Origin of the sequence: Salinirubellus litoreus, from assembly GCF_037335815.1 — an archaeon.
Taxonomy (GTDB): Archaea; Halobacteriota; Halobacteria; order Halobacteriales; family Haloarculaceae; genus Salinirubellus; species Salinirubellus litoreus.
Map to the genome: position 1 here is coordinate 3802923 of NZ_CP147841.1, position 113024 is coordinate 3915946.

The 113024-nt window shown below is 69.5% G+C and carries 112 protein-coding genes and 1 pseudogene (1 of these 113 only partly in view); 65 read left to right on the plus strand and 48 right to left on the minus strand.

What is annotated here, in order from left to right; all coding sequences use genetic code 11:
- The 15 genes from WDJ58_RS18985 to WDJ58_RS19055 form a co-directional block, all read left to right on the plus strand.
- A protein-coding gene (locus WDJ58_RS18985) for an RNA-guided endonuclease InsQ/TnpB family protein (protein WP_338914869.1) crosses the window boundary here: on the plus strand, positions 1 to 570 show its end. 681 nt of this gene lie to the left of the window's left edge; the window shows 570 of its 1251 coding nt (coding positions 682–1251); its start codon lies off the left edge, out of view; it ends in the stop codon at positions 568 to 570.
- Between the two features lie 467 nt (positions 571 to 1037).
- On the plus strand, positions 1038 to 1784 hold the full coding sequence (locus tag WDJ58_RS18990) for a sugar phosphate isomerase/epimerase family protein (RefSeq protein WP_338914870.1): 747 nt from the start codon (positions 1038 to 1040) through the stop codon (positions 1782 to 1784).
- A gap of 405 nt (positions 1785 to 2189) precedes the next feature.
- The gene (locus WDJ58_RS18995; protein ID WP_338914872.1) at positions 2190 to 2798 is read left to right on the plus strand and encodes a hypothetical protein; all 609 of its coding nucleotides are present in this window, start codon (positions 2190 to 2192) and stop codon (positions 2796 to 2798) included.
- Positions 2795 to 3484, plus strand: coding sequence for a ubiquinol-cytochrome c reductase iron-sulfur subunit (locus tag WDJ58_RS19000; protein WP_338914873.1), 690 nt, complete (start codon positions 2795 to 2797; stop codon positions 3482 to 3484). The genes WDJ58_RS18995 and WDJ58_RS19000 overlap by 4 nt, the downstream gene beginning before the upstream one ends.
- Complete coding sequence (locus WDJ58_RS19005; RefSeq protein ID WP_338914874.1) at positions 3484 to 4872, plus strand: cytochrome b; 1389 nt, start codon at positions 3484 to 3486, stop codon at positions 4870 to 4872. Before WDJ58_RS19000 ends, WDJ58_RS19005 begins: the two co-directional genes overlap by 1 nt.
- Positions 4869 to 5060 (plus strand): hypothetical protein, encoded by a 192-nt coding sequence (locus WDJ58_RS19010; RefSeq protein ID WP_338914875.1) that lies wholly within the window; start codon positions 4869 to 4871, stop codon positions 5058 to 5060. Before WDJ58_RS19005 ends, WDJ58_RS19010 begins: the two co-directional genes overlap by 4 nt.
- Positions 5057 to 8035, plus strand: a complete 2979-nt coding sequence (locus WDJ58_RS19015; protein ID WP_338914876.1) for a molybdopterin-dependent oxidoreductase — start codon at positions 5057 to 5059, stop codon at positions 8033 to 8035. Before WDJ58_RS19010 ends, WDJ58_RS19015 begins: the two co-directional genes overlap by 4 nt.
- Complete coding sequence (locus WDJ58_RS19020; protein WP_338914877.1) at positions 8032 to 9087, plus strand: 4Fe-4S dicluster domain-containing protein; 1056 nt, start codon at positions 8032 to 8034, stop codon at positions 9085 to 9087. Before WDJ58_RS19015 ends, WDJ58_RS19020 begins: the two co-directional genes overlap by 4 nt.
- Positions 9084 to 9908, plus strand: a complete 825-nt coding sequence (locus WDJ58_RS19025; protein WP_338914878.1) for an ethylbenzene dehydrogenase-related protein — start codon at positions 9084 to 9086, stop codon at positions 9906 to 9908. The genes WDJ58_RS19020 and WDJ58_RS19025 overlap by 4 nt, the downstream gene beginning before the upstream one ends.
- A 1-nt stretch (position 9909) precedes the next feature.
- Positions 9910 to 10611 carry a molecular chaperone TorD family protein gene (locus WDJ58_RS19030; RefSeq protein WP_338914879.1) on the plus strand — a complete coding sequence of 234 codons (702 nt, stop codon included), beginning with the start codon at positions 9910 to 9912 and terminating at the stop codon, positions 10609 to 10611.
- A complete protein-coding gene (locus tag WDJ58_RS19035) occupies positions 10608 to 11543 on the plus strand; it encodes a hypothetical protein (RefSeq protein WP_338914880.1) in 936 nt (311 codons plus the stop codon). Before WDJ58_RS19030 ends, WDJ58_RS19035 begins: the two co-directional genes overlap by 4 nt.
- Positions 11540 to 12373, plus strand: a complete 834-nt coding sequence (locus WDJ58_RS19040; protein ID WP_338914881.1) for a HEAT repeat domain-containing protein — start codon at positions 11540 to 11542, stop codon at positions 12371 to 12373. Before WDJ58_RS19035 ends, WDJ58_RS19040 begins: the two co-directional genes overlap by 4 nt.
- Position 12374: 1 nt before the next feature.
- Positions 12375 to 13658, plus strand: coding sequence for a P-loop NTPase (locus WDJ58_RS19045; RefSeq protein WP_338914882.1), 1284 nt, complete (start codon positions 12375 to 12377; stop codon positions 13656 to 13658).
- Positions 13659 to 13788: 130 nt separating this feature from the next.
- Entirely contained in the window at positions 13789 to 14427 is a 639-nt protein-coding gene (locus WDJ58_RS19050) for a helix-turn-helix domain-containing protein (protein WP_338914883.1), read from the plus strand.
- Between the two features lie 148 nt (positions 14428 to 14575).
- Positions 14576 to 14749, plus strand: a complete 174-nt coding sequence (locus WDJ58_RS19055; RefSeq protein ID WP_338914884.1) for a DUF7560 family zinc ribbon protein — start codon at positions 14576 to 14578, stop codon at positions 14747 to 14749.
- A gap of 76 nt (positions 14750 to 14825) precedes the next feature.
- On the opposite strand, the gene WDJ58_RS19060 is transcribed toward WDJ58_RS19055, so the two are convergent.
- Positions 14826 to 15245, minus strand: a complete 420-nt coding sequence (locus WDJ58_RS19060) for an acyl-CoA thioesterase (protein WP_338914885.1) — start codon at positions 15243 to 15245, stop codon at positions 14826 to 14828.
- A 172-nt stretch (positions 15246 to 15417) separates the two neighbouring features.
- On the opposite strand from WDJ58_RS19060, the gene WDJ58_RS19065 reads away from it, so the two are divergent.
- A complete protein-coding gene (locus WDJ58_RS19065) occupies positions 15418 to 16512 on the plus strand; it encodes a mandelate racemase/muconate lactonizing enzyme family protein (protein WP_338914886.1) in 1095 nt (364 codons plus the stop codon).
- Positions 16513 to 16728: 216 nt separating this feature from the next.
- Here the strand turns inward: WDJ58_RS19065 and WDJ58_RS19070 are convergent, their stop codons facing one another.
- From WDJ58_RS19070 to WDJ58_RS19095, 6 genes are all read right to left on the minus strand, one after another.
- Complete coding sequence (locus WDJ58_RS19070; protein WP_338914887.1) at positions 16729 to 18456, minus strand: glycoside hydrolase family 13 protein; 1728 nt, start codon at positions 18454 to 18456, stop codon at positions 16729 to 16731.
- A 151-nt stretch (positions 18457 to 18607) separates the two neighbouring features.
- Complete coding sequence (locus WDJ58_RS19075; protein WP_380661259.1) at positions 18608 to 20005, minus strand: FAD-binding oxidoreductase; 1398 nt, start codon at positions 20003 to 20005, stop codon at positions 18608 to 18610.
- Positions 20006 to 20233: 228 nt separating this feature from the next.
- The gene (locus tag WDJ58_RS19080) at positions 20234 to 21010 is read right to left on the minus strand and encodes a CPBP family intramembrane glutamic endopeptidase (protein WP_338914889.1); all 777 of its coding nucleotides are present in this window, start codon (positions 21008 to 21010) and stop codon (positions 20234 to 20236) included.
- A gap of 153 nt (positions 21011 to 21163) precedes the next feature.
- Positions 21164 to 21967, minus strand: a complete 804-nt coding sequence (locus WDJ58_RS19085) for a hypothetical protein (RefSeq protein ID WP_338914890.1) — start codon at positions 21965 to 21967, stop codon at positions 21164 to 21166.
- Between the two features lie 282 nt (positions 21968 to 22249).
- Positions 22250 to 22531: an ester cyclase gene (locus tag WDJ58_RS19090; RefSeq protein ID WP_338917879.1), complete on the minus strand. Its 282-nt coding sequence runs from the start codon at positions 22529 to 22531 to the stop codon at positions 22250 to 22252.
- 493 nt (positions 22532 to 23024) lie between these two features.
- Positions 23025 to 24278: an amidohydrolase family protein gene (locus tag WDJ58_RS19095; protein ID WP_338914891.1), complete on the minus strand. Its 1254-nt coding sequence runs from the start codon at positions 24276 to 24278 to the stop codon at positions 23025 to 23027.
- A gap of 148 nt (positions 24279 to 24426) precedes the next feature.
- Here WDJ58_RS19095 and WDJ58_RS19100 point away from each other — a divergent pair, with 148 nt between their 5' ends.
- Positions 24427 to 25581 (plus strand): NAD(P)/FAD-dependent oxidoreductase, encoded by a 1155-nt coding sequence (locus WDJ58_RS19100; protein ID WP_338914892.1) that lies wholly within the window; start codon positions 24427 to 24429, stop codon positions 25579 to 25581.
- A 135-nt stretch (positions 25582 to 25716) separates the two neighbouring features.
- On the opposite strand, the gene WDJ58_RS19105 is transcribed toward WDJ58_RS19100, so the two are convergent.
- Positions 25717 to 26367: a type 1 glutamine amidotransferase gene (locus WDJ58_RS19105; protein ID WP_338914893.1), complete on the minus strand. Its 651-nt coding sequence runs from the start codon at positions 26365 to 26367 to the stop codon at positions 25717 to 25719.
- A gap of 245 nt (positions 26368 to 26612) precedes the next feature.
- The gene (locus tag WDJ58_RS19110) at positions 26613 to 28007 is read right to left on the minus strand and encodes an aspartate aminotransferase family protein (protein ID WP_338914894.1); all 1395 of its coding nucleotides are present in this window, start codon (positions 28005 to 28007) and stop codon (positions 26613 to 26615) included.
- A 258-nt stretch (positions 28008 to 28265) separates the two neighbouring features.
- On the opposite strand from WDJ58_RS19110, the gene WDJ58_RS19115 reads away from it, so the two are divergent.
- Together WDJ58_RS19115 and WDJ58_RS19120 are read left to right on the plus strand one after the other, a co-directional pair.
- Positions 28266 to 29384, plus strand: coding sequence for a class II histone deacetylase (locus tag WDJ58_RS19115; protein ID WP_338914895.1), 1119 nt, complete (start codon positions 28266 to 28268; stop codon positions 29382 to 29384).
- 235 nt (positions 29385 to 29619) lie between these two features.
- Positions 29620 to 30747, plus strand: coding sequence for an NAD(P)/FAD-dependent oxidoreductase (locus tag WDJ58_RS19120; RefSeq protein ID WP_338914896.1), 1128 nt, complete (start codon positions 29620 to 29622; stop codon positions 30745 to 30747).
- A 184-nt stretch (positions 30748 to 30931) separates the two neighbouring features.
- Here the strand turns inward: WDJ58_RS19120 and WDJ58_RS19125 are convergent, their stop codons facing one another.
- Genes WDJ58_RS19125 through WDJ58_RS19135 form a run of 3 tightly spaced genes read right to left on the minus strand, consistent with a single transcriptional unit; the run spans position 30932 to position 35883 of the window.
- Positions 30932 to 32047, minus strand: a complete 1116-nt coding sequence (locus WDJ58_RS19125) for a sensor histidine kinase (RefSeq protein ID WP_338914897.1) — start codon at positions 32045 to 32047, stop codon at positions 30932 to 30934.
- Positions 32048 to 32062: 15 nt separating this feature from the next.
- Positions 32063 to 32524, minus strand: coding sequence for a response regulator (locus WDJ58_RS19130; RefSeq protein WP_338914898.1), 462 nt, complete (start codon positions 32522 to 32524; stop codon positions 32063 to 32065).
- On the minus strand, positions 32521 to 35883 hold the full coding sequence (locus WDJ58_RS19135) for a PAS domain S-box protein (protein WP_338914899.1): 3363 nt from the start codon (positions 35881 to 35883) through the stop codon (positions 32521 to 32523). The genes WDJ58_RS19130 and WDJ58_RS19135 overlap by 4 nt, the downstream gene beginning before the upstream one ends.
- A gap of 371 nt (positions 35884 to 36254) precedes the next feature.
- Between WDJ58_RS19135 and WDJ58_RS19140 the strand changes: the two genes are divergently transcribed.
- From WDJ58_RS19140 to WDJ58_RS19160, 5 genes are all read left to right on the plus strand, one after another.
- Positions 36255 to 36473 (plus strand): hypothetical protein, encoded by a 219-nt coding sequence (locus tag WDJ58_RS19140; protein WP_338914900.1) that lies wholly within the window; start codon positions 36255 to 36257, stop codon positions 36471 to 36473.
- 130 nt (positions 36474 to 36603) lie between these two features.
- Entirely contained in the window at positions 36604 to 37881 is a 1278-nt protein-coding gene (locus WDJ58_RS19145) for a ribulose-bisphosphate carboxylase large subunit family protein (RefSeq protein WP_338914901.1), read from the plus strand.
- A complete protein-coding gene (locus WDJ58_RS19150) occupies positions 37881 to 39275 on the plus strand; it encodes a four-carbon acid sugar kinase family protein (protein WP_338914902.1) in 1395 nt (464 codons plus the stop codon). Before WDJ58_RS19145 ends, WDJ58_RS19150 begins: the two co-directional genes overlap by 1 nt.
- 133 nt (positions 39276 to 39408) lie before the next feature.
- Complete coding sequence (locus WDJ58_RS19155) at positions 39409 to 39909, plus strand: MOSC domain-containing protein (protein ID WP_338914903.1); 501 nt, start codon at positions 39409 to 39411, stop codon at positions 39907 to 39909.
- Positions 39910 to 40124: 215 nt separating this feature from the next.
- Entirely contained in the window at positions 40125 to 40973 is an 849-nt protein-coding gene (locus WDJ58_RS19160) for a phosphogluconate dehydrogenase C-terminal domain-containing protein (RefSeq protein WP_338914904.1), read from the plus strand.
- A gap of 113 nt (positions 40974 to 41086) precedes the next feature.
- On the opposite strand, the gene WDJ58_RS19165 is transcribed toward WDJ58_RS19160, so the two are convergent.
- A complete protein-coding gene (locus tag WDJ58_RS19165; RefSeq protein WP_338914905.1) occupies positions 41087 to 42424 on the minus strand; it encodes a DUF362 domain-containing protein in 1338 nt (445 codons plus the stop codon).
- A gap of 215 nt (positions 42425 to 42639) precedes the next feature.
- Here WDJ58_RS19165 and WDJ58_RS19170 point away from each other — a divergent pair, with 215 nt between their 5' ends.
- The 4 genes from WDJ58_RS19170 to WDJ58_RS19185 all read left to right on the plus strand — a co-directional run bounded on the left by WDJ58_RS19170 (position 42640) and on the right by WDJ58_RS19185 (position 47362).
- On the plus strand, positions 42640 to 43647 hold the full coding sequence (locus WDJ58_RS19170; protein WP_338914906.1) for a phosphatase PAP2 family protein: 1008 nt from the start codon (positions 42640 to 42642) through the stop codon (positions 43645 to 43647).
- Positions 43648 to 43711: 64 nt separating this feature from the next.
- Entirely contained in the window at positions 43712 to 44863 is a 1152-nt protein-coding gene (locus tag WDJ58_RS19175) for an NAD(P)/FAD-dependent oxidoreductase (RefSeq protein ID WP_338914908.1), read from the plus strand.
- Positions 44864 to 45059: 196 nt separating this feature from the next.
- Positions 45060 to 45857 (plus strand): 2-amino-3,7-dideoxy-D-threo-hept-6-ulosonate synthase, encoded by a 798-nt coding sequence (locus tag WDJ58_RS19180; protein WP_338914909.1) that lies wholly within the window; start codon positions 45060 to 45062, stop codon positions 45855 to 45857.
- A 287-nt stretch (positions 45858 to 46144) separates the two neighbouring features.
- Positions 46145 to 47362, plus strand: coding sequence for an MFS transporter (locus tag WDJ58_RS19185; protein WP_338914910.1), 1218 nt, complete (start codon positions 46145 to 46147; stop codon positions 47360 to 47362).
- 310 nt (positions 47363 to 47672) lie between these two features.
- Here WDJ58_RS19185 and WDJ58_RS19190 read toward each other — a convergent pair whose 3' ends face one another.
- Positions 47673 to 47984, minus strand: a complete 312-nt coding sequence (locus WDJ58_RS19190; protein ID WP_338914911.1) for a hypothetical protein — start codon at positions 47982 to 47984, stop codon at positions 47673 to 47675.
- 518 nt (positions 47985 to 48502) lie between these two features.
- Between WDJ58_RS19190 and WDJ58_RS19195 the strand changes: the two genes are divergently transcribed.
- The 8 genes from WDJ58_RS19195 to WDJ58_RS19230 all read left to right on the plus strand — a co-directional run bounded on the left by WDJ58_RS19195 (position 48503) and on the right by WDJ58_RS19230 (position 54969).
- Positions 48503 to 48718, plus strand: coding sequence for a hypothetical protein (locus WDJ58_RS19195; RefSeq protein WP_338914912.1), 216 nt, complete (start codon positions 48503 to 48505; stop codon positions 48716 to 48718).
- A gap of 204 nt (positions 48719 to 48922) precedes the next feature.
- Entirely contained in the window at positions 48923 to 50260 is a 1338-nt protein-coding gene (locus WDJ58_RS19200; RefSeq protein ID WP_338914913.1) for an AI-2E family transporter, read from the plus strand.
- 87 nt (positions 50261 to 50347) lie between these two features.
- Positions 50348 to 50647 carry a hypothetical protein gene (locus WDJ58_RS19205; RefSeq protein WP_338914914.1) on the plus strand — a complete coding sequence of 100 codons (300 nt, stop codon included), beginning with the start codon at positions 50348 to 50350 and terminating at the stop codon, positions 50645 to 50647.
- Positions 50644 to 51339, plus strand: a complete 696-nt coding sequence (locus WDJ58_RS19210; protein WP_338914915.1) for a YhjD/YihY/BrkB family envelope integrity protein — start codon at positions 50644 to 50646, stop codon at positions 51337 to 51339. Before WDJ58_RS19205 ends, WDJ58_RS19210 begins: the two co-directional genes overlap by 4 nt.
- A 123-nt stretch (positions 51340 to 51462) precedes the next feature.
- Complete coding sequence (locus WDJ58_RS19215; protein ID WP_338914916.1) at positions 51463 to 52050, plus strand: hypothetical protein; 588 nt, start codon at positions 51463 to 51465, stop codon at positions 52048 to 52050.
- Positions 52047 to 52685, plus strand: a complete 639-nt coding sequence (locus WDJ58_RS19220; RefSeq protein WP_338914917.1) for a hypothetical protein — start codon at positions 52047 to 52049, stop codon at positions 52683 to 52685. The genes WDJ58_RS19215 and WDJ58_RS19220 overlap by 4 nt, the downstream gene beginning before the upstream one ends.
- Before the next feature lie 268 nt (positions 52686 to 52953).
- Positions 52954 to 53640, plus strand: coding sequence for a phosphoesterase (locus WDJ58_RS19225; protein WP_338914918.1), 687 nt, complete (start codon positions 52954 to 52956; stop codon positions 53638 to 53640).
- A 294-nt stretch (positions 53641 to 53934) separates the two neighbouring features.
- Positions 53935 to 54969 (plus strand): hypothetical protein, encoded by a 1035-nt coding sequence (locus WDJ58_RS19230; protein ID WP_338914919.1) that lies wholly within the window; start codon positions 53935 to 53937, stop codon positions 54967 to 54969.
- Positions 54970 to 55132: 163 nt separating this feature from the next.
- Here WDJ58_RS19230 and WDJ58_RS19235 read toward each other — a convergent pair whose 3' ends face one another.
- Together WDJ58_RS19235 and WDJ58_RS19240 are read right to left on the minus strand one after the other, a co-directional pair.
- Positions 55133 to 56149, minus strand: coding sequence for a hypothetical protein (locus WDJ58_RS19235; RefSeq protein ID WP_338914920.1), 1017 nt, complete (start codon positions 56147 to 56149; stop codon positions 55133 to 55135).
- A 301-nt stretch (positions 56150 to 56450) separates the two neighbouring features.
- Positions 56451 to 56909: a hypothetical protein gene (locus WDJ58_RS19240; RefSeq protein ID WP_338914921.1), complete on the minus strand. Its 459-nt coding sequence runs from the start codon at positions 56907 to 56909 to the stop codon at positions 56451 to 56453.
- A 305-nt stretch (positions 56910 to 57214) separates the two neighbouring features.
- Here WDJ58_RS19240 and WDJ58_RS19245 point away from each other — a divergent pair, with 305 nt between their 5' ends.
- Entirely contained in the window at positions 57215 to 57541 is a 327-nt protein-coding gene (locus WDJ58_RS19245) for a DUF5789 family protein (protein ID WP_380661270.1), read from the plus strand.
- Positions 57542 to 57584: 43 nt separating this feature from the next.
- On the opposite strand, the gene WDJ58_RS19250 is transcribed toward WDJ58_RS19245, so the two are convergent.
- Complete coding sequence (locus WDJ58_RS19250) at positions 57585 to 57731, minus strand: hypothetical protein (protein ID WP_338914923.1); 147 nt, start codon at positions 57729 to 57731, stop codon at positions 57585 to 57587.
- A 165-nt stretch (positions 57732 to 57896) separates the two neighbouring features.
- Between WDJ58_RS19250 and WDJ58_RS19255 the strand changes: the two genes are divergently transcribed.
- Entirely contained in the window at positions 57897 to 59252 is a 1356-nt protein-coding gene (locus WDJ58_RS19255) for a hypothetical protein (RefSeq protein WP_338914924.1), read from the plus strand.
- 1 nt (position 59253) lies between these two features.
- On the opposite strand, the gene WDJ58_RS19260 is transcribed toward WDJ58_RS19255, so the two are convergent.
- The 4 genes from WDJ58_RS19260 to WDJ58_RS19275 form a co-directional block, all read right to left on the minus strand.
- On the minus strand, positions 59254 to 60522 hold the full coding sequence (locus WDJ58_RS19260) for a tRNA pseudouridine(54/55) synthase Pus10 (RefSeq protein ID WP_338914925.1): 1269 nt from the start codon (positions 60520 to 60522) through the stop codon (positions 59254 to 59256).
- Between the two features lie 105 nt (positions 60523 to 60627).
- Positions 60628 to 60801, minus strand: a complete 174-nt coding sequence (locus WDJ58_RS19265; protein WP_338914926.1) for a hypothetical protein — start codon at positions 60799 to 60801, stop codon at positions 60628 to 60630.
- Between the two features lie 147 nt (positions 60802 to 60948).
- On the minus strand, positions 60949 to 61542 hold the full coding sequence (locus tag WDJ58_RS19270; RefSeq protein ID WP_338914927.1) for a flavin reductase family protein: 594 nt from the start codon (positions 61540 to 61542) through the stop codon (positions 60949 to 60951).
- A 51-nt stretch (positions 61543 to 61593) separates the two neighbouring features.
- The gene (locus WDJ58_RS19275; protein WP_338914928.1) at positions 61594 to 61830 is read right to left on the minus strand and encodes a hypothetical protein; all 237 of its coding nucleotides are present in this window, start codon (positions 61828 to 61830) and stop codon (positions 61594 to 61596) included.
- An 85-nt stretch (positions 61831 to 61915) separates the two neighbouring features.
- Between WDJ58_RS19275 and WDJ58_RS19280 the strand changes: the two genes are divergently transcribed.
- Complete coding sequence (locus WDJ58_RS19280) at positions 61916 to 63118, plus strand: 3-hydroxyacyl-CoA dehydrogenase (protein ID WP_338914929.1); 1203 nt, start codon at positions 61916 to 61918, stop codon at positions 63116 to 63118.
- A complete protein-coding gene (locus WDJ58_RS19285) occupies positions 63115 to 63750 on the plus strand; it encodes a flavin reductase family protein (RefSeq protein ID WP_338914930.1) in 636 nt (211 codons plus the stop codon). The genes WDJ58_RS19280 and WDJ58_RS19285 overlap by 4 nt, the downstream gene beginning before the upstream one ends.
- An 18-nt stretch (positions 63751 to 63768) precedes the next feature.
- On the opposite strand, the gene WDJ58_RS19290 is transcribed toward WDJ58_RS19285, so the two are convergent.
- Both WDJ58_RS19290 and WDJ58_RS19295 read right to left on the minus strand, forming a co-directional pair.
- Positions 63769 to 65001, minus strand: a complete 1233-nt coding sequence (locus WDJ58_RS19290) for an MFS transporter (RefSeq protein ID WP_338914931.1) — start codon at positions 64999 to 65001, stop codon at positions 63769 to 63771.
- Positions 65002 to 65180: 179 nt separating this feature from the next.
- The gene (locus tag WDJ58_RS19295) at positions 65181 to 65429 is read right to left on the minus strand and encodes a PRC-barrel domain containing protein (protein ID WP_338914932.1); all 249 of its coding nucleotides are present in this window, start codon (positions 65427 to 65429) and stop codon (positions 65181 to 65183) included.
- A gap of 212 nt (positions 65430 to 65641) precedes the next feature.
- On the opposite strand from WDJ58_RS19295, the gene WDJ58_RS19300 reads away from it, so the two are divergent.
- From WDJ58_RS19300 to arsB, 5 genes are all read left to right on the plus strand, one after another.
- Positions 65642 to 66325, plus strand: a complete 684-nt coding sequence (locus tag WDJ58_RS19300) for a helix-turn-helix domain-containing protein (protein ID WP_338914933.1) — start codon at positions 65642 to 65644, stop codon at positions 66323 to 66325.
- A 150-nt stretch (positions 66326 to 66475) separates the two neighbouring features.
- Entirely contained in the window at positions 66476 to 66874 is a 399-nt protein-coding gene (locus WDJ58_RS19305) for an ArsR/SmtB family transcription factor (protein WP_338914934.1), read from the plus strand.
- Positions 66871 to 67317 (plus strand): low molecular weight phosphatase family protein, encoded by a 447-nt coding sequence (locus WDJ58_RS19310; protein ID WP_338914935.1) that lies wholly within the window; start codon positions 66871 to 66873, stop codon positions 67315 to 67317. The genes WDJ58_RS19305 and WDJ58_RS19310 overlap by 4 nt, the downstream gene beginning before the upstream one ends.
- Positions 67310 to 68200: an arsenite methyltransferase gene (arsM, locus tag WDJ58_RS19315; protein ID WP_338914936.1), complete on the plus strand. Its 891-nt coding sequence runs from the start codon at positions 67310 to 67312 to the stop codon at positions 68198 to 68200. Before WDJ58_RS19310 ends, arsM begins: the two co-directional genes overlap by 8 nt.
- The gene (gene arsB / locus WDJ58_RS19320; RefSeq protein ID WP_380661276.1) at positions 68197 to 69366 is read left to right on the plus strand and encodes an ACR3 family arsenite efflux transporter; all 1170 of its coding nucleotides are present in this window, start codon (positions 68197 to 68199) and stop codon (positions 69364 to 69366) included. Before arsM ends, arsB begins: the two co-directional genes overlap by 4 nt.
- Positions 69367 to 69466: 100 nt before the next feature.
- On the opposite strand, the gene WDJ58_RS19325 is transcribed toward arsB, so the two are convergent.
- From WDJ58_RS19325 to WDJ58_RS19365, 9 genes and pseudogenes are all read right to left on the minus strand, one after another.
- Positions 69467 to 69892 carry a Zn-ribbon domain-containing OB-fold protein gene (locus WDJ58_RS19325; protein ID WP_338914937.1) on the minus strand — a complete coding sequence of 142 codons (426 nt, stop codon included), beginning with the start codon at positions 69890 to 69892 and terminating at the stop codon, positions 69467 to 69469.
- On the minus strand, positions 69889 to 71058 hold the full coding sequence (locus WDJ58_RS19330) for a thiolase domain-containing protein (protein WP_338914938.1): 1170 nt from the start codon (positions 71056 to 71058) through the stop codon (positions 69889 to 69891). Before WDJ58_RS19330 ends, WDJ58_RS19325 begins: the two co-directional genes overlap by 4 nt.
- An 80-nt stretch (positions 71059 to 71138) precedes the next feature.
- Positions 71139 to 71465 carry a hypothetical protein gene (locus tag WDJ58_RS19335; RefSeq protein ID WP_338914939.1) on the minus strand — a complete coding sequence of 109 codons (327 nt, stop codon included), beginning with the start codon at positions 71463 to 71465 and terminating at the stop codon, positions 71139 to 71141.
- A 238-nt stretch (positions 71466 to 71703) separates the two neighbouring features.
- A complete protein-coding gene (locus WDJ58_RS19340; protein ID WP_338914940.1) occupies positions 71704 to 72900 on the minus strand; it encodes a CaiB/BaiF CoA transferase family protein in 1197 nt (398 codons plus the stop codon).
- A 243-nt stretch (positions 72901 to 73143) separates the two neighbouring features.
- Positions 73144 to 73485 (minus strand): annotated as a pseudogene (locus WDJ58_RS19345) (permease); the annotation flags it as partial.
- A gap of 14 nt (positions 73486 to 73499) precedes the next feature.
- Positions 73500 to 74540: an ion channel gene (locus WDJ58_RS19350; RefSeq protein ID WP_338914942.1), complete on the minus strand. Its 1041-nt coding sequence runs from the start codon at positions 74538 to 74540 to the stop codon at positions 73500 to 73502.
- A gap of 307 nt (positions 74541 to 74847) precedes the next feature.
- A complete protein-coding gene (locus WDJ58_RS19355) occupies positions 74848 to 75519 on the minus strand; it encodes a hypothetical protein (protein WP_338914943.1) in 672 nt (223 codons plus the stop codon).
- Between the two features lie 175 nt (positions 75520 to 75694).
- A complete protein-coding gene (locus tag WDJ58_RS19360; RefSeq protein ID WP_338914944.1) occupies positions 75695 to 76771 on the minus strand; it encodes a dipeptide epimerase in 1077 nt (358 codons plus the stop codon).
- A gap of 2 nt (positions 76772 to 76773) precedes the next feature.
- The gene (locus WDJ58_RS19365; RefSeq protein ID WP_338914945.1) at positions 76774 to 77814 is read right to left on the minus strand and encodes a DUF1611 domain-containing protein; all 1041 of its coding nucleotides are present in this window, start codon (positions 77812 to 77814) and stop codon (positions 76774 to 76776) included.
- A gap of 132 nt (positions 77815 to 77946) precedes the next feature.
- Between WDJ58_RS19365 and WDJ58_RS19370 the strand changes: the two genes are divergently transcribed.
- From WDJ58_RS19370 to otsB, 3 genes are all read left to right on the plus strand, one after another.
- Positions 77947 to 79143, plus strand: coding sequence for a hypothetical protein (locus WDJ58_RS19370; protein WP_338914946.1), 1197 nt, complete (start codon positions 77947 to 77949; stop codon positions 79141 to 79143).
- A 303-nt stretch (positions 79144 to 79446) separates the two neighbouring features.
- Positions 79447 to 80991, plus strand: coding sequence for an alpha,alpha-trehalose-phosphate synthase (UDP-forming) (locus tag WDJ58_RS19375; protein WP_338914947.1), 1545 nt, complete (start codon positions 79447 to 79449; stop codon positions 80989 to 80991).
- On the plus strand, positions 80984 to 81874 hold the full coding sequence (gene otsB, locus WDJ58_RS19380; RefSeq protein ID WP_338914948.1) for a trehalose-phosphatase: 891 nt from the start codon (positions 80984 to 80986) through the stop codon (positions 81872 to 81874). The genes WDJ58_RS19375 and otsB overlap by 8 nt, the downstream gene beginning before the upstream one ends.
- A gap of 169 nt (positions 81875 to 82043) precedes the next feature.
- On the opposite strand, the gene WDJ58_RS19385 is transcribed toward otsB, so the two are convergent.
- Positions 82044 to 82493 carry a hypothetical protein gene (locus WDJ58_RS19385; protein ID WP_338914949.1) on the minus strand — a complete coding sequence of 150 codons (450 nt, stop codon included), beginning with the start codon at positions 82491 to 82493 and terminating at the stop codon, positions 82044 to 82046.
- 312 nt (positions 82494 to 82805) lie between these two features.
- On the opposite strand from WDJ58_RS19385, the gene WDJ58_RS19390 reads away from it, so the two are divergent.
- From WDJ58_RS19390 to rnhB, 6 genes are all read left to right on the plus strand, one after another.
- On the plus strand, positions 82806 to 83777 hold the full coding sequence (locus WDJ58_RS19390; protein ID WP_338914950.1) for a DUF2391 family protein: 972 nt from the start codon (positions 82806 to 82808) through the stop codon (positions 83775 to 83777).
- On the plus strand, positions 83774 to 84208 hold the full coding sequence (locus WDJ58_RS19395) for a hypothetical protein (protein WP_338914951.1): 435 nt from the start codon (positions 83774 to 83776) through the stop codon (positions 84206 to 84208). Before WDJ58_RS19390 ends, WDJ58_RS19395 begins: the two co-directional genes overlap by 4 nt.
- A gap of 125 nt (positions 84209 to 84333) precedes the next feature.
- Positions 84334 to 85548: an AI-2E family transporter gene (locus WDJ58_RS19400; protein ID WP_338914952.1), complete on the plus strand. Its 1215-nt coding sequence runs from the start codon at positions 84334 to 84336 to the stop codon at positions 85546 to 85548.
- A gap of 189 nt (positions 85549 to 85737) precedes the next feature.
- Positions 85738 to 86577 (plus strand): YqcI/YcgG family protein, encoded by an 840-nt coding sequence (locus tag WDJ58_RS19405; RefSeq protein WP_338914953.1) that lies wholly within the window; start codon positions 85738 to 85740, stop codon positions 86575 to 86577.
- On the plus strand, positions 86574 to 87146 hold the full coding sequence (locus tag WDJ58_RS19410) for a cysteine hydrolase family protein (RefSeq protein ID WP_338914954.1): 573 nt from the start codon (positions 86574 to 86576) through the stop codon (positions 87144 to 87146). The genes WDJ58_RS19405 and WDJ58_RS19410 overlap by 4 nt, the downstream gene beginning before the upstream one ends.
- 102 nt (positions 87147 to 87248) lie before the next feature.
- A complete protein-coding gene (gene rnhB, locus WDJ58_RS19415; protein ID WP_338914955.1) occupies positions 87249 to 87884 on the plus strand; it encodes a ribonuclease HII in 636 nt (211 codons plus the stop codon).
- A gap of 39 nt (positions 87885 to 87923) precedes the next feature.
- Here the strand turns inward: rnhB and WDJ58_RS19420 are convergent, their stop codons facing one another.
- From WDJ58_RS19420 to aceB, 3 genes are all read right to left on the minus strand, one after another.
- Positions 87924 to 89501: a preprotein translocase subunit SecD gene (locus WDJ58_RS19420; RefSeq protein ID WP_338914956.1), complete on the minus strand. Its 1578-nt coding sequence runs from the start codon at positions 89499 to 89501 to the stop codon at positions 87924 to 87926.
- Complete coding sequence (gene secF, locus WDJ58_RS19425) at positions 89498 to 90376, minus strand: protein translocase subunit SecF (RefSeq protein WP_338914957.1); 879 nt, start codon at positions 90374 to 90376, stop codon at positions 89498 to 89500. The genes WDJ58_RS19420 and secF overlap by 4 nt, the downstream gene beginning before the upstream one ends.
- Positions 90377 to 90666: 290 nt before the next feature.
- Complete coding sequence (aceB, locus tag WDJ58_RS19430) at positions 90667 to 91971, minus strand: malate synthase AceB (protein ID WP_338914958.1); 1305 nt, start codon at positions 91969 to 91971, stop codon at positions 90667 to 90669.
- Positions 91972 to 92120: 149 nt separating this feature from the next.
- Between aceB and WDJ58_RS19435 the strand changes: the two genes are divergently transcribed.
- The 5 genes from WDJ58_RS19435 (at position 92121) to WDJ58_RS19455 (ending at position 95949) form a co-directional block, all read left to right on the plus strand.
- The gene (locus WDJ58_RS19435) at positions 92121 to 92456 is read left to right on the plus strand and encodes a hypothetical protein (protein WP_338914959.1); all 336 of its coding nucleotides are present in this window, start codon (positions 92121 to 92123) and stop codon (positions 92454 to 92456) included.
- 75 nt (positions 92457 to 92531) lie between these two features.
- The gene (locus WDJ58_RS19440; protein ID WP_338914960.1) at positions 92532 to 93734 is read left to right on the plus strand and encodes an iron-containing alcohol dehydrogenase family protein; all 1203 of its coding nucleotides are present in this window, start codon (positions 92532 to 92534) and stop codon (positions 93732 to 93734) included.
- A gap of 60 nt (positions 93735 to 93794) precedes the next feature.
- Positions 93795 to 94673, plus strand: coding sequence for an aldo/keto reductase (locus WDJ58_RS19445; protein ID WP_338914961.1), 879 nt, complete (start codon positions 93795 to 93797; stop codon positions 94671 to 94673).
- A gap of 63 nt (positions 94674 to 94736) precedes the next feature.
- The gene (locus WDJ58_RS19450) at positions 94737 to 95549 is read left to right on the plus strand and encodes a GNAT family N-acetyltransferase (RefSeq protein WP_338914962.1); all 813 of its coding nucleotides are present in this window, start codon (positions 94737 to 94739) and stop codon (positions 95547 to 95549) included.
- 205 nt (positions 95550 to 95754) lie between these two features.
- Positions 95755 to 95949, plus strand: a complete 195-nt coding sequence (locus WDJ58_RS19455) for a cold-shock protein (RefSeq protein WP_338914963.1) — start codon at positions 95755 to 95757, stop codon at positions 95947 to 95949.
- 241 nt (positions 95950 to 96190) lie between these two features.
- On the opposite strand, the gene WDJ58_RS19460 is transcribed toward WDJ58_RS19455, so the two are convergent.
- A complete protein-coding gene (locus tag WDJ58_RS19460) occupies positions 96191 to 97090 on the minus strand; it encodes a DUF502 domain-containing protein (RefSeq protein ID WP_338914964.1) in 900 nt (299 codons plus the stop codon).
- Between the two features lie 266 nt (positions 97091 to 97356).
- Here WDJ58_RS19460 and WDJ58_RS19465 point away from each other — a divergent pair, with 266 nt between their 5' ends.
- Together WDJ58_RS19465 and WDJ58_RS19470 are read left to right on the plus strand one after the other, a co-directional pair.
- Positions 97357 to 98223, plus strand: a complete 867-nt coding sequence (locus tag WDJ58_RS19465; RefSeq protein WP_338914965.1) for a universal stress protein — start codon at positions 97357 to 97359, stop codon at positions 98221 to 98223.
- Positions 98224 to 98391: 168 nt separating this feature from the next.
- Positions 98392 to 98586, plus strand: coding sequence for a cold-shock protein (locus tag WDJ58_RS19470; protein ID WP_338914966.1), 195 nt, complete (start codon positions 98392 to 98394; stop codon positions 98584 to 98586).
- A 103-nt stretch (positions 98587 to 98689) separates the two neighbouring features.
- On the opposite strand, the gene WDJ58_RS19475 is transcribed toward WDJ58_RS19470, so the two are convergent.
- The 6 genes from WDJ58_RS19475 to WDJ58_RS19500 all read right to left on the minus strand — a co-directional run bounded on the left by WDJ58_RS19475 (position 98690) and on the right by WDJ58_RS19500 (position 104479).
- Positions 98690 to 98953, minus strand: coding sequence for a winged-helix domain-containing protein (locus WDJ58_RS19475; protein ID WP_338914967.1), 264 nt, complete (start codon positions 98951 to 98953; stop codon positions 98690 to 98692).
- A gap of 134 nt (positions 98954 to 99087) precedes the next feature.
- A complete protein-coding gene (locus WDJ58_RS19480; RefSeq protein WP_338914968.1) occupies positions 99088 to 99927 on the minus strand; it encodes an aldo/keto reductase in 840 nt (279 codons plus the stop codon).
- A gap of 129 nt (positions 99928 to 100056) precedes the next feature.
- Positions 100057 to 101184, minus strand: coding sequence for a S1C family serine protease (locus WDJ58_RS19485; protein WP_338914969.1), 1128 nt, complete (start codon positions 101182 to 101184; stop codon positions 100057 to 100059).
- 53 nt (positions 101185 to 101237) lie between these two features.
- Positions 101238 to 102026, minus strand: coding sequence for a CAP domain-containing protein (locus WDJ58_RS19490; protein WP_338914970.1), 789 nt, complete (start codon positions 102024 to 102026; stop codon positions 101238 to 101240).
- Between the two features lie 90 nt (positions 102027 to 102116).
- Positions 102117 to 103409 (minus strand): DUF7405 family protein, encoded by a 1293-nt coding sequence (locus WDJ58_RS19495; protein WP_338914971.1) that lies wholly within the window; start codon positions 103407 to 103409, stop codon positions 102117 to 102119.
- Complete coding sequence (locus WDJ58_RS19500; protein ID WP_338914972.1) at positions 103409 to 104479, minus strand: iron transporter; 1071 nt, start codon at positions 104477 to 104479, stop codon at positions 103409 to 103411. The genes WDJ58_RS19495 and WDJ58_RS19500 overlap by 1 nt, the downstream gene beginning before the upstream one ends.
- A 171-nt stretch (positions 104480 to 104650) precedes the next feature.
- On the opposite strand from WDJ58_RS19500, the gene WDJ58_RS19505 reads away from it, so the two are divergent.
- Both WDJ58_RS19505 and WDJ58_RS19510 read left to right on the plus strand, forming a co-directional pair.
- Positions 104651 to 105592, plus strand: a complete 942-nt coding sequence (locus WDJ58_RS19505; protein WP_338914973.1) for a prohibitin family protein — start codon at positions 104651 to 104653, stop codon at positions 105590 to 105592.
- Between the two features lie 24 nt (positions 105593 to 105616).
- Positions 105617 to 106045, plus strand: coding sequence for a hypothetical protein (locus WDJ58_RS19510; protein ID WP_338914974.1), 429 nt, complete (start codon positions 105617 to 105619; stop codon positions 106043 to 106045).
- 139 nt (positions 106046 to 106184) lie between these two features.
- On the opposite strand, the gene WDJ58_RS19515 is transcribed toward WDJ58_RS19510, so the two are convergent.
- From WDJ58_RS19515 to WDJ58_RS19535, 5 genes are all read right to left on the minus strand, one after another.
- Positions 106185 to 106706 (minus strand): winged helix-turn-helix transcriptional regulator, encoded by a 522-nt coding sequence (locus WDJ58_RS19515; RefSeq protein ID WP_338914975.1) that lies wholly within the window; start codon positions 106704 to 106706, stop codon positions 106185 to 106187.
- Complete coding sequence (locus tag WDJ58_RS19520; RefSeq protein ID WP_338914976.1) at positions 106699 to 107049, minus strand: DUF7471 family protein; 351 nt, start codon at positions 107047 to 107049, stop codon at positions 106699 to 106701. Before WDJ58_RS19520 ends, WDJ58_RS19515 begins: the two co-directional genes overlap by 8 nt.
- Positions 107050 to 107119: 70 nt before the next feature.
- Complete coding sequence (locus tag WDJ58_RS19525) at positions 107120 to 108172, minus strand: DUF7282 domain-containing protein (RefSeq protein ID WP_338914977.1); 1053 nt, start codon at positions 108170 to 108172, stop codon at positions 107120 to 107122.
- Between the two features lie 91 nt (positions 108173 to 108263).
- Positions 108264 to 109379 carry a DUF7350 domain-containing protein gene (locus WDJ58_RS19530; RefSeq protein WP_338914978.1) on the minus strand — a complete coding sequence of 372 codons (1116 nt, stop codon included), beginning with the start codon at positions 109377 to 109379 and terminating at the stop codon, positions 108264 to 108266.
- 47 nt (positions 109380 to 109426) lie between these two features.
- Positions 109427 to 110803 (minus strand): hypothetical protein, encoded by a 1377-nt coding sequence (locus WDJ58_RS19535; protein WP_338914979.1) that lies wholly within the window; start codon positions 110801 to 110803, stop codon positions 109427 to 109429.
- A gap of 204 nt (positions 110804 to 111007) precedes the next feature.
- Between WDJ58_RS19535 and WDJ58_RS19540 the strand changes: the two genes are divergently transcribed.
- Complete coding sequence (locus WDJ58_RS19540) at positions 111008 to 112387, plus strand: S8 family serine peptidase (protein ID WP_338914980.1); 1380 nt, start codon at positions 111008 to 111010, stop codon at positions 112385 to 112387.
- A 31-nt stretch (positions 112388 to 112418) separates the two neighbouring features.
- A complete protein-coding gene (locus WDJ58_RS19545; protein WP_338914981.1) occupies positions 112419 to 113024 on the plus strand; it encodes an ArsR/SmtB family transcription factor in 606 nt (201 codons plus the stop codon).

The window sequence follows — 113024 nt, forward strand, 5'->3', positions numbered from 1 at the left end:
GACAAGCACTACTTCAAACGTGCTGAGTACGACACGGAAGGTGAGAACGGCCCGTCAGAGAAGTCGATGTGGGCGCGTCGAAAACTCACAGAGCGTGAGACACAGTTCTACCACACGCTGACTGATGCCATCATCACGGAGTGTGTCGAGCGCGGTGTGGGCACGCTCGCGGTGAGTTGGCCCGAAGACGTTCGAGCGTCAGATTGGGGAAAGACGGGTAACAAGAAGTTGCACTCGTGGGCGTTCGACCGCATCTACCAGTACCTCGAATACAAAGGCGAAGAGCGCGGTGTCGAGGTGTTGAAAGAGAATGAGTGGGACACCTCGAAGACGTGTTCACGGTGTGGTGACGACACGAAGTCGAACCGTGTCGAACGTGGCCTGTACGTTTGTTCGTCGTGTGGGTTGGTCGGAAACGCGGATTGTAACGGGGCGGAGAATATGCGACAGAAGATAACTCCGAGTCCTCACGGCGAGGATAGGAGTAACGGCTGTGTGGCACAGCCATCGACATACTTGTTCGACCGCGAGAGCGGGACGTTTCACACGAGAGAACAGGTCGTGTCGTAGACCAGCAAATATCCCAACTGCGGTACGGGAAGCCCCGCCGTTCACGGCGGGGAGGGTGTCACTGTGAAACGGCGGTTTGAGCCAGGCGAAGGTTACTAACCGTTCGTTCAGTAGCGATAACCGCTTCGGCCCTCCACGCGCCGGCGCGCCTGCTGTCACCGGCTTCCGTTCCTGTTCCGGGGGTGCGAGAGGAAGGAGCATCGGGCATCGCGCAGAACGGGGGCGCGTATCCCTCACGCCACGGTCGTCCCCTGCCGGATACACCCGTAAGTCCACCATCGGGATCGGGACGACCCGGTCCGTGACTCTCGGGGGACCCGGTCGGCCGGGTTACCCATCCGATCGGTACCCAACGCCTCCTGTGGACTCCCGTTCTCCTGTGCCGGACACCCCGTCATGCGAGCGCGGTCGTCGTGGGGATGAGGTACGGCAGTCGATATAAGGGGGCCGGGCGCTGGAGTCGGGGTATGGACGTCGGCGTCACGGTCGGTGACTCGGTGGAGCGGCTGGAAGCGACGGTTGACGGCTTCGCGTTCGCCGAACTCTCGATCGGCGAGTCCTCGTACGTTCCCGCCGACACGGACGATAGCCGCCTCCGGGCGGCGCTCGAATCCGTCGGTGCGGAGCTGTGCGTCCACCTGCCGTTCGATCAGGTCGTCGCGACGTCGGTTCCGCGGCTCAACGTCGCGATCGCCGACTACCTCGCGGAGCTACTCGACTGGGCGGGGACGCTCGGCGCGCGGAAGGCCGTTCTCCACGCGACGATGCGGAACCCGCACGACACCGACCAGCGGCCGGTCTTCGCCGACCAGCTGTCGGCCATCGCGCGGGCGGGCGACGACGCGGGGGTCGAACTCGTCGTCGAGAACGTCGGCCACCAGGCCCGCGGGCTCCCGCTCTCCGTCCTCGGCGACATCGCCCGGGAGACCGGGACGGCGGTCTGTTTCGACGTCGGCCACGCGTACATGGAGGACGGGGACGACGGGATCGAGCGCTTCCTCGACGAGTACGCCGATCTCGTCTCGCACCTCCACGTCCACGACGTGCGCGGGCGCGGGGACACCCACCTCCCGATCGGTGCCGGCGAGGTCGACTACGGGCTCGTGGCCGAGCTCCTGCCGGACTTCGAGGGGACCGTCGCCGTCGAGGTGTTCACCGACGACGTTCCCCTGTTGCGGGACTCGGCCGCCCGGGCGAGGAGTCACCTGGAGTGAGCGCGTGCGGCTCCCCGGCGGGGGACTGGAGACGCGGCATCGATCGGCCGCCCTCCATCGCGCTGAACACACTCCTCGTGCGTAGCACGTCCTCACCTGCCGCAAACACTCGCTATCGCGAGCGTGACGGTCCGGGCTTCCGGCGACGGAGCCCACCGGACCCCTCGCGCCGGCGAGATCCGGCGAGCGTCGGAGACCGAGGGCGGCCGAGGGGATCTGCCATCCGGCAGGCCCGTCTACCGGCTCGCCTCGGATCGGGGCCTCGGTATAAGCCCCCAAAGAATGGTGGGTCGCCGTATAACCTGTTAGCAGTCCACTCACGTCCTGTCAGAGCATGCTACCCGTGTCACGCGATTCGAACCGTCGCCGAGCTGACCGTGGCGTGGCGAGCGGACGTGATCGGCGATGAGACGGGGGACGGTCCTCGTGATCCTCGTCGTCGCGGCCGTGCTGCTTCCGATGTGGTTCGTCGCCAGCCAGGGTGAACCGCCGAGCGAGGAGATCGAGATCGACCAGAGCGTCAACGAGATCCGGCCGCTCGACGGGTTCGTCGACACGCCGAACAAGCTCTCTCCGAGCCAGGTCGGGGTGATCGTCTGGGTGGCGCTTCTCGTCCTCCTGGGCGTGCTGGCCGGCTTCCACCGGTTCATGAACAGGGCCGCGAGGCCGGCAGGCGGGGGTGGAGCGGTCACGACCCGGAACGGCCGGGAGGCCGAGGCCGCGCCGGACGGCGGGACGGTCAGCCAGTCGTGGCTCGTGACCGAGGATCGCTGGATCGTCGAGTACGTCCCCTCCAGCGACGCGATCGAGGGGCTGCTCGCGATGGGGCTGCTCTCCGTACTGACCGTCGTCTTCGCGGCGCTGTTCACCGGGGAGTACTTCACGCTCGCTCGAACGCAGTACTTCGGCATCTACGCGTTCGGGATGTTCATGTCCCTGACCGGGCTGACGGTCTCGTACTACGCCTGGTTCATGCCCCACGTCGAGGTCGCAGAACGGAGGGAGCACCGATGACACCGGCGGACGACACCGACGACGGTGGCTCCGACCCCGTTCCGGCCGCTTCGGACGACTGCTTCGGTGACTGCGGTGACTGTGGGGACGCCGGCCGGCCGAGCATCTACCGACCGTTCTGGCGGGAGACCCGGGCCCGGACGACCCGCCGAGGGTACGCCAGGGTGCTGGCGACCGTGGGCGGGCTGGCCGCGCTCGGGAGCCTCACTGCGCCGGTGCTCGGACTGACACGGGTCTTCGAGCGCTCCTACACCGGCCCGGTCTACTCCGACGGCGTCGCCCTCGTCGACGGCGAGGGCACCCGGATCACGGAGAACCGCCTGTCGGAGGGTGAACAGTTGACGGTCTTCCCCGAGCCCCGTCCCGGGATCGACCGCGCGCCGACGCTGCTGGTCCGGTTCCCGGAGGGGGAGTACGGCGGGGAGACGCGCGCGGAGTTCACCGTCTCGGGCTACGCGGCCTACTCGAAGGTCTGCACGCACGCGGGCTGTATGGTCGCCGACCGCGACGAGACGACGCTCGTCTGTCCCTGTCACTCCGGACGGTTCGACCCGCTGTCGGGTGCGGTGGTCACCGGCGGGCCGCCGCCGCGGGCGCTCCCGCAGCTGCCGATCACGCTGTCGAGCGACGGGGAGCTGATCGCGACCGGCGACTTCGAGGGGTCGGTCGGCCCCGGGGGTGGGTGATGGATCGACTCGATCACCTCTACCGGTGGGTCGACGATCGGCTGGACCTGGCGGGCGCGCAGTCGTTCCTCGGGAAGGCGTTCCCCGCCGAGGACTCGTTCCTGCTCGGCGAGGTGGCGCTGTTCTGTTTCCTGCTGCTGGTGCTGTCGGGGGTCTTCCTCGGCTTCTTCTTCGAGCCGAGCACCAGCGAGGTCGAGTACGAGGGCAGCGTCGCGCAGTACCAGGGCGAGGAGCTACCCGAGTCGTTCGTGAGCGTACTGAACATCACCTACGACGTCCCGTTCGGGATGCTCATCCGCCGGATGCACCACTGGGCGGCCCACCTCATGATCGCGGCGACGGGCCTGCATATGTTGCGGGTGTTCTTCACCGGCGCGTACCGCAACCCCCGCGAGCCCAACTGGCTGATCGGTACCGGTCTGGCGGGCGTGACCATGTTCGCGGCCTACACCGGGTACGCCCTCCCGTTCGACGAGTTCGCGAGTACCGCCGTCGGTATCGGGTACAACGTCTCCCTCTCGATCCCGATCGTCGGCGAGACGATCGCCAACCTGGCGTTCGGCGGATCGTTCCCCTCCAGCGCGACGATCCCCCGGTTCTACTTCCTGCACGTCCTGGTGCTGCCGGCGACCATCGCGGGGCTCATCGGCCTGCACATGCTCGTCCTCGTCAGGCAGAAACACACCGAGGCCCGGCGTGACGCGGACGTGCCGGCCCCCGGCGGGGACGACGCGACCGCCGCCGACGGCGGGGCAGTCGCCAGTGACGACGACAGCGTGGTCGTCGGCCTGCCGGCCTTCCCGAACCAGGCGGCCGTCAGCGCAGTCGTCTTCTTCCTGACGCTGGCGACGCTGTCGCTACTCGCCGGGTTCCTCCCGGTGCACAACATCGCCGAGTACGGGCCCAACGACCCGGCGTCGACGCCGTCGCTCATCATGCCGGACTGGTTCCTGATGTGGGGCTACGGCTTCCTGAAGCTGACCCCGTCGTGGCTCAGCTTCGACGTCCTCGGCGTGCACGTCAGCGCCGAGTTCGTCGGCGGACTGGCGCTACCGGGCCTCGTCTTCGGCCTCGTGGCGCTGTGGCCGTTCATCGATTACGAGCCCGAACCGACCCACTTCACCGCGGATCCCCTCGAACGCCCGTTCCAGACCGGGGTCGGCGTCGCCGGCGTCGTGTTCATCATGATCGCCTCGATCGCGGGGATGGACGTGATCCTCGGCCACGTCGTCGGGATGACCACGGCGCAGCTCAAGCCGTACCTGATCGCCGCCCTCGCCCTCGGCCCGCCGCTCGCCGGGCTGATCGTCTACGCGGGGCTCGGCGGGTTCGCCGACGGGGAGCCGCCGGACGACGAACCGACGGCGGACACGGGGAGAGACGAATGAGTCCGGAGTACGGCGGCACGGAGCTCTCCGGGCGGCGGTACCGCTGGCTGGATCGGGCGACGAAGCTCGCCGGCGTCGCGCTGATCGCCGCCGGCCTCGAGGTCGGCGGCGGGACGCTTGCGGGCATCGCCCTCGCGACGATCGGCGTGGCGTGCGGACTCACCACCGTTATCATCGACAATCCATGAGCCAAGGCGACGACTACCGTGATTCGACGTCAGGGGACGTCCCGACCGCGCGGCGGGACTTCCTGAAAGGTATCGGCGTAGCATCGCTGCTCGGCGCGACCGGCACCGGTCTCGGCGCGACCGACACGGACCCGGACGGGCTGTTCCGGATGGACGGCCTCGAGGTCGTCGACGATCCGATCGGCGACTACCCCTATCGTGACTGGGAGGACCTCTACCGCGAGCAGTGGGACTGGGACTCGACGGCGCGGTCGACGCACAGCGTCAACTGCACCGGTTCCTGCTCGTGGGAGGTGTACGTCCGCAACGGCCAGGTCTGGCGCGAGGACCAGGCCGCGGACTACCCGGTGTTCGACGAGGACGCGCCGAACCCCAACCCGCGGGGCTGTCAGAAGGGGGCCTGTTACTCCGACTACGTCAACGCCGACCACCGGGTGCTCCACCCGCTCCGGCGGACCGGCGACCGGGGGGAGGGCAAGTGGGAGCGGATCTCCTGGGACGAGGCGCTGACCGAGATCGCCGAGCAGGTCATCGAGACCGTCGCCGAGGAGGAGAACTACGACGGCATCAGCGGGTTCACGCCCATCCCGGCGATGAGCCCGGTCTCGTTCGCGGGCGGGTCGAGACTCGTCAACCTGCTCGGGGGCGTCTCGCACAGCTTCTACGACTGGTACTCCGACCTGCCGCCGGGGCAGCCGATCACCTGGGGGACGCAGACGGACAACGCCGAGAGCGCCGACTGGTACAACGCCGACTACCTCATCGCGTGGGGGTCGAACGTCAACGTCACGCGCATCCCGGACGCGAAGTACTTCCTCGACGCCGGGTACAACGGGACGAAGCGCGTCGGCGTCTTCACCGACTACTCGCAGACGGCCATCCACTGTGACGACTGGCTCAGCCCCGAACCGGGCACCGACACCGCGCTCGCGCTGGGGATGGCCCGGACGATCGTCGAGGAAGGGCTGTACGACGAGGACCACCTGAAGGAGCAGACCGACATGCCCCTCCTCGTGCGGGCGGACACCGGGAAGTTCCTCCGGGCAAACGAGGTGTCGGGACTGACCGTCGACGCCGACCGCCCGGACCACGTGTTCGTGATGCAGGACGCCACCGGCGGGCTGCGCGCCGCACCGGGGTCACTCGGGGCACGCGACGGCCAGCACGACGCCAGCGCCAGCATCGAACTGAGCTTCGACCCGCGACTCGACGTCGACGGGACGGTGTCGACGACCGACGGCTCGGTCGCGGTTCGCTCGGTGTGGAACGAACTCCGCGACGAACTGTCGAACTACACGCCCGAGCGCGTCCACGAGGAGACCGGCGTCGGCCGCCAGACCTACCAGGAGGTCGCCCGCGAGTTCGCCGAGGTCGACCGCGCGAAGATCATCCACGGGAAGGGCGTCAACGACTGGTATCACAACGACCTCGGGAACCGCGCCATCCAGCTGCTGGTGACGCTGACCGGCAACCTGGGCCGGCAGGGGACGGGGCTCGACCACTACGTCGGCCAGGAGAAGATCTGGACGTTCCACGGGTGGCAGACCCTCTCGTTCCCGACCGGCGACGTGAGAGGCGTGCCGACCACGCTGTGGACGTACTACCACTGTGACGTGCTGGACAACGCCGGCCCGGAGACGACCAGTCGCGTCCGCGAGGCCATCGACAACGACTGGATGCCGGTCTACCCCGAGGAACGATCGGACGGATCGCGGCCGGACCCGTCGGTGATGTTCATCTGGCGGGGGAACTACTTCAACCAGGCGAAGGGGAACGTCGCGATCGAGGAACAGCTCTGGCCGAAGCTCGACCTCGTGGTCGACATCAACTTCCGGATGGACTCCTCGGCGCTGTACTCGGACATCGTGCTCCCGACCGCGAGCCACTACGAGAAACACGATCTCTCGATGACGGATATGCACACGTACGTGCATCCGTTCACACCGGCGGTCGAGCCGCTGGGCGAGTCCAAGACGGACTGGCAGATCTTCCGCGAACTCGCCGCCAAGATCCAGGAGATCGCCGAAGAGCGCGGTATCGAGCCGATCCCCGATCGCACGTTCGACCGCGACATCGACCTCCAGTCGGTCCACGACGACTACGTCCGCGACTGGGAGACCGGTGAGCCGGGTGCCCTCGCCGACGACAGGGCGGCCGCGGAGTACATCCTCGAACACTCCGAGGAGACGAACCCGCACGACACCGACGAACGGATCACGTTCGACGACATCGACAACCAGCCCCGTCGGTTCCTCGCGGCCGGCGACCACTGGACCTCCGACATCGAGGAGGGGAAGGCGTACACGCCCTGGAAGGACTACGTCCAGGACAAGGAGCCGTGGCCGACGTTCACGGGTCGACAGCAGTACTACGTCGATCACGACTGGTTCCTGGAACTCGGCGAACAGCTTCCGACCCACAAGCAGGCACCCACGCTACAGGACAAGGCCGAGTACCCGCTCCGCTACAACACCCCTCACGGCCGGTGGTCGATCCACTCGACGTGGCGCGACAGCGAACGGATGCTCCGCCTCCAGCGCGGGGAACCGGTCGTCTACCTGAACCCCGAGGACATGGCCGAGCGGGGCATCGAGGACGGCGACACCGTCCGTGTCCACAACGACCTCGGCGAGGTCGAGGTTCAGGCGAAACGCTACCCGAGCAGCGAGCCAGGTACCGCGCGGATGTACTTCGCCTGGGAGCGCTTCCAGTACCCGGACCGCAACAACTTCAACTCGCTCGTCCCCCTGTACATGAAACCCACACAGCTCGTCCAGTACCCCGAGGACACCGGCGAACACCTGCACTTCTTCCCCAACTACTGGGGCCCGACCGGCGTCAACAGCGACGTCCGCGTCGAGGTCGAACGGGTCGACGACGGGAGCGGCGACGGTGATGACGGCGGGGGCGGCGGTGACGACGCCGGCGATGAGAGCGGCGGTGACGGCGAGGGCGACGGGGGTGAGAGCCAGTGAGCTCCCAGGGCGACGACGGCGAGGACACGGTGCCCCTCGCGGAGGGCGTCGACCACCAGGTCGCGATGGTGATGGACCTGAACAAGTGCATCGGCTGTCAGACGTGTACGATCGCCTGCAAGACCAACTGGACGGACGGCGGCGGTCGCGAGTACATGTACTGGAACAACGTCGAGACCAAACCGGGTGCCGGCTACCCCCGCGACTGGGAGGAGATGGGTGGCGGGTGGACCGACGACGGCGGGGAGCGCACGCCGGGCGAACTCCCCGAGGAGGACGACTACGGCCGGCCGTGGGACTTCAACCACGAGCAGATCATGTACGAGGGCAGCGACGAGCCGCTGCGCCCGATGGACAGCGCCGCCGACTGGAGTCCGAACTGGGACGAGGACGAGGGGGCCGGCGAGTACCCCAACTCCTACTACTTCTACCTCCCGCGCATCTGCAACCACTGTACGCACCCCTCCTGCGTCGAGGCCTGCCCCCGGTCGGCACTGTACAAGCGCTCCGAGGACGGGATCGTCCTCGTCGACCAGGACCGCTGTCGGGGCTACCGCTACTGCGTCGAGGGCTGTCCGTACAAGAAGGTGTACTACAACGCGATGAAGAAGACCTCCGAGAAGTGCATCTTCTGCTACCCACGGATCGAGGGGGAGGGCCCGGAGGGCGAGGTCCGCGGGACGGCCTGCGCGGAGGACTGCCCGCCGCAGCTCCGGATGGTCGGCTACCTCGACGACGAGGAGGGGCCGATCCACAAGCTGGTCAACGAGTACGAGGTGGCGATCCGGCTACACCCCGAGTTCCGGACCGAGCCGAACGTCTACTACATCCCGCCGTTCGCCCCACCCCAGCACTCCGAGGAGGGCGAGTCGCTCGACGCCGAGCGCATCCCGCGGACCTATCTCGAGGAGCTGTTCGGGCCGAAGATCAACGACGCGCTGAACACGATCAGCCGGGAGCGCGACCGGGTCCGGCGCGGCGAGGAGAGCGAACTGATGGAGCTCCTGAACAGCGACCGCGAGGAGAAGTACCGGCTGGAGGTGTTCGAATGACCGACGCGAGAGGTGACCTGCTGCTGGCGGGCGCGTTCGCGGCGCTGTTGCTCGCGGTGGCAACCGTCGGGCCGACGGTCGTCGACGCCCGCCCCGCCTACGAGATTCCCGTTGAGCGCGGGACCGAGGCGGAGGGCTTCGGGAGCGCCACGGCCGATCCGTGGACGGAGGTGCCGGCCGCGACGGTGTCACTGTCCGCCGCCGGGGCGTCGGTTCCGGCCGCGGACGACGTGACCGTCGAGGAGACGAAGCTCCAGGCGGTCCGGACCGACCGGCGGCTCTACCTGCGGCTCTCGTGGGCCGACGCGACGGTGGACCGATCGACGAACGCCACCAGGGCGTTCGCCGACGCGGTCGCGGTTCAGGTGCCTGCGAACGCGAGCGCCCGCCCACCCATCGCGATGGGGAGCGCCGGCAACCCCGTGAACGTATGGTACTGGTCGGCGGACGACACCACGGAGGAACTGCTCGCTGGCGGTCCGGGGAGTACGACGCGGTTCGACCCGGGGACGGTCACCACGGACGCGACGCGCGCCGACGGTCGCTGGCACGTCGTGCTGTCGCGGCCGCTCGACGCCCCGAACGCCAACAGGACAGCCATCCCGGACGACGCCGACATGGACGTCGCCCTCGCGGTCTGGAACGGCTCGAACGCGGAGCGCTCGGGGAAGAAGTCCGTCAGCGAGTGGCACTACCTCGCGCTCGGCCCCGGCCCGCAGGGACCGCCGTACCAGACGATACTCTGGATCGTCGCCGGCCTCGCCATCGTCGGCTCCGCGCTGGTGACGATCGAGGGTGTCCGCCGGACGAGGGGTGAGTGAGATGGCGACCGACGAGCCCCGACGGCCCGACCTGACGGCGCTCTCCGATGAGATCACGACCGACGCCGGTGCCCGCGGCGGGGTGTACGCGCTGGCGGCGAAGGCGTTCGACCAGCCCGGCGAGTCGTTCTACCGGGACCTCGAGACGGGTCGCGTCGACGACCTGTTCGCCACGCTGGTCGACCGGAGCGGCCTCGACGTTCGACCGCCGGAGACGACGGTCGAGGAGGATCGCGAGACGGTCGCGGCGCGGTTCAACGACCTCTTCACCGTCGGCTACTCGGAGGTCGTCGACGGGACCGACGGGACCGTCGAGAGCCACGGCCCGCCGGTGTCGCTGTACGAGTCCGACTACCGCGCCGAAGTCTCCTGGAACGACGTCAACCTCGATCTCGCACGCGCCTACGAGTACTTCGGCTGCCAGGTCGATAGAGGGACCCGGCGCAACCACGACCACTTCCACCTCCAGCTCGAGTTCATGGGCTACCTCTGTCGCCGCGAGGCCGCCGTCGACCCAGAGGTGGCCGCCGCGCGGCTCGACTTCCACGACCGTCACCTCCGGGTCGTCACGGAAGGGATCGCCGAGGCGCTCGGCGACGAACCGGGGACCGGTCTCTACGGTCGGCTCGCGGAGTTCCTCGACCGGTTCACCGCGGCCGACGTCGAGGACCTGGCCGCGCGAGGGGGAGGTGAGTCGGCGTGACAGCGGAATCGACCACCGACGCACACGAGACGGACGTGGGAGTGGCCTATCCCCCGGCGGAATCGATCACCGGGCTCGATGCGCCCGGTTTCACTACTGCGGTTCTCGGGGTCGTCGCGATCGCGTTCGTCGCGATCGAACGGGCTGTCACCGTCCTCGCCAACGTCCCCTTCGACCCGCTGGTGATCCCGCCGTCGGTTCGTGCCGCGACCGGCGTGCTGGCGCTCGTCGCCGTCGGCTCGGCGCTCCTCGCCGCGACGGTGGCCGACGGACGAGCGACCGTCCGGGTCGGGCTCCTGTTCGCCGTCGTGTTCGGCGCTCTCCCGCTCGTCGCGCCGGGAACGACGCTGGTGGCCGCCGTCGCGGTCACCGGTGGCGGCGCACTCGCGCTCCTGGGCACGCTCGGCGTCCCCGCGGTGTGGACGTATCGGGGCGTCCGCCGGCGCGTCGTGGCCGTCGGTTTCGTCGCGGCGCTCGCGCTGACGCTCGCCGGCGCGACCGGCCTCGTCGACGGGCTACGCAACTCCGGCGCGTTCGTCACGCTCGCGGCGGTCGCGGCGGTCGGCACGCACTCCGCGGGATCGCGGCTGGCCGCGGGTGCCGGACTCCTCGCCGTCGGCGCGGTGGCCGTCGCGAGCGCGGCGAGCCCGTTCGCCTTCGGTAGCTCGCTGCTCGTCGCGTTCGCGGTCACGGGCGTCCCATCGCCCCTGATCGCGCTCGCGGTCGCCGGTGCCGTCGCGGCCGCGGTCGCCGGGCTCCATCGAGGAGGGTATACGCTCGCGGTCGGGGCCGTCCTGCTCCTGCTCGTGGGCGTCCCCGCGACGTTCCCGCGGGCGCTGACGCTCCTGCTCGGCGCGACGCTGGTGCTGGTCGTCCACGACAGCCCGGGGACGAGAGGCCCGGGGACGGGAACGACGGGGGGGTCGACATGAGAGACGAGGAGGAGGCGACGGACGGGCCGACCGACCCCCGGGTCCACCCCGAGCAGAGCCCGGGGTTCGGCGAGGACCACGGCGGCCTCGAGGACATCGAGGTGAGCCGCGACGTGACGATCGGGGAGGCCACCCCCCGGGAGCTCCAGGCGACCGACGTCACGCCGGTCGCCGACGCCGACGCGGCCGAGAAGGTCGCGGACCTCCGCGGGGGGGACGTGGTCGAGCGCCGCCGCGCCGCCCTCGCGCTCGCCGAGGAGTCGGGCCCGGCGGTCGTCGACGCGCTCGTCGAGTTCGGCCTCACGGACGCGGACTGCGACGTCAGACAGTTCGCCGTCGAGGCGCTGGGCGAACTCGGCGGGGAGCGGGCGGGGAACGCGGCGGTCACCGCGCTCGACGACCCCGACCCGTGGGTCCGCGCGGAGGCGGTCGTCGCGCTCGACCGTATCGACCGCCGCGAGTACGAACCGCACGTCGAGCGCGCGGTGGACGACGACCACCACGCCGTCCGACGGAACGCCGCCGTCTCGCTGTTCAAACTCCGCGGGGAGGACACGCTCGGGATCCTGCTCGATCAGTCCCGTGCGGACAGCGAGCGGCTCCGGGAGTGGGCGGCCCACCTGCTGGCCGGCGTCGACGACGAGCGCGCCGAGGAGCGGCTGCGCGAACTCGCCGCAGACGAGGGAGAGCCGAAGGTCGTCCGGAGCACCGCCGCCCGGTCGCTGGAGGCCGACCCCGGGAAGTTCCGCCGGCAGTTCACCGGCGGGACCGAGAACGACAGCGCCGACGCCCCCGGCGAGAGCCGGCTGAACCGCCGACCGAACCTCTGATATGTCACAGGATACTCCCACGGACGCGACCGACGCACCGTCACGACTGACCGAGCACGTCGAGGCCGCACTCCGAGGGGTCAGGGACCCCGACGCCGACCTGACCGTGTTCGAGGCGGGGCTCGTCGAGGACATCCACGTGACCGACGGACGGGTGACGATCGACGCCGACCTGAGCGACTTCCCGCCCTCGGAGGCCGAGTCGGTGACGGCGACGATGATCCACGCCGTCTCGGAGGTCCCGGGCGTCGAACGCGCACACGTCGAGCACGTCGGGTCGACGCCCGCGACCGGGGCGCGGGAGATCGGCGTCGAATCCGCCGACCGCGTCGTCGCGGTCGCGAGCGCGAAGGGCGGGGTCGGCAAGTCGACCATCGCGACGTCGCTCGCGTGTGCCATGGCCGCCGAGGGTCGGAACGTGGGTCTGTTCGACGCCGACATCCACGGGCCCAACGTCCCGGAACTCCTGTCGGTCAGCGGTCCCGTCCACTCCGACGAGGACGGCAACCCCGTCCCGGTAGATGTCGGCGGTCTCGACGTGATGAGCGTGGGTCTGATGTCGTCCAGCGCGCCGCTGGCGTGGCGCGGCGCGATGGCTCACGACGCCCTCTCGGAGCTGTTCGAGGAGACGGCGTGGGACGACCCGGAGACGATCGTGATCGATCTCCCGCCGGGCACGGGGGATATCGCGCTCACGACGCTACAGGAGACCCGGGTCGACGGCGTCGTCTTTGTCACGACGCCCTTCCACGCCGCGGTCTCGGATACGCACCGCTCGATCCAGCTGTTCGAGGAGAACGACGTCCCGGTGCTGGGGGTCGTCTCGAACATGGGCGAGTTCGTCTGCGAGGACTGCGGGCGCGCCCACGACCTCTTCGACGGCCCCGACCCGATCGGCGCGCTCGACGTCCCCGTCATCGCGGAGATTCCCTTCGCCCCGGCGATGCAGGACACCCCTGCGCCGTCCCCGGACGCCCTCCCCGAGTACTCGCGCTCGCTCTGTCGGGCGGTCCTCGATCGCTTCGAGGAGATCTGGTCGGTCGATATCCCCGAGGGGGCCGTGGACATCCGGGGACTACCGTCGGAGGATCGGTACGACGAGGTCGCGGACGGCTGGGCCGACACGCCGGCCGGCGAGCGGTTCCACCTGGTCAGCGATCGAGACCCGACCCCCGTGCGGAACTACCTCGTCGAGACCAGCGACGTGGCCGAGGCCGAACTGGAGCCGTTCGAGGTCAGGCGGGCCAACCCCGAGACGTGGCTGCTGCGGACCGTCCGGCCCTGAATCGGTGTTCGATGGGGTGACCGACGAACGAGGAGTGTGGATGATCGGCGGTCTGACACACTGCCGCCGTCCCGGGACGACCCCGACACACGACGAAGGAGTTTTTATCGCGTCCCGGTTTGTCTCACCCATGACCGACAGCGGAATCCGCGCGGTGGTGCGGGTCGACGGGTCGTCCGTCTGCCGCGCCGGGGACGCGTCCGAGGAGGGGGACGTGGTGTCGGTTTCCCGTGCCGCTTCGCCCGCTACCGACGGGACGGTGGTCGAGTTCACCGCAGATTCGGGACTGGCGACCACCGACGCGAAGGAGGTGTTCTCGTACGACGGCAAGACGATCTACCGGTTCGAGCGTGCGGCCGGGGCAGGGCCGGCGTGTGCCTGTGACGTGATCGAGTCTAACGGCTATCCGGTCCGTCACGCCGAGGTGGACTCGGGGGCCGTCACGCTCTCGTTCGTCGCGGAGGACATCGAAACGCTCCGTGACGTCATCACGGGCCTCAAGGAACGGTACGAGGGGGTATCCCTGCAGTGTCTCACCCGATCGTCGGCGATCGGCGGAAAGCGGGACCTCGTCTTCGTCGACCGCTCCGTGCTCACGGACCGACAGCGCGAGGTGCTGGAGACCGCCCACGAGATGGGCTACTTCGAGCACCCGAAGCGGGCGAACGCGACCGAGGTAGCTGACGCGCTCGATATCAACGGATCGACGTTCGCCGAACACGTCTCGACGGCCCAGTCGAAGATCCTCGAATCCATCCTCGAGGGGTGACGGCCCGACCTGGGCCCGGGCCCGTCCCCGAGCATTTCCCGACGGCCGACCGGGCGGACGATGCCCGACCGCTCCACATCAACTCCCCCGATATACGGGGATCGGTGTTATACCGGACACCGTCGTACCCCCTTCGACGGAGGCGCTCATGCCGCGCAAGTTCGTCTTCGACTGTCCGGGGTGCGATGCCGAGGTCGTCGTCGACGCCGACGTCCGATCGGAGATCCTCGCGGGCGGTTGCGTGATGTGTCGGAGCTCCGCCGACGCCGGCTCCTTCGTCCCCGTGTCCGAGGCCGACGTCGAGCGCGACCCGACCCGATGATCCACGCGGTGCTCGTCGCCACCGGACCGCCGCCCACGTCCGTGCGTGTCGGGACGCTCGCCGGGTCGTCTCGCTCCTACTCCGCTCCGTCCTCCTCGAGCCCCTCGTGCTCCCGGATCGGCTCGCGCCAGGACTCGGGGATCGGGATCGCCTCGCCCGTCTCCCGGTCCAGCGCGAGCAGCACGACCTCGGCCGTCGCCGCCACGTCGTCGTCGGCCAGGACCTCGTACTCGATGTCGAAACTCGACGTTCCCATCCCGGCGATCCGCTGGCGGACGGTAATCTCGTTATCGAGCGTGATCGGTGCCCGGTAGTCGATCTCCTGGTGGACGATGGCGACCGGTGCCCGGTCGTGGCGGATCCCGACGACCTCGTCCCAGTAACCGACGCGGGCCTGTTCGAGGTAGCTGAGGTACTTGGCCTGGTTGACGTGGCCGTTCACGTCGATGTCGCTGTACCGGGGTGTGAACGACGTCTCGTACGTGTACTCCGTCATGTGCGCCCGTCCCCGAGCCGATACAATAAATACCGGCGGTCGGACCGTCCGGACTCGACCGGCCTCCTCGCCGGGATCGAGGTGCTCGGGTCACACCGCGGCGCGGTCCGTCGGACGAACGGGCTGGTGCCACCCAAACGGACTTGTGAGCGGGACCGGAACTCCCGAAACCATGCGAATCACTGACGTGGAAACCCACCTGCTCGAGGTCCCGCGGGAGGTCGAGGCCGCCGACTCGAGACACGTCTTCGATCGGTGGTACGTGACGGCGATCGAGGTCGGGACCGACGAGGGCCACACCGGGCTCGGGTGGATGGCCTCGACCCGTGCCGGCGCGGTGTTCGAGCACCTCCTCGACGACCAGTTCGTCCCCCTGCTGGCCGACCGGTCGCCGTTCGAGACCGAAGCGATCCGGCGCGACCTGCGCGACCACGCCGTCTACTACGGGGAGACAGGGATGTCCGCGTACCCCCGCGCGGTGATCGATATCGCGCTGTGGGACCTCAAGGCCAAGGCGGCTGACGTGCCGCTCTACCGGCTCCTCGGCGGCGAGGACGGGAGGGTGAAGGCCTACGCGTCGAGCCTCGACGCCGGCCTCTCGCTCGACGAACTCCGCGAGCGGCACGGCCGGCGAGCCGACGAGGGGTTCACCGCGTTCAAGACCAAAGTGGGGACCCGACGACCGTCCGAGGAGGCCGAACGGGTGGCCGCCGTCCGGGAGGCCGTCGGTCCCGGGGCGGAGGTGTTCGTCGACGCGAACCAGGCCTGGACGGTAAAGGAGACGGTCGAGGTCGTCGGGGCCATCGACGAACACGGCGTCGACTGGGTCGAGGAGCCCATCTCGGAGTGGAACCTCGACGGCCACGCCCGAATCGCGTCCCGGATCGACCCGCCGCTGGCGACGGGCGAGATGTTCTACCGCCCGGAGCGGTTCAGGTGGCTCGCCGAGCGGGACGGACTGGACGTCGCCCAGCCGGATCTGATACGGGCAGGCGGCGTCTCGGGCGTCCTCGACGTGGCCCGGGTGGCGGCCGACCATCACGTTCCGCTCTGTCCACACGCCAACCACGCGGTGAGCGCCCACCTCGTGAGCGCCGCACCGACGGGGCGGCTCGTCGAGTACTTTACTGGTGGGGACCTCGCCGCGGCGATCCTCGAGGAGCCGCCCGCGGTCGAGGACGGCCACGTCCACCTGCCCGACCGTCCGGGCCACGGCTACCATCTCGATCCCGAGGCGGTCGAGGCGTTCGCCTCGGAGACGGTATAGACGGCTGACTCCTCGCAAGCAGGGCACCGAGCCGATCGAACGCCTGCTGATCAGTGATGACCCACCTCGACAGGGGGGACGAGCATCAGCCCCTCCCTGGTCGTTCTCGGGCATTCCGACGGGTTTCGCGCGGATGGCGAGCGAGCGGTGTTCGCGTGGGGGTACACGGCACCGCGGAGCGCGATAGATGCCCGCCGCAGGTGGGAGACAACTCCATCAGTACCGGTACACGACCGCCTCGTAGGGCCGGAACGGTTGCCCGTCGGGGGCGGTCACCCCGTCCTCGTAGTTTGAGAGGCAGACGGAGAAGTCGGTACCGTCGAGGTCGACCTCGGCGCTTTCGAGGTCGACCGGGGTGGGCTCGCCCGACCAGTTGAGGACGATCAGCATCCGCTCGTCGTCGAGCGTCCGGGTGTAGGCGTACACCCGCTCGTGGTCGGGGAGCAGGAGATCGTACCCCCCGTAGACGAGGACGTCGTGCTCGCCCCGGAGGTCGATCAGGTCGCGATAGTGGTGCCACACCGAGGACTCGTCGGCCCGCGCCGCCGCGACGTTGATCTCCGGGTAGTTCCCGTTGACGTCGAACCAGGGCTCGCCGGCGGTGAATCCCGCGTGCTCGTCGTCCGACCACTGCATCGGCGTCCGGGCGTGGTCGCGGCTCTGGTAGTTCACGAACCCACGGAGTTCGTCGAACGAGCCCGCCCGTCCGGCCGCGAGCGCGTCCTCGACGGCACCGATCATCATCGGATCGTCGAGCGCGTCGAGGTCCGGGAACGTCGTGTTCGTCATGCCGATCTCCTCGCCCTGGTAGACGAACGGCGTCCCGCGGGTGGTCAAGAGGAACGTCGCGAGGAGCTTCGCGCTCTCGACCCGGTACCGCCCGTCGTCGCCGAACCGCGAGACGATCCGCGGCTGGTCGTGATTGCCGAGGTACTGCGCGTTCCACCCCTCCAGGTCGGTCTGCCAGCGGCTCGTGATCCGTTTTAGCTCCGGCAGGCTCCACTCGCCCCACCCCCCCGGGTCCCAGCGCCCCCGCGGCCCGGCGTCGACGTCCATGTGCTCGAAGTGAAAGACCATGTCCAGCCCGTCGCCGTCCTCGCCGAGGTACTCGCCGGCGAGTTCGACGGTCGTCTCCCCCATCTCGCCGACGGTCATCACGTCGTAGTTCGAGATCGTCCGGTCGTACAGCTCCCGGAGGTAGTCGTGAACGCGGGGGCCGTGGCTGAACACGTCGACCCCGGTCGGGTGCCTGTCGGCGTTCCCGTCGGGGAGCCCCTCGGGCTTGGAGATGAAGTTGATCGCGTCGAGGCGGAACCCGTCGATGCCCTTCTCGAGCCACCAGTCGACGAGCGAGACGATCTCCTCGCGCACGTCGGGGTTCCGCCAGTTCAGGTCCGGCTGCTTCTCGTCGAACAGGTGGAGGTACCACTCTCCCCGGACCTCGTCGTACGTCCACGCCGGACCGCCCATGAACGATCCCCAGTTGTTCGGCGGCGTGGGGTTCCCCTCCTCGTCCTCGCCGCCGTCGCGCCAGTAGTAGTAGTCCTCGTACCCCACCTCCTCCCGGCGGGACCGCCGGAACCACTCGTGCTCGTCGGAGGTGTGGTTGACCACCAGGTCCATGAGCAGCCGCATGTCGTGTGCGTGGAGCGTCTCCAGGAGCGCCTTCCAGTCGGCCATCGTCCCGAACTCGGGGGCGATCGAGCGGTAGTCGCTGATGTCGTAGCCGTTGTCAGCTTGCGGGGATTCGTAGACCGGACAGAGCCAGACGACGTCGACGCCGAGCGAGTCGAGGTAGCCGACCCGCTCGGTGATGCCCGGGAGGTCACCGATCCCGTCGCCGTCGCTGTCGTCGAAGCTCCGCGGATAGATCTGGTAGACGACCGCCTCCTTCCACCACCGTCGATCCAGCGCTTGCGAGGAGCGTCCGTCGTCGGAAGGCATCGGAGTCGGTGGAGAGATAACTCGTCTCCGGATTAACGTTTCGACGGCATTACTGAAACCTTAAAACGTGATACGTCTCGGGGACCGTACCTGTATACGGAGGGTCTGTACGACAGAGGGAACAGCCGGGGGAGCCAGTCCGGCGACCGAATCAGGCCGTCGGCGCGACGTTCTGGTTCATGTGGAACAGGTTATCCGGGTCGTACGTCCGCTTTACCTCCACGAGCCGGTCGTAGTTCTCGCGGTAGGCGGCGTCCTCCTCACCGACTTTCTCGGAGATGAAGTTGACGTAGACGCCGCCGGTGGCGTGGGGGGTCATCGCCTCGTGAACCTCACGCGTCCAGGCGATGCACTCGTCGTCCTGGGCCGGATCGATCCACCGCGTGTGGAGGTTCATGAGGAACGCCGCATCCCGGTGGGGGTACGCCGTCGCGTCCACGGGCACGTCGTTGATGGCACCGCCGAGTTGGGCGATGGCGATCTCGCTCTCCGGTGTGGGAAGCGACTCGCCGTACTCGACGAAGGTGTCGATCATCCCATCGGTGAACTCGACGAAGTTGTGGGACTTCCAGTAGTTCCGCGCGCCGGGGGTGAGCAAGCCGTCGAACCCCTGTTGCCAGCCGACGTAGGGGTGAGGGCCGATGGCGTCGGCGATGGGTTCGCCGATCTCCCGCAGCGGCTGCAGGACTGCCTCGCCGTCGGCTATAGTGCCGTCGTAGTAGACCGCGATGACGAGCACCTTCTCCCCGTGCCACGCCCCCGGGATGAACGGGAGCGGTGGCGCGTGCCTGATGACCATCCACGCGGTGACCTCGTCAGGAGCCTCGGCGACGAACTCGCGGTAGGCTTCCATCACCTCGGCCGTGTCCTCGAACGGGTGGACGAGCAGCCCCGAGAGCACCTCGGGACCGACCTCGTGGAGGTCGAACTCGAAAGACGTGACGACGCCAAAGTTACCGCCACCGCCGCGAAGCCCCCAGAAGAGGTCGGAGTGCTCGTCCCCGCTTGCGTGAACGAGACGCCCGTCGGCCGTGACCACGTCCGCCCCTCGAAGGTTGTCAGCGGTGAGACCGTACCTGCGGGAGAGCCAGCCGAAGCCCCCGCCGAGCGTCAGGCCGGAGATCCCCGTCGTCGAATTGTATCCGACGGGCGTGGCGAGGCCGAAGGCCTGCGCCTCGTGGTCGAACTCCGCGAGTATGACGCCCGGTTCGACCCGCGCAGTCTTGGCCTCCGGATCGATACGGACGGACTTCATGAGTGAGAGGTCGATCACGACCCCATCGTCGACCATCGCGTTCCCGGCGATATTGTGACCCCCACCCTTCACCGCGATCGGCTTGTCCTGCTCACGGGCGAAGTTCACCGCTGCGATGACGTCGGCGACGCCCGCACACCGGGCAATCAGCGCGGGGCGTCTGTCGATCATGGCGTTCCAGATCGTCCGTGCTTCGTCGAATTCCGGTGTCCCCGGTGTGAGGAGTTCACCGCGGAACTTCGTCTCGAGTTCTGATACTGTACTATCGTCTAACGGGGTGATGTGAATCGCCAAGACATTTTCTCCGGGGTACCGTATGCAGTGGGAGGATAAGTAGTTGTGCATAATTTTTAATTATGGTTTTCCATAATTTATCGGGGGCCCAGCTACGGATCACTCTCGAGTCGTGTGAGAGACGCGCCCTCTATCACGTTCGAGTCGGAACTGCGTCTCGAGGAGATCGGGTCACGACCTCGAGAGCGAGCCCGACGACTCGTTACCCTCCAGATGGGATTGTCGATGTCAGGCCTGCGCCACTCGCGGCGGCGTCGGCAGACGCCGATCCTGCCAGAGGAGGCCGACGCCCATCACGAAGACCACGCCGATCAGGCCGATGGCAGCCAGCTCCATCAGCGGCGACGGATTCGCGGCCAGGAGGCCCGTTACATCGACCGCAAAGTGCCAGAGGACGAGTGGCCAGAGACTCTTCAGACGGAAGGCAACCGCACCCAGACCGATCCCCAGCGGGATGATCAGAATCATCTGCGGGAGCCATTCCGCCATCGAATTCCCGAGGATGATCTGGGACACGTGGGAGAGCCCGAACACGACGGCCGGCAGGACCACAGCGAGGACCCGGCCCCGAGGTTCGAGTGCCCGAAGGAACACGCCACGGTAGAGTAGTTCCTCCGACAGGGCGGCCCCCAGCGCGACCCCGACGACGATGACGACCAGGGCCGCCCACGAGGGGAGTGTCGTCCCCTCGACCAGCGACACCTCGGGGATGGCGAGCCCGAACGCGAGCGGAACCAACACCATCACGCCGAACGGGAGCAGATACACCAGCGCACGGCGGTTGACCGGGGTCGTGAGTCGGATCTTTTCCCACCAGCCGAGCCAGGCGACGAGGCCGACGACGATGGCGACGAAGAGCCAGTTCAGGACGAGGCCGATGCCGTGAAGCGTGAGACTCGGGACCAGCGCTTCGAGTGCGAGCCGAACGACGACGGTCAGTGCGATCATCGCGGCTCCGAATCCGAGGGTGAACGCGACTGGACGACGCTCGACGAGTGATGCCATGCCGTCTACACGATTCACCCGTACTTATAGGTGTATTGACACGGTGGGGGACTCGTCTCCCCAGTCGTGCTAACGAAGCGCACTGGATGCAGCAGGGCTACAGACACCCTCTCAGTTGCTGTCAGGATGGGCGTACGAGATCAGCGCATGGATTCAGTATGACACGCTGGTTTCGTTCAGTTCCGCGCGAGTCCGATCGTACTCGGATCGGTCGAGGATCTCGAAGTACGCCTCGCCGATTGCAAGCATGGGCCGAGCAGGAAACGCAACGTTCCCCATAGTTGGATTCGTCTCACTCGTGGTCGGTTCACCCAGGTCGTCGCCATCGAGCGTTGCGACAGCAGATTCGATGGGATACATCTGACGAGGCATCAGAATCGCACGCTGGCCGTTCGGGGCGGTGCCGATCAGCGTCACATCACCGATATCGAACACGGTATCCGCCACCCGAGCGAACAGCGATGCAACTCCGGGAACGCGCCAGATCTTGGCCGGGAAGCGAGCGCCGATAGCGTTCAGAATCGTCGCAGTCAGGGGCGCGTCCATCCGGACGGTCAAGTGAAGCTCGGGGTCATCCATCCGCACCTGTAGCTCCATCGGTCCGATCCAATCGAGCGTGATGGTCGCGGACTGAACGTGGTCCGTTGCGGTTCCGTAGTACCGAGGGCAGGCAGTATCGTGGCGTGGCCCGTCCACGTAGATGGACCATCGCCCGTCGGGCGTACGATGCCAGACCGTCGTGTATGGGGCAAAGTCGTTCTCGGGAAACACGCGAAGCGCGAGAACGTGGCCAGAATCAAACGGCAGCGCATAGATGCCGAAGCCGCGAACGTGTTCGTATCCCTGCATCGGGGAGGGCTGGACTGAGGGACGTATCTGCTGTACCTTCGCTGCAATTCCACGCTCGAGTTCTCCGGTCGGGTGTTGGCGTTCTGTGACACCCTCTGCTGAGGACATGAGAGAGAGACGGTCTTGGAGTAGATAAGGAGGGCTAACATGTAGTGTTATTTATCCTCTGCAGATCTCTCACCGAGACATACACGCGCTGTATACAGCATTGGGTGGACAAACTACCTAAATCGAGTCAGAATCCGTGTGCGAGATTCGGATGATCTCCGTATCTGGCCGTTCCACACCGCGATCTCGATTCGGTGTGGAGAACATACGGGGAAGTTAGTCGCCCTACTCCCCGAGGAGGTCGACGGCTCCGAGCTGCCGCACGAGGCCGAGCATGTCGTTCTACACCCACCGTTCGGCGACTTTCCCGTCCTCAATGCGAGCAAACACCATGCTCTCCATCTCGAACTGCTCGCCCGTCGGTTCAAGATGCAGAAAATCCCCCTCGTGGGTTCCTCGGTTTGTCGTCCGCAGCGCGACGGTATCACCCTCGGCGATCAGTTCATCGATGGTCGCCGAGTAGTCCGGAAAGGCGCTAAAGAGGACGTCGACGGTCCTCCTGATTCCCTCGAGGCCTTTGGTCTCCCCGAACGGGGTGTGATCGATCACCCTTTCAGCGAATATAGTAGCGTTTGGAAGTCTTTACGCACGGACGGGGGGACCGTCCCCGTCCGGAGTGTGTTATCGGTTCCAAACGCTACTATAGCTCATCGAAGACCGCGAGATCCTGCTCGTTGCCCCCCTCCACCACGCGACGGCAGAGACGCTTGTTCTCCTCGGTTGTGGTCGTTGCCATCGGCTCCTCTTTCATCGCGCCTCACTCGACGTGTCCCATCTCCGACTTGACTGTGAAGCGGATACCAGAACCCCCTACGCCGTGTGGTACGTTAACTGTTGTTTCCTCGCACCGTACTGCCCGATTCGACCGCTCCGCTCGGAACGAGGTCCTGTGCGACATACGCGCTGTATTCACCGCACGCCGTTTGTATCGACCGCCGGGGGTTCCAACAGAACCGTTTCGACGCTCGTTCGATGCCGACGCGACTGCCTCTGGGGTCTCCGCGCCCCGGTCGTCCGACGGGGCCGATCCGCGCCGCTTCGATCCGACCGTCCCCGATCAGACGACGAGCGCCCCCTCTTCGGCGACGACCTTCCCCCTCCGGATCACGTACTCGGTGTCGGCCTGCCCGAGGACCGCCCACTGCGGCGACGGGGCGTCCATCACCACGAGGTCGGCGGGCGTGCCGACCTCGACGCCGTACCCTTCGATGCCGAGGAGGTCCGCTCCCCCGTGGGTCAGGAGGTTCCAGAGGTGTGCCAGCCCGGGGTTCGTCGAGTAGGTGTAGCTCCGGTCGAGCCTGAGCGACTGGACGAGCGCCCCCTCGGTCGGGGCGGCGTTGCCGTGGGGAACCCAGAGGTCGCGGAGTTCGTCGCTCCCGTGCCCGACGGTGATCCCGCGCTCGCGGAGCGCCCCGATAGGCATCCCGGGGGGCGTGCTCGGGTAGGAGGTGGTGAGCCCGACGTCGGCCCGCTCGAGCGCGTCGAGGACCGACGCGAGCGGCTCTCCCCGCACTCGCGGGTCGCCGGACCTGACGGCGGCGTCGGCGAGCGCGAACGCGTGACTCGCCGTGACCCGTCCCTCGTACCCGTTTCGGACGGCGTGCTCGGCGACCCGCTCGAGCGTGTAGGTACCGAGCGTCCCCCCGTCGTGGACGTGCGCGTCGATGTCGACGTCGTGCTCGGTGGCGACCTCGAACCAGGTCTCGATCGTCCGTTCGAGGTCGTCGTTGACCGAGGCGGGGTCGATACCGCCGAGCAGGTCTGCCCCGAGTTCGAGCGACTCCCGGGCCGCTTCCCGAACCTCGGGGCCGTCGAGTAGCCCCCGCTGTGGGAACGCGACCACCTCCACGTCGAACAGGTCCGACACCGTCTCGCGGGCCTCGAGGATCGCCTCGATCACCTTCGTCCCGACGGTCCGGTCGATGTAGGTGTGTGCGCGGGCGAAGAGGACGCCGTTGGCGACGGCCATCCGGACGCACTCGACCGCGTTCCCGGTCAGCGTCCCGGCGTCGGTCCCCTCGAAGTACTCGACCGTGCGGGCGATGTTCCGGGCCTTGTCGAACGGCTCGTCGTTGTGCTTCGGAACCCGCTCGCCGGCCGCGCTGAGCGCCTGGTCGAAGTGGACGTGCGCGTCGACGAACCCGGGGAACACGAGGTTCCCGCCGGCGTCTATCTCGCGCGGTCCGTCGAGGGCGGCGTCGGCCGCTGCGGTCGATCCCACCGCCGCGATCGCGCCGTCCGTGACCGCTATGTCCACGACGGCGTCCCGGGAGGGGAGGTACGCGTTTCGAACGATCAGATCACCTGTCATACCTCGCGATCACGGCCCACCCGCAAATCACTTCGGAGCGAGCGGCGGGACCCGGACCTCCCGGAGTGCGGTCTCGATCGGGTGTGTGCCCGATCGAACGTGGTCGGCCGGGCGACGCCTTTTCGTCCCGACCCTCGATACCCTCGCTATGACCCACGAACACGACGCCGTCGTCGTCGGTGGGGGTATCGCCGGGGCCAACTGTGCGCTCCAGCTCGCCCGTGCCGGGATGACCGACGTCCTCGTCCTGGAGAGCGAGGGGCCGGCGAGCAAGGCCAGCGGGCGCGCGGCGGGAAACCTCACGACGTATCGACACGAGCGGTTCGGCGCGGCGGCCTCCCGCCTCGGGCGCGAACTCTACGAGGAGCTCGCCGCGACGAACGACGACCTCGCGCTCCACCGGGAGCGATCCTACTCCGTCGCGTACACCGACGAGGGGGCGGATTCCCTCCGTGAGGAGGCCGACTCGACGACCCTCGACACCGAACTTCTGACCGCCGAGGAGCTCGCCGAGCGGGAGACCGCCTTCGCTACCGGGGAGGTCACGGCGGCGCTCCGCATGCGGGATGCCGTCTACACGGACCCGAAGCGGCTGACGCTCGCGGTCCACGCCGCCGCCCGCGAGGCGGGCGTCGAGCTGGCTATCGAGACGGTTCGGAACCTCGGTCCCGGTGACGGCGACGAACGCATCACCGTCGAAACGGACGCCGGGGAGTACGACGCGCCGGTCGTGATCGTCGCCGCCGGGGCGTGGACCGGACCGCTCCTCCAGCGTGCGGGGACCGACGTCGCCCTCCAGCCCCGCACGAGCCAGATCGCGATCCTCGACCCGCCCGAGCCGATGGACGTCCCCATCTGGTCCGCCCCGGACTTCAGCGTCTACGGCCGGCCGACCCCGGAGGGTCGCGTCCTGTTCGGCGGCGGGACCTCTACCCACATCGGGGACCTCGACAGGTTCCGCACCCGCGCGCTGATCCCGTTCCTCGGGCAGGTCGCCGAGCGCGCGCCCTACGTCATGCCGGCGCTCGAACGGGCGACCCTCCACGACGACTGGGCGGGCCGCGTCTCGGCCACGCCCGACCGTCACCCCCACGTCGGGGAGACGGACGTCGACGGCCTCTACGTCTGTGCGGGGTTCAACGGCGAGGGGATCTCGAACAGCCCCTTCGCCGCCCGGCTGCTCGCCGACCTCGTCCTCGACCGCGACCCGATCGTCGATCCGTCGACCTTCGATCCGATGCGGTACCCCGGCGACGAGACCTTCGAGATCGGCAACGCCGTCGAGTGGTGGGACGACCGGTGAGCCGGACGGCGGTCGGTAGTTCGCCCCGACGTGCCGACTCGCCGTTCCACCGAGTGACCGCTCGACGGGTGGTGGCCGCTCGACACCGGATCGCCCGCTCGACGGATCGACGGCACGTCGGCGGCCGGAACGCGGTTATCGGACGGCGGGCTCGGCTTCGTCGACGCACAGCGCGGCGAAGTTCTCCAGCACCCGCGTCGCGTTCACCCCCTCGAAGTCGGGCGATCCCGGGTCCCAGTCGCTCGGCCGGTCTTCGACCCGTTCGGTGAACTCGGGATGGAACTGGACCGTCCAGACGGGCACATCGCGGTGGACCGAACAGAAGTGCGGGTCGTAGTCCGTCCGGGCGACCGACTCCATCCCCTCCCCGAGCTCCGTGACGAGGTCCCCGTGTAACACCGGGACGATCGGGTTGACACCCTCGAGAACGCCCGTCTCGCGGTAGTCGGTCATCTCGACGAACGTCGCGCGGCGTCGGTCCCCCTCGACGACGCCCCCGAGGGCGTAGTTGATCAGCTGGTGACCGTGACAGATGCCGAGCAGCGGGATCCCCCCCGCGATACACCGGTCGACGACCCCGAGCGCGGCGTCGAACCACTCGCCGTGGTCCTCGTCGTAGACGCTGTCGGTGCTCCCGCCGAGGACGACCCCCTCGAACGCCTCTACGCGTGGGTGGTCGGGCTCCTCGACGAGGACGTGGTACTCCGAGTCCGGGATGAAGTGTGCGATCTCGGGCCCGAGATACCGGTACTCCGACCGGATCTCGTTGTCGAGGACGAGTATCATGTCCGACGTAGCGCCCAGTCGCGCATAAACCCACGCGGACGACCCGTGGCGACGGCTCCTCCGTCCCCCGCGCTCTCGACGCGGCCGATCCGATTCGGTCCCCGGGCACCCGAACTCTCGGACTTCCGAACTCGCCGAGATGCGGGGTCCGGGGGACGTCTGCTCCCGCTCGTCACGCCGCTCGGGATCGTACTGGAGACGACGGGAAGGGGGAGGGAAGAGCCGTCTGTCGAGCGGGCCGGCTCTCAGTCCTCGGCGAGGGGTTCGGACTCGATCCGCCCCGACTCGTCGCGGCGGGGCTGTTCGTCGGCCAGCCGCGGCGCGACGTCCTTGAACGCCTCCAGGTGCTCGTCGACGTGTTCGGCCTCGTGCTGGACGCTGATCGTCCACTGCTGGGAGGCGTGGTGAGGGTGCGGAACGACCCCCCGGTTGAGCATGGCGAACCAGTAGTTCTCGTGGAACTCCTCGTCGATCAGGGCGAGCCAGTCGCGGTAGTCCCTGACGACGTCGTCGGTGAACAGCACCTGTCCCTGCGAGTTGACGTGCTCGACGTGACCGACGATCCCGTGGTCGTCCATGATCTCCTCGTAGCCCGAGACGAGCCGCTCGCCGAGCGCGTCGACGTGGTCGTAGGCCTGCTCGGTCAGGACGTCACGGAGCTGGGTGACGAGCGCCCGGAGGACGAGCGGGCTCCCGTTGTAGGTCCCGAAGTGGGCCGCGCCGTCCTCGATGTGGCGCATGATGTGCTCCTTCCCCCCGAACGCACCAACGGGGAGGTTGCCGCCGATGGACTTGGCCATCGTCACGAGATCGGGCTCGACCCCGTAGTGCTCGGCCGCCCCGCCGGGGGCGACCTTCACGCCCGTCTTGACCTCGTCGAAGATGTAGACGATCCCGTACTCGTCACAGAGCTCCCGGAGCCCGTGGAGGAACTCGTCGTAGGGCTGGGTCATCCCCACGTTCATGACGATTGGCTCGACGATCAGGCCCCCGATCTCGTTGACGTGCTCCTCCATGATCGCCTCGACGGCGTCGAGGTCGTTCCACGGCGCGACCTCGACGGTCTCCGTGACCGCCTCGGGGATCCCTTCGCTCTCGACGATCTTGTTCGGCCGCTTCGGGTGGCCGAGTTTCCCTGCTTCGGCCGCCTTGCTGATCATGACGTAGTCGTGGGCACCGTGGTACGCCCCCTCGATCTTCAGCAGCTTGTCACGGCCGGCGTACGCGCGGGCCAGCCGGATGGCGTGCATCGTGCTCTCGGTCCCGCTGTTCGTAAAGCGGACGAGGTCGACTGGATCCCACCGCGCCTTGAGCTCCCTGGCCGCCTCCGCGAGCAGGTCGTGGGGGTGGGTGTAGAGCGTTCCCTTCCCGAGCTGGTCGGTCACCGCCTCGGTGATCGCGGGGTGGGCGTGCCCGCTCATCCCGGCCCCGTTGTTCATGTCGAAGTCGATGTAGCGGTTCCCGTCGACGTCGTGGAGGTACGGCCCCTCCGCCCGTTCGACGAAGATCGGATAGGGGTCCCACGCGCGGTAGGTGCTCGCGACGCCCGCCGGGACGTGACGGCGGGTCTCCTCGTGGCGCTCCCGGCTCGTCGGGGTCCGCTCGCGGTACTCGGATTCGACGTCCTCCCAGAGTTCCATGCCCGGACCTCAGTTCCGACCGACGTCACTCTTTTGCCGGCGGCAGTGGCGGGCGGTTCCCGTCCGGCCCCGACGGTCCCCGGGCGCGAGAGGGCCTCCGGACGGACTCGGATCCGGGGCCACGGTCGGGGAAGGCGCCCGTCGGTACGAATCTCACTGAATGCCGATAAAGACGTAAGTTGGGGGTTAACCAAGGCCGGGGTGACGGCCCGCCGGGACCCCCGGCCCGGATCCCCGGCGGGCGCTCCGAGCACACCCATGTCCGAGCTCTCACGCGAACTCACCGTCTTCTGGGACGACCGTTTCCTCGACCACGAGCCGCCGTCCGGCGAGTTCGAGGCCGAGTGGACCGGACGGCTCGCCGTCGAGGAGCCACACCCTGACCGCCCCGAGCGGGTGGAGAACGTCCGGCACATCGTCGAGCACGAACTCGGCGAGCACGTCGCCTGGGCCGGCGTCGAACCGGCCTCGATAGAAGCCCTGACACGGGTTCACGACCGATCGTACGTCGAGGCGTTCGAGGCGTTCTGTGCGGACGGTGGCGGTCGGATGACCGCCGAGACGGGTGCGAACGAGGCGTCCTACGAGGCCGCCCGGTGCGCGACCGGCGGGGCGATCGCGGCGGCCGAACACGCGCTCTCGGAGGAGACGGGCGTCCCCTACGCCCTCGTGAGGCCGAGCGGCCACCACGCCCAGCCCGCACAGGCCGACGGCTTCTGCTTCTTCAACAACGTCGCCGTCGCCGCCGAGCACGCCCTCTCGAAGGGCTCCGCCGACCGTGTCGCGATCCTCGACTGGGACGTCCACCACGGCAACGGAACCCAGGACTGCTTCTACGACCGCGACGACGTGCTGTTCGTCAGCCTCCACAACGACCACTGGTCGTGGGACCCCGAGGCCCACCCGCAGACTGGCGACCTCGACGAGGACGGCGAGGGGCCGGGCGAGGGGTACAACCTGAACGTCCCGCTCCCGCCGGGCACCGGCGATCGAGGCTACCGCGAAACGGTCGACCGGCTCGTCGAACCCGTCGTAGCGGAGTTCGGGCCCGACCTGCTGCTCGTCAGCGCCGGTCAGGACCCCGGGACGGTCGATCCGCTGGGTCGGAACGTCGTGACGAAGGCCGGCTTCGAGACGCTCGGCCGTCGTGCCCGCGGGATCGCCGACGACCACGCCGACGGGAACCTCGCGCTCGTCCAGGAGGGCGGCTACCAGATCAGCCACCTCGCCTACGCGACGCTGGGCGTCCTCGAAGGCGCGATCGGCATCGAGACGGGAGTCGACGATCCGATGGCCTGGCTCGACGAGGACGTCGACTCGACGCGGCGGCGACTCGACGACGTCGTCGACTACCACGCCGCCCACTGGTCGCTGTAGTAGCGTTTGGAGTCTTCACTCACGGGCGGGGGAACGTCCCCGTCCGGAGTGTGTCATCGGTTCCAAACGCTACTATAGCGGACTGATCGGCCGGCGGCGTTCGGATCCCACGAACGGATCGTCAGGCCGGAGTCGGGGTTTTCCGACCGCCCCGCGGAGACGTGTGAAGCGGGCCCCCGGAGAGACGTTCGGTCGGTGGCGATAGCTACTTGTGGGCGTTCGACAAGCCGGGGGTATGAGCTACGACGTCGCTATCGTCGGGTCGGGCGTCGCGGGGCTGGCGAGCGCCTACCGCCTCGCGCCCGACCACGACGTGCTGGTGGTCGACCGCGACGCGATCGGGAGCGGGACGTCGAGCCGCGCCTCGGGAGTCATCACGACGCCCGTCGACTACCCCGGCCAGCCGGAGTGGAGCGAACACGCCCTCGCGTTCTTCCGCGAACTCGACGGCACGGGCGTCTTCGAGTGGACCGAGCGCGAGTTCGTCCGGGGTGTCCGCCCGGCGGACGTCGAGGCAGCCCGGGAGTCGGCCCGCGCCGAGGGGATCTCGCTGGTCGATCGGGCGGCGTACGACGAGGTGTTCGCCGAGGACGCTCCCTACGAGCGGGCGCTCGTCTGGGAGGGGACCGGCTTCTTCGACGTGGACGAGTTCCTCGCGACGATGCAGCGCGAGTGTGCGTCCCGGGGGGTGGAGTTCCGCCCCGATACCGCCGTCGAGGCGGTCCACGTCGAGGACGGGGTGGCGACCGGCGTCGAGACCGAGTACGGCAGCGTCGAGGCCGACAGCGTGGTCGTCGCCGCGGGGTCGGGCACCCGTCCGCTCCTGGCCGACGTACTGGGGCTCCCGCTCCGGAAGTTCACCTGGAACGTCGCCTACCTCGACGCCGACCTCCCGGAGGGCTACCCGATGGCGGGCGATCCGGTCCTCCAGTGCTACTGGCGGCGGACGCGCGACGGCCACCTCCTGGTCGGCGTCCAGCACGAGTACGAGGGGCCCCCCGAGGACGAACGGGAGGTCGGCCCCGAGATCGAGACGCTCCTGGGCGAGGCGTTCCCCACGATCGCCGCACACGGCGACAGCGAGGTGGTCCGCTACGAGGTCTGTCCGATGGCCGATACGACCACTCCGGACGCGAACCCGATCGTCGACGCGCCGGCGGAGGGTCCCGCGAATCTGGTGATCGCCGCGGGGTTCCACGGGGCGGGCGTGATGGCTTCCGACAGCATCGGTACTGCGGTTCGGTCGCTGCTGACCGGCGAGGACGCGCCGTTCCCGATCGACCCGTTCCGCCTGGATCGGTTCGACACCCGGTCGACCGACTTCCCGTTCAGGAGCCTCTTCGGGAAGTCGAGCCGTTCGTAGCCCCCGGGCGTGCCGGGGCGGCGCAGTACCTCGTGTCGCATCGTGCGCCGAGACCGCCCGTCGACACCGTCGACGTGACCGAGATACTGCGGAGGGTGGTCTGATCGACGTTCGTGGCCCCGTCCGCTCCGTTCCGGATCGTCTCGACACGACACGCCCTTCGACCGACGCGCGGATCGCACGATCAGGCCCGTTCGACGTCGACGAACTCGAAGCGCGCCCCGCCGTCGGCGCCCTCCTCGAGGGTGACCTTCCAGTCGTGTGCGCTGGCGATATCCCGGACGATGGAGAGCCCGAACCCGGTCCCCGAGGGGTCGTCCGTGTACCCCGCCTCGAACACCTGGTTCCGGTTCTCGGGTCGAACGCCGGGGCCGGTGTCCTCGACGTAGAACCCGTCGTCGAGGGGACCGACCCGGACGGTCACGTCCGGCCCCCCGTGCTCGATGGCGTTCCCGAAGAGGTTCTCCAGTAGCTGTTCGAGGCGGTCGGGATCGGCCATCAGGGACTCCGAACCGGAGAGCCCGTCCGTCTCAAGCGTCGCCCCGTTCGTCGCGACGTACGTCCACGCGTCCCGGACCGCCGACTCGAGCCGAACGGGCCGGGGGTCCTCGACGTGCTCGCCCTGCCGTGCGAGCGTCAACAGGTCGTCGACGAGTCGGTTCATCCGATCGAGCGAACCCTCGACCCTGTCCAGGTGCTCGTCGTCGCCCGTCTCCCGGGCGAGTTCGAGCGCGCCGGAGGCGACCGACAGCGGGTTCCGGAGGTCGTGGGCGACGATGCCGGCGAACTCGTCGAGCCGCTCGGTCTTCGCCTGGAGCCGGTCCCGCTGGCGCTTGAGTTCGCGCTCGTCGCGCTTGTGGACGATCGCGTGGTAGATCGACCGGATCAGCAGGTCGCTGCTGATCTGGTCCTTCACGATGTACTCGTCGGCCCCCCTGTGGAACGCCTCCATCCCCGTCTCCCGATCGCGCACGCCGGTGAGGACGATGACCGGGACCGTCTCGGCGACCCGGCGGACCGCCGTGAGCGTCTCCAGGTTCCCGCTGTCGGGGAGGTTCAGGTCGAGGAGGACGACGTCGATGTCCCCCCGCTCGAGCTGCTCCAGCCCGGACGAGAGCCTGGTCTCGTGGATCACCGTCAGCGAGTCACCGTCGTCGGAGGGCCGCTCGACCCCCTCGTCCCACGCTCGGCCGAGCGTCCGCTCGCCGAGTTCCGTCGCGTCCTGGAGCATCTCCCTGATGAAGCGGGCGTCCCCGGGGTTGTCCTCGATCAACAGTAGATCCAGTGTGTCGTCGGGCATGGTGGTGTTCTCGTGCTACCGGTCCCCGTCCCGTGGTGGTGGGGAGCGGACGATCGTGAACCAGAACTCCTCGAGCGACCGGATGACGTCGACGAACTGGTTCGGATCGACCGGCTTGGTGACGTAGGCGTTCGTGTAGTTCTCGTAACTCCTGACGACGTCCTCCTCGGCCGAGGAGGACGTCAGGATGATCACCGGGGTGCGTTTCAGGTCCGGGTCGGACTTGATCTCCTTGAGGACCTCGATGCCGTCCATCCTCGGCAGGTTGAGGTCCAGGAGGACGAGGTCGATCGCCGGGGCCGACTCGTACCCGTCGCGTTCGAACAGGAAGTCGAGCGCGTCGGGTCCGTCGGTGACCACGTGCAGTTCGTTGGTGATGCGAAGCTCCTTCAGCGCTTCCTCCGTGAGCCGAACGTCGCCCGGGTTGTCCTCGACGAGGAGGATCTCGACGGGATCGCCGCTCCGATCGAGCGTCACGCGCCCCCCTCCACGGCCGGCAGCGTGACGTAGAACGTCGATCCCTCGCCGGGCGTCGACTCGACCCAGATCTCCCCGTCGTGACGGTCGGCGATCCGCTTGCAGAGGGTGAGGCCGATCCCCGTCCCCGGGTACTCCTGGTGGGTGTGGAGGCGCTTGAACACCTCGAATATCCGGTCGGTGTACTGGGGCTCGATGCCGATGCCGTCGTCCGCGACCCGGAACAGCCAGTTCCCGTCACCGTGGCGCGTGGCGTCGATCTCGACGCGTGGCGGCCCGTCGCCGCGGTACTTGAGCGCGTTCGTGACGAGGTTCTGGAACAGCTGTTCCAGCAGCCGCTCGTCGCCCACGACCGTCGGGAGCGACCCGACGGCGATCTCGGCGTCGACCTCCTCGATCCGGAACTGCAGGTTCTCGAGCACCCGATCCACGACCGCCTCCGCGTCCACGGGTTCGAGCGGATCGCCGTGCCGCTCGATGCGCGAGTACGTGAGCAGGTCGTCGATCATCTCGCGCATCCGGTCCGCGCCCTCGACGGCGAAGTCGATGAACTCCTCGGCGTCGTCGTCGAGTTCGCCGCGGTAGCGCTCCTCGAGTAGCTGCAGGTAGTTCGAGACCATCCGGAGCGGCTCCTGCAGGTCGTGTGAGGCGATGTAGGCGAACTGCTCCAGCCGTTCGTTGGACTCCTTCAGCTCCTCGATCGTGTCGGTCAGCCGCCGCTCGTACTGGTTCCGCTCGATGGCGTTCGTCAGGATGTTCGCCACCGACTGGACGAAGTTCACGTCGTGCTGGGAGAACTCCCGGTAGGCCGTGTCGTGCGTCCCGAGGACGCCCCAGGGGTCGTGGAACGGGCCGATGATCGTGCTGATCCCGCTCGCCACGTCGTGTTCGACGAGCAGGTCCGGGCCCTGGAACCGCTCCTCGGTCGCCAGGTCGTCGACGACGATCGGCTCCCGGGAGGCGAGCGTGTAGCCCGCCTGTGACTCGACCTCGGTCCCGACGGTCGCCTCGCCGACGTAGCCTTCCTTCCAGCCGCATCCGGATCGCAGCAGGAGCTCGTCCCCCTCGGGGAGCAGTTCGAGCACCTTGCAGTAGTCGTTGTCGAGGGTGTCCGCGACCGCCTCGACGGCGTCGTCGAACAGCTCGTCGAGGTCGGGGTCCTCCAGGGCGCGTCGCCCCAGTTCGGTGACGACCTGCTGCTGTCTGACGCGCATCTCCAGTTCTCGCTCGCGCTCCACCCGTTCGCTGACGTCCCGGACGACGCCGATCCGCTCGTACCGGCTGTCGTCACTCGGGAGGACCGCGAGCGTCGCCTCCGCACGGAACGTCCTCCCGTCGGCGGTGTGGACGTCGGCTTCGAGCCGAGCCGTTCGGCGCTCGCCGTCGGCCAGCTCTCGCTGGATGCGCCGGGCGGCCTCGCTGGTCTCCGGCTCGACCACTATCGAGGTGGGCGAGCCGAGCAGCTCCTCGCGGGAGTAGCCCGTCATCTCGGCGTACGCCTGGTTGACCATCGTGAACCGGTCCTCGCCGTCGGCTATGTAGATGCCGTCGTCGACCGTCTCGACGATCCGCCGGTAGCGTTCGAGTTCGAACTCGCGCTCCTTCCGCTCGGTGATGTCGGAGACGGCACCGCGAATCCAGCGTGGTTCGCCGTCGTCGTACTCGACCTCCCCGCGAGCCAGAACCCACCTGATCTCGCCCTCGGCGTCCCGGACGCGGTACTCCGCCTCCAGTTCGCCCGTCTCCTCGACGGCCCTCGTGAGCCGTTCCCGGGTCGTCTCCTCGTCGTCCTCGTGGATCGGCTCGTAGAACGCGTCCATCGGCGCGCCCGCGGCGGCCGCTTCGGGATCGACACCGTACATCTCCGCGAGATACTCGTCCGTGGTGACGACGTCCTCCCGGATGTCCCACGTCCAGAGGCCGACGGAGCCCGCGCTCGTCGCGACTTCGAGTTGCTCCATCGTCTCGCGCAGGTCCTGCTCGGCCCGCTTGCGCTCGGTGACGTCCGTGAGATAGACGGACACGCCGGTCTCCGAGGGGTAGATCCGGACCTCGAACCACGCGGAGCTCGATTCGAAGTACCGTTCCTCGGATATCGGTTCCCCTGTCTCCATCGCCTCGCGGAGCGTCTCGCGGTCGAGTAGCTCCGCCATCCCGGGAAATGCCTCCCAGACGACCTCCCCGATCACGTCCCTCTCCGCCCGTCCGAAGACCTCCTCGGCGCGGGCGTTGGCGTGGGTGATCCGCCACTCCTCGTCCAGTCCGTAGAACGCGTCCGTCACCCGGTCGAACACCTCCGTGAGCCGGTGTTCGAGTTCGTCTCGCTGGCGTTCGGCCCGCCGGGACTGCGCCTTGAGTCCGGTGACGTCCTCAGCGGCGGTGATCACCCGCTCTAGATCCCCGTCGGGACCGAACACCGGAGCCGCGTTCACCGACAGCCAGAGCTGCTCGCCCTCGGGTGGTTCGATCCGTACCACCTCGTCGTACACCGGCTCCCCGGTCCGCAGCACGCGCGACGACGGCGTCTCCTCCGGGTCGAGCGGTTCGCCGTCCGCGTCGTAGATGCCCCACTCGTCGACGTTCTCCGGCTCCTCGATGATCTCCTCCTCGGAGAGCCCGAGCAGTTCCTGTGCGCGCTGGTTCGCCAGTACGGTCTCGCCGCTCGAATCCTGCACCGAGATGGCCACCGGCGACGTCCGGAGTATCTCCCTCGTCTGCTCGCGGTCGCGCTCCTGCTTCCGGCGGTCGGTCATGTCGCGGGTCACCTTCGTGAACCCGAGGAGCGTCCCGTCGTCGTCGCGGATCGCGGTGAGCACGACGTTCGCCCGGAACTCCGAGCCGTCCGCGCGGACCCGCCACCCCTCGTCCTCGATCCGACCCCGCTCGGCCGCTCGCTCCAGGTTCCGCTCGGGTAACGAGCGCTCGCGGTCCTCCGCGGTGTAGAACACCGAGATGTGCTCGCCGAGGATCTCCTCCCGTTCGTACCCCTTGATCCGCCGGGCGCCCTCGTTCCAGCTGGTGATCCGGCCCTCGGGATCGAGCGTGAAGATGGCGTACTCCTCGACGGCCCGTACGAACGCGCCCAGGATCGCCGACTCGGCGGTTCCCGGTCCGTCCTCGATCGCCCGGTGGCTGCCGGTCGGACGCCACCAGACCTGGTGCTCGTCCCCGACGGTCCTGGCCTTCAGCGCCCCCCGTTCGACGAGGACGCCGAGGGCCTCGGCGGCCCGCTCGGGCGTGTAGCCGAGCCGCTCGGCGACCTCCTCCGCGGTGAGGGGGGCCGAGCGATCGTCCAGCTGATCGAACACGTCGAGCGTCTCCTCCAGCGGGCTGCTCGGCGGTCGATCGACCGAATTCATTACTTCATTTCAATACTGGCCGGGTATAACTCTAACTAACAAGGGGTGTAACATTCTTCCCATCCGACACCGGGGCCGGAACGGCGATCCGGTTCCTCAACTGATCCCTACCCGGATCGGGTTTCGGCGCTCCCACGCCCTCCTCCACGGCCGAGTTCGTCCTCGCGGTACCAGGCTCCTCAGCCGTTCTTCCACTCCCCTTCCTCCTCCCGGTCGTACAGTTCACCCTTGGCCTGGCGCTCCCGCGGCCAGAAGGCGAACCCGGTCGCCACCAGGTAGGTCCCGCCGACGGCCGCGAGTACTTCACCACCCTCTACTTCAAGCGCGAGCTGCGGAACCTCTCGAGCAACCTCCTCGTCCTCTCGCTCCCGGTGATCGTATTCACGTCGTACGTGCTGCTCGCCATCGACGCCAACCTCTTCCCCGGGACCAGCCTCCCCGGGATCGAACCGCGGCTCCTCTACGTCAACGTCGCGTTCGTGATCGCGCTCTCCCCCTACGTCCTCCTGAGCTCGTACATGCTCCGCATCGTCGCCGTCTCGAAGCACTCGCTCGAATCGACCGTCTTCTCGCTCGACGAGGGGCTCTGACGGGTGTTCTGGGCCCGGAGACGCGCCACGCGTTCGGGCGGTCGACGGGCCTATAATCCCCCGCGGTGTCGTTCCCCCGTCGATGTCGACCGTGCCGACCGCGGCGGGTCGACGCCTCAGTGAACCACGCATGCCACGAATCCTCGCACGCTACCTGATCGAAACCGCACACCCGCTCCCCGCGGCCGCCGAATCGATGGCCGGCGAGCAGTCCTCGGGGACGTTCGTCGACGTCCCCGGCGAGACCGACGAACTCCGCGAACGCCACGGGGCCCGGGTCGAGCGGATCGACGAACTGGAGACCGTGAGCGAGCCGAGCCTGCCGGGGTCGAGCCCCCCCGAAGGGACCACGGAATCGGACGCGACGTACACCCGCGCGGAGGTCGACCTCTCGTTCCCGCTCGAGAACGTCGGTACCTCCCTCCCGAACCTGCTGACGACGGTGGCGGGCAACCTGTTCGAGCTCGCCCCCTTCTCGGGACTGCGACTGCGGGACCTGGAGGTCCCCGACGAGTTCGCCGAGTCCTGCCCCGGCCCGCAGTTCGGTATCGAGGGGACGCGGGAACTGCTCGGCGTCCACGACCGACCCATCGTGGGGACCATCGTCAAGCCGAACGTCGGGCTTTCGCCCGACGACACGGCGGATATCGTCGAGACGATGGTCGAATCGGGCCTCGACTTCATCAAGGACGACGAGCTGATCGCCAGTCCGCCCTACTCCCCGGTCGAGGAGCGGATCGAGGCGGTCATGGACGTGATCCACCGTCACGAGGACCGGACGGGCGAGACGGTGATGTACGCCTGTAACGTCACCGGCGACGTGCGGGAGATGAAGGCGCGTCACGACGCCGTGGTCGAGGCTGGCGGCGACTGCGTGATGGTGAGCGTGAACAGCGTCGGACTGAGCGGGTTCCTCGAACTCCGCCGGCACGCGGAGGTCCCGATCCACGCCCACCGGAACGGCTGGGGTGCGCTGTCGCGGTGCCCGCAGTTGGGGTTCGACTACGCCGCCTACCAGACCTTCTGGCGGCTCGCCGGCGCGGACCACCTGCACGTCAACGGCATCCGGAACAAGTTCTGCGAGCCCGACGAGTCGGTGATCGAGTCCGCCCGGGCCTGCCAGCGGCCGATCGTCGACGACTCCGACAGGGCCGTGCCGGTGTTCTCCTCCGGCCAGTGGGCCGGGCAGGCCTCCGACACGTACGAGGCGCTCGAGAACGTCGACCTGATGTACCTCGCCGGCGGCGGGATCATGGGCCATCCCGACGGCCCGGCGGCCGGCGTCGCGCACCTCAAACAGGGCTGGGAGGCCGCGATGGAGGGCATCCCCCTCGAGGAGTACGCCGAGGACCACGAGGAGCTCCGGCGTGCCATCGAGAAGTTCGGGCCGGTGGGGAGCGGTCGGTGATGGGGGACCTCCTGCTCGCCTACTACGGCGACGACTTCACCGGCTCGACCGACGTGCTGGAGTCGCTGAGCCTGAACGGCGTCCCGACCGTGCTCTTCTTGGAGACACCCGACGCCGAGGATCTGGAACGGTTCGGTGACGCCCGGGCGGTCGGCATCGCGGGGACCAGCAGGGGGATGTCGCCCGGGGAGATGGAGGAGGCGTTGCCGCCGGCGTTCGGGGCGCTCGATACCCTCGACCCGGAGATCGTCCAGTACAAGGTCTGTTCGACGTTCGACTCCTCGACCGAGGTCGGGAGCATCGGTCGAGCCATCGACGTCGGCCAGCGGCGGTTCGACTCCCCGTTCGTCCCGGTCGTCGTCGCCACCCCGTCGCTCGAACCCCGCGGCCGGTACGTCGCCTTCGGCAACCTCTTCGCCACCGTCGGGGGGACGACCTACCGGCTCGACCGCCACCCGACGATGAGACGGCACCCCGTGACGCCGATGACCGAGGCCGACCTGACCAGACACCTCGGCGAGCAGACCGACCGCGGGATCGGACTCCTCGACGTCCGACGGATCGACGGGAACGACGGCGAGGCGCTCTCCCGGGAGCTCGAAGCGGTCGTCGAAGGTAACGAAATCGTCGTCTTCGACGGCCTCGACCACGACCACCAGCGGAAGGTCGGCCGCCTGATCTGGGAGCGCGCCCTGGACCACGAGGGAGGCCCGCTCTTCTCGGCCTCCTCGTCGGGGCTCGACTACGCGCTCTCGCGGCACTGGCGGGATGCCGGCGTCGTCCCGGAGCCCGATCCCCCCCGTCCGGTCGAGGCCGTCGACCGGATCCTGGTGATGTCCGGGAGCGCCTCGCCCGTGAACCGCGACCAGATCGACTGGGCGCTCGAACACGGGTTCGAGGGGATCCGCCTCGACACGCCGGGGCTCCTCGATCCCGACGCGGCCCCCGAGGCGCGGGGTGAGGCCGTCGCCGCCGCCCTCGACGTGCTGGCCGAGGGCGGGAGCCCGCTGCTCTACTCCGTCCGGGGTCCCGACGACGAGGCGGTCGAGCGGACGGTCGAGCGGGCGGCCGAACTGGGTATCGAGGAGACTCGCGTGGGGGCCCGGCTGGGGGACGAACAGGGGCGGATCACGCGAGAGATACTCGACGGGACGCCGGTCGAACGCGTCTGCGTCGCCGGCGGCGACACGAGCGGCCACGTCGCCCCCCACCTCGACGTCTTCGCCCTCGAATTCCTCGCGCCCGTCGGGGCGGGGAGCCCGCTCTGCCGGGCCGCCTCGCGGACGACGGCGTTCGACGGGCTGGAACTCGCACTCAAGGGCGGACAGGTCCAGACCGACCACGAGGCGGCGGACTTCTTCGGAGCCGTCAGGGACGGCGGCGTCCGGCCGTGACGCCTGTGACGTGGCCGTCGTCGTGGACCGGTGGCCACCGCACCGAGAGGTGATCCGACCCCGGACAGCCGGAAAGCCTCCCGACGCCGACGCACGGCATCTTTATACCCCGACGGGGGGTCCGGTCGTGGTGATGGACGGCACGAGCGAGCGGCCCGCGCCCGGCACCCGGACCGGCAGCGTCGAACGCATCCACGTCGCCCCCGACACCGGCGGTGACCCGGAGTCCCGGGACTCGGTCGAGGCCGTCGCCGGCCGGGGGCTCGTCGGCGACCGGTACTACCGCGGTGGGGGGATCTACAACGAGAACGAGGACCTCGAACCCAGCGACGTCACGCTCATCGAGGCCGAAGCGCTGGAGGCCGCCGCCGCGGACTACGCCGCGGCGTTCGAGCCCGGGGCTCACCGACGGAACGTGACGACGCGGGGGGTCGCGCTCAACCACCTCGTCGGGGAACGGTTCCGCGTCGGCGGGGCGATCGTCGAGGGGACCGGCCTGTGCGAGCCCTGCGGGTATATGGAGTCGCTCGCCGGCCAGCCCGACGGGGCCGCGGCGCTCGAACACCGCGGCGGACTCGACGCCCGGATCGTCGAGTCGGGGACCATCGGCGTCGGGGACGACGTCGTCTGGTGAGCCGGTAGCTGTACGGTTCCTCCGATCCCGGCTTTCCCCGGTTCCGATGTCGCCGCTCGGTACACGCCCGAGCGCTCTCGTCCTCGTCGATCGACGCTCCACTCGACAGGGATCGGATTTCCCGCGCCGAGAGGACGCGATACTGGGCGGGGTACGGGCGTCCCGTCGAACGAAAGCCCTATTTCGCTCGCTCAGGAACCGCGGGCCGAGAGACAGTGACACTCACGATTACACTCATGGGGGCGGGCGGGAAGATGGGGTGTCGGATCACGGACCAGCTGGAGCGCGTGGACCGCTACGAGACGCGCTACGTCGAACCGAGCGAGGAGGGCAGGGAACGCCTCGAATCGCGCGACCTCGCCGCCACGCCGGCCGACGAGGCGCTCGACGGGACCGACGTCGTCGTGATGGCCGTCCCGGACGACCTGATCGGGCCGATCACCGACGACGTCGTCCCGGACGTCGAGGAGGGGACGATGATCGTCCTCCTCGACCCGGCGGCCGCCCACGCCGGCGTCCTCCACGAGCGCGAGGACGTCTCGTACTTCCTCGCCCACCCGTGCCACCCCTCCTTCTTCACCGCCGAGACGGACATGGACGCCGAGGACACCGACTGGTTCGGCGGCCAGGACCGGGACGCCCAGGATATCGTCTGTGCGCTCCACCAGGGTCCCGACGACGAGTACGCGAAGGGCGAGGCCGTCGCCCGGGACATGTACGGGCCCGTCCGGGAGGCCCACCGGGTCACGACCGAGCAGATGGCCCTCCTCGAACCCGCCCTGGTCGAGACGCTCCTCGCGACGTCGCTCTACGCTATCCGCGACGGCTACGAGCGGGTCGTCGAGATGGGCGTCCCCGAGGACGCCGCCCGGGAGTTCCTGTTCGGTCACCTCCGAATCGAACTCGGCATCGTCTTCGGCTACACCGACTTCCCGTTCTCCGACGGGGCGCTCCAGGCCGTCGAGGAGGGTCGGGAGGACATCTTCCGGCCGGACTGGGAGGCCCGCGTGTTCGACCCCGAGAACGTCCGGGCGAGCGCCGAGCGGATCGTCGGGTCGGAGTAGCGTCTCCGTCGGTTCCGAACGCGACACGCTCCGGCCGTGGGGCCGACACCCGGCGGACGGGTGGGTAGTGACACCCCCTGCATCGGGAGTCCTGATCGGACACGAAGCCGCGGCTACGTCAGCGACGGCGAGGCGAACTCGCCGTCCTCGAACTCGATGGGGGCGGGCTCCTCGACGACGCGGAGGTCCTCGCGTTCCCGTGCCGCCTCGACGAGCGCCGTCGAGGCGTACAGGCGGTGGAGGTGCATGGTGTCGGCCGCCCGGAGGACCCGAACGGTCTCGGGGTCGACGACGCCGATGGTCGACAGCGCGGCGACGAGTCCGGCGCGGTCGGTCTCGACGACCGGCGGTAGCCGCACCCCGCGGATCGTGCTCGCAGTCAGGGCGTTGATGAGCGTCGTCGGGGCGTCGATCCCGGCGGCGATATCCCGGTGGACGACGTCGGCCACCCCGACGCCCATCGCGTTGCCGTGGGTCGCCTCCGTCAGCTCGCGAGCGTAGATCCGCTTTATCCTCGAGGGATCCTGTGCGGGTTCGTTGATCGAGAACGGCCGTCGACCGGTGACGTTCGTGTCCATCCCCTGGCCGCTGATGTCCTTGCCGAGACGATCGAAGACGACGACGTCGAGGTCGTCGAACGGGAGCATCGGCATCAGGTCGTAGGCCGTCTCGAGCAGTTCGCGCTCGCGGTCGAGGAACCCCTCCGGCGGGATACCCTCGATCAGCGCGGTGTCGTCGTGCTGGTCTTCGACGATGGCGACCCCTCCGAGGACGGGGAGCGAATCGAGGATCCGTTCCGTGATCTCGGGGATCATCCGCCGGAACGACCAGTCGACGGCCCACTCGTGGGCGACCTTCGCGCCGCGCTGTTTGCCCATCCCGATGACGAGCATCTTCGAGAGACCGCTCTCGACCTCGCCGTCGAAGTCAGTGTGCGGTTTTACCCGATTTATCGGGACGATGGCGTCGGCGTCGGCGGCGTGTGCATCGAAGAATACGGGGACGTCGCGGTCGGGGGTCCGTCCGATCTCGACGACCTCCATGCTCGACCGGATCTCACAGCCGACGCTCGACTCCGTGACGCCGAGTTCGGCGAGCATCCCCGCCTGGCCCTCGGCGGTCGCCCCTCCGTGACTACCCATCGCGGGGAAGACGAACGGTTCGTGGCCCGCGTCGTCGAGCGCGTCGACGACTCCTGCGACGATCTCGGCGAGGTTGGCGATGCCGCGACTCCCGACGCCCAGGGCGACCTCGCTTCCGGGTTCGAGGGAGTCGAGCGGGAGCGATTCGACGGCGCGCCCCGCCGCGCTTCCGACCTCCGCCGTGGGGATGGGGTCGGTCTCCCAGATCTGCTCGATCACGCCCATCTCGGGAAGCGGCGGGTCACCGCACGCCTCGACGATGGTCTCCTCCGGGACCGCGAGCGCGTCCGGGACGGCGTCGGGATTCATGCGGGAACACTCGGCGGGTCGAGTGATAAACGTGGGGCCCCGCCCGTCCCGGGTCGGTCGACGCCGTGTCCGCGAGCGACCGAACGGATCTCCAGCCCGCTCCGGCGGCCCCGCCGGCCCCGCTTTTGGGGGTCGATGTGCAGGCAGTCTACTTATGAGCACAGACCGGCTACGTGGCGTCCACAGCGAGCGGATCGGATCACGACACACGAGACATGCTCGAGGACGAATCGCGAGAACGGACGGACTGGAGCCCACCGAGCCAGAGCACCGTCGCGATCGTCGCGATCGCGGCGCTGGTCGTCACGCTCGCGTTCGTGACGGCGTTCGACGTCGCCGTCGCGGAACGGGGGATCGGCGTCTTCGAGCCCCTGTCCCCACCGCTCGGAACCGCCCTCGCCGTCGCCGGCCTGATCACGCAGCTCGGCGACCCCTGGTTCCTGGTGCTGCTCGCCACGTTCGCCTACCTCGTCAACTCGGAGCGATCGTCCATCGACGAGCCGCGCGACGGCGCGTTCGTCCTCGCGGTGACGTTCGGGGCGTTCTCCCTGATCGACGTCCTCAAGAACGCCTTCGCCGCGCCCCGGCCGCCCGGCGCCGCGGAGGTGACGATCCCGACCTGGCTCCCGCCCGCCCTCGGCGGGACGTTCCGGAGCATCACGACCGGGACGGGGTACGCGTTCCCGAGCGGACACGCGATCGGTGCGACGGCCGTCTTCGCGGCGCTCGCGTACAAACTGAACGTCGGGTCCCGCGCCGCACGGTGGTCGGCCGCGGGGGCGGGGATCGTCCTCGTGATCGCCTCCCGGGTCGTCCTCGGCGTCCACTATCTCGTCGACGTGAGCGTCGGCGTACTCGCGGGACTCAGCCTGGTCGCCGTCGCCGCCGCCATCGGACATCGTCGACCGCTCCGCGTGTTCGCCCTCGGGGCGACCCTGGGCGTACTGGCGGTGATCGCGAGCGTGCTGTCCCCCGCCGGCGAAATATGGAGTGCGGGACAGTGGCTCGGTGCCTCCCTCGGTGCCGGGGTCGCCTGGTACGCCGTCCGGCCGTCCCACCACCTCGATCTCGTCGAGACGCTGATCGCCGGCGTACCCATCGCGATCATCTGGGTGGTCGTCTACACGACGTCACCCCCCCTGGTGATCACGATGCTCGGGACGGCGATCGCGGCGGGGCTGACGATCTTCGCGCCCACGGTGGCGGATCACCTGCGGGGGTGACCCGGGCGAGGACGCACTCGCGGGGAGACGAACACTTATCCGACGCATCCCCCTCGCCCCACCCATGCGGGCCGTAGTCGTGGGCGGCGGCGTCGTCGGCCTCGCGAGCGCGTACTACCTCGCCGAACGGGGCGTCGACGTCACGGTCCTCGAGAAGGACTCGATCGGAGGTGGGAGCACCGGGCGGGCGAACGGGGGCATCCGTGCCCAGTTCACCTCCGGCGTGAGCGTGGCGCTCTCGAAGCGGAGCATCGAGGTCTGGGAGCGCTTCGAGGAGGCGTTCGGGACCGACATCGACTACCGGCGGACGGGCTACCTCTTTCTCGCCCGGACGGACGAGACCGCCGATCGGTTCCGGGAGAACGTCGCCGTCCAGAACGACCTCGGCGTGGGGAGCGAGTACCTCCCGCCCGAGGAGGCGGGCGAGCGCTGTCCGGGGCTCTACACCGACCGCTACGTCGGCGCGACGTACGCCCCGACCGACGGGTTCGCGGACCCACACCTCGCGCTCCAGGGATTCTCGCGGGCCGCGACGGCCGCGGGCGTGACGGTCGAGACCGGCGTCGAGGTGACGGACGTCCGCACGGACGGCGGGGCGGTGGTCGGCGTCGAGACGACCGAGGGCTCTCGCGAGGCGGACTACGTGGTCAACACCGCCGGGCCGTGGGCGGCCCGCGTCGGCGAGATGGCCGGGCTCGACCTGCCGGTGTCCCCGCGCCGGCGACAGCTGCTCGTCACCGCCCCCGGGTCGCCGGTCCCCGCCGACGCTCCGATGACGGTCGACGTGGACGACGGCGTGCACTTCCGTCCCGAACGCGACGGGCGGGCGGTCGCCGGCGGGCACTTCACCGATCGGGATCCCGAGCAGGACCCCGACCGCTACCGGACGTCGAACGATCTCGACTGGGCGATCGAGACGCTCGAACACGCCGCCGGGGTCGCGGACTACTTCGGCCCGGACAGCGAGATCGTCCGGGGGTGGGCCGGGCTCTACGCGGTGACCCCCGACCACCATCCGATCGTCGAGGAGACGGTGCCGGGGTTCGTCAACGCGGTCGGGTTCTCGGGTCACGGGTTCATGCAGTCGCCCGCGACGGGCCAGGTCGTCGCCGAGCTCGTCGTCGACGGCGAGGCCAGCACCGTGGACGTCTCGGCGCTCACCGCCGACCGGTTCGAGCGCGGCGAGACCCTCCACGAGGGAACGGTCATCGACTGATACGGATTGTTGTAACGATTTACCGGCGATCACGGACTCCGTTCGAGTGATCGTCGGTAAAAGATTACAACGATCCGTATGAGCGGTGCGGCCGGGGCCGGTGCTCGCCTCCGCGTCCCCCACCGCCCACCGGATCGGCGGGCGACGACGGGACCGGACCGTCAACGGCTTAATACCCCGTGTGTTGCGTTGGCGCATGGACGCTGGCAGGGCTGCACGACTCGACCGGATCGGAACCGACGGACGCATCGTCAACATCCCGATGGACCACGGGATCACGATCGGCGCGACGGACGGGCTCAGGGACATCGAGGCGACCATCGACGCGGTGACACGAGCGGGAGCCGACTCCGTCCTCACACAGAAAGGGATCGCGCCGCGGGTCCACGCGAACAAAAACGACGCGGGCTACATCGTCCACTGCAACGCCTCGACGACGATCGGCCCGGACGCCAACGACAAGCGCCTCACCTGTACCGCCGAGGAGGCGGTCCGGGCGGGCGCGGACGCCGTCTCGCTCCACCTGAACGTCGGGAGCGACCACGAGCCACGGCAGATCGAGGACCTCGCCGAACTCACGGAGGCGGCCCACCGGTTCGGCCTCCCGGTGCTGGCGATGACGTACGCCCGTGGACCGGGCGTCGTCGAGGACGACGCGGAGTCGCTCGCACACGCGGTCAGGCTCGGCGAGGAGCTCGGTGCCGACGTGGTGAAGACGGCCTACAGCGGCGACAGCGAGAGCTTCGAGCGCGTCACGGCGGCCACGGCGTGTCCGGTCATCGTCGCCGGCGGCTCCCCCCGGTCGAACGGGGCGATGCTTGAACAGGTCCGGGGGGCGATGGACGCCGGGGCCGCCGGCGTCTCGATGGGGCGCTCGGCGTTCCAGCACGAGGATCCGGAGGCGTTCGTCGGTGCCGTCGCCCGAATCGTCCACGAGGACGCGCCGGTCGAGTCGGCCCTCGACGACCTCGAGACCGCGCTCGCCGACGGCTGAGCGGCGTCGACGAGCCCGCGAGCGTCCGCTTGCCGTCGTTCTCGCCGAGCCTCGTCACCTCGGCGCGATGTCCGGACACCGTTCGATAGTGCAATATCTGTAGCGGTGTCGACGTAGCGCCGAACGGCTCCGGTCCCGGGCTCCACCCTCACGACGACCGACGGAGTCCCGGGGCGGGATCACGGAAACACTGACCCGACGAGCCGACGAAGAGTAGAACGAGGGAACGCGGAGTCGAGTAGTCGCGTCTCCGTGGGTGCTTTGTGCCGGTGTGTGTATGCCCACCCATGGCCCGGACGTGGTCCCGGCGCTCGCGCTGGTGGCTCGTAATCGTCGCCGCGCTCGTGATGGGGACGGCCGGTATCTACCAGTTCGGGTGGTCCTCACTCCGGCCGGCGCTCGGGACGCGCGCCGGCGTCACCGAGACCGCGCTCGGGACGGCCTTCACACTGTTCGTGGTCCTCCAGACGATCGCGCAGTTCCCGGCCGGCTGGGTTCGCGACCGCTACGGACCCCGAACGCCGCTCCTGTTCGGGGCAGCCTGCATGACGGCCGGGTTCGTGGGCCTGGGGCTCGCCCGATCTACGCTCGGGGTCTACGCCGCCTACGCCGTCGGCGGGGTCGGCGTCGCCGCCGCCTACACCGTCACGGTCAACACGGCGGTGAAGTGGTTCACGGACCGTCGGGGACTGGCGACGAGCGTCGTCACCATGTCGTTCAGCGGCGTGAGCGTGCTCGCCATCCCCGTGATCCGGACGGGCGCGGCGTCGGCGTTCGGGCGGACGATGCTGGGGCTGGGTGTCCTGATCGGCGCGGTGGCGGTGCTCGGGGCGGTCGTCCTGCGCGACCCTGGCGAGGTCGAAGACGAGGGGGACGAGTCGGCGGACGGACCGGTGTACACCTGGCGCGAGACGGTCCGGACGTGGCAGTTCTGGCTGCTGTACGTGGTGTTCGCCGTCCTGAACGGCGTCGGACTGATGGTGATCGGCAAGGCCGTCGCCTACGTGTCGGCCCTGTCCCTGCCGCCCCACGTGGGCACCGCGAGCGCCTCGCTGATCGCGCTCGGCGATGCCGCCGGTATCGCGGTGGTGGGGACCCTCTCGGACTACCTCGGGCGCGTCCGTTCGCTGTCGGTCTCGCTCGTGCTGAGCGGCCTGTCGCTCGGCGGGGCGGTCCTCCTGGGCGAGACCGGGTTCGCGTGGGGGTTCGTCGCGCTCGTCGCGGCCACCGTGTTCTTTCGGAGCCCCTCGTTCGCCATCGTACCCGGCATCGTCGGGGCGTACTACGGCCGATCACACTCCTCGGAGAACTACGCCGCGCTCTACACCGCGAAGCTGTTCGGCGGCGTCTTCGGCGGGGTCGTCGCGAGCGCCCTCGTCGTCCTGATCGGGTGGTCGGCGTCGTTCGCACTCGGCGGCGGTCTGCTCCTCCTCGCCGGTGTCGCGCTCGCGTTCCTCCGGCCGGTCCGACCGTCGTCCGGTGATCGGTGCGATCGGGGGCGGTGACACGACGTTCCACCATCTGTGTCCCGTCGCCGCCCCCGATACTCCCGACTCCCGGGACGCCCTCGGGTTGCCGAAGCCACCCGACCGTAACGGTCTCGGACGGGTATCACGTGGATCGCCGGATCCGGACCCGTCCCTCCGCGAACGAAGTGGCACGACGGCGGGTCGTGATCGTCGGTGGCTGAGCGGTGGATCCCGATGCCCAGACACCCGGACCGGAACGGCGTCCCGATCCACGGCCGCTATATCCGCACGCCGCTGGGGATCGGGGCCCCGTCGTTTCGCCGAGGGCCGTCGGTCCGTGCGGCGTTCAGGACTCGATACGATCCACGAGATCGTCGGTGAGCGACTCCGCCTCCGTGCCGTCCTCGGCGGCGTAGCGGGGGACCAGCACGCTCTCGACGAGCCACGTCTCGGCGTCGAGCCGTCCCTTCCGGACGTCACACCCATCGCCGATCACCCCCCGCGCCACCTCGGCGTCCCCGGGGGACGTCCGTAGCTGCGCGAACGACTCCTTCGGACGGACCCTGACGTGGTAGAAGTGGTCGGTCGTCTGGACGAGCTCGGGTCGCGGTTCCGGCTCCGGCCGCGGCCCCTCGTCCGCTCCGACACTGGTTGCCATATCTTCCGCACACCCCCTTCGCCGATAGCGCTGTGCCTTTCTCTGGCAAGGGTCACGGTCCGTTCGAGATCTCCTCCCCACGTCGGGACCGGAAGCCGGCTGACGGAAGGCGGTTCGATATCCCGGCAGGAGGGGACTGCGTGTCTCACACTGGCATACGATCCGCCGGTGGGAGGAGGTCGGGGACGCGACAACGACCGAACCCGGTCCCCCGGACGACCATCCCGAACACGAGGAACCCGATCGTCCGAGGAGGCCGGTGCCGGCCCCGTCGAACGTCGTCGACCGCTGAACGAGCGTCGAGACGGAACCGCCCACCGGATCACCGCCGGGCGAGGTCGCCCCGCTCGCGGAGTGCGGGCGCATCGTGCCGACGATCGGTATCCCCGGTGGGGGTCCCGGCCGGGGCGAGGAGCGGAGGTCCACCGTCCGTGAGCCGCGAGTCCCACCCCCGGGTGGTCGGCGATACCGCAGGTGCAAGGCCACACTGTATATCCGGTGCGGGCGTATGGACGTGTATGACCTCGAAAAACGGTCTCTCAGATCTACTGGGGAAGGTTGGAGTCGTGACGACGCTGCTCGACGCCGTGATGGAGTTCTCGCGCGGCCGGAAGGCGAGCGGCCTGCTCCTGCTGATCGCCGCCGCGCTCTCCTCCCGTGTCCGGGGGGTCGGGTTCGTCGTGTCGGCCGCCCTCCGCCTCTACCGGCGACTGGGGTCCGGCCGGTCGGTGTAGAGGGACTCCTCCGACTTCCACCGTCGGGGGCGTTCGGTCACCCCGCCGGCGTCCCGGTGGTCCCCCGTGCCAGTAGAGCGAACGTAATGAGTGGGCATCCCCTGGCCCGCGTGTCGGGTCGTACCGCCGGTCGCCGTCGGGAGTGGGGAGCCGCGGGCGGACCGGTCGATTCATGCATCCGTAATACACCACATGGCAGGAACGATGTCCGAGTCCGGTCGCACGCGGATCTACTGGTGGCTGTTCACCGTCGCGCTCGCGGCGATCGTCGCGGTGGTCCTGTTCGGGTTCGTCGGGGCGCTGGTGTTGGGACTGTTCGTCTACTACGCGACCCGACCGATCTACGCCCGGATCGAGGCACGGACCCCCTCGCGGACCCTCGCCGCGGGGCTCGCCCTGACGCTGATCGCGCTCCCGGTGATCGTGCTGGTGATCTACACGGTCGGCGCTGCGGTCGCGGAGCTACGCGCCCTCGTCGGCACGGGGATCACCGCCTACGAGAGCGTCCTCGGGCCGTATCTCGATCTCTCGGCGCTGACGACCGGTCCCGACGGCCTGTTCGCCCTCATTAACGAGGAGTCGCTGGGCCTCGAGTCGCTCGGCGATCCGGACACGATACAGCGGATCCTCGGCACGGTCGGCGGCTACGCCCAGGCGTTCGTCTTCGCGCTCCTCCAGGCGTTCGTCGCGCTGATCGTGGCGTTCTACCTGCTCCGGGACGACCACCGGCTGGCGGGCTGGTTCCGCTCGGCGATCAGCGGGCCCGACAGCGCGGTCGGGGCGTACCTCACCGCCGTCGACCGTGACCTCCAGACGATCTACTTCGGGAACATCCTCAACGCGTTCGTGGTGGCGATCGCCTCGGCAATCTCGTTCAACGCGCTCAACCTGATCGCGCCGACCGGCCTCGCCATCCCCGCGCCGACGCTCCTCGGCCTGCTGACCGGGGCGGCGAGCCTGGTCCCGGTCGTCGGGATGAAGATCGTCTACATCCCCGTCGGGGCGTATCTCACCGGCCTCGCCGTCGTGAACGACACGAGCCTCCTCTGGTTCCCCCTCGCGTTCGTCCTGATCTCGCTCGTCGTCGTCGACGGCCTGACGGAGATCCTCCTGCGGCCGTACATCTCCGGGCGGGACCTCCACGTCGGGCTGGTGCTGTTCGCGTACATCCTCGGGCCGGTGGTCTTCGGCTGGTACGGGCTGTTCCTCGGGCCGCTGCTGCTCGTCCTCGTGGTCCACCTCGCCCGGATCGTCCTCCCCGAACTCGTCCGCGGCGAGTCGCCGACCCCCGACGCGATCGGCACCGATCCCATCCCTGACTCACAGCCGCGAGACCGGGACGGGCCATCCCGTCCCGCGACGGAGGCGAACGGGTCGGACGAGTCGGAGGCGGTGGACGCTCCCGAGTGGCCGAAGGGAGACGGCGGGCACGACGGACGGGGGCGACCGGACGAGGCCGAAGGGCCGGCCGACCCGGCCGACTCGGACGACACGGGCGGATCGGGGACGGGAGCGGACGGCCCCGGGGACCGCTCACCGTAGCGCGTCACCCGCGCTACGCTCGTGTGGCCACTCGACCCTTGCGCCGGCAACGCACGGGGCTTTCCGAGCGGACCTCTCCCGTCTCGTATGGACCGTCCCGTCTCGTCCTTCCGGGGCGCCACCGCGACGGCGCGGGCGATCGTCCGGGAGGTGCGACGGGAGAACGTCTCGCTGCTCGCGGCGAGCATCGCGTACAGCGCCTTCGCCTCGCTGCTCCCGTTGCTCGCGATCCTGCTGTTCGTCACGCTGGCGATCGGCCGCGAGACGCTCGCCGAGCGGGTCGTCGAACTCACCGAGGGGGTGCTGGTCCCGACGGCACAGGGGGTGCTCGCCGAGGCGCTCGTCAACGCCTCGGCCCGAGCGGGCGCGTCACTGGTGGCGCGGTGACCCTCCTGTGGGGGACGCTCAAGGTCTTCCGCGGGCTCGACGTCGCGTTCTCGGAGATCTACGAGACGACCGGGGAGGACTCGTTCCTCGACCAGCTGAAGGACAGCTTCGTGGTGTTCGTCGCGCTCGCGTTCGCGGTCGTCATGGCCGTCGCCGCCGGCGTGGTCTTCGCGATCTTCGAGGACCACCCGTTCGTCGGGCTCCCCAACCCGCTCCTGCTCGTCCTCGGGCTCTCGGTCTCCTTCTTCCCCATCTACTACGTCTTTCCCGACCTCGACCTCTCGGTCCGCGAGGTCGTCCCCGGTGTCCTCACCGCGGCGGTCGGCTGGACGGCCCTCCAGACCCTGTTCCAGCTCTACGTCGTACTGGTCGACGGACGCGAGGTCTACGTCGTCCTCGGCGGCATCCTCCTCCTGCTGACGTGGCTCTACCTCGGCGGCTTCCTCCTGCTCCTCGGCGGCGTGGTGAACGCGGTGATCGCCGGGCGCGACGGGACGGACGGGTCGCCCCCGGACGGGATCCCCCGGGGTGATCCGGCGGGGGCAGAGGGGTCGGTCCCCACCGCCGAGTACGAGCGGCTGCGGGAGCGACACGAACGACTGCAGCGCGAGCACGCCGAACTCGTGAACGGTAGCGGACCGGGTGCGAGTGCCCCGCCCGGCGAGGAACGCCCGGCGCGCGAGGAGGAGTAGGACCTGTCGAGCGCCCCGGGACGCTCACCGGCGTGGTGTGCGGACGGGGGCGGCGTGGATCTCGCGTTCTCTCCTTTCGCGCTGTCGGACAGTTTACCACGGTTGAGGGTGTAGGACGGGTCGATGTCTGCCCGATCCGGGTTCCTCTCCTATCGTACGGCGAACGCCGCCGTCGGGTGGTTGGTGGTCGTGGTCCTCGCGGTGGTGGCGGTCGAACGCGCCGTCGCGGGCGAGCTACTGTGGAGCGCGATGGTGGTCGCGGTGATCGCCGTCGCGCTCGTCCCGCCCGTGATGGCGCGACGGCCCACGGAGATGCTCTCGTGGGAGGTGCTGGTCCTCTCCGCGCTCCCGGCTATCCTCGGGCTGTTCGGCGTCCTCGGGGAGACGGTCGCGTACCTCTCGGTCGCGGCGCTCGCGCTCGCCATCGTGGCCGAGCTCGACGCCTTCACCGGCGTCGAGATGACGCCCGACTTCACGATCGTGTTCGTCGTCGTGGTGACGATGGCGGTCGCCGGTCTCTGGACCATCGGCCGGTACTTCTCCGACGCCTACCTGGGGACGACCCTCGTCGCCGACGCGAACGCGGCGATGTGGGATCTCGTGGCCGCCACCGCCATCGGCCTGCTCGCGGGTCTCCTCTTCGAGCTGTACTTCCACCGGCTCAGCCCGCGTGATCGCATCGACCACGACCTCTGGGAGGAACTCCGGTGACCTTCCTCGCCGTCCTCCGTCCCCGGTCGCGGGCCGAACTCCTCGCCCGCGGGCTACAGGTCCTCCTCCTCGTGCTGATCGGCTACGGTGCCGTCGTCGGAAGCTGGGGTCTGGTCGTCAACGGACTGCTCGCCGTTCCGGTCGTCCTCGTCCCCGACCTGCTGGAGTGGCGGTACGACTACCACGTCGACTCGCGGGTCTCCCTCTGGATCACGATCGCCGCGGGCGTCCACGCGGTCGGGTTCCTCGGGCCGTACAGCGTCCAGTCGGGGCTGCTGGGGTGGTACGACCGGGTAGCTCACTCGATATCCGCCGGGTTCGTCGCCGGCGTCGGCTACGCGCTGATCGTGGCCCTCGACCGGGGGTCGGCCCGGATCGAGTTCCCCGAGGAGTTCCGGTTCGTCTTCACCCTCTGTTTCATCCTGGCGTTCGGCGTCGCCTGGGAGCTCGTCGAGTTCGCGGCCGGCGGCCTCGCAACGATCCTCGGCATGGAGGCGGCGCTCGTCCAGTACGGTCTCGACGATATCGTCTACGACCTCCTGTTCAACACGCTCGCCGCCGCCGTCGTCGCCCTCTTGGGGACGCACTACTTCCGCGATCTCACCACTATCGCTCTCCGGTCGCGGGACTCCTGACATCGGCGTCACGGCGCGGGCCGGGATCTCCCCTCTCCCGGTCTCGCCCCGCGGGCCGAACGCCGGTGTCGTCCCGACGCCCGACTCCGTGACACGCGTCTTCCGTCGTTCGTTCCCGCTTGCTTCGATGCACCTGCCCGGCCGACGCCCGACCCGGACTCCGAGCACGTCCTGCTCGGAGACCGCCGTCCGAGGTCCCCTCCCGGACGCGACCGCCGGTCCTGCAAGCCCGGCGCTTTTGTCCCTCTGTGGGCTACCCCATCCGTCGATGAGCCTCCTCTCCACGCTGATGGAGTACTATCCGTACGTCTTCCACCCGGCCATCACGATCGGTGTCGGTGCTCTCGTCCTGATCCACCACGAGTGGACCCGACAGGGAGCGGATCGCTCGACGCTCTATCGCCGCGTCGGCGGGTTCCTGGGTGCGGGGGTCCTCTCACTCGTCCCCTCGCTCGCCTACATGCTCGTCACCGGCCAGGGGCCCATGGAGACGATGTCGGGGAACGCCTGGCAGGTCGACGCGCTGGTCGCCGGCGGGATCGGTGTCGCCGCGGCCGTGACCTGGCTCCTCTGGTGGCGGTACGACTGGGGCTCGCTCGTTCCCACCTACATGCAGACGCTCATCGTCGTCACGGTCCCCTACATCGCGCTCTCGCCGGTCTGGAACTTCTCCGGTCACGTGACCATGTCGCTGATGCCCGTGCTCTTCCTCGTCCTCGTGGACCGGAAGTTCTGGCCGCTGCTCCTCGTCCCCCTCGTGATGGTCCCGAACCGGATCTACGTCGACGCCCACACCTGGGCACAGGCCATCGGGGCGTTCGTCATTACGGGCGCCCTCGTGGTCGGAGTCTACTGGTACCGGAACGACGGCTCGCTCCGGCCGGCGTCCGCCGAGTCGACCCCGCTGGGCCCGCAGGGTGGCCGACCCGCAGGACAGGGGAGACGGAACCAGTGATCCCCCGAAAACTGCCGAAGCCCCCGGAGACGGTACCGGCCCCGGGCAGCCCGCCCGGGGAGGTCCGCGCCCGTTCCGACGACTGGGCGATTTATACCCCGCGGTCGGGTACGCCGCCCGTGGCTCCACACCAGCCGACGCGGCCGGGGAGCTGGACGCCCGGATCCCCTTGTGACACGAACACGACGTCCGATGAGCCGTCGGGACCGCCCGGATCGGGTCGAGGGAAGCGCCCCGGGGATGATTCGCGGTCCCGGCTCGCCCCTCTCGTGCCGACACCGGAGGGTTCGGGCGATGAGTGACGACGGCGACGGCGACTCCGGGTCCGACATCGGGACCGACAACACGATGCGTGCGCGGGCCGGGGAGCAGGGCCCCGCGCTCTGGGTCCTGCTCGACGCCAACCGGTTCGCCGTGCTCGCGGTCCTGGCCGCGGCGGTCTTCGTCTCGTTCGTCGCGTTCGGCGTGCTGGCCGACCCGCCGCTGCGATCGAGGCTCACGTCGGCGGACACCCTCGAGACCGTCTTCTCGACGATGATCAGCGTCCTCGTCACGGGTACGACCCTGGTCGTCACCATCGGACAGATCATCCTCTCCCAGGAGAACGGGCCGCTGGGCGACCAGCGCAAGCGGATGAGCGACGCGATGGACGTCCGCACCTACACGACTGAACTCCTCGGCAGCACGGCCCCGGCCGACCCGTCGGCGTTCCTCCGGGAGGTCGTCCTGGAGACCGAGCGGCGGGCGGCGGCTCTCCGGCGTCTCGTCTCGGAGAACGATAATGAGGACCTCCGCGAGCAGGTCGACGAGTTCGTCGACAGCCTCCAGGGCAACGCCGAGACGGTCGCCGAACAGCTCGACGGCGCACAGTTCGGGACCTACGACGTCCTCTCGGCGGCGCTCGACTACAACTACTCCTGGAAGGTCTACCACGTCGACCGGATGGCCGACGAGTTCGATGACAGCCTCGACGAGGCCGAGCGGACGGCGTTCGACGAACTGAAGACCGCGCTGACGATGTTCGGTCCGGCCCGCGAGCACGTCAAGACGCTCTACTTCCAGTGGGCGCTCGTCGACCTCTCCCAGTACATCCTCTACGCCGCGGTCCCGGCGCTCATCGTGGCCGGCCTCATGCTCACGTTCGTCGGCGCGAAGTCGTTCCCCGGGACGACGCTCGGCCTCGACAACCTCCTGCTCGTCACCTCCGGGGCGTTCACCCTCACCACCGTGCCGTTCCTGCTGTTCACGTCGTACATCCTGCGCATCGCGACGGTGGCGAAGCGGACGCTCGCCATCGATCCGCTGATCCTCCGGGACTCACAGCGGTAAACGGGAACGGGGATCCCGTCCGCACCGCCCCCGTCCCCGGCCGTTCGGCCCCACGCTACCGATCCCCGTGTGTGCCGGTCGCGGTCGTCCGGTCGGCCCGGCACCGTCAGTCGCGACGGGCGGCCGAGTCCAGTCCAGTGAGGTCGGGTGCGCCCCCGTCTCGCTACGTGAGCGAGAAGGGGCCCGCGCTCGCGGTCCGTCGGGCGACCGTCGCCAGCCGGAGCATGTAGGACGTGAGGATGAGGTAGGGGGCGAGCGAGATCGTGAACGTGATCGCGACGAAGAGGAGCAGCGGCGAGATGCCGGGGATCCCCATCTGCGGGAAGAGCTCGGCGTTGATGGCGAGGATGGCCCCCGCGTTGAAGAGGATGGCCGGGAGCGAGACCACCAGGAGCGTCCGGGAGAGCTGGGCGACCTCGTTGCTGTAGTAGAGCGTCTTGAAGTACTCCTTCCCGATGGCGAACAGCTCGAACGCCTGGACGAGTTCGTCCAGGCGATCCCCGAACGATTCGGACATGTTGCCCCCGTAGCTGGTCTTGAGCGCCCGCGAGCGGTCGAGGTGGTCGCCGTAGTCGACGTCGAGGCCGAGCCAGAGGACGCCGAACTCCGCGCCGGTCGCGCTCTCGAACGACCCGCCCAGCCGCTCGACCGTCCCCGTCACCTCCTCGATGTACTCCTCGATCTCCTCGGCGACCTCCTCGTCGGTCCCGTCGGATACCTCTTTGAGCGCCTCCGCCCGGTCGTGGATGACCTCGCCCATCACCTCGAGGAAGGACGCCGGATCGGTCGGACTCACCTCCCGGTCGGTCATCTCCCCGATCTGCTGGCGGTACTCCATGATCCCCTCGATGCGTTCCTCCTGGGTCTCGATGGAGGTGATGTCGTACGAGAGGACGATCGAGTTGATCGAGATGACGATGGAGACGAGCAGGATGATGCCGCTCAGGAGGGTGTTGAGGATCGTCTGGACGGCCGGCGTCTCCGTGAGGAGCCGTTGCATCTCGAACGTCCAGATCGTCCCCATCGCCACGAGCGCGGCGAAGACCCCCGTGAGCAGGGCCCCCGCGACCGCGTTCCGGTTCGCCTCCAGCAGGACCCACCGGACGACCCACGGCCGCCCGCCTGCCGTGGGGACCGGGAACCACTCCCGCCAACCCCGTATCGCATCGGACGCGCTCACGGCTGGACGGTCGTTCTCGACGGCCGCTCGCGCGGACCCCCGCTCTCGATGGATCGGTCGTTTCCGACCGCCGAACGATCCGACACGACCGGAACCCGGCGGACCGGAGCACGGTCCGCCTGGCCTGCGGTTCGCCGAGACGTGACCCCGATATCGCCGCTCCGGCCGTCCCGCTCCCGTCGATAGCCGCGTTCTCCGGCCTCTCGAATCCCTCCGCGTCCGCGACGGTACGTCCGCCGACGTCGGTCGTCGTCGTCCCGATCGGGAGCTCGACGACGACCGCGTCGCGAGCCTATCGCTGTCATGTCCGTGCTAGGGGCGTTTTAGGGCCTAAGATAAGGGCTTTCTGTGGCAAGCCCCGGTTCCTCCCCTCCGGAGGTTGGATCCGGCTCTCTCGACTCCCCGGGATCAGTCGGCGACCGTCTCGAAGGGGAAACTCCGGTCGGCGAAGGTCACCTCGTACCGGGAGGGACCGAGACGAACGCACCCGGAACGGGACCGGAGTGTCGGTTCCTCTCGGAATCGGTGGAGGCCGGATCTCGTCGGCGGGGACCTCGCTCACCTCACCCTCCTTGGAGGGATCGGTGTCCTCGTCGGCGTCCTCCCGGCCCAGCTCCACCTCGATCAGATCGAACGTGTCCGGGTTCGGGTCGACGTCGGCCGTCCCGTGACGGACCGCGGTGACCGTCCCGACCCTGTCGCCGTCGGCGTTCACGACGTGCTTTCCGACGTCTTTGTCCGTGTATGACATTTTTGCCATGGGGTCCCCGGGGTCGTTCGAGGGTATATCGGTTCTCCAGGCCCCGGCAAGTACGATATCTCGTTCGTCGTCCCGTCCAGCATCGGCGTCCCGATCGGACGTCTGCTCGGTCGGCGGTCGGGTCCGTGGCACCACCCCGCGTCGTGACACTACCACGCGGTAGAACGTGGGGGAGGACAGTCGCCGGGCGCGGTCGCCGGCACGGGTACTCGGAACGCTCTCCCCGGGCGCTGCCGACTCGTCCGGCCCCGTCGAACGACCCGGCACGGGCCGGGCCAAACCCTATGATCCGAGTCGTACTTTCCATGACCGTGACTACCGATCAGAACGACGACAGCCGGGAGCAGGGCGTGGAGTTCGGCTCGCTCGCCGAGGAACTGGAGGAGGAGGCGTACCCCATCGGCAAGGAGGAGCTGCTCGACACCTACGGCGACGAGGAGATCGTCCTCGAGGACGACACCCAGACGCTCCGGGAAGTCCTCGAGCCGCTCGGCGAGGACGAGTTCGAGTCGGCCGACGACGTCAGGCAGAGCGTCATGACCATGGTCGGCGACGAGGCCGTCGGCCGGAAGAACTACTCCGACCGCGGGGGCGAGACGGACTCGCCCGAGAGCGACGAGGAGTCGGTATAACTGGCCGCTCTCCGGCGGGCGCGAAAGAAAGGTGGGGTTCTACTCAGTCGTCGGCCGGCGCGACCGTCGGCTCCTCCGGTTCGGGCTCGTCGTCGGCGCTCTCGGTCCCGAACTCGGGCCCGTCGGCGTCCTCGCTCGTCGCTTCTCGGAGTCGTTCGACGTCGTACTGGCCTATCTCATGGTGACACATAGGGGAGTTCCCCTCCGTGGTACGCTATGGCGTGACAGTACAAGAAACCACGGACGGCCCGTCGGCGTGTGCGAACCGGTCACTAAAGCGGACGCATGAGTGTACGGAGGTGTTTACTCCCCTCCGGATCGAAACCGAGCAGGGTCCCCGGACCCCGGAGAACGAATGCCCTCCAACACGAGAGCCGTAGCGGTCGCGCTGGCGACGGTGCTGCTTCTGGCACCGGTCGTCGGCGCGGCTTCCGTCCAGTCGAACGGGTTCGTCGCCCTCAGCGGCGACAGCACCAGTACGCTCCCCGCACCCGCCGCGCAGGCGGACAACGGGAGCGAGGCCAACTACACCCGCCTCTACGTCGAGGATGGCTACCGCCGCGTCGAACTGAAGCCGGGTGAGAGCGAGACGTTCAACGTCACCGTCGAGAACGGCGAGGAGAGCTCGATCGAGATCACGCCCGGGCTGTTCGTCCCGAAGGTCGGCGACCGGCCCGTCGAAGCGGGCTGGGTCACCGTCGAGCCCGGGCAGACGACGCTCGAACCCGACGCCGAACGGACCGTCACCGTCTCCGTCGAGGTCCCCGACGACGCCGAGCTCGGCGACTACCGGGGCGCGGTCCAGTTCACCGACGAGACGATCCAGTATCCCGGTCGGCCGCCCCGACCGGTCCACGCGGCCTCGTTCAGCGTCCAGGTCTACCGCGACCCGACGGTGTTCGTCCTGCCGCTCGACCACGGGTACGCGCAGGTCGAGGCCGGCGAGACCTACACTCGATCGGTCCGCATCAACAACACGGGTGATCAGGCGGTGCCGCTCGATCCGACCCTGAACCTCCGCGATCAGGGTCCGCCGCGGCCGAACTCGCGGTCGGTCGACCGGTCGTGGTTCACCATCGATGCCCCCTCGCAGGTGCCCGCCGGCGAGTCGGTGACCGTCGACGTGACCGTCGAGGTACCCGAGGAGGCGAGTCGCGGCGACTACGACGCCGAACTGAGCCTCGGCCTGCGGGACCCGGCGCGTAGCGACCGCAACGACTACTGGCAGCGAATGCACCTGCGCTTCCAGGTGTGGGAGCAGCCCGAGGAGCCCTTCCGGAAGGCGTTCGACGTCTCCGAGGGGACCGATTCGGTGGTCGTCAAGCTCTCGGCGAGCGACCGCCGGAACGCGGACGACGCGCCGGCGAACTTCGACGTCGCGTTCGTCGGTCCCGACGGGGAGACCGTCGAGGCCGAGCGGGTCGAGACGACCAACCGCGGCTACGTCGACCTGAGCGGCGACCAGCGGCGGTACCGCTACGCCAGCGCCGACGGGGCCGCGGCGAGTGGCTCGGCCTCGGCGTACGCCGACCAGCGCGGCGAGCGGGTCCTCACCTACCGCCTCGACGCGCCCGACGAGGGCGAGTGGACGCTCCGGGTGATGCCACGCGACACCGTCGGCTTCCGGTACGAGATCGTTCGGAACCAGTCGATCGGCGAGGGCGGGGAAGCGACCGTGACGCCAGCTCCCGGAACCGAGACGACGGACTGACCTACGACCCCTCCTTCCGCGCTTCCCTGAGGTAGTCGGGGTGGTCGAACGGTTCGGCCTCCCCCTCGACCGCGATCACGTCGAGGTGGGTCACCGTCGCGCCCACCCCTAGCAGACCGGCGAGCGACGGCTCGGTCCGACCGCCGTCCCCGCTGACGAGCTCCTTCACGTAGAGGCCGCCCTCGCCGTGGACCTCGAGTTCGGCGCGGTCCGGCTCGGTGAGCCCGCCGGTCATCGAGAGGACCGTCCGCTCGCGGACCAGGTCGGCCCGGCGGTGCGAGACGCGCTCGGGCGTCCGCTGTTCGATCGTCGCGCCGTCGAGCCGCTCGACCGCCTCCGCGAGCGCCGACTCGCTCACCGGCTCGTCGAAGGTCACGTCCATCCGGTAGGTCTTGCTCGCGTCGAGCTCCTTCACCCGCTCGACCATCTCGTAGGTGGCGTAGCGAAGCCCCTCGACCTCGATCCGGCCCTCCCGGAGTTCGTTCACCTCGTCCTCGAGTTCGGCGAGGTCGAGGTCGCGCCGCCGCGGGCTCTTCACCTCGAGGACGAACGACCGGCCGGTCCCGAGCATCAGCGCGTCGACGTCCTCCCTCCCCGCGCCGTGGAACACCCCCTCCGTACCACGGTGAGCGCTCACGAGCGTCGGCGCGACCAGCTCCTCGACGCTCGTCTCGAACTTCTCCCAGTGGGTCTGCGGGATGCCGCGCTCGAGCTTGCGATACCGACCGAAGATCGAGATCGAGTTGCGCTGGACCCCCACCTCGTCGGCGTCGAGGTCGAGTAGCAGTTGCACGTCCGGGCGGTCGAAGTCGACCTCCGTTCCCGTCTCGGCACCGATCCGCCGGCCGACCTCGCGGTTCACCTCCGATTTGAGTTCCTCGCCGGCGTCCGGTGGGAGGCCGGCCTCCTCGCGGAGCAGTTCGTCGTTCTCCTCGACCAGCGGCGGGACGCGCGTCCCGACCTGGTAGGTGAAGAACTCGGTACCCGAGAGCGCCTCGACCGCCCGTGCCGCGAGGCCGTCGTAGCGCGAGGTGATCCCCTCGCAGACCCAGCAGTCGGGGCCGGCACCGGGCTCGAAGTCCGCGTCGTCGTCGAGCGCGAGGGTCACGCGGAGGGCGTGGCCCCGCTCGTCGTTGCGCAGCCCGAAGCTCCGGTCGGCGAAGGGCCGCCCGAGGCAGGCGTCACACAGCGGGCCGGCCCCGAGGAGCGCCCGTGCCGTCGCGAGGAGGTCGGCGTCGAGGTCGGGTTCGGCGTCCGCGTCCGTGTTCATGCACGGGAGTCGGAAGCCTCGCCCATGTCTCCTTCGGGTTCGGCGGTCAGGAGCGGAGCGTACACTCGGAGTGCGGGCGATCGGCGTCGTCGCGCGAGAAGGGTCTCAGCCGCCCCCGCCGGCGACGCCGCTCCCGATGGCGGCCCCGCAGTCGTTACACGCGACGACGTAGAACCGCTTGGACGACCGGAAGATCCCCGCCATCTTGGCGTCCAGGTCGACGAACTCGACGTCCGATTCCTCGGCAATCTCTCCGTCACACTCCGGGCAGTGTACCATGCCGTCCGAGACGATTCCGCGACCCGGTAAGTGTCTTCCCGACGCTCAAAACCGCCCTGTACCCTCCGTGTGCTCCACCTCCGCCGCTGGGCCACCGGGGCGTTCGAGCCGTGGCCGGGCGTACGAAGGCGATCCGTGTCCGGTCGCTCAGAACTGTCGCTCGAACTCCACCGGTTCGGAGACGGTGTAGTAGGGCCCGCCGAGCCGACCCACGGTCGGGAGTTTCCGCTGGTCGACCTTCCCGTCGGTGATGACCGCCTCGGAGACGTGGAAGTGCCGTACCTCGCCGAGGACCATCAGCCGGTCGAACACCTCGTGGGTGTCGTGGAGCGTACACTCCATCGTCACGGGGGCGGCGGCGACCCTCGGCGCGTCGATGGTGGTACAGTCGGCCCGCTCGAGTTCGGCGAGGTCGAACTCGCTCTCCTCCGGCGGGAGGCTCGCGGAGGTGTGATCCATCGCCTCCATCAGCGGCTCGGTGACGACGTTCACGGCGAACTCGCCGGTGTCGACCGCGTTCCGCGCCGTGTCCTTGAGCCCGCCGTTGGCCTCGTTGGGCGAGTGGAACGTTACTACTGGTTGGCTCGAGGAGACGTAGTTGTAGGAACTGAACGGGGCGAGGTTGTCGACCCTGTCCTCGCTCACCGTCGATATCCAGGCGATCGGGCGGGGGGTGACCGCGCTCTTGACGATCCGTGCGATCTCGCGGTCGGTCAGCGACTCGGCGTCGTACTCCACCATGTACCGCGCCGGTTCCCCCCCTCGCGGTATGTACCCTTCGGCGAGGGACGCCTATCGCTCGCGCCCGACGTCGACCTCGAACCCCTCCGCGTCGGCCAGACGGGTGAGTTCCTCCTCGGCGCGGCGTATCTCACGGCGGATCGCCTCGCGGTCTTCGAAGTTCGCCGTCCGCTCGCGCATCCGCAGGAACCGCAGCCGCGTGGCGATCCGCCCGGCGCGCTCCCGGGGGCTCCGCTCGGCATCCCCGACCGGCTCGTCACCGGGATCGCCGCGACCGTCCTCGCTCATGAGTGGTTCTGCGGGTGCGGGGAACCTGTCCCTTCGGGTTCCGGTCCCCTGGGGACTTTTATCGGAGACCGCCCTCCGACGGTCCATGACACGGCTGGAGACGCCGGCGGACGTCGAGGTGGCGGCGGTCGTCGGGGCCGGCGAAATGGGACGCGGCATCGCCGCGGTGCAGGCGCTCGCGGGACGGGAGGTCAGACTCTTCGACGTCGACCAGGAGCAGCTCTCGAACGCGATGGAGCACGTCGAGTGGTCGGTCGGCAAGGCCGTCGAGAAGGGCCAGGTCGACGAAGGCGAGCAGGAGGCGGCGCTCTCGCGGCTCTCGACGGCCGACTCGGTAGCCGACGCCGTTTCGGGTGCCGACTTCGTCACCGAGGCGGTCGTGGAGCGACAGGCGGTCAAGGAGTCCGTCTTCGAGGACCTCGACGAGCACGCCCCCGAAGGCGCGATCCTGGCGACCAACACGTCGGGGCTGAACGTCACGAAGCTGGCCGAGACGACCGACCGGCCCGGACTGGTCTGTGGGACCCACTGGTTCAATCCGCCGATGCTGATGGAGCTCGTCGAGGTGATCGAGACCGAGCACCTCGATCCCGACGTGGGCGACCTGATGATGGCGTACGTCGAGGCCATCGGGAAGACGCCCATCCGGTGTCGGAAGGACGTCCCCTCGTTCATCGTCAACCGGTGTTTCCGGCCGTACGGTGAGGCCGCCGCGTGGCTCGCCTACTACGGCGAGGCCGAGAAGGAGGCGGTCGACTCCGCCATGAAGTACCGCGAGGACTTCCCGATGGGGCCGTTCGAGCTCGCCGACTTCACCGGCGGCATCCAGCTCCGCGTGGAGGGCGAGCAGGATCACCTGGAGGACGACCGGCTGCTCGCCTACGACACGCGGGTCTGCCCGCTGCTCCACGAGCTCTACGAGGAGGGCCACTACGGCCGGAAATCGGGGCGAGGATACTACGACTACGCCGAGCGCGAGGAGCCGTACGTCCCCGCGACGGCGGGGAGGGAGTTCGACCCGATGCGCGTCTGGGCCCCGGTGATCAACGAGGCGGCGAAGATGGTCCAGCACGACGTGGCGACCGTCGAGGACGTCGACACGGGGATGAAGCTCGGCGGAAACTGGCCGGTCGGCCCGTTCGAGAAGGCCGACGAGGTGGGCGCGAAGACCGTCGTCCGTTACTGCGTCGAGTGGTCGGAACGCCACGACCCGTTCAACAAGGCCATGGAGACGCTGCCGTGTGACCTGCTGGTCGAGACGGCGAAGGCCGGAGCGCGGTTCCGGTGACGGAGCCCGAGAGGGAGAAGGAGACGAGCCGGGAGTTCGACCCCACAGAGCGGGGCCTCGGGTGGACCTACCGGACGCTCACCAGCGTCGTCGTCCCGCGGCCGATCGGCTGGATCTCGACGACCAGTGCGGAGGGCGTCGACAACCTCGCGCCGTACTCCTTCTTCAACGTGGCGACGACCGACCCCCCGACGGTGCTGTTCTCGCCCGGGCGGCGCTCGCACGCCGAGGACGGCCGGACGGATACGGCGCGGAACGTCCGCGACACCGGGGAGTTCGTCGTCAACCTCGTCACGGGCGAGTTCGCCGAGGCGATGAACGAGACGTCGGCGACGCTCGACCCCGACGAGAGCGAGTTCGACCACGCCGGGCTCGAACGCGCCGCCTCGACGGTCGTGACCCCGCCGCGAGTGGCGGGTGTCGCGGCCGCCATGGAGTGTGAGCTCCACGAGATACAGGCGATCGGACGACACGAACTCGTCCTCGGCGAGGTCGTCCGGTTCCACCTCGCCGACCGGCTGCTGACCGACGACGATCGAGTCGACGTGACCGAGGTCGACGCGGTTGGCCGGCTCGCCGCGAGCTGGTACGACTGGACCGACGACAGGTTCGAGATGGAGCGCCCGGATTAACACGTCGACACCCCCCGGTCAGCCCGCTCGGCCGGTTCGTCCGGCTCGGGCGTCATCCCGTGACGGGATGAAGGCGTAGAGGCCGGCCGCGATTCCCGAGAGCCCGGCGAGCAGGAGGAACGACTCGTCGAAGAGCCCCATCTCCGCGAGCGTACCGACGACGGTCGAGCCGCCGGCGGCCAGCAGGAAGAAACCCATCCGGATGGTGCCCCAAGCCGTCCCCGTCACCTCCGGCGGGAGGACGGAGATGACGTACGCGTTCGACACCGGCACGACGGCGAGTCGGACACCGGCGACGGTCACGACCGCCGCCATCGAGAGGGGGCCGTCGACGAACGGGACGGCCCCGACCGCGCCCGCGCCCGCGGCCGCCACCCCGACCAGGACGATTCGCTCACCGAAGGCGTCAGAGAGGTTCCCGGCGACGGCCTGCGCGACCGCCCCGCCGACGAACAGGAGCGCGAACAGCACCGAGGCGGTCGACTGATCGAACCCCTTCGCCTCCACCAGGTAGGTCAGGAGGAACGACGAGAGCCCCTGGAAGGCGAAGAGCATGAGCGTGGCCGCCACGACTGGCACCAGCACGGCGCGGTTCCCGACCGCTCTACCGACGTCCCCGAGGAGTTCGGCGGGTGGCGTCGGGTCGGGGCTCGCCTCTACTTCCCGGGCGGGAACGGCCCACCAGGTGAACACGGCCGCCCCGAGGTACGGGACCAGCATCCCCCCGACGAGGATCCGCCACCCGAGGTTCTCGACGAGCGCCCCGGCGAGAAACGGGAGGACCGCGGACCCGACGCTGCCCGCGGCGAGGACGGCACCGAGGGCCGCCCCGTCGTTGAGGGGGAAGGTCCGCGAGATGGCGGTCCCGCGGGCGGGGCCGTACAGCCCGGTGACGAACCCGAACGCGGCGCTCGCGAGGACGAACACGAGGAACCCCGGTGCGAGCCCGAGGGCGGCTACCCCGCCCGCCGAGAGGAGGAGGCTCCCGGCGAGGAGTCGCCGCTCACCCAGGCGGTCGACCAGCAGGCCCGCCGGCGACTGCATCAGCGCGTACGTCGCCCACAGGACCGTGATGGCGATGCCGGCGTCGGCGTTACCGAGGTCGAACGTCGCCTTGACCTGCGGGAGGACGGCCGGAACCAGAAAGCGTCCCCCGAGGATGAACAGCCACCCCACGGCGATGGCCAGTAGCGCCCAGCCGCGGCCGTCGCCCCGGAGCCGACCGACGACCGAACGCGCTCCCGTCGACACACCACGTCCTCCAGTGGGGCGGTACTAACCGCTCCCGGTTCCCGGTGGCTGTCACGAGAGGGGGCCGGCGCTGTCGGTCGGCTCGCGACGAAGAAGGTCGTACCGCACGGGTTCGACGGTCCGTCGGCTCGGGGCGATCGTGCCCCGTCAACGGCCGCTGTTCGACCGCGGTTCGAGACCTACAGGTCCGACCGCAGTCGGATCTGGTCGTCGGTGACCGTGTCGATGGACGCCTCCTGCAGCGGGTAGTCATCGTCCTCGTCGTGGTCGTCCCAGTTGAGCTTCGTCTTGAGCTTCGTCGTGATTCCGGGGTCCGGGTCGACGTACGCCGTCCCGTGTCTGACCGCACTGACGATTCCGACCTCGTCACCGTCACCGTCGATGACCGTCTTGCCGACGTCGTCGTCGGTGATCTGAGCTGTGCTCATTGCACGCGTCCCTACCCCTACCGAACACCTCACGGTGCTGCCTGCACTCTCAAGGCGGCACGGCGCGCGGCCGTCGTGCCCCGACGGGAAGCGACGCCGAACGGGAGCGCTCGCCCGACCACGGACCGGACTCCAGGTCGTCGAGTACGGACCGGCGGGAGGTACTGACGCCGACAGAAGGACATAAGACGCTCGACCGGACAGACTTGCGTATGCCGACCCTCGTGACGGGAACCGTCCCGGCAGACCAGCTCGCGCTCTCGCACACTCTCGAGTCCCTGCCGGACCTCCTCTTCGAGGTCGAACGCATCGTGTCGAGCGGTGAGGACGCGCTGATGCCGCTGCTGTGGGTCCGCGGTCCCTCGCGCGAACGCGTCGAGGCGACCCTCGAGGAGGACCCGACCGTCGACAACGTCGAGCTCGTCGGCGATTTCACGGACGAGTGGCTGTTCCAGATGGAGTGGATCGACCACGTCGACCTGCTGGTCCAGATGATCACTAACTCCGAAGCGACGGTCCTCGACGCCGTGGGCCAGGAGGGCCAGTGGAAGCTCCGGGTGCTCTACCCCGAACGCGAGCTGTTCTCGAAGACTCACGAGTTCTGCGAGGATCACGGCCTGGACTTCGACGTCACGACCATCCGCGAACTCGAGGGCGAACCCGCCGGCCGCTACGGCCTGACCAACGACCAGTACGAGGTGCTCGCCGAGGCCGCCCGGATGGGCTACTTCGAGGTTCCCCGCGAGGTGTCCCTCGAGGAGCTCGCCGAGGAACTCGGCGTCTCCCACCAGGCCGCCTCCGAACGCATCCGCCGCGCCACGAACGCCCTCGTCGAGGACGCCCTCTTCGTCGGCCTCAACGAGTACGACCGGAGCGAGGAACGCTCGACGAGGTAGCGAACCGGGAGCGGGTCACGGGTACACGGACGGACTCGTAGCCGGATCCGTTGGAGTGGTCGCCCAGTATCGACACCGATCTCCACGAGCGGGAGCACCGTCAACCGTCGTTCGAAATCGTTATATGAATGGTTGTTAAACTACTCACGTATGTCTCAGCGACCCGACCGGCTGGAGCGGCTCATCGAGGGGGAGCTCGGCGAGTGCTGTGCGGCCGACGTCGACGAACGCCTCGAGGCGATCGAGGCGTTCGCGGCGGACGTTCCGGAGTCGATCGACCGGGACGTGGGCGCGCTGAAGGCGCTCGGGAACGACACGCGATACACGGTCGTTCGGCTGCTCGCGGCCGCGGGGCGCGAGCTGTGCGTCTGCGAGATCACTCCCGTCGTGGACGTCAGCGACAGCGCCATCAGCCACGCGCTGTCGACCCTGCACGACGCGGGGCTCGTCCGCCGGCGCAAGGACGGTACCTGGCGGTACTACGAGACGACCGAACAGGCCGAACGCCTGCTCGGCGCGCTCGACGAGACGAGGGGTGAACGACGATGAGCACGGGCGATCCCGTTCGCGTGGCGTTCATGTGCGTCCGGAACGCCGGGCGCTCGCAGATGTCGACCGCGTTCGCCGAGCGCGAGCGCGAACGGCGCGGACTCGAGGACGCAGTCGAGATCCTCACCGGCGGGACCCACCCCGCCGAGCACGTCCACGAGGTGGTCGTCGAGGCCATGCACGAGGAGGGGTTCGACCTCTCGGATCGTGTCCCACGGGCGATCTCGACCGCCGAACTCGAGTCGTGTGACTACGTCGTGACGATGGGCTGTTCGACGCTCGAACTCGACGCCGACGCCTCGCAGGTGGAGATCCGGGACTGGGCCCTCGACGACCCCGGCGAACGGGACCTCGATCGCGTCCGGGGGATCCGCGACGAGATCGAAGCGCGGGTGAGCGACCTGTTCGACGAACTGGAGACGGAGGTGGAGGTCCGTGTCTGATTCGGAGTCCGAACCCGAACTCGACGCCGCGGACCAGCGACGGGCGGTCCGCGAGCGGTACGCTCGCATCGCGAGGGAGTCGGAAGCGGACGCCGGGAGCTGTTCGGACGATGGCGGGTGCTGTGCCGGCGGTTCGGACGGCTCGGGCGGCGCGGGGACGGGGACGGACACCGACGAGCGGGCCCGACAGCTCGGCTACTCGGGGAACGACGTGGACGCCGCGGGCGAGGCGAACCTGGGGCTGGGCTGTGGGAACCCGAAGGCGCTCGCCGCCATGGAGGACGGTGAGACCGTCCTCGACCTGGGCTCGGGTGCCGGGTTCGACTGCTTCCTCGCGGCCCGCGAGGTCGGCGAGGGCGGACGGGTCGTCGGCGTCGACATGACCCCCGAGATGGTCGAGCGGGCGAGGGAGAACGCGTCGGGGAGCGAGTTCGGGAACGTCGAGTTCCGACTGGGCGAGATCGAGCACCTCCCGGTGGCCGACGGGAGCGTCGACGTCGTGATCTCGAACTGCGTCGTCAACCTCTCGCCCGACAAACCGCAGGTGTTCCGCGAGGCCTACCGTGTCCTCCGGCCGGGCGGACGGCTCGCGGTGTCGGACGTCGTGCTCACCGCCGAGATCCCCGCGGAGCTCCGGGCCGACCCCGAGTCGGTCGCCTCGTGCGTCGCCGGCGCGTCGACCGTCGACGCCCTGGAGGCGATGCTCGACGACGCGGGGTTCGAGGGGGTCGACGTCGAGCCGAGGGACGACAGCGATCGGTTCATCCGGGAGTGGGACGACGAGCGCGACCTCAGCGAGTTCATCGTCTCGGCGAGCATCACCGGACGAAAACCCGACGAGCCCCCGATCCCGCCCGGTGACGAGGGGGGTGACGCGCGGTGAGCAACAGTACCGCCGAGGCCCACGAGCACGGGCCGAACTGTGACTGTGAGGCCTGCGGCGACCCGCGCTCGATGGCGTTCCTCGACAAGTACCTCACCGTCTGGATCTTCGGCGCGATGGCGGTCGGCGTCGGCCTGGGCTTCCTCGCGCCGTCGGTCACCCGGCCGATCCAGGAGCTCCACCTCGTCGAGATCGGCCTGGTCCTGATGATGTACCCGCCGCTGGCGAAGGCGAACTACTCACAGCTTCGGGCGGTGTTCAGCAACTGGCGCGTGCTGAGCCTGAGCCTCGTCCAGAACTGGCTCATCGGCCCGACGCTCATGTTCGGGCTGGCGGTGGTCTTCTTCAGCGGGCTCGTCCCCGGCCTCCCCGCGCGCCCCGAGTACTTCCTCGGGCTCGTGTTCATCGGGATGGCCCGGTGTATCGCGATGGTGCTCGTCTGGAACGAACTCGCCGAGGGATCGACCGAGTACGTCACCGGGCTGGTGGCGTTCAACAGCCTCTTCCAGATCGTCACCTACGGGGTGTACGTCTGGTTCTTCGGGCTGTTCCTGCCGCCGCTGCTGGGGATGGAGACGCTCGTCGCCGGCATCCAGACGTTCGACGTGACGCCGATGCAGGTGTTCCGCGCCATCGTCGTCTTCCTCGGTATTCCCTTCGCCGCCGGCTTCCTCACCCGCTACGTCGGGACCAGAGTGCGGGACGAGGAGTGGTACGACGAGGAGTTCGTCCCGCTGATCGACCCGCTGACGCTGGTCGCGCTGCTGTTCACCGTCGTCGTGATGTTCGCCACCCAGGGCGAGAACATCGTCGCCTCGCCCGGCGACGTGCTCCTCATCGCCGTGCCGCTGACGATCTACTTCGTCGTGATGTTCCTCGTGAGCTTCGGCATGGGCAAGGGCGTCGGCGCGGACTACTCGACGACGACGGCGATCGGCTTCACCGCCGCGTCGAACAACTTCGAACTCGCCATCGCGGTCGCGGTCGCGGTGTTCGGCGTCGGCTCCGGCGTCGCCTTCGCCACGGTCGTCGGCCCGCTGATCGAGGTGCCCGTCCTGCTCGCGCTGGTCAACGTCGCGCTCTACTTCCAGCGACGGCTCGACTGGAGCGACGCGGTCGGCGATCTCGGAGGGTCCGCGCCGGGCGCGACCGCCGAGGACGACTGACGGGGGGCAGGTAGACCGCGCTCATCCCTCGCCAGTCACGTTCGCCCACGTTCTGCGTGGGCACGGCCCGTCCGCCCGTCGACGAAGCCCCCCGGAACGCTCAGACCGGGACGAACACGGGGATCGCCACCTCCTCGTCCTCGGTCGGCACGAATCGGACCTCCACCTCGGTACCGACGTCCACGTCCTCCGGGTCGGCGACGATCGTCGTCATCATCCGCGGCCCCTCCGCGAGTTCGACGTAGCCCACGACCAGCGGCAGGTCGGATTCGGGCCAGCCGGACATCCGCCGGGCGACGGAGTAGGTGTAGACCTCGCCGCGACCCGACGAGACCGTCCACTCGGTGTCGGCGAGACAGTCCGGACAGAGCGCCCGCGGGTAGTGGAAGACGAGCCCGCAGTCGGGGCACGCCGAGAGGCGGAGTTCCCCCTCGCTCGCCCCGCGCCAGTAGGGGGCCGACTCGGGGGTCACCTCGGGTATCGGGCGGGGCTCCCACGTCTCGGGGAGAGGGGCAGAGTCGCTCACGCCCCGCCACCCCCGAGGACGAGCGTGGCGGCGCCGTGGCGCGTCCCGATCGACCCGCCCGTCCCGTGTGCGAGGGCGACGTCGGCGTCGACCTGCACCTCCTCGTTCGCCTCCCCCCGGAGCTGTCGAACCGCCTCGATCACCTTCGTCATCCCGCCCCGGTTACCGGGGTGATTGTTACAGAGCCCCCCGCCATCGGTGTTGAACGGCAGGTCGCCGTCCGGTGCCTGGAGGGTGCCCCCCTCGACGAACTCCCCACCTTCCCCCTTCTCGCAGAAGCCGAGGTCCTCGATGGCCTCGAGAACGGTGATCGTGAACGAGTCGTAGATCGAGGCGTAGTCGATATCGTCCCTGCCCACCCCGGCCTCGGCGAACGCCCGCTCGCCCGAGCGGTCCGCGGCAGTGTTCGTCAGGTCGATCCGGCCGGCGTCGTGATGACCCACGGCCTCGCCGTGACCGAGCACCTCCACGGCCTCGCGAGAGAGCGTGCTCGCGACGTCCTCGCTCGCGACGAGGAGCGCCCCGCCGCCGTCGGTGATGACACAGCAGTCGAGCAGGTGAAGCGGGTCGGCGACCATGCGGGAGTCGACCACGTCCTCGACGCTCACCGGGTCCCGGAACCGGGCGTGCTCGTTGAACCCCGCGTGGTGTGCGGCGGCGACGCGCACCTCCGCGAGCTGTTCGGGCGTCGTCCCGAACTCGTGGGCGTGGCGACGAGCCGCCATCGCGTACATCGTGAGATTGGTGACGCCGTACACCCGCTCGTAGGAGTCCTGGACGGTCCGGATCTCGCGGGCACCCGATCCCGTGGCCTGTCCCGCCGAGCGCGGCCGCCCGGCGAGGGTGACGAGGCAGACGTCGCACTTGCCGTCGCGGATGGCGCTCGCGGCGTGGCCGACGTGGGCGACGTAGGACGAACCCCCGTAATCGGTCGTGTCGCAGAAGGCGGGGTCGAGCCCGAGGTAGTCGGCCATCACCAGCGGCGCGAGCCCGCGGTCGTACTCCGGGACGCCCGCGGTGAGGTAGCCGTCGACGGCCGATTTCTCGAGGTCCGCGTCCGCGAGCGCGCCGCGGGCCACCTCCGCGTGGAGCTGTGGCGTCGACTTCTCGGGGGCCTCGCGGGTCGGATGCTCGAACGCGCCCACGACGTAGACGGGGTCAGTCATGGCCGCCCGTCGCAGGGTTCCGTCAAAAGGGTTCGTCCCGGATGGGCGGTCGGGGACGGGAGGTCGCAGCCGGGGGTCGACTACGCCCCGTCGACGCGGCAGTCGTGACACCGCCGGAAGAACCGGGCGAGGCCGAGTATCTCCGCCAGGGAGTCGACGTCGGGGTACTCCTCGACGAGGTCCGGCGTCCACTCGTCGAGACGGTGGTGCTCCTCGACGAACGCCTCGATACGGTTCCCGATGCGGTAGCAGTCGGAGGCGGTCGGTTCGTCGGGCGGCGCGATACCGGTCACCGTCTCGATGAACTCGCGGTACTGGTCGGGGTCGAGATGCCACTCGGGGGCGGAGAGGTCGAGGCCCTCGGCCGTCGGACCCGCCCGGGACGTGTCTGAAGAGATTCGGATCATAGGGAGTACGCCTAACTATATATGACAATATGCTCGGCGTCATGAGCCTTTCCGATCCGACAGATATCGCCCGCCCGGGGCCGTAGAGCGGGCGGACATGGAACGGTGGGTGGCGACGGCGCGGTCGGACGGCCGATCGGTGAACTCGACGACCTGGCCACAGAGCAGGGCCCAGCCCCTCCCGCACCAGCGGCCCGACCCTCCCTGTCCAGTCGACACCGGACGGGGCCGTTCCCGCTCACTCCGACGTCGATCCCGACCCGTCCAGCCGGTCGAGCTCGGCCGCGGTGTACCCCGCCACCTCCGTCAGGACCTCCTCGGTGTGCTCGCCGAGCGAGGGAGCCGGCGAGACCTCGGGTGCGTCGCTCCCGGCGAACTTGATCGGCATCCCCGGGACGGGCGTCTCCTCGCGGCCCTCGCCGGGGTTCGGCAGGTCGTGGAGCATCCCCCGTTCGCGAAGGTGGGGGTCCTCGACGACCTCCGGGACCGTCCGGACGGGCGCACACGGGACGTTCGCGTCGAGGAGCGTCTCGACCACCTCACCTTTGGTCCGCCCGTCGAGCCACGCCTCGACGGCCGCGTCGACCGCCTCGATCCGCCGGGCGCGCTCGACCTTCGAGTCCCACCCCTCCCGTCCCACGAGGTCCTCCCGACCCATCACCTCCGCGAGCGACTCCCAGTGGCGCTCGGCGATGCAGATGATCGCGACGTGGCCGTCCTCGACCTCGTAGGCGTTGTACGGCGCGATGGAGAGCCCGGAGTGCCGGTTGCCGGTACGAGCGGGTGCGTCGCTCTCCGAGACCCACGCGGCGACCGGCGAGGCCAGCGTCGGGTACATGCAGTCGAACATCCCGACCTCGACGTAGTCGCCCTCGCCCGTCGTCGCCCGGCGGAACAGCGCGCCGAGGATACCGACGGCGAGGTGGGTCGCACCCACGAAATCACACACCGCGGGGCCGGCTTTGACCGGCGGCCCGTCGGTGAACCCCGTCGTGTCCATGACGCCGCTCATCGCCTGGACCGTGAGGTCCATCGCGGGGTACTCCGCGTACGGACCGGTGTCGCCGTACCCCGATCCGTGGGCGTAGACGAGTTCGGGGTTCACCTCGCTCAGACGGTCGTAGCCGACGCCGAGCGCGGCCATCTTCCCCGTCGCGAAGTTCTCGAGGAGGACGTCGGCCTTCTCGACGAGTCGCTCCAGGGCCTCCCGTCCCGCCTCGGACTTCAGGTCGAGCGTGATCCCCCGCTTGCTCGCGTTGAGGTACTGGAACTGCGGGGGGTAGCCGTCCTCGCTCCGCGTCCGGACGTTCTCGCCCCACGGGGGTTCGACCTTGACCACGTCCGCGCCCAGATACGAGAGGAGGAGCCCGCAGTACCCGCCCTGGTAGATCTGTCCGAGATCGAGGACGCGGACGTCCTCGAGTGGGCGGGTCATCGACACCTCGGGAGCGCCGCCGTCAGCCGGTTCGATACACCACCTGCCCCCGTCCTCGCCGCGTGGTCGTTCGCTCCGGATCGGGTAGCGTGGGCCGACTCGTCGCCGGGGACCGCCGCCGGTTCCTCGTGCATGGCTGACCCCTCTTCACCAGCCCGAGACATAGGTTACCAGGGGACACTGGTCGGCGGTTCGTCCCTCACCGGGGGCGACCGCGGCGCGGCCCGGGACCGCGGTCGGGTCTCAGTCGGCGGTCCGGGCGTGCTCCCCGTGTCCTCCACCCTCTGCCGGGTCGGAGCAGTGGAGCCAGTAGAGGAACAGGAAGAGCCCGGTCGTGAACACGTTCAGGGCCATCTTGTAGTTCATCTCGATCCGCACCTCGGCGATCTGCACGCTGGAGGGGGCAGGGATGAGCCCCAGGCCGAGGAAGAGCAAGTGCATGACGACTCCGGTGAGAACCGTCGAGACGAGGATCATCCCCGAGAGGATCGCCGCGAACGTCGTCCCGTAGTACTCGCGGTAGGCGTCCACGATCGCCGGGACGATGAGGTCGGCGTAGATGTACGAGAGCACCGAGCCGGTCGTCGAATCTCGGCGTCTCACGACCGACCGGACGGGCGGGCGAGGCTCGCGTCAGTCCTCCCCGATCCCGGCCACTCGCGGGCGTCGGTCTCGACGAGGCCGAGCAGCATCCGCCGCCGCTCGGCCAGGTCGTCGACCGACTCCGCGAACCGCTCCTCGGTGACCGTCGGGATGCCGGCCTCGCGGACGGCGTCGAGGTCGGGCGGCGGCGGGGTCCGGTCGGTCGGACGGACCGACACCGATCCGACCGCCGAGAGGTACGTCCCGACGCTCGAACGCCCGTTCGCGAGGATCGGGTCGCTCGGCCGGACGTCCTCCTCGACGCCGAAGCGCAGGAGCGTCAACGCCTCGTCCAGCGCGACGACGCCGAGCACCGTCGCGTACTCGCGTCGGTCGGTGTAGAAGTAGTGGAGGATGGGGTAGGCCTGGTGGTTCGTCGTGAGCTCGTTGATCTCCGCGGTGTAGGAGTTGAGCGAGAGGTCGAACCCGCGGAACGCCTCGCCGTCCCCGTTCCACGCGGTCCGCACGATCTCCTCGCCGCGGTACCCGAGCCCGCTGACGTTGCTGGCGAACGCCCGCTTCTGCGTGACGGCGTCGAGCACCGAGACGACGTAGCTGACAACGAGCGTGATGAGGAGCATCCCGCTCGACGTCGTGAGGCCCGTCAGGACCTGCCAGAGCCCCTCGTTCGGCGTGAAGTCGCCGTTGCCCATCGTGAACAGCGTGTACCCCACGAAGTAGAACCGCTCGACCAGCGAGACGGGGTCGTCGCTGCGGGTGTCGAAGATGGCGTGCTCGACGCCGGCGAAGACGAGCGTCCACCCGCCCCAGAGGAGGCCGATCCAGGTGGCCAGCCCGAGCGACAGTATCACCGGCCCGGCGAGAGTGAGAAACCGGGGGTGACCCTCGCCGACGCGCCGCATCGCCGCCCAGGTCCCCCGCATCAGGCGCGTCGTCAGCGGGCCCGCCCCGCCCTCGACCCAGAGCGTCGTCCAGAGGAGGTCACCGACCACGACGACGAGGGCGATCACGCCCAGCGTCAGCGCGACTGGATCCACCGTATTCACCCCCGTGTGCACGGTCCGACCTCGCGCCGAACGTGTTCGCAACCCGCGTCCTCCTCATCGGAGGACCGTCCCGTTCCGCTTGCGGGGTGTGCGCGAGGTGACCGCGCCGCCCCGCCGGCCAGCGAGGTGTGAACGTCTCCGTCTCTACCGAGCATCGCTCACGGGGCGTTGGAATCCGCCGCTTAGGTCAGTGGTGCTTGCATCTCCGGGCCCCCGAGCGCGCCGCCGTGAGCGGCCAGCGCTGCGGCGTCACCGCTGATCGTGGCTACGAACTCGTCAATTGGCCCCCTACGAGCGATCAGTCCAGTACGACGGTGAACCCCCACTCGCCCTGCTGGTCGAGGGTGTCGATCGACTCGCCCACCGAGTAGGTCGTCGCGAACCGGAACTCGCCGACGGGAACACAGCCGTCGTACTCCGGTAGCGCGTAGAGCTTCACGTCCGCCTCGATGGTCCCGCCCGGACCGATCTCCTCCGTCCGGTACTCCTCGGTCGTCGCCACGCCCTCGGAGAGCCGCAGGCAGTCCTCGCTGTCGACGGGGTACTCCTCCTCGGCCGGGAGGAGCTGGAGGCTCCCGCTCTCGTCGGTGACGTACTGGAACCGTATCGCCCGGCCCTCGCCGACGACCACCGCGGAGTCGCTCGTGTTGGTGAGCGTGACGTGGAGTGTCGGCGGCGAGTCGCCGGTCCCCTCGGGTTCGAGTGCCTCGACGGCCGGCTCGACCGGCAGATCGGGCGCGGGGGCGGTTTCGACGATCGCGACGACCGGCCCGCCCGACCCCTCGGGGCGCGTCCCCGAGGAGCCGTTCCCGTCACCGCCGTCGGGCAGGGGGTCGTCCGTCGGATCGCCGGTCCCCGGGGGTGTCTCGGAGCCCCCGGCGGGGCCGCTGTAGCCCGTCATACACCCGGCGAACAGTCCGGTGGTCACGAGGGCGGTTCCGCCGAGGACGTCACGTCGCGTCGGGGACACGGACATATCGACGACGTGTGAGGATATAACCGCGCCGTTGGCTCAAACGGGTGGTTGATGGACCGGTCGGTGCACTCCCTCCCCGGGCGGGACGGACGCGGGCGTGCGGAACCGCACGAGCCCGGTAGAAACCGAACGGGAGGTGCCGGACGAGTGCGCCGAGCCGTGACGGCCCCTACTGATCCGGGACCACGCCGTGACCCGGTCCGGCGATGTCCACGGTGGGGGAGCGCTCGGTGGGGACGACGTCCTCGGCGAGCAGGAGGTTGCCGTCGAGATCGACGTAGTCGAAGCCGCCGAGGCCGGCGACGACGTGCGCGCTGGTGTGGATGCCGATCGCGCTCTCGAGCATGCAACCGACCATCAGCTGGCAGTTGGCCGCCCGCGCGATCGCGGCGATCTCCGCCGCCGCGACCGGCCCGGACTTGCCGAGCTTCACGTTGACGACGTCGGCGGCTCCGGCGCGGACCACGCGCATCGCGTCCTCGGGAGTGAAGACGGCCTCGTCGGCGGCGACGGGTACCGCGATCCGCTCGCGGACGTGCCGGAGTCCTTCGATATCCGCCGCGTCGACGGGCTGTTCGATCAGCGCGAGGTCGACGCCGCGGTCGCGCAGTTCGCGAGCGAACCGGATCGTCTCGGCGGGCGTCCACCCCTGGTTCGCGTCGACCTTCAGCTCCGCGTCCGGCGCGGCCTCGCGCACGGCCGTGACGCGCTCGACGTCGGCCTCGACGCCGGAGCCGGTCTTCACCTTCAGGTGCTCGAACCCCTCACTGACGGCGTCGTGGGCGCGGTCGGCGGCGTCTTCGGGCGGGAGAATGGGGATCGTGAGATCGGTCGTCACCGGTCGCGGCGCGCCCCCGAACAGCTCCGAGAGCGCCAGTCCGCGCTCGCGGCAGTGGGCGTCGAGCAGCGCCGTCTCGACGGCGAACAGCGCCGAGACCGCCCCCGGAAAGGCGTCCCGAAGGTCGCCGGCCAGCCGGCGGTAGTCCGCGACCGGCTCCCCGTCGAGGAGTTCGCCGGCGGCCCGTGCGGTCGCCAGCGCGGCCTCGCGCGTCTCGCCCGTCACCGGCGGGAGCGGCGAGCCCTCGCCGTACCCCACCGTGCCGTCGTCGGTCTCGACGGAGACGAGGACGTTGTGGGCCTCGTGCTGGGTGCCGAGTGATATCTCGAACGGCTCGCGCAACGGGAGGTCGAGCGGTTCGACCGTCACGCGCTCGACGCGTGCGCCCGCGTCCCCGCCAGCGCTCACGGTCAGAGCACCTCCCGAACGGCCGCGAGGAGGTCCTCGGGACCGCCCTCGTCGAAGACGTTCGCGGTCGGGAGTCCGTGTCGCTCGGCCTCCTCGTCGGAGTCGCCCCACGTCGAGAGCGCCGCGACGGCCGCGTCGCTGAGTTCCTCGACGTTGGTGCGCTCCTGTGCGACGCCCGCGATGGGGAACCGCTCGAAGTGCGTCCGAGATTCACGGGACGGGTCGTCGACCAGCACCACGGCGTCGGGCCACGCGCCGTGGAGGATGCCCAGGGTGACACTGGAGTAGGCCCGGTGGGAGAGCGCCCCCTGCCCCTCGACGAACACGAGGTCGTTCTCTCCACCGACCGTGGCGACCATGTCCTCGACGACGCCGGCGGTGAAGTCCGCGGGGACGCGGTCGATCACGACCCCCCGATCAGCGCCGACCATGAGCCCCGTCTGGCCGGTGGCGACCCACCCGGCGGAGAGGCCGGCCTCCTTCGCGGCCCGGTAGAGTTCGAACGTCGTCGTGCGTTTGCCGACCGCACAGTCGGTCCCCACCGTCAGCACGACGTCGCAGTCCACCTCGTCGACGTGGCCGTCGGCCACCCGGAGGTCCTCCTCGGGGGGTTTGCGGACGTCGAACAGGCGGACGCCGCACTCCTCGGCCAGCCCGGCCCACTCCTCGTCGTCGCCGAGGAAGACGTGTAATCCCGAGACGACGTCACAGCCGGCCCGCATCGCCGTCCGGATGTCCTCGACCCACGCCTCGGGGAGCGCCCCGCCGGCGGGCGCGACCCCGATGACCAGCGCCTCGACCTCGGGGGCGCGTTCGAGCGCCTCCTCCATCGTGTCGACGACGGGGATCGGCCGGACGTCCGACCGACCGAGCACCTCGTCGGCGGTCGACCCCGCGGACGTCGAGTCGACGACCGCCCGCGCGTCGAACAGTTCGCTGTGCATCACCACGCCGTTGGCCGTCTTCCCGCCGGGCGTTCCGAACTCGCCCTCCGCGAGCACGACCGTCGGGACCGGCGCGTCGAAGGCTCCGTACAGGTCCATAGTCGGGACTCTGTGTGCGAGGGGGCAAAACTACCCCCTCTCATGGAAGGGGGTGGCTATTACTCACCCTCTACTGTGGTACGAGATGTCATGTCACGAGACGTGTCATCCGGGGAGAGGAGCCAGAGCACCGTGAGCATCTTCAGGCGGCTGGTGAGCGGGCGGTTCGGGTCGATAATCCTGCCAGCGATCATCCTCCAGTCCGTACTCATCGGCGGGGGGTACGCGAGCGGTCGCGAGGTCGTCGCCTACGGCGCGAAGTTCGGTTCCGCTGGCCTGCTCGCCGTCGCCGGCATCTTCGTCGGCTTCACGGTCATGTCGATCCTGGTCTTCGAGTTCTCGCGACAGTTCCACACCTACGACTACAAGTCGTACATGCAGGGGATCATCTGGAAGGGGTGGCCGCTGTTCGACGTCCTGTTCGTGGTGATGGCGACCATCGTCATCGCGGTGATGGCCTCGGCGGCCGGCAACATCATGGAGCAGACGGTGGGGATCCCGTATCTCGTCGGTATCGTCACGATAATCCTCGTCGTGGCGGTGCTGACCTACTTCGGCGCGAGCCTCATCGAGCGGTTCAAGACCGTCGGAACGGGCTTTCTCTACCTCGCGTACCTCCTGTTCGGGATCCTGGTGCTCTCGCAGGTCTGGGGGAACGTGACGGCCGTGTTCGCCGCCGGCAACACCGCCTACGTCGACGACGCGGGCGCGCTGGCGGTGATGCAGTCCGGTATCCTCTACGTGGGGTACAACCTCGCCATCTTCCCGGCGGTGTTCTTCGTGCTCCACCGCCAGGAGACCAGAAAGGAGTCGGTCGTCTCGGGGCTGCTCGCGGGCGTGATGATGACGCTCCCGTTCCTGCTCACCTACCTCTGTCTGATGGGCTTTTACCCACAGGAGAGCGTGATGGGCGCGGAGGTGCCCTGGCTGCCGATGCTCCGGAGCGCCGCCGGGCCCGCCGTCATCGCGTTCTACGGTATCGTCATCGGGTGGACGCTCGTCGAGACGTCCGTCGGGGCCATCCACGCGATCATCGACCGCATCGACGCCGACCTGGAGCGGATCGACACCGGTCGCTTCGAGGAGATCGACGGTCTCACCCGGCTCCAGAGCGGCCTGCTCGGCGGGGGTATCCTCGTCGCCGCCACGCTCCTCTCGCGGGTCGGCATCATCGCGCTCGTCGCCCAGGGGTACACCATCATGGCGTACTTCTTCATCGCACTGTTCGCCGTCCCGACGCTCACGATCGGGCTCTGGCGGATCATCAACCCGGACTGGAAGCAGGAGTTCTGGAACCGTGCCGGCTCACGGACCGCCTCGGCCGATTGAGACGGGGAGGGGTATCGGTCGCCGATGGAGGCCTGTTCGCGGACCGAGATGACGGCCGGTCGGCGTTCGCCGTCCGGGGGTCCGCGCTCGGTCGGCGGCCGGAGGAACCACCCAGCTATATATCCCCCGGCATGATCAGCGGCGACCCCACCCGATCGGCCCCGCGAGACCGCCCCGTACGCCGTCCGTTGGGTGCTCACAGCGCCCGGATCGCCGCCGTCGGCACAGCCATCGGATAAGAGACACGGTTCACCATGCTTGTGAAAGGCCCAACCTCAGTGTGGTGTGTCCCCGTGTAGAGACATGGCGAAATCGACGACCGATCCCGACGGGGGTACGGTGACCGACGGACAGCACGAACACGACTCGGAGGCGTTGCCCATCGACGACGATTCGGACGTGATCGTCGTCTCCAACAGACAGCCCTACCGACACCAGTGGTCGGACGACGAGATCACGGTCGACAGGCCGACCGGCGGCCTCACCGCGGCGCTCGACGACGTCGTCCAGCGGATCGACGGGAGCTGGGTCGCGTGGGGTGACGGCGAGGCCGACTCGGAGATGGTCGACGATGACGACACCGTCGAGGTACCGCCCGACGCGAGCGACGACGACCGGTACCCGCTCGAACGGATCTGGCTCACCGAGGAGCAGGTCGACGACTACTACTACGGGTTCAGCAACCAGGTGCTGTGGCCGGTCTGTCACGGTGCGCTCACGCGGGTCAAGAGCGAGGGACGGTACTGGGACGCCTACCAGGAGGTGAACGGGCGGTTCGCCGACACCATCGCCGATCGCGCGACGAGCGGCGACGTCGTCTGGCTCCAGGACTACCACTTCGCGCTCGTCCCCTGGCTGCTCCAGTCGCGAATCCCCGACGACGTCGTCGTCACGCACTTCTGGCACATCCCCTGGCCGGGCTGGGACACCTTCCGTGCCTGCCCGCACGCGGAGGACGTCCTCCGGGGACTGCTCGGGAACGATCTCCTCGGGTTCCACACCGAACGCTACCGGCAGAACTTCCTCGACTGTGTCGAGCTGGGGCTCCCCGAGGCGGCCGTCGACCGGGCGACCGGGGAGGTCCACTACGCCGACGGCGTGACGAGGGTCGAGGCGTTCCCGCTCGGGGTCGATACGGACGAGATCCGTCGGTCCGCGACCGACGAGGGGGCCGACGAGCGGTGGGCGCGGTTGAGGTCACGGTACGACATCGGCCAGGACGTCCGCGTCGGCGTCGGCGTCGACCGCCTCGACTACACGAAGGGGATCCCACAGCGCCTCGACGCGATCGAGCAGCTGTTCGAGGACTACCCCGAGTGGCGCGGGGAGTTCACCTTCGTCCAGGTCGGCTCGCGCTCGCGTTCGCGGATCCCCGCCTACCGGGAGATCCAGGACGACGTGGTGGACACGGTGAACCGGATCAACACCCGGTTCCGGACCGACGACTGGCAGCCGATCGTCTACACCACGGATCGGCTGTCGAACGAGGCGCTCTACAGCCTCTACCGGAACGTCGACCTGGCCGTGGTCAGCCCGATCCGCGACGGGATGAACCTCGTCGCCCAGGAGTTCGTCGCCGCACAGACCGAGGGCGAGGGCGTCCTGGTGCTGAGCGATCAGACGGGCGCACACGACCTGCTCGGCGAGGCGGCGGTTTCGATCACGCCCCAGGACACGGACGGCTTCGCCGAGAGCATCGACCGGGCGCTCACGATGCCCACGAAGGAGCGCCGGGAACGGATGGGCGCGCTCGCCTACGAGTGCCGGCGGACGGACGTCTCCAACTGGATCGACGACGTCCTCGGCTCGGCTGCCGACGTCCGAGAGCGGGGGTCCGGGGGTGCCTGAGCGACACGCCACACCGGAGGCCTGCTCGCGGCGCGAGGCGCTCGACGACTGGCTGGCGGGGGCCGATGGTCTCGTCCTCGGTCTCGACTTCGACGGGACCCTCGCCCCGATCGTGGAGGACCACGCCGAGGCGGCGATGACGACCGAGTCGCGGGCCGCCGTCGACCGGCTCGCCGAGCACTCCGGCGTCGGGCTCGCGGTCGTCAGCGGCCGAGCGCTCGAGGACCTGACCGGGCGGGTCGGCCTCGACGGGGTCGTCTACGCCGGCAACCACGGGCTCGAACTCGGCTACGACGGCGAGCGGACCGTCCATCCGGCCGTCGAGGGCGTCGGTCCGGCGATCGACCGGCTCTGTGCGGAACTCGACGACCGGCTGGGGGACGTTCCGGGCTACGCGGTCGAGAACAAGCGGGTCACCGCGACCGTCCACTTCCGGACGGTGCCCGAGGAGCACGTCCCGCGCGTCGTCGGGACGGTCGAGGAGGCCGTCGACGGGGCCGACGGCCTGCGCGTCTCGGAGGGCAGGGAGATACGCGAGATCCGCCCGGCGGTCGAGTGGGACAAGGGCCGCGTGATGGAACTGCTCGCGGCGACGGCCCCCGACGGCTGGCGGGTGATGTACGTCGGGGACGACACGACCGACGAGGACGCGTTCCGCGCGATACAGCCCGACGGGGTCGGCGTCCACGTCACGTCGAGCGAGCACGACGACGTCGAGACCGACGCCGACTACCGTCTCGACGGCCAGGCCGACGTCCCCCGGTTCCTCGAGTGGCTCGACGATAGCGTCCCTCGATCGGACTCGTCGCGTGGCGACAGGTGGCCGGCAGGCGAGACGTTCGACCCCGCTCGGCTCTCCGACCCCGACGGCTCGGGGTCGTAAGCCACCGATCGACGAACCCATTCTACGGCGAGCGGCCCGGCGCTCCCGGTCGGAGCGGACGGGTCGGGAACGTGGCTACCGAGCGTCGAAGGAGCGATCCCCGGGACGTTCACCGTTCGGGGAGATGAGGATCGAGCGCGGCACACGTCCGGGACGCCGATCGCGCCGGTCAGGCCGCCCGGAGATCGATCGTGTACCGGGACGTGGTGTCCGATAGGTCGGCCGTCCCGTCGCCGATCGGGATCCAGAACCGCCACCGCTCGCCCGGGCCGAGGCGGTCGGGTCCCGTCCCGCCGCTCGCGGTGAACTCACCTCTCGTGTCGCCACCGTCGAGCCTGATCCGGGCCTCGACGCGCTCGAACGTCCGTGTCCCCGTGTTCTCGATCAGGAGACTGAACCCGACCCCGTTGGCGACCTCGTACACCGCGTGGTCGATCGGATGCAACCCGTCAGTGACGTCGCCGACTACCACGTCGATGTCGAGCGGGTCGAGTCCCGGCGTCGCATCCGGGGGGTCGTCGCCGGAGGGGTCGGCGGAGCCGTCGTGGTCGGTCCCGCCCGCCAGTGGGATCCCCATCTTCGAGAAGCCGTCCGGTTCGGCGGATCGTTTTTCATTCATCGTGATGTTCCGACGGATCGTAGGGGCGAGTCCGACCTACCGGTTCGCCCGGCACGAGCAAGGGTCCGCGAGCGCCCGGCGGCGAGACGACAGAACCGCCCGCGCGGACGCCGTTCGTCGCCGTCGTGGGCGCACCGACGGGGCTACCCGCGCCGGCCATCGGGGGAGCGGCCCGATAGCGCGGTCGGCGTCGACGTGACCCCCGATCCCGGCGAGCGGGCGTGACTCCGCCCCCCGAAACGGCGGGAGTCGTGTGCTCGGCGGCAGAGGCAAGCAGTGGGGTTTACTGGCCGACTGCTCTTTCGGCGGGTGATGAGCGTCGCCGCCGAGATCCGGGAGCAGGGCCGCGGGATGGCGGGTGCCCTGCTCGTCCTCGGGATCTCGTTCACCTACACGATCGAGACCTGGTGGCTCGCCGTCGAGATCCCGGCGACGCACCTCGCCGGGTTCGTCGCGGTGGGGCTGGCGCTCGTGGTCCCGGTCAGCCGGGCGGTCGGGTTCCGGACGGACTCGTTCGACGAGAGCGAGGATGAAGGACAGGAGCCGGAGGAGGAACCGCAGGACGAGGTGGAGGGCGACGAGGAGGCCGCGACCGACGGAGGGCGCGTGGAGGAGACGCTCAGGGAAGGGGGTGAGAACGTGGAAGAGGCGGTCGAAGACGCGCCGATCCCCACGCAGTTCGCCCGCTCGCCGATGTGGGTCGAGGCGCTCGAAGCGGTGTTCCAGGCGTTCTTCGTGGCGTACGTCACGCTGTTCCTGCTCGGGGTGATCGACCCGAACGACCCGCTCCCGGTGATCGTCCGGACCGGGCTCGTGCAGGTCGTCCCCCTCTCGTTCGGGGCGGCGCTGGCCAACGAGGTCCTCAGCGCCGAGCAGGCGACGATGTCGGAGGCGGAGTTCCCCCGGAGCCTCGCCGTGTTCGGCCTGGGGGCGGTCTTCTTCGCGGCACCGATCGCCCCGACCGAGGAGGTCGCGATACTCGCCACGCGGGCCACCTGGGTCCGACTCGCGGGGGTGGTGGTCGCCACGCTGGTCGCGGCGTATCTGATCCTCTACGTGCTCGAGTTCCGCGGACAGTCCGGTCGCCTGGAGGGGCGCTCGCGGTGGGGACAGCTCGGCGGGACCTGTATGGTCTACGCCGTCGGACTGATCGTGGCCGCGGGGATGCTCCTCGCGTTCACGCAGACCGCCGGCGACCCCCTCGCCTCGGAGGTCCGCCGGACGGTACTGCTCGCGTTCCCGGCCGCCATCGGAGCCAGCGGCGCACGGGTGGTGCTCGCGTGACCCCCGACGACGAGGCGCGGGCGGGGGAGCGGAGCGAAACGGGGAGCCACCCGGACGACGGCGACGGGGAAGGCGGTGGCGGCGCGGCGCTCCTCGAACGGACCGTGGTCGCGGTGAGTATCCTCCTGATCGCGAGCACGCTCGGGTTCGTCCTCTGGCAGGCGACGGTGACCTCCGAGGTGGCCGACCCGAGGGTGAACGTCCAGTCGGTCGAGCCGGTCGACGGGGAGAACCACCTGCGCGTGGGGATCGAACTCGACAACCGACGAGGACCGGGGCTGGCGTCGGTACAGGTCGCGGTCGAGTGTGGCGAAACCGAGCGAGCGGTGGAGTTCGAGCACGTCCCCTCGGGAGGACGGCGGACGGCGACGGTCACCTGCCCGGGCGGGAGCGAGCCGGAGGCGATCGTCGAGACGTGGAAGGACGCGTGATATCCAATGAGTTACACAGTCGAAGACACGAGTGAACGGATCGCGGCGACGGACGCGGGCACGACTGCCCGTTCGAGCCTCGCTTCGGAATCATCGATCGACGAACGACCGGACGAGGGGAGCCGATGAGAACGCCCCGCATGGAGCGGAATCGCGTCGGGTGGTGGGCGTTCGTCCTCGTGCTCCTGGGGGCGGCGGCGTTCATCGCCCACTCGTTCGTCGGGATCCTCGTCCTCGGGACGTTCGGCTACTACGCGACGCGACCGATCAGCAACCGGATAGAGGGCCTCGTCGACTCGAAGCGGATCTCGGCGACGGTCACCGCCCTGGTCGTCCTCACGCCGGTCCTGTTGCTCCTGGCCTACGCCGGTCTCCGGATCTTCACGCAGGCACAGCAGGCGTTCGAGGGGACCGGGATCACGCAGTTCGTCGCGCGGTACACGGGGCTGGCGGGGATCCCCGACGAACAGCGCGGTCAGTTGCTCTCCATCGTGCAGGACCCGGCGTCGCTCCTCGGCGGGTCGGGCGGGTCGTTCTGGTCGCAGATCCAGCCGGCACTGCAGGCGACCAATCTGCTCCTGGGCGGGCTGCTGCTCATATCGCTCTCGGTCACCCTCACGTACGTCCTGCTCGTGAAGGACGAGGACGTCGCCGACAGCCTCGCTGAACTGGTCGGCGGGAGCGAGTCGACGGCGTACGCCTACGGCGTCGCGGTCGACACCGACCTCGAGTCGGTGTTCTTCGGCAACCTCCTGTTCGCCGCGCTCATGTCCGTCGTCGCGACGGTGACGTACTACGCGACGAACCTGGTCGCGCCCGGCGAGCTACACGTTCCGATGGTGCTCGTGCTGGGGTTCCTGACCGGCGTCGCGAGCCTGATCCCCATCGTCGTCGGCAAGCTCGTCTACGTCCCCGTCGTCGCCTACCTCGGGTTCCAGGCCACCCAGTCCGGGAGCGCGAGCCTGACGTTCGTCGGGGCCGTGCTCGTCGCCTACTTCCTCGTCCTCGACATCCTGCCTCAGTCGGTCCTCCAGCCCTACGTCTCCGGCGGGCGGATCAACCCGCTGGTACTGCTGTTCGGGTACATCCTGGGCCCGATGCTGTTCGGGTGGTACGGGTTCTTCTTCCTGCCCATCGTCTTCGTGCTGATGCTCGAGGCCTACCGGATCGTCCTCCCCGAACTGATCCACGGGGAGCCGATCGAGCCGGAGGCGACCGTGGCCGAGGACGCCGGGACGGACCCCCAGGAGGCCCGCGAGGAGCGCGGCGACCTGCCCGAGGGCGAGACGGCCGAGCGGGCCGAGAAGCGGGACGGCGACTCGTCACCGGACGCGAGCTGAGACGCTGCGCCCGATCGGTCGGTCGGCCGATCCGCGGCTGGGCCACGGGCCCCCCGCGAGCGGAACACCCCGGGGCATTCGCGGGGGGCGGGGCGGCGCTCGTCGCTCCGCGTCCGGAACACGACGAACGGTGAGTGAACCTCCGCTGGAAGCGGTGAATTGAAACTCTCCCAGCACTCATTCCCGTCGATGACCGAGTCGATCGTCGGAAACCTCCACGACCAGACGACCGTCGCGGGGCGCGTCGACGCCGGGCGGGCTCCCGACTGGGTCGCGGCCCACTGGCGGACGTTCCGCGACGGCCTCCTCGGTGAACGGAACGGTTCCCCCTTCCCGTGTTTCTTCGGTGCCGAGTCCGTCCGGAACGGCGAGCCCCTCTACACGGCCGTCCCCTCGACGACCGACCCCGATGCGCTGCTCGGACTGGGGCGCGTCCTCCTCGAGTACCTCGACACCTACCGCGAGTACGCCGACCGTGCGTCGCTGGTCGCCTTCTTCGCCCCGCCCGAGCGTCCCCTTCCGGAGTCGGAGTACCACGAGGCCCTCTGGCACGTCCTCCAGTTCCTCCACGTCCACGACCCCGAACCGTGGCCGGCCGACATCCCGACCGACCCCGACGACCCCTACTGGGAGTTCTGCTTCGGCGGCGAGCCGATGTTCCCGACCTGCCGAGCGCCGTTCTACGGGGAACGGAAGAGCCGCTACAGCCCGGTCGGACTGGAGATAACGTTCCAGCCCCGCGCGCTCTTCGAGTCCCTCGACGCCACGGCCGACACCGAGTTCGGCCAGCAGGCCCGCGGGATCATCCAGGACCGACTCGTCGAGTACGACGGCGTCTGTCCGCACGCCGACCTCGGCGACTGGGGCGTCGAGGGCGACCGCGAGTGGCGACAGTACATGCTCTCGGCGGACGACGCGCAGGCCCCCGATACGTGTCCGATCACCGTCACCCGCGAACACCCGAAATCCGATCGTCTCGCGGGCGGCCGGGGGCTCGATCGGCCGCTAGACGTGGAGGGCCCGCGATGACGCGCTCGCCGTCCGACGAGCCGGTGCTCCTCCTCGTCGACTTCCAGCGCGGACTCGACGACCCCGGCTACGGGACCCGGAACAACCCCGACGCGGAGGAGAACGCGGCTCGACTCCTGGCGGCGTGGCGCGAGTCGGGGTCGCCGATCGCCCACGTCCGTCACGACTCGACGGAGCCCGACTCGCCGCTCCGCGGCGAACTCCCGGGGTTCGCGTTCAAGGAGGGACTCGAACCTCGCGGGGAGGAGCCCGAGTTCGTCAAGCGGGTCAACGGCCCGTTCCTCGACACCGACCTCGAGCCCTGGCTCCGCGAGCGGGGCCACGACTCGCTCGTCGTCTGCGGGCTGACGACCGACCACTGCGTCTCGACGACGGTCCGCACGGCCGAGAACCGCGGGTTCGAGGTCAGGGTGGTCGCCGACGCGACGGCGACGTTCGACCGGACGCTCGACGGCGAGCACTTCGACGCGGAGCTGGCCCACCGGACGGCCCTCGTCCACCTGGACGGGGAGTTCGCCGCCGTCCGCTCGACGGACGCGATCCTCGAGGCGGTCGGCGTCGAGCGGTAGGGTCCGCTAGCGGGTCCACCTCCGGGGTCGGGTCGGCACCGGTCTCTACGATCTCGGGGGTCCGAGGACAACGGCTAAGTCACGGCCGGTGGACCGGTGGCTATGCGTATCGGCGTCGACGAGGCGGGCAAGGGACCGGTGCTGGGGTCGATGTTCGCCGCCGCGGTCCGCGCGCCCCCGACGGCGATACCCGACGGCGTCGACGACTCGAAGCGGCTCTCGCCCTCCCGACGGGAGGCGCTCGCGGTCCGCCTCCGCGCCGACGAGCGCGTGGAGATCGGCCTCGCGGAGATACCCGTCGCGCGCATCGACGGCGCGGAGGACATGAACACGCTGACGGTCGCCGCGCAGGCCGAGGCCGTCGCCGCGGTCGCGCGGGACGGCGACGGGGGGATCCTCGACGCCGGCGACACCTCGACCGAGCGGTTCGCCCGGCGGGTGCGAGAGCGGGTCCCCGTCGAGGTCGACCTGCGTGCCGAGCACGGTGCCGACGAGACCTACCTGCTGGTGAGCGCGGCGAGCGTCCTCGCCAAGGTCGAGCGCGACGCCCACGTCGCGGGGCTCGCCGAGACGTACGGCGAGGTCGGGTCGGGCTACCCTTCCGACCCAGCCACGCGCGCGTTTCTCCGCACCTACGTCGACGCCCACGGCGACCTTCCCGACTGTGCCCGCCGGTCGTGGTCGACCTGCGACGACGTGCTCGCGGCCGCCGAGCAGTCGGCACTCGACTCGTTCTGAAGCTCGTCTCCGTGGCGGAAGGAGTGGGTCGTCTCTCGATCAGTCGAGCACGAGGTTCCGGAGGATGTTCCCGTACGCGGGCCGGGTGACGAGGACGCCGATGAGGACGCCGACGATGGTGACGATGGCGAACCCCTGAAGGTCGCCGAGCGAGAGGACGGCGAGCGGCGAGAGGGCGACGATAGTCGTGGCGGCGGCGGCACCGATCACCCAGAACGCCTTGCGGAACCGGGACTCGAACACCCGCCCCGTCCGTACGTCGCCCTCCTGGAGTATCTCGTCGGCGATGATGATGAGGTCGTCCACCCCCGTCCCGATGACGGCGATGAACCCGGCGATGTGGGAGAGGTCGAGCGCGAGGCCGATGGCGGCGGCGAACCCGAGGAGGATGAACACCTCCGAGGCGGCCGTGAGCACCATCGGCGCGGCGACGCCGGGCTCCCGATACCGGAGGAAGACGACGCCGCTCACGGCGAGCATGGCGACGAACCCCGTGATCAGCGAGAACAGCTTGAAGTCCTGTGCGAGCGCGGGCGCGACGAACGTCGTCGATCCATCGTCGATGTCGAGGTTCGAGGGGAGCGCTCCCGCCTGGAGGTCGAGCTGGAGCCGCTGTGCCTCCGAGAAGTTCGAGGAGGTCGTCCGGAACGAGCGCTGCTCGACGAACTCGCCGCTACGGATGATCTGTGCCAGGCCGGGCCCCATCGAGGCGGCGTACACCACGTTCCCGTCGCGGACGGTGTAGAGACAGTAGCCCGCGTCGGACTGGTTGACCGAGTAACGACAGGCGCTCACACCCTGCTGTGTGAACCCGAATCGCTGCATCGCGTTCGAGAAGTTCTGCGCGGCCTCGTCGGTGAGCGTGATGGGAACGTACGGCGGCTCGGTCCCCTGGCCCTGCTGTGCGGACTGGACGGCCGTGATGCCGTCCTGGTCGAACAGCGCGATGTCGCGGTACGTGGTCGTGCCGTTCTCCTGGACCGGGAAGTGCGCGACGATCTGGACCTGACCCCGATCCCCGATGAGGTCGAGCACCTCCTGGCGTCCGGCGTTCGGCACCTCGACGACGATGAGCCGCTCCTCGGAGGGGTCCGCCGGCGTGACGATGCTGGCGTCACCGCCCGAGAGCCCGCCGGTGTTGATCTTGTTGTCGAGCGTGCGCTCCATCTGTTCGAGCGTGTCGTCGGTGACCCCCGCCCGGATGTCGGACTCGCTCACGTCGTAGCCCGCCGACTGCAGGGCGGTGGCGAACTCCGCCCGCGTGACGTTGCCGTCGTCCTCGTCGGCGAACACCTCGACGGTCCGGTCGGCGGTGTCGACCCGGACGGACGAGAGCGAGACGTTCAGCCGCGAGGCCAGCGTCGTCTCCAGGTCGCGGGCGGCCGACCCGTTCCCCGGTATCTCGACGTCCTCGGCGGTCATCCCCACGACGGGAGCGCGGATGCGCGTCCCGCCCGAGAGTTCGAGCCCGAACTGGAGCTGCGTCGGTCCTGTCTCGTTGGCGGTGACGTTCCCGCCGGGTGCCGCGCCGCCGCCACCGAGCGGGACGAGCACCGCGACGGTGCTCAGGACGAGCAGGAACGCGAGCAGGACGAGCCGCCAGTTCTCGCGTATCATCGGCCGACCGCCTCGAACTTGTAGTATCGGAGGAGGGTCACGTTGAGCATGTAGGTGTTCATCAGGTCGGCGGTGAGCCCGAACACGAGGACGATACCCACCTGCGGGAGCAGGGGGATACCGAACAGGAACGAGACGATGGTCATCACGGTCATCGCCGAGATGGAGGTGAGCGTCATCGTCACGCCCGTGCGCATCGCCCGGTAGGTCGACTCGTAGAACGACCCCCGCCGCCGGAGGACGTGGTTGTTGAGCAGGAGGTCGGAGTCGACCGAGTACCCGATGAGCATCAGCAGCGCCGCCACGGTCCCCAGGGAGAGCTCGATCCCGAAGAGGTTCATCAGCGCCACCGGGATGACGATGTCGGAGAACGCCGACGCCACGACGGCGATCGAGGGGACGAACGTCCTGAACAGCACGAAGACGAGGACGGCCATCCCGGCGAACGCGACGCCGATCCCGACGAACGCCTGGCGCTGTGCGGTCGACCCGAACGAGGGCGAGCGCGACTGTATCGAGTCCCACTCGTAGCCGGCCGACTGTGCCTGTGCGGTGATCGCGTCCGTATCGGAGGACTGGAACGTGACGATGTAGGCGTTCTCCTGGGAGGAGATCGGCTGTATCGAGGTCACCTCCTCGTCGAACGACGTCCGGATCGCGTCGGGCGAGTCGGTCGTCGTCAGCTGCATCTCCGTCCCGCCGGTGAACGCGATCCCCAGCCCGACCGGGGCGCCAGTGAGTACGTAGTAGACGCCGATGACGGCCAGCGCGAGCGCGAGCACCACGAGCGGCACCGCCACGAGCTGGCGGTTCGAGTACTGCTCGTAGTCGACCTCGGGGAGGTCGAACGGGAGCCTAGCGCGGGCCTCGGCCACGGCGCCGCACCTCCGTCCCGGAGAGCGTGTCCATGTTCGGCGGTCCGCAAGCCCGCCGAATAAGCCTTCTTTTTCCATCGGACGCCGAGGCAGGACGAACGGACCCCCCGTGGGCGTCGGCGAGCGAGGTCACATCGACCGGAAGAGGACCCCGGCGATGGATGGTGACCACGTCAACGAAACGTGAACGCTCCGATTCGGAACCGATACGAGCCGCGCGGCTGGCCTCCACGCCGGATCGTCGGGAGCGGCGGCCGTCCGGACGCCCCGAACGGTGGGTCGGGAGACGATCAGTTCCCGACCTGCATCGCGCGCTCGACGACGTCCTCGCTGTACATCTCCGCGAGCTCCTCGTGCTGATCCGGTCGGTGCTCGTAGACGTCTTGGAAGAGGGTGATGGGCGTCTGTGCGGCCTGGTACGTCGCCTCGTCCCACATCCGGTCGTTGCTGACCTCGACCTCGACGCCGTCGATGACCAGCGTCGTCGCCTGGGTCATCGCGATGGCCCCCCGACCGGCCTCCTTGGCCGCCTCGAACTCCTCCATCGAGTCGACGATGTCGTCCATGCTCGGGACGTACGAGGTCATGTCGAGCAGCTCCTCGCGGAGTTCGTCCTCGTCGAGGCGGCGCTCGTCGCTCCCGACGCGGAGGACGTACTCGTCGCCGTCCTCCTCCAGACCGATCGCGTCGCCCTCGTAGACCTGGCGGTCGTCGTCCGGTTCGAGTTCGACGTCCTCGCCGCCGACCTCGATCAGCCAGCTCCCCTCCTCGGGCGGCAGGGGGGAGGTGTTGGCTTCGACGACCTGCCCGGGGGTGAGCGACCAGATACCGGTCATCCCCTTCGCCCGGTTGTCGACCATCCGCTCGCGGTAGCCCTCGACGTCGCGGATGTCGTCGTACGGGCCGTCGACGGCGATGAGGCCGGCGGCGCTCGCACCCCGGGAGGTGTTGTGGCGCAGCTCGGGCCACGGCGGGAGTTCGCCCGTCGGCGTCATCGCCCGCATGTCCTTCGTGTAGTCGACCTCGCCGTCGACGAGCAGGAACAGCCGTTCGAGGTTGTTCGAGGGCTTGCCCATCTCCTCGCGGAGGTCGCCCATGGCGAGTTCGGCCTCGCCGCTCTCGATGATGACCGACATCGAGAGGCTCCCCTCCTCCAGTCCGTGCTCGTTCTCGATGATGGTGATGAACTCGTCGGCCTTCTTCCAGTCGTCGATGTCGCCCACCTCGGGGACGACGAACCCGTCGATGTGCTCGACGGCACCGCCCTCGGGATCGGCGATCTTCAGCATGCGCTGGAACCCCTGGTATCTGGTGGCGGGGGAGTCGCGGTGCCAGACGATCCGGGGGTGGATCTCGCCGGGGAAGTCCGCGCCGTTCTCGGCGACGACCTCGACGATGTTTTCGGCGCCCTCGTCGCGCATGTTCGGCGCGGTGGCGTCCTCGTTGTCCGGGACCCAGACGTCCGGGGCCTGCATCCCGCGGAGCCCCGACGCGCTCCGGATCATCTTCGCCGAGTCCTCCTCGCCCTTCACGGCCGTCGGCGAGGTGAAGAACGTCCGCACGAACTCCCGCTCGTAGTGTCGTTCGGTGCTCATGGCAGTCACGCTGAGGCATTCCCGCGGACGTGTTAAACGTGCCGCAACCCCACGGCCAGCGGTAGCATCTGTCCCCGGGACGGCCGGTGACGGCGCGGGGTCGCCCACCTCGCCGAACACCTTAGTATCGGGACGGCCTACCCGCGGGCATGAGCCGTGCAACCGCACCGGGCATCGACGCAGCTACCCGGGTCGTTCTCTCGTATCCGGCCGACCTCTCGGAGTGGGGCCGGGGACAGGTCGACACCCCCCACTTCAGGGCGTACCTCGGGAAGACGCTCGGGGCGGTAGAGGAGGGCGACGTGCGCGAGGAGTTCGTCGGCGTGGGCTGCTGTGGCTCGACGCTTGACGTCCCGCTCCGTGTCGAGGAAGTCCAGGGCGGAGCCGGGGTGGACCTCGACACCGAGATCGAGTACACCGTCCGGGAGGCCTGCGGGGTCCAGGGCGGCTGGCGGGTCCAGAGCGCCGACGGGCCGACGACCTGAGCGTTTCTCGTCCCGTTCGAGCCGGGCCGTCCCCGCGGCGAAGACGTTTTGTCCCGCTGATGAGAGTGGCAGGTGATGTCACTCGACGTACCCTCGTTCGTCCACGACTTCCAGCCGGGAGCCATCCACTACGGCCGGGGCCGTGTCGCGGATCTCGACGACACCCTGGCGGCCCACGGCCTCGACTCGGCGCTCCTCGTCACCGGGACGAACGTCGGGGCGAACCGCGAGGCGATGGGCCCGATCGAGGCGGGTCTCGGTGACCGTCTCGCGGCGGTGTTCGACGAGACCACGCCCGCGAAACGGATCGAGACCGCCTACGACGGCGTCGAGCGAATACGCGACCTCGACGCCGACGCCATCGTCGCCCTCGGCTCGGGGAGTAGCCTCGACGTCGCCCGGTTCATGCGCGTCCTCGACGCCGACTTCCGGGAGGTCGCCGAGATACGCGACGAGGTCGAGGCGACCGGAACCGTCTCGGTCCCCGACGATCCCGACGCGCTGACGCCGCTGTTCGTCGTTCCGACGACGTTCGCCGGCGCGGACATGTCGATCGCCGCCGCCATCACCTACCCCACCGCCGACGGCGGCCGTGCGGAGACCATCCCGGTGGCGAAGTCGAACATGCCGACGGGGCTGTTCTACGACCCCGACCTGTTCGAGACCACGCCGACGAACACGCTCGCGGGCTCGGCCATCAACGGCTTCGACAAGGCCTTAGAGACGGTCTACTCGGCGTTCGCCAACCCCATCACCGACGCTACCGCCGTCCAGTCGCTCCGGTACCTCCGGGACTCGCTGCCCGAACTCCGGCACACGGACGACCCGGCGGTGATGGACCGGGCGGTGATGGGCATCGTCCTCGCCCAGTACGGCGTCTCGATGCCGGAGGCCTACAAGATCAACGTCGTCCACGCGTTCGGCCACGCGCTCCGCAACGAGTTCGGCCTCCAGCAGGGTGTCGCCCACGCCATCGTCGTCCCGGAGACCCTCGAACTGATCTTCGAGCAGGTCGACGGCCGGCGCGGCCTGCTGGCCGAGGGACTGGTCGTGCGCGAGGACGTCGAGGACGAGGCGGCGGCGGTCGTCGCCGCCGTCGAGGAGATCCGCGACGGCCTCTCCCTCCCCTCGCGCCTGCGCGACGTCGAGGGCCCCACCGAGGAGGGGCTCCACGACGCCGCCGTCTACGCCCGCAACGACCCGTTCATGGACCTCGGCCCGGAGGGGTTCGACCCCTCCGTCGAGGACCTGGAAGGGGTCCTCCGGGCCGCCTGGTAGGCCGGCCACGTCGAGCGCCCCACCCGACAGTTCTTGTAGTCCGCTACCGGTACCCACGGTATGGAGACCCGTCCCCTCGGCGACACGGGCCACGAGAGTTCCGTCCTGACCTTCGGTGCCATCGCGCTCGACCCGCTCGACCAGCCCGACGCGGACGAGCTGGTCGAGGAGGTCCTCGACCGCGGCGTGAACCACGTCGACGTCGCGCCGACGTACGGCACCGCCGAGCCGAAGCTCGCGCCCGTGCTCGGCGACCGTCGCGAGGAGGTCTTCCTCGGCTGCAAGACCCAGGAACGGACGTACAACGGCGCGTGGGGCGAGCTCCACCGCTCGCTCGACCGGCTCGGGGTCGACAGCGTGGAGCTCTACCAGTTCCACGCGGTCACGCGCTACGACGAACTCGAGACGATCCTCGGCGAGGGCGACGACCCGGGCGCGCTGGCGGCGTTCGAGGACGCGAAGCGGGCGGGGCTGATCGAGCACGTCGGGCTGACGAGCCACGGCGACCCGAGCCTCATCAGGACGGCGATGAAGCGGATCGACGCGCTGGAGACGGTCATGTTCCCGACGAACTACACGCTCGCCGCGAAGGAGGGGCCCGAGCACGACTACGCCGCGGTGCTCGACCTGGCCGAAGAACTCGGCCTGGGCGCGCTCGGGATCAAGGCGTTCGCGAAGGCACCCTGGCCCGACGACCTCGATCCCGAGGAGCGGCCCTACGAGACCTGGTACGAACCGTACGACGACTCCGAGGACCTGGAGACGTGTCTGCGGTTCGCGCTCTCGCGGGGGCTCACCTCCATCACCAACGCGGGCGACCCGCGGCTCGTCCCGTCGATACTGGACGCCGCCGAGGCGTTCGAGCCGATGGACGGGGACGAGCAGGCTGCGCTGGTCGAACGGGCTCGCGACGCCGACACCCCCGTCCCGCGGCCGTAGAACGGCCCGGTGCCGGCCGGCGCAGCGGCAAGGATTATGGGCCGACGCGCGTCCCGTTCCCCCATGAGCGAGCCGTCGACGATGGGGTTCGACCGGGCCGAGCGGCGTCGCATCTACGAGTACGTCGAGCGCGCGGGGGCCGCAGAGCCCGAAGAGGTCAGGCAGAGCGTGCTCGTGAAGGCCGAGAGCAGTTCCAAGCCCGCCCGGTCGGGCGGGGCGCTCTCGCGGTCGGTCCCGATGGACCGCGAGACGTTCCGACACCACGTCTCGATCCTCAAGCGCGACGGCTACCTCGAGGAGTCCGACGGGACCCTCCGGGTGGCGTTCCCGATGGGCGTAGACGCCGAGACGGTCGCCCTCGACGGGGTCGAGGCGGAGGTCCGACCGGCACGACAGGAGGACATCACCGGCATCATCGGCGTCATCGAGGCGGTCGCGGGGGGGACCGACCACGCGGTCGCCGCCCGACTCGCCGAACAGGTGAGCCGCGACGACGTGCTCCTCCGGCACAACGAGTCGGAGTCGCGGGTGTTCTTCGTCGCCACCGTCGACGGCGACGCCGTCGGCTGGCTCCACGTCGAGGCGCTGGTACACCCGCGCATGGAACACACCGCCGAACTCACCGTCGGGGTGCTCGAGGAGTACCGCGACGGCGGCCTCGGGGCGGCGCTGATGGAGCGCGGGCTCGACTGGGCGCGAGAACGGGGCTACCTGAAGGTGTACCAGAGCCTGCCGGCGACCAACGAGCGGGCCGTCGACTTCCTCGAGGAGAACGGCTGGACCGAGGAGTACCGCCGGGGGGGTCACTACCTCCTCGACGGCGAGTTCGTCGACGAGGTGGGGCTCGCGGTGTGGCTCGACGACCGGACGGTGTGACGAACGGAGCCACTCACCGACGGATCGACGGAGCGTCAGTTCGCGAGGCGGATCGCCAGGGACGGGCGGAGGGGCGTTCTCCACTGCTCGGAACCGATCGCTCCTTCGATCCAGTCTTCACACGTCGAGCCACGGAGCCGGGGGACAGACGTTCTACGACGGATTGCCAACCCTTATCCGTGGTCGTCCGTTCCCTCTATTCGCAATGGCGAAAGGCAACGTTGATTTCTTCAACGACACTGGCGGCTACGGTTTCATCACGACTGAGGACTCGGACGACGACGTTTTCTTCCACATGGAGGACGTGGGCGGCCCGGATCTCGAGGAGGGTACCGACGTGGAGTTCGACATCGAGCAGGCCCCCAAGGGCCCGCGCGCGTCGAACGTCACCCGTCTGTAGAGTCACCTGTCCGTAGAGTGACCAGTCTATAGATTCCGCCCACGGGGTATCCGCCCTCCGGCGCGAACCGATCACTATGCGCGGCCGATTCGAACCGGCGGCGCGGACCGATTCTTCGTACGCTCTACCGCGAGCGGGCGCTCCGTCGTCCGTTCGAGCGACGCGCGACCCGCCGACGAGACGCTCACGTCCCTATCCGTCCCTGTCGGCGGCCCTCGGCAGGTGGGGTCGTCCCGCCCGGCTACTTCTCCTCTCGCCTCTCGTCGTCGGGACCGGCTTCCATCCGGCCCGGCGCGTCCTCCGAACGCGTCCCGTGTTCGCGCTCCTCGTCGTCGGGGGTCGCCTCCGCTTCCTCGGCACCCGGGACCACGTCCTCTATGCTATCGACGTCCGAGAGCGCGTGGTCCTCGGGGAGCATCCCGGCCTCGTCGTCCGCCGCGACCCCGCTCGTGAGGATGCTCCGGATGCCCTCCTCGATCGTCATGTCGACGTCGTACACTCGACTCTCGGGGACGTAGGTGAGGTACCCCCCCGTGACCGGGTTCGGCGCGAGCGGGAGGAACATCGTGACCATGTCATCGTGACCGGTAGCCTCGATGGGGGCCTCAGGTGACTGGCCCGTCTCGAACCCGAGCATGTAGATGTCGTCTCCCAGACACTGGACCAGTTTCACCTCCTCGAAGTTCTCCGACCCCTCGTCGAGCATCACGTCGCCCATCCGGCGGAAGCTCTTGTAGACCGTCCCGGCACCCGGGACCGAGGAGATGGCCAAGTCGACGAACCCGACGACCTGCTGGCCGTACCGGTGCTGACCCAGCGAGCCGACGAGGACGACTACCCCCACCAGGACGATCACGGCGATGAGTTCGCCCAGGAAGTCGACGACGTAGGTGTAGACGTCGAGCTGGATGAGGAGTTCGATGAACCTGATGTCCTGGAACCACTGGATCGCCCCCATCCACTTGAGCAGATCGACGAGCGGACGGAGCGCGTCGGTGACGAAGCCGAGCACCGCGTTGAGGACGTAGATCGTGATGACGAGCGGGACGATGATCGCGATGCCCGTCATCAGGATGTCGGTCACGCCCTCGTACAGTGATTCCCCGGCCTCGACCGGGGTCCGACCCCTGTCTCGGCTCACGGGTATCCGACCCCCGCCGACACGACCGACGGACGACGGGTGTTCGCTGGCCTCGCGTTCGAAGTCATGTCCTTACACAGTCGAGCGGTCCAATTGTGTTAAATGCCTGCGAGTGAAGGCCGGGGCGGGTGGATCGAGGACGCCGGCCCCGTCCTGGAGGCGACTGACGGGAGCCGACAGGTGGCCGATCACCGGGACCGGGTCGCGGACCCTCCGTCGGACGCAGACCAGCAGGGACTTTGCCCGTCGCCGAGGAGGGACACCCGATGTACGATCGGATACTGGTCCCCGTCGACGGGAGCGCCCCCGCCGAGCGCGCCGTCGGCTACGGGGGGCTCCTGGCCGAGGCGTACGACGCGGAGCTAGAACTCCTCTACGTGCTCGCGGGGGAGCGAGACGCCGACGGCGAGGCGGGTCACGAGTCGCGGGGCGAGCGCGGCAGGGCGGTCCTCGCGGCGGCGGCGGAGCGTCTCGGCGACCGCGTGGCCGTCGAGACGCACCTGTCCGAGGGGGTTCCCCACCGGGCGATATCCGAGCACGTCGCGGCCTCGGGGGCCGGCCTCGTGGTGATGGGCCGGCGCGGTCGGGCCGGACTCGGCGAGGGGCTCCTCGGCAGCGTCACCGAGCGCGTCGTCGTCGGGGTCGACGCCCCCGTCCTCGTCGTCCCCGGGAGCGCGGAACCGGCCGACGAGGGGCTCTCGACGGTGCTCCTGCCGACCGACGGGAGCGAGAACGCCGAGGCGGCGACCGATCACGCGGTCGACCTCGCCCGACGGTTCGGGGCCCGACTCCACGTCGCGACCGTCGTCGACGTCGACTCCGCGGGCGGCCTGTTCGGCTCCAGGGGCGTCACCGACGACATCGTCGATCGACTCGAGGCGAGCGGGTCCGAGGCCGTCTCGCGGATGGTCGACGCCGTCCGGGAACGCGACCCCGACCTCGACCCGGCAACGGCCGTCGTCCGCGGGATGCCACACGAGGGCATCCGCGACTACGTGACCGCACACGACGTCGACCTCGTGACGATGGGATCTCGTGGCCGGTCGGATATCGAGCGCCAGCTGTTCGGGAGCGTCACCAAGCGGGTGCTCCGCGTGGTCGACGTCCCCGTGCTGGTGGTCCGGGGGGAGTGAACGGCCGCCGACGGGCCGCACCGCCGCTACTGTCTAACCCATCGAGGGGGCCTGTTGGGCGCGAGTCGTGCGGTTTCGGCGTCGATCGGGGTCGTTCCGTGTGGTAGCGTACCGGGGTCGACGTCACTCGGAACCCTTATGACCTGGAACGCTCTCCCTTCAGAGGTAATGGCAACTGGTACGGTCGATTTCTTCAACGACACGGGCGGCTACGGCTTCATCGAGACGGACGAGGCGGACGAGGACGTGTTCTTCCACATGGAGGACGTCGGCGGGCCTGACCTCGAAGAGGGTCAGGAGGTCGAGTTCGACATCGCGCAGACCGACAAGGGACCGCGCGCGGAGAACCTCACGCGGCTGTAAGGCGCGAGCCGTTCGACGCGGTACAGACCGAGACCGAACTCACTCTTTCATTCACCCGCCGGAGCCACGGCTCCAGGCGTATCGTCCCGTCGGCGTCGAACGGCTACTTCTCGATGGGCGTCCCGGTCGCCTCGCCGGCGCTCTCGATCAGCGCGTATCCCGCTTCGGTGGCGCGGTAGTACCCCTTGCCGTTGAGCACCTTCTCGGCGTACCCGGCCTCCACCAGGTGTCTCAGCTTCCGGTGGACGGTTCGCTTCGAGAACGTCTCCCCGTTGAGCTGCAGGTTCTCGTGTATCGGCGTCGGCGGGAGTGCCAGGTCCGAGTTGACCAGGAGTCGCAGGACCGCCTCGGCACGGAAATCGAGCATCTACACCCGAGGAGGCGACGGGCGGAGATAAACGCTGGAGCGGTGTCGAGAGGTGTGCGGTGGCGGTCCGAGCGATCCGAACACGCCGCCGGCGAGGGGGCGTGTCATCCGATGCTGACGCGACCGCCCGGCGCTCAGTCGAGCCGCGCGAGGTCGTCGTCGGTCAGGTCGACGTCGGCCGCCGCGAGGTTCTCCTCCAGGTGCTCGACGCTCGACGTCCCCGGGATGGGGAGCGTGACGTCGGAGTGTTCGAGCAGCCACGCCAGCGCGACCTGGCGTCGCGACGCGTCGTGGGCCTCCGCGACCGCGTCGAGCTCCTCGCCGAGGTCGTCGAGGTCGCCCGCGCCCATCGGGTACCAGGGGATGAACCCGATCCCGTACTCCTCGCAGGCCTCCAGGACGGCCTCCGAGTCCCGGTCGGCCACGTTGTACTGGTTCTGGACCGTCGCCACGTCGACGATGTCACGCGCGGTCTCGAGCTGATCGACGTCCACGTTCGAGAGGCCGACGTGCCGGACGAACCCGTCGTCCTTGAGCTCGGCGAACGTCTCGACCGCGTCCTCGAACGGGGTGTCGGGGTCCGGGCGGTGGTACTGGTAGAGGTCGATGGTGTCGACGCCGAGGCGGTCGCGGCTCGCGAGCACCTGGTTGCGGATGTAGTCGGGATCGCCGTGGGGGAGCCAGTCGCCGTCGGCGTTCCGGAGGAGGCCGGCCTTCGTCGCCACCGTCACGTCCGAGTCGTCGCCGTCGAGGTCGAGCTCCTCGCCGAGGAGCCGCTCGCTCACGCCCGGCCCGTACGAGTCGGCCGTGTCGACGAAGTCCACGCCGAGATCGACCGCCCGGCGGACGACCTCGTGGGCCGCCGATTCGTCCTCGGGCGGGCCGATGATGGCGTGGCCGCAGAGCCGCATCGCGCCGAACCCCATCCGGTTCACCGTCAGATCGCCGCCGATGTCGAAGGTCTCTGTCGCCATATTCGACACACGGCGACGGGGTACAAAGGCGTTCGCCACGCAGGCGACGGCCGCCGCTTCGGGCGATCTCCGCTCCCGCGACCCCGACCCGCTATTCAGGGCATCGCGACCGCCGCATCCGGCGGACGTTCAGGGCTCCGGCCGCTCGCCGAGTTCGAAGCTCGGGTTCCGCCGCTCCCCGTCCCGGACCACCGTCACGCCGAGGGGGTCGCCCGGCGAGGTCAGCAGCGCGAGGTGGGTCGAGAGGGCGGCGAGCGACCGTACCTCCCGGCCGTCGAGGCCGACGACGAGGTCGCCGCCGGTCGGGACGCCATCGACGCCGAGCGCCGAGGCGCTGCCGTCCGAGCCGCGGAGCGTCCCGTCGGCCGGGCCCCCCTCGATCACCCTCGTCACGTAGACGCCGGTCGAGCGCTCGAACCCGTTCGCGCGGGCGAGCGGCGGCGTGACGTCGAGCAGGCCGACGCCCATGTACGGGTGGTCGTACTCGCCGTCCTCGACGAGCGCGGGGACGACCCGTTGCGTGTAGGCGGCGCTGATGCCGAACGCGATGTTCTCCCCGCCGCCGCGCGTGACGACGCCCGCGACCCGTCCGTCGAGCGTCGCGAGCGGCCCTCCGGAGTTGCCGGGGTTCGCCGCCGCGTCCGTCTGGATCGCGTCCGGGATGGAGAAGCCGCTCTCGGAGGGGAGCGAGCGGTCGACGCCGCTGATGACGCCCGAGGAGAGGGACTCGCCGAGGCCGAACGGCGCGCCGACGGCCGCCACCTGCGCCCCGACCGGCGGCTCCCGCTCGACGAACGGGAGCGGCTCGGCATCCTCGGGTCTCTCGACCTCGACGGCCGCGAGGTCGGCGTAGACGTCGGCTCCGAGCAGTTCGCCCGTCCGGCTCTCGCCGCCGGTGAACCCGACGAAGAGGTCGGTCGCTCCCTCGACGACGTGCTGGTTCGTGACGACGGTCCCGTCGAACGCGACGAACGCCGACCCCTGACCGACGGGGCCGTCGTCGTCGTATCCCCGAACGACCGCGACCGAGGGGACGAGCCGCCGGTACAGGTCGGCGAACGGCTCGGTAGTGGCGGTCGTGGCCATCTCGCTGTTCCCACCCCCTGTGTCCTCGGACCCGCCCGCAGGTGTCGAACCGGGTGGGGACGCCGGGGTATCGTCGGCCGAACCCTCCCATCCCGAGCACCCGGTGAGGACGACCCCGGTCCCCGCCGCGGCCGCGAGGAGCGATCGCCGGGTCCGCGCGTTATCGTTCACGCCTGCACGTGGGGGTGACCGGATAAAAAGCCGTCTCGCGGGACCGCTCCGCCTCAGCAGAACTCCTGGGTCACCCACACCCCACCGTCCGGACCGACGACGACGCCGACGCCCTGTCGGGTGAACCGTCCCTTCAGTATCGCCGCGCGGTGGCCCTCGCTGTCCATCCACGCGTCCACGACGTGATCCGCGAGCGTCCCGGGAGTGCTCGCCAGCCCCCCGTTCGGCGAGTAGTAGACGTTCTCCCCGCCGGGGCAGTCGATCCCCCGACTGGCGTACCGTTCGGCCAGCCCTTCGTCGTCGGGGTTCTCGTGGCCGACGAACCCCCGCTCGCGCATGTCCCTGCTGTGTGCCTCGCCGGCCCGCGCGAGCGCCCGATCGTACGCGAGCGGGTCGAGTCTCCGCTCGGCCCGCTCGGCGTTCGTACGCTCGGCGACGAGGCGCTCGATTCGCGTCGCGTTCAGTCGGTCCGCCGGACTCGCACCGTCGCCTCCGTCTTCGTCGGACGCCACGACCGCTCCCCGCGTGTCGACCGTCGGCCCCAGTACGGTTCCCACAAGTAGCGCGACGACCACGACGAACGCCGTTCCGGCGGCCAGCCACGCGCCCGACCGCGAGGGGTAGAGGAGGTCGCGCCACGCCGTCGTCACACGCTCGGGCACGGACGGTCCGCCTGCCGTCGGTGTGTCGAGGTCGATCACCCACCCGCCCGTCCGATCGGCGTCGACGCCCGGACAGTCGTGGTTCGAGGGTCCCCGGTGCTCGGCACAGACCGGCGTGGCACAGTGCGGACACGACGCCGTAACAGACGTCTCGACCCCACAGACGGCACACTCCGGCATCCGACACGCGAGAGGGTTTCGGGCCTCAAAAGGGGTCGGCCCGTGACCGAACGATAGTCGTCGGAACCGCTGTACGGACCCGTCCGGTCGCTACAGCCCCGGGACCTCGCCCGTCGGCGTCGGGAGCGACCGGATCGGCCGCGGCGGAACGAGCCAGTTGCCGCGGCGCTTGACGAAGATGTACTCGAGGATGCCGTTGTTTACGCGCTGGCGGACCGCCGGCGTGATGGCGGGGATGTCGCTGCCGTTCATCGCCTCCCGTACCTCCTCGAAGTGGGCGATGTCCCGCTGGAGGGAGGGGAAGTGGAGGCTGGCGACGTCGTCGTCGGCGCTCTCGAAGTGCCGGCGGAGCAGGCGGACGTTGCCGTCCTCGTCCCGGTTGGCGCGGGCGGCCTTCTGGGCGTGCCCGACCCGACCGAACTCCCGCGCGTGCTCCTCGATGTCCTCGACGAACCGGTCGATACCCGAGTCGTCCTCGAGGCTCTCGCCCACGCCCTCGACGAGCCCCTCCTCGGCGTGGACGGGCGAGAACATCTCCATCACCCGCTCGTCGAACGACTGCTCGCCGTACCAGTCCGCGAGGCGCTGGCGGATGTTCGCGACGTGCTTCGTGGTGCCGCCGGCGAACGGCCCCGAGTCGAGCGTGACGTAGTCCTCGGTCGCCTGGTTCCGCACGAACCCGGCCTTGAATCCCATGAACAGCGGGGACTCCTCGGGGACGGGTCCGTTCGCGGGGATCCCCTCGAGGTCGCCCTGCCTGTCGGCGGGCATCCCCGGCCCGACGAACCCCGTCCGGCGGTCGGCCACCTCGAAGGCGTCGGTCAGCACCGCCCCGACATCGACGCCGTTGACGGCGTCGCGCTCGCCGGTGAGCGCCGCTTCGGCCTTCAGGAGCACGTCGGCGTTGTCCGAGGCGAGGTGGAGCAGCGCGTCCTGCCTGTCGAGTTCGGGCTCCTCGAACGGGGAGAGCCCGCGCGGCTCGGGGAGGCCGAGGTCCTCGGGGAGCGACTCGTCGTAGTGTCTGTCGAAATACGCCGGCGAGTAGGCGATGGAGTAGAGCAGCCCCTCGTGGTTCCGGACGTACGCCCGGTCGAGCGTTCGCAGGGCCGCCTCGACGGTCCCCCGGGTGTCGCCGTCCGGGTCGCCGCGGAGGTCGAGATAGAGGAGTGTCTGGTGGTTCGGGAGCAGCGAGTTACCGTACCGATCCTGTCTGACCCGCTTCTCCCAGGCGTGCTGTCGTTCGGGGAGCGTCGAGAGGTCCTCGGGGCCGGTCGGGACCGACGACTCGCCGGTGTAGCCCAGACAGGCGGAGAGTCCCGCCGCTCCGCCGACGGCGACCGCGGCCCGGAGCACGTCCCGGCGGCGCGCCTTCGGGCCCTCCATCAGAGGGACACCTCGACCGGGGCCATGTCGACGAACGCCGTCTCGTAGCCCTCGTGACGGGCGACCTGCGGCGGCGTCGGTACTTCGAGCGCGAGGTCGTCACCGGACTCGACGGCGGTGTCCCCGAGGGCCGCACCGTAGTGATAGCCCAGGTCGGGGTCGAGCGTCCGGGCGAGGTCGCCCTCGAAGACCGTCTCACCGCTCCGGGAGAGCGTCCCCGTCACAGCCATCGCGGGGATGACCATCCGGTTGTACGGCGTCCGTGCCGAGACGTAGAGGTACTCCCCGTCGCCGTCGACACCCTCCGGCGGGGCGTCGAGCCGACCGACGACGAGCACCGCGTCCCCGCTCGTCCCGGTGGCGAGGACCTCACCCGGGAGGTCGCCCTCGGCGGGCGCGACGGCGTTCGGCATCATCATCTCCATCGGGTCGACGGCGGCGGCCTCCCCCGCTCTGTCGGGGGTGTTCTCGAACATGATCTCGTCTCGGATCGACTGCGAGTAGTCGAACGAAATGCCCGCCGAGGCGGGATCGGCGAACCGGTCGACGAACGCCCCGGTCTTCCGGGTGCTCACGCCCCCGACGCTCACCGTCACGGTGTAGGTGCCGTCGCCGTCGAGCCCGAAGTTCGCCCCGTAGTGAAACCCCATCGGCTGGGAGAGCATCGGGTAGATCACCTCCTCGCTCACCAGTTCGCCGTCGCGGGTGATCTCGAGCGAGAGCCCCGCCTCCGGGAGCACCGTCCTCGTTTCGGGGTCCCACACCGACGCCATCAGGTGGACGTCGTCGTCGCTCTCGATCTCGGTCAGCTGGACCGAGCCCCCGTTGACGTTCCAGAACCGGTGGGGGTAGGAGTAGGTCAGCCCGAAGGCGTACTCGCCGCTCCCGCTCTCGCCCATCCCGGCCATCTCCATCCCCTCGACGTGGGTGGGGAAGTAGACGGCGTCGGGGCGGTCCTCGAGCACGGGCGGCGTGGACGGGATCGAGCGGGTCTCGACGAGTCCCGCACAGCCGGCCAACCCCGCGACGCCTGCCAGTCCGATCCCCTCGACGAAGTCCCGTCGTCTCATGTCTCCAACTGGGGGTCTGAGGGGCATGGGGGTTATGGTCCGACCGTCTAGTGAGTCCCCTCCCGAGTCGTCCGGGAGCCGTGCAGCGGACGGCAGGTCCCGTTCGATCGTCGAACGATACGTGTCGATAATCAGGGTTATATACCGCAGTCTCGCACCCGAACGTGACACATGAGCGGTGACCCTCCACTCGGTATCGGCGGACTCGCGAAGTCCGCCACGGTAATCGGTCTCGTACTGATACTTCTCGTCTCGATGGTCGGCGGCGTGATGGCGTTCGAGGGCGTCGACGAGGGGAAGGTGAAGGTCGTCAAGAACCAGGGTGCGGTCACGGGCACGGTCCTCGAACCCGGCTGGCACTTCATCACGCCCATCGTCGAGGGGACGGTCGCCATCCCGACGCGGCCGCAGACGTACACGATGAGCCACCAGAGCGGCGAGGGCGACAACGCGAACCAGGACGACTCGGTGCGTGTCCTCACGCAGGACGGCCTGCACGTCGACGTCGACGTGACCGTCCGCTACCGGGTCACGCCCCGTGATGCCCCGCGATTCCACGAGGAGTACCGCGACCTCCCGACGGCCGAGGCCCGCCTCATCCGCCCCACGGTTCGGTCGGTGCTCCGGACCGAGGGCGGCAACATCGACGTGACCGACATCTACACGGGCGAGGGGCAGACCCGCCTCAAGCTCGCCGTCGAGCGGGCGCTCAAGAACGAGACCGACGGCAGCGGCGTCGTCATCGAAAGCGTCCAGATACGCAACGTCCGGCTCCCCACCGAGTACGCGAACTCCATCGAACAGAAGAAGGTCAAACAGCAGAAGATCGAGGAGGCCGAGTACGAGATCCAGGTCGCGGAGAAGAACAAGGAGCGCCAGGTCATCGAGGCCGAGGCCGAGGCCGAACAGATCCGGATCAAGGGCGAGGCGCTCCGGGAGAACCCGGAGGTGCTCGACCTGCGCTACATCGAGGCGCTGCGCGAGAACGACAACACGGTCTACGTTCCGGTCGACGGCGGCGTCACCCTCACACGCGACGTCAGGGACGACAGCGATCCCGGGGCCGGGACCGCGCGCGTCGACACCGCCTCCGGGAACGAAACCGGGGACTGAACCACGGAACCGCACGCGCCGAGAATGCGACGATACGTCGGAGTCGCGGCGACCGTCCTCGCCACGTTCGTCCTGCTGGTGGCGATGGCCCGGACGTCGGGGTTCCTCCTGTTACCGCTGGCGCTCGTGCTGGTGCTCGCTCTCGGCTACGTGGGCGTCCGGATCGTGACCGGCGCGCCGTCTCCGTATCACCGGATCGCCTCGGGCGTGTTCGAGCGAACGGACTCCGAACCGGTTCGACTCTCCGAGGCGACCCCCTGCGAGTCGTGTGCCGACCGGGAGGGGGCGGGCGAGCGGCGCGTCAGCCACCGGGAGTTCGTCTTCCTCGGCGTCCCGCTCGTCCGCCTCTCGACGACGCGGACCGTCCGCTGTGAGCTGTGTGCCGATCCGCTCGGTGCGCTGGAGGACGACGAACGGGATGCCATCGACCGCGAGCTCGAACGGGGGCGGTGAGATCGCGGTTCACGGCGCGTGCGACGGAGCGGTGCGCACCGGCGGTCGACGCTCCGGTCATACGGTCGTGCGTAGTCCGTTACCGGAGATGACCGACCCCGGCCGGGTGATCGACGGTACATCGTTACGCACGACCGTATCACTCCCCGAGCAGCGAGTCGACGAGCCGGGTGAACCGGTCGACGAGCCGCCCCGGGAGCGTCGGCCGCGCCCGCCGGAGGAGCCGGACGGTCCGTTCGCGGTGAGCGAGGTCGAGCACGACCCTGCCCCGGGAGTCTCGGTCCTCCACGACGAGCCCCGCGTCGGCCAGCCGTTCCACGTGCCAGGAGAGCGTGCTCCGGGCGATACCCACTCGTTCGGCGACCTCCGTCGCGGGCGTCCGGCCCGATTCGAGGAGCGTCCCGACGACGTCGGCGCTGGTCTCCCGGCGGAGGAGCGCGAGCGATCGGCGCTCCCAGGCGTCGAACGACGGCGGGTAGTAGTGGGTCCGGCCGTAGCAGTCCTCGGCGACGACCCGGTCGTCGAGCAGCCGCCGGAGGTGGTACTGGGCCTGTCCGGGGGCCATGTCGAGCCCGCGGACGAGCGCGTTGAAGTGGACGCCCGGGTCCGCGCGGACCCGCTCCGCGATACGCTGGCGGGCCGCCTCACCCCGCTCAGTCACCGTCCTCACCTCCGGGATCGCCGTGGCCGGCCGGCTCGAAGCGCTCACGCCCCCGTGGCGATTGCCGGGCGTTCCGGGCCGTGACGACCGCCGCGATGACGAGCCCGGCCATCGCCACGTCGAGCCCGTGTTCGAGGGTGTGGTGGGTCGCCGTACCGATGCTCCCCGTCATCGCGCCGACCGCCACCACCGTCCGGGCGAGCAGCGTCGCCAGCGCCAGCGCCACGAGCAGGTACGACCACGACCGCCGCCGGAGCAGCGCCACGAGCGCGAGGCCGACGAGGCCCGCGCTGGCGAGCCCGGCGAGCGACAGCACGAGCGCGAGCGCGAGATCGGAAGCCATCCGCGTCGCTACCGGTACGCTCCCGAGGCCTAAGCCGGTTCCGGTACCCGCTTCGGTATCTTCCGGGGCGTTACGCCCGTCGACCCAGCACGAGCGCCGTCAGCGCGAGCGCGGCGAGGCCGACCACCGGGCCGAACCCGGATCCGTCACCGCCGGTCACGGAAGGTGATGACGGGTCGTCGGTGGGCGAGCGCGTGTTCGACGGCGCGGACGAGGAGGTCGCTGTGGAGGCTGGGGTGGAAGTGGGGGTAACGGTAGCGGTCGCCGAGGGGGTCGGGGTGGCCGTGACGACGAGCGATCCCTGGTCGGGCGTCGGGGTCGGCGTCCGTCCGGGGAGGACCTTCTCGACGCCGAAGCGTGTCCCGACGGTCTCCTCGCCGGCCCGCACCGTGCGGTCGTCGTCGTCGAACCGACCGTCCCCGTCGTCGAGGTACGCCAGCGCCCACACGGAGAACGTGGCGTTCGCCGGGCGGTCGGCGAAGAACGACCCGTTCAGGTCGACGGTGACGTTCGTGTGGTCACCGGCGTCGAGCGGGGCCACGCCCACGACGTCGGCGGGGACGCCGCCCGAGGAGTTCCGGAGGACGACGTAGCCACGCTCGGGCAGGCGGACCGACCTGACCTCGGCGGTTCCGTCGGCGCTCCGCTGGATCCCCGCGCCGCTCGACGCGCCGACGTACGCGGTCGTCCCCCGACGGACGACGAGCGAGTCGCCGGCGACGCCGCCGAAGGACGTCAGCGGCGGGTCGATCCCGGGCTCGAACTCGCCGTCGCCGTCGTCGCCGTGCAGGGCGACGCGGAGCGTCGCGTTCCGCGGGAGGTCGGCCCACGCGTCCGGGGGGATCTCGACCGGGACGTCGTGGACGTCGCGGGTGCTGGCGCTGAACGGCCGGTGGGCGACGACCCGTTCCCCGTCGCCGTCGTCGGCGTAGACGACGACGAAGCCGTCCTCGGTGGCGAACACCGACTCCATCCGGACGACACCGTCCGCCGAGGCTTGCGGGTCCGCGCCCAGGTGGTTGATGCCGTGCCCCGTCGCGACCCCCGCGAGCGGGAGGGCGACCGCGAGGGCGACCAGCGCGAGGAGACCGACCTCGCTGGCGCTGGTCGTGGACCGGCGCATGAGGATGGATCGGACGGCCCGGCGGATAGCGTTGTCGACCGCCGCGAGCGGATCGAGCCGCGACCGCGGGGGCGACGGGGCGTGTGGTCGACTACTCGACCTCGATCGTCGCCGGCTCCATCCGGAGGAACGCCCGTTCGTACCCCTCGTGGCGGGCGACCTGCGGGGGGAGCGTCGGTGTCAGAGTGAGTTCGTCACCGGGCTCGACGGCGTCGTCCCCGAGGGTCGCGCCGTAGTGATAGCCGAGATCGGGGTCGAGCGTCCGGGTCAGGTCGCCCTCGAAGACGGTCCCGCCGTCCCGGGCGAGCGTCGCCTCCAGCCCCATCGCCGGCAGGACGATCCGGTTGTACGGCGTCCGGGCGGAGACCGCGAGGTACGGCCCCTCGCCCTCGACTCCCGACGGGGCCTCATCGAGGACGGTCGCGACGAGCCGCGCGTCGTCGCTCGTCGCCGTCCCCAGCACCCGCCCGGGGAGTTCGGACTCGGTCGGCGCGAGCGCCTGCGGCATTCCCACATCGGCGGGCCTGACCGCACCGCGCCGTCCGTAGGCGTCGAGTTCGCGGACCGTGATCTCCCGCCGCTGCTCCTCGTCGAACGCGAACGGTATCTCGACGGTCGCCGGCTCGCCGAACGCCCCCTCGAACGCGCCCGTCCGCCGGATTCGCAGCCCGCCGACGCTCACCCGGCAGACGTACTCGCCGTCGCCCTCCAGCCCGAAGTTCCCCCCGTAGTGAAAGCCCATCCGCTGGGAGAGCATCGGGTAGATCACCTCCTCGCTCACCAGTTCGCCGCCCCCGAGTATCTCGACGGAGACGCCCGCCTCGGGGAGCACCGTCCCCGTCTCCTCGTCCCAGACGACCGCCATCAGGTGGACGTCGCCGGAGCGCTCGATCCGCCGGAGGTCCGTCCCCGAGACGGTCCAGAAGACGTGCGGGGCCGCGTACATCAGCCCGGCACCGAACCGGCCGGAACTCCCCGTCCCCTGCATCGCCATCCCCTCCTGAAACCGCTGGACGTAGACCCCGTCGGGGAGGTCGGGTTCGCCGTCGTCCTCCGGCGTCGGCGTCCCGGTCGGAGCGGGGGTGGGCGTCCCCGCCGTCCCACCCCCGTTCGTCGTCCCCGTCCCGTCGCCGCCCGAGGCGGCACACCCCGTGAGCCCGCTCAGGCCGGCCAGACCCGCTCCCGCGAGGAACGCCCGTCGACGCATGGGTTCGAATTCGGCTCACGTCCGGTAAGTCGTTCTGGTACGACCCTCTAGGCGACCACGGGCCGCGAGACGGTCCAGAGCGAGACGAGTGTGAACGCGACCATCAGGGCGGTCAGCGGGACGTGCGCCCGACCGACGGGGCTCTCGGCTCCCGCACAGCGGACGAGAGCGGCGTGGGCGGCGACGACGGCGACGACGTGACCGAGGACGACCAGCGAGACCTGGAGTCCCCAGTAGGCGGGCAGCGAGAGCCACGCGGCGGGGTCGAGGGAGATCGACGCACCCGCCCGCCCGACCAGGAGTTCGATCAGATGGCCGGCGTTGAGGAGGAGGTAGTCGACGTTGTGTGCGAGTTCGTACGCCGCCGCGATGGGGAGGAGTGTCGGGGCCAGCCGTCGACCCGTCTCTCGCGTTCCGCGGCCCAGAACGCCCCCCGTGGCCCATCCGACGACGAGGAACGCCGCGAGGAAGAGCGCGAACCCGACGACGTAGAGGGGGAGCGCCGCCGCGAGTCCCGGACCGAACGCCTCCCTGGCGACCGCGGCGAGGGCCGCGAACTCGGGGGTCCCGCGGAAGCCGTCGAAGCTCACCGTGAACACCGCGGCGATCACGACGCCGACCTCGGGTACCGAAACGGGGTCGAGGGTTCCGCGCCAGGGCGGGCGGAGCCGCAGGTCGTACCCACCCCGGGGCGTGCGGCGGACGTCGAGCACGCGGACGCGCCCGAACAGGCCGTAGAGGACAGCGAGGGCGTCCGCGCGGTCGAACCACGCCGGCCCGAACGCCACCCCACCGAGGAGCATGAGGACCGCGTAGCCCGCGAGCAGCGCGGTCGTCGGGAGCGGCTCCCGCGGGACGACGGTGAGGGTCTCGACGAACCCCAGGAGGAGGACGCCGGCGACCGCCGGCCAGGCACCGAGCGGGTAGTCGTAGAGGGCGAGCGTTCGACCTTCGAGCCGGCAGAGTCCCACATAGAGGGTTCGCCACGGCGAGAGGACGCGCCAGGGGCTCCCCACGAGGACGGCGAGGACCGCGATACCCTTCAGCCAGAGCGGCCAGACGACGACCGTGGCGAGGTTCTCGAGCTGGGACTGCCTGCCGAGGGCTCCATCGAGGAGGACGACGACGAAGAGGAGGAGGAACCCCCCCCGCCCGAGAGCGCGGAGCGCCCGGGACGCGCCGGGGCCGATCCGTGCGAGCGGTCGGTCGACCGCCCCGACGGGCCGGTCGGCGACGGCGAGGTAGCCGGCCGTCGCCGCGACCGTCAGCCCCGCGCCGCCGAGCAGGAGCGACAGGGGGACGGGTGCGTCGAACTTCGAGCCGATTCCCGGGTGGGCGATCGCGACGCCAGAGATCGCGAGGAGTCCTCCCACGAGCCCGATAGTGATCGCGAGCGGACGGGACCCGCGTGGGACGCGACCCATGGGACCGCTCGGCTCGCTCGCCGTATGAGGGTAGTGGTACGCCCGTCGAACCCGCGACGTTCGTCCTCGACCGCCGGGGATCGACGGTTCGCATCGGAACGGTCGGTTGCCGATCACGATGGCGACGAGGGCGACCGTCGACACCGAGTCGTCCGTTCCGGTGACCGACATCCATATGTCCCTCTGCCCGGACCGACCGGGCGGATGGTCGACAGGTCTCCAGGGGTGCTGCTGTTCGTCGCCGTCGCCGTCCTCCTGCTGGTCGGTTCGATCGTCGGGCTAGCGGTGACGTCGACGACGCCGAGCCGCGTCGACGCCGGGGGATCGTCGCCCACGAGCGTCCCGGCGAACGCGAGCCTCGACGCGATACACGCGGCGGGCGTGACTGGGGCGAACGTGACGGTCGGCGTCGTCGATGTGACGGGGTTCGACCGGAGCGCCTCGACCCTAGACGGACGGATCCGGGGGGCACGTGCCTTCGGCGACGACGCGACGGTGGCCGCCGACGGATCGACGCACGGCACCGCGGCCGCCCGGACCGTCGCCGCGGTCGCGCCCGGCGCGGATCTCTATCTGGCGTCGTTCGACGGGACCGACGACTTCGCGCGGGCGGTCCGGTGGCTCGTCGCCAGGGACGTCGACGTCGTCGTCGCGCCGGTGTCGTTCTACGGACGGGCGGGCGACGGTCACGACGCCGTCTCGGCGGTCGCGGCGACCGCCCACGAGGCCGGCGTGGTGTTCGTCGCACCGACCGGCAACGTCGCCCGTGGCCACTGGCGGGGTGCCTACGATCGGGTCGACGACGGCCGCCTCGCCTTCGACGTCGGCCCCCGAAACTACCTCCGGGGCGACCGCGGCCGTCTCTCGGTGTGGCTCTCCTGGTCCGATCCCGCCGAGGACTACAGCGTCGACCTCTACTGGACGAACGGCGAGACGAGCAGCCGCGTCGCCACCTCGCGACGCTTCGCGGGCGATCGACCGACCGAGCGTATCGTCACCCGGGTCGGGGCCGGCACGTACTACCTGGTCGTCCGCGGGCCCGACCAGGCCACCGGCACCTCGCTTCGACTCGTCTCGCCGACCCACGAGTTCCAGCGCTACCGGCCCCGGGGGAGCGTCCTCGCGCCCGCCACGGGTCGGGGCGTGCTCGGGGTGGGGGCCTACGACCGGGCGGCCGACCGCGTCGCGCGCTACAGTTCGCGGGGGCCGACCGCCGACGGTCGCCGTGGCGTCGACCTGGTCGGCCCGGCCGACCCCACCGTCGCGTCCGTTCCCGACCGCTTCGCCGGCTCCTCGGCCGCCACGGCGTACGTCGGCGGTGTCGTCGCGCTCGTCCGCGGGACCGATCCGGACGCACCCCCGAGGGCGGTCGAGCGCCGCCTCCGTGCGGCCGCCGTCGACGTCGGTGCGAACGGTAGCGATACGGCCAGCGGGCGGGGCCTCGTCGACGCCCGGACGGCCGCACGGACGACGAACGCGACCCGGACGTCGCCAGAACGCCTCCTTCGTCCGCCGCCGATCCGAACGGGCGTACGGCTCCCGACGGTCGGTTCAACCGCGGTTGAAGCGACGGACAGAGGTTAGTGCTCGGCGGTCGGGGTGGCGGTAGAGCACGATGCCCGGATTCATCGACCGGCTACAGGGACCGACGGCGACGCCGGACGAGCGCCCGCGCGTCCTCGACATCCACGAGGCCGACGCCGACGAGGTGATCGACGCCCTCTCCTCGGAGACGCGGCGGGCGGTCCTCCGCGAACTGTTCGAGGAACCGGGGACGCCCTCGGAGATCGCCGACCGCGTCGACACGAGCGTCCAGAACATCAACTACCACATGACCGATCTCTCCGAGGCGGGTCTGGTCGAGGCGATCGACACCCGCTACTCCGAGAAGGGCCAGGAGATGACCGTCTACGGACCGGCCAACGATCCGATCGTCTTCGTCGGTGACGCCGAGACCCGGCCCGATCTGGAACGGTCCGTCCGCCGGGTCGTCGGCAGCGTGGCGCTGGTCGGCGTCGCCGCCCTGTTCGTCCAGTGGGGTGCCGAACGGCTCGCGAGACCCGCGCTCCGGAGCGGGACGGCCGGCCCGGCCAGCCACAACGCCCCGACCGCGCCGCCTGGCTCGCTCGCCTGGCTCGTCTTCGACGTCGTCGAACCCGGACTCGTCTTCTTCGTCTGCTGTCTCCTCGTCATGGCGGTCGCGCTCCTCCTCGACCGGTAA

Bases quoted from the DNA above. Each gene is read 5' to 3' on its own strand.
- WDJ58_RS18990 (WP_338914870.1), top strand. From the start codon at position 1,038: ATGGACGTCGGCGTCACGGTCGGTGACTCGGTGGAGCGGCTGGAAGCG.
- WDJ58_RS18995 (WP_338914872.1), top strand. From the start codon at position 2,190: ATGAGACGGGGGACGGTCCTCGTGATCCTCGTCGTCGCGGCCGTGCTG.
- WDJ58_RS19000 (WP_338914873.1), top strand. From the start codon at position 2,795: ATGACACCGGCGGACGACACCGACGACGGTGGCTCCGACCCCGTTCCG.
- WDJ58_RS19005 (WP_338914874.1), top strand. From the start codon at position 3,484: ATGGATCGACTCGATCACCTCTACCGGTGGGTCGACGATCGGCTGGAC.
- WDJ58_RS19010 (WP_338914875.1), top strand. From the start codon at position 4,869: ATGAGTCCGGAGTACGGCGGCACGGAGCTCTCCGGGCGGCGGTACCGC.
- WDJ58_RS19015 (WP_338914876.1), top strand. From the start codon at position 5,057: ATGAGCCAAGGCGACGACTACCGTGATTCGACGTCAGGGGACGTCCCG.
- WDJ58_RS19025 (WP_338914878.1), top strand. From the start codon at position 9,084: ATGACCGACGCGAGAGGTGACCTGCTGCTGGCGGGCGCGTTCGCGGCG.
- WDJ58_RS19030 (WP_338914879.1), top strand. From the start codon at position 9,910: ATGGCGACCGACGAGCCCCGACGGCCCGACCTGACGGCGCTCTCCGAT.
- WDJ58_RS19040 (WP_338914881.1), top strand. From the start codon at position 11,540: ATGAGAGACGAGGAGGAGGCGACGGACGGGCCGACCGACCCCCGGGTC.
- WDJ58_RS19045 (WP_338914882.1), top strand. From the start codon at position 12,375: ATGTCACAGGATACTCCCACGGACGCGACCGACGCACCGTCACGACTG.
- WDJ58_RS19050 (WP_338914883.1), top strand. From the start codon at position 13,789: ATGACCGACAGCGGAATCCGCGCGGTGGTGCGGGTCGACGGGTCGTCC.
- WDJ58_RS19055 (WP_338914884.1), top strand. From the start codon at position 14,576: ATGCCGCGCAAGTTCGTCTTCGACTGTCCGGGGTGCGATGCCGAGGTC.
- WDJ58_RS19060 (WP_338914885.1), bottom strand. From the start codon at position 15,245: ATGACGGAGTACACGTACGAGACGTCGTTCACACCCCGGTACAGCGAC.
- WDJ58_RS19065 (WP_338914886.1), top strand. From the start codon at position 15,418: ATGCGAATCACTGACGTGGAAACCCACCTGCTCGAGGTCCCGCGGGAG.
- WDJ58_RS19070 (WP_338914887.1), bottom strand. From the start codon at position 18,456: ATGCCTTCCGACGACGGACGCTCCTCGCAAGCGCTGGATCGACGGTGG.
- WDJ58_RS19080 (WP_338914889.1), bottom strand. From the start codon at position 21,010: ATGGCATCACTCGTCGAGCGTCGTCCAGTCGCGTTCACCCTCGGATTC.
- WDJ58_RS19085 (WP_338914890.1), bottom strand. From the start codon at position 21,967: ATGTCCTCAGCAGAGGGTGTCACAGAACGCCAACACCCGACCGGAGAA.
- WDJ58_RS19095 (WP_338914891.1), bottom strand. From the start codon at position 24,278: ATGACAGGTGATCTGATCGTTCGAAACGCGTACCTCCCCTCCCGGGAC.
- WDJ58_RS19100 (WP_338914892.1), top strand. From the start codon at position 24,427: ATGACCCACGAACACGACGCCGTCGTCGTCGGTGGGGGTATCGCCGGG.
- WDJ58_RS19105 (WP_338914893.1), bottom strand. From the start codon at position 26,367: ATGATACTCGTCCTCGACAACGAGATCCGGTCGGAGTACCGGTATCTC.
- WDJ58_RS19110 (WP_338914894.1), bottom strand. From the start codon at position 28,007: ATGGAACTCTGGGAGGACGTCGAATCCGAGTACCGCGAGCGGACCCCG.
- WDJ58_RS19115 (WP_338914895.1), top strand. From the start codon at position 28,266: ATGTCCGAGCTCTCACGCGAACTCACCGTCTTCTGGGACGACCGTTTC.
- WDJ58_RS19120 (WP_338914896.1), top strand. From the start codon at position 29,620: ATGAGCTACGACGTCGCTATCGTCGGGTCGGGCGTCGCGGGGCTGGCG.
- WDJ58_RS19125 (WP_338914897.1), bottom strand. From the start codon at position 32,047: ATGCCCGACGACACACTGGATCTACTGTTGATCGAGGACAACCCCGGG.
- WDJ58_RS19135 (WP_338914899.1), bottom strand. From the start codon at position 35,883: ATGAATTCGGTCGATCGACCGCCGAGCAGCCCGCTGGAGGAGACGCTC.
- WDJ58_RS19145 (WP_338914901.1), top strand. From the start codon at position 36,604: ATGCCACGAATCCTCGCACGCTACCTGATCGAAACCGCACACCCGCTC.
- WDJ58_RS19150 (WP_338914902.1), top strand. From the start codon at position 37,881: ATGGGGGACCTCCTGCTCGCCTACTACGGCGACGACTTCACCGGCTCG.
- WDJ58_RS19155 (WP_338914903.1), top strand. From the start codon at position 39,409: ATGGACGGCACGAGCGAGCGGCCCGCGCCCGGCACCCGGACCGGCAGC.
- WDJ58_RS19165 (WP_338914905.1), bottom strand. From the start codon at position 42,424: ATGAATCCCGACGCCGTCCCGGACGCGCTCGCGGTCCCGGAGGAGACC.
- WDJ58_RS19170 (WP_338914906.1), top strand. From the start codon at position 42,640: ATGCTCGAGGACGAATCGCGAGAACGGACGGACTGGAGCCCACCGAGC.
- WDJ58_RS19175 (WP_338914908.1), top strand. From the start codon at position 43,712: ATGCGGGCCGTAGTCGTGGGCGGCGGCGTCGTCGGCCTCGCGAGCGCG.
- WDJ58_RS19180 (WP_338914909.1), top strand. From the start codon at position 45,060: ATGGACGCTGGCAGGGCTGCACGACTCGACCGGATCGGAACCGACGGA.
- WDJ58_RS19185 (WP_338914910.1), top strand. From the start codon at position 46,145: ATGGCCCGGACGTGGTCCCGGCGCTCGCGCTGGTGGCTCGTAATCGTC.
- WDJ58_RS19190 (WP_338914911.1), bottom strand. From the start codon at position 47,984: ATGGCAACCAGTGTCGGAGCGGACGAGGGGCCGCGGCCGGAGCCGGAA.
- WDJ58_RS19195 (WP_338914912.1), top strand. From the start codon at position 48,503: ATGACCTCGAAAAACGGTCTCTCAGATCTACTGGGGAAGGTTGGAGTC.
- WDJ58_RS19200 (WP_338914913.1), top strand. From the start codon at position 48,923: ATGTCCGAGTCCGGTCGCACGCGGATCTACTGGTGGCTGTTCACCGTC.
- WDJ58_RS19205 (WP_338914914.1), top strand. From the start codon at position 50,348: ATGGACCGTCCCGTCTCGTCCTTCCGGGGCGCCACCGCGACGGCGCGG.
- WDJ58_RS19215 (WP_338914916.1), top strand. From the start codon at position 51,463: ATGTCTGCCCGATCCGGGTTCCTCTCCTATCGTACGGCGAACGCCGCC.
- WDJ58_RS19225 (WP_338914918.1), top strand. From the start codon at position 52,954: ATGAGCCTCCTCTCCACGCTGATGGAGTACTATCCGTACGTCTTCCAC.
- WDJ58_RS19230 (WP_338914919.1), top strand. From the start codon at position 53,935: ATGAGTGACGACGGCGACGGCGACTCCGGGTCCGACATCGGGACCGAC.
- WDJ58_RS19240 (WP_338914921.1), bottom strand. From the start codon at position 56,909: ATGGCAAAAATGTCATACACGGACAAAGACGTCGGAAAGCACGTCGTG.
- WDJ58_RS19245 (WP_380661270.1), top strand. From the start codon at position 57,215: ATGACCGTGACTACCGATCAGAACGACGACAGCCGGGAGCAGGGCGTG.
- WDJ58_RS19250 (WP_338914923.1), bottom strand. From the start codon at position 57,731: ATGTGTCACCATGAGATAGGCCAGTACGACGTCGAACGACTCCGAGAA.
- WDJ58_RS19255 (WP_338914924.1), top strand. From the start codon at position 57,897: ATGCCCTCCAACACGAGAGCCGTAGCGGTCGCGCTGGCGACGGTGCTG.
- WDJ58_RS19260 (WP_338914925.1), bottom strand. From the start codon at position 60,522: ATGAACACGGACGCGGACGCCGAACCCGACCTCGACGCCGACCTCCTC.
- WDJ58_RS19265 (WP_338914926.1), bottom strand. From the start codon at position 60,801: ATGGTACACTGCCCGGAGTGTGACGGAGAGATTGCCGAGGAATCGGAC.
- WDJ58_RS19270 (WP_338914927.1), bottom strand. From the start codon at position 61,542: ATGGTGGAGTACGACGCCGAGTCGCTGACCGACCGCGAGATCGCACGG.
- WDJ58_RS19275 (WP_338914928.1), bottom strand. From the start codon at position 61,830: ATGAGCGAGGACGGTCGCGGCGATCCCGGTGACGAGCCGGTCGGGGAT.
- WDJ58_RS19280 (WP_338914929.1), top strand. From the start codon at position 61,916: ATGACACGGCTGGAGACGCCGGCGGACGTCGAGGTGGCGGCGGTCGTC.
- WDJ58_RS19295 (WP_338914932.1), bottom strand. From the start codon at position 65,429: ATGAGCACAGCTCAGATCACCGACGACGACGTCGGCAAGACGGTCATC.
- WDJ58_RS19300 (WP_338914933.1), top strand. From the start codon at position 65,642: ATGCCGACCCTCGTGACGGGAACCGTCCCGGCAGACCAGCTCGCGCTC.
- WDJ58_RS19305 (WP_338914934.1), top strand. From the start codon at position 66,476: ATGTCTCAGCGACCCGACCGGCTGGAGCGGCTCATCGAGGGGGAGCTC.
- WDJ58_RS19310 (WP_338914935.1), top strand. From the start codon at position 66,871: ATGAGCACGGGCGATCCCGTTCGCGTGGCGTTCATGTGCGTCCGGAAC.
- WDJ58_RS19330 (WP_338914938.1), bottom strand. From the start codon at position 71,058: ATGACTGACCCCGTCTACGTCGTGGGCGCGTTCGAGCATCCGACCCGC.
- WDJ58_RS19335 (WP_338914939.1), bottom strand. From the start codon at position 71,465: ATGATCCGAATCTCTTCAGACACGTCCCGGGCGGGTCCGACGGCCGAG.
- WDJ58_RS19340 (WP_338914940.1), bottom strand. From the start codon at position 72,900: ATGACCCGCCCACTCGAGGACGTCCGCGTCCTCGATCTCGGACAGATC.
- WDJ58_RS19365 (WP_338914945.1), bottom strand. From the start codon at position 77,814: ATGGACCTGTACGGAGCCTTCGACGCGCCGGTCCCGACGGTCGTGCTC.
- WDJ58_RS19375 (WP_338914947.1), top strand. From the start codon at position 79,447: ATGGCGAAATCGACGACCGATCCCGACGGGGGTACGGTGACCGACGGA.
- WDJ58_RS19385 (WP_338914949.1), bottom strand. From the start codon at position 82,493: ATGAATGAAAAACGATCCGCCGAACCGGACGGCTTCTCGAAGATGGGG.
- WDJ58_RS19390 (WP_338914950.1), top strand. From the start codon at position 82,806: ATGAGCGTCGCCGCCGAGATCCGGGAGCAGGGCCGCGGGATGGCGGGT.
- WDJ58_RS19400 (WP_338914952.1), top strand. From the start codon at position 84,334: ATGAGAACGCCCCGCATGGAGCGGAATCGCGTCGGGTGGTGGGCGTTC.
- WDJ58_RS19405 (WP_338914953.1), top strand. From the start codon at position 85,738: ATGACCGAGTCGATCGTCGGAAACCTCCACGACCAGACGACCGTCGCG.
- WDJ58_RS19410 (WP_338914954.1), top strand. From the start codon at position 86,574: ATGACGCGCTCGCCGTCCGACGAGCCGGTGCTCCTCCTCGTCGACTTC.
- rnhB (WP_338914955.1), top strand. From the start codon at position 87,249: ATGCGTATCGGCGTCGACGAGGCGGGCAAGGGACCGGTGCTGGGGTCG.
- WDJ58_RS19420 (WP_338914956.1), bottom strand. From the start codon at position 89,501: ATGATACGCGAGAACTGGCGGCTCGTCCTGCTCGCGTTCCTGCTCGTC.
- aceB (WP_338914958.1), bottom strand. From the start codon at position 91,971: ATGAGCACCGAACGACACTACGAGCGGGAGTTCGTGCGGACGTTCTTC.
- WDJ58_RS19435 (WP_338914959.1), top strand. From the start codon at position 92,121: ATGAGCCGTGCAACCGCACCGGGCATCGACGCAGCTACCCGGGTCGTT.
- WDJ58_RS19440 (WP_338914960.1), top strand. From the start codon at position 92,532: ATGTCACTCGACGTACCCTCGTTCGTCCACGACTTCCAGCCGGGAGCC.
- WDJ58_RS19445 (WP_338914961.1), top strand. From the start codon at position 93,795: ATGGAGACCCGTCCCCTCGGCGACACGGGCCACGAGAGTTCCGTCCTG.
- WDJ58_RS19450 (WP_338914962.1), top strand. From the start codon at position 94,737: ATGAGCGAGCCGTCGACGATGGGGTTCGACCGGGCCGAGCGGCGTCGC.
- WDJ58_RS19455 (WP_338914963.1), top strand. From the start codon at position 95,755: ATGGCGAAAGGCAACGTTGATTTCTTCAACGACACTGGCGGCTACGGT.
- WDJ58_RS19465 (WP_338914965.1), top strand. From the start codon at position 97,357: ATGTACGATCGGATACTGGTCCCCGTCGACGGGAGCGCCCCCGCCGAG.
- WDJ58_RS19470 (WP_338914966.1), top strand. From the start codon at position 98,392: ATGGCAACTGGTACGGTCGATTTCTTCAACGACACGGGCGGCTACGGC.
- WDJ58_RS19475 (WP_338914967.1), bottom strand. From the start codon at position 98,953: ATGCTCGATTTCCGTGCCGAGGCGGTCCTGCGACTCCTGGTCAACTCG.
- WDJ58_RS19480 (WP_338914968.1), bottom strand. From the start codon at position 99,927: ATGGCGACAGAGACCTTCGACATCGGCGGCGATCTGACGGTGAACCGG.
- WDJ58_RS19490 (WP_338914970.1), bottom strand. From the start codon at position 102,026: ATGCCGGAGTGTGCCGTCTGTGGGGTCGAGACGTCTGTTACGGCGTCG.
- WDJ58_RS19495 (WP_338914971.1), bottom strand. From the start codon at position 103,409: ATGGAGGGCCCGAAGGCGCGCCGCCGGGACGTGCTCCGGGCCGCGGTC.
- WDJ58_RS19500 (WP_338914972.1), bottom strand. From the start codon at position 104,479: ATGAGACGACGGGACTTCGTCGAGGGGATCGGACTGGCAGGCGTCGCG.
- WDJ58_RS19505 (WP_338914973.1), top strand. From the start codon at position 104,651: ATGAGCGGTGACCCTCCACTCGGTATCGGCGGACTCGCGAAGTCCGCC.
- WDJ58_RS19510 (WP_338914974.1), top strand. From the start codon at position 105,617: ATGCGACGATACGTCGGAGTCGCGGCGACCGTCCTCGCCACGTTCGTC.
- WDJ58_RS19520 (WP_338914976.1), bottom strand. From the start codon at position 107,049: ATGGCTTCCGATCTCGCGCTCGCGCTCGTGCTGTCGCTCGCCGGGCTC.
- WDJ58_RS19525 (WP_338914977.1), bottom strand. From the start codon at position 108,172: ATGCGCCGGTCCACGACCAGCGCCAGCGAGGTCGGTCTCCTCGCGCTG.
- WDJ58_RS19530 (WP_338914978.1), bottom strand. From the start codon at position 109,379: ATGCGTCGACGGGCGTTCCTCGCGGGAGCGGGTCTGGCCGGCCTGAGC.
- WDJ58_RS19535 (WP_338914979.1), bottom strand. From the start codon at position 110,803: ATGGGTCGCGTCCCACGCGGGTCCCGTCCGCTCGCGATCACTATCGGG.
- WDJ58_RS19540 (WP_338914980.1), top strand. From the start codon at position 111,008: ATGGTCGACAGGTCTCCAGGGGTGCTGCTGTTCGTCGCCGTCGCCGTC.
- WDJ58_RS19545 (WP_338914981.1), top strand. From the start codon at position 112,419: ATGCCCGGATTCATCGACCGGCTACAGGGACCGACGGCGACGCCGGAC.